This is a genomic window from Streptomyces caatingaensis, from assembly GCF_001187435.1.
In the GTDB taxonomy this organism is placed as follows: Bacteria; Actinomycetota; Actinomycetes; order Streptomycetales; family Streptomycetaceae; genus Streptomyces; species Streptomyces caatingaensis.
The window spans coordinates 1-115,343 of the sequence record NZ_LFXA01000007.1 but is presented as its reverse complement, the minus strand read 5'-3'; the positions used below and the strand labels follow the sequence as shown (position 1 = coordinate 115,343).

Annotated in this window: 95 protein-coding genes, 3 rRNA genes, 5 pseudogenes and 1 riboswitch (1 of these 104 running past the window's edge); of the genes and pseudogenes, 26 read left to right on the top strand and 77 right to left on the bottom strand. The window is 73.9% G+C overall.

Annotated features, from left to right (window positions below; genetic code table 11):
- The 3 genes from xylB to AC230_RS11645 all read right to left on the bottom strand — a co-directional run.
- Positions 1-476, bottom strand: partial view of a xylulokinase gene (xylB, locus tag AC230_RS11655; RefSeq protein WP_049716071.1) — the 5' portion only. It extends 934 nt beyond the left edge of the window; 476 of the gene's 1,410 nt are visible here — the first part of the coding sequence; the start codon lies at positions 474-476; the stop codon falls past the left edge of the window.
- Between the two features lie 29 nt (positions 477-505).
- Positions 506-1,504, bottom strand: a complete 999-nt coding sequence (locus AC230_RS11650) for a zinc-dependent alcohol dehydrogenase family protein (protein ID WP_049716070.1) — start codon at positions 1,502-1,504, stop codon at positions 506-508.
- Between the two features lie 299 nt (positions 1,505-1,803).
- Positions 1,804-2,400, bottom strand: a complete 597-nt coding sequence (locus AC230_RS11645; RefSeq protein WP_049716069.1) for a glycoside hydrolase family 25 protein — start codon at positions 2,398-2,400, stop codon at positions 1,804-1,806.
- Between the two features lie 115 nt (positions 2,401-2,515).
- Here AC230_RS11645 and AC230_RS11640 point away from each other — a divergent pair, with 115 nt between their 5' ends.
- Positions 2,516-3,241, top strand: a complete 726-nt coding sequence (locus AC230_RS11640) for an HAD family hydrolase (RefSeq protein ID WP_049716068.1) — start codon at positions 2,516-2,518, stop codon at positions 3,239-3,241.
- Between the two features lie 118 nt (positions 3,242-3,359).
- Here the strand turns inward: AC230_RS11640 and AC230_RS11635 are convergent, their stop codons facing one another.
- On the bottom strand, positions 3,360-4,370 hold the full coding sequence (locus AC230_RS11635) for a PHP domain-containing protein (RefSeq protein WP_049716067.1): 1,011 nt from the start codon (positions 4,368-4,370) through the stop codon (positions 3,360-3,362).
- A complete protein-coding gene (locus tag AC230_RS11630) occupies positions 4,370-5,800 on the bottom strand; it encodes a lipase maturation factor family protein (protein ID WP_049716066.1) in 1,431 nt (476 codons plus the stop codon). The genes AC230_RS11635 and AC230_RS11630 overlap by 1 nt, the downstream gene beginning before the upstream one ends.
- 96 nt (positions 5,801-5,896) lie before the next feature.
- On the opposite strand from AC230_RS11630, the gene AC230_RS11625 reads away from it, so the two are divergent.
- The 4 genes from AC230_RS11625 to meaB all read left to right on the top strand — a co-directional run bounded on the left by AC230_RS11625 (position 5,897) and on the right by meaB (position 13,184).
- Positions 5,897-7,972, top strand: a complete 2,076-nt coding sequence (locus tag AC230_RS11625) for a SpoIIE family protein phosphatase (protein WP_049716065.1) — start codon at positions 5,897-5,899, stop codon at positions 7,970-7,972.
- 136 nt (positions 7,973-8,108) lie between these two features.
- Entirely contained in the window at positions 8,109-9,971 is a 1,863-nt protein-coding gene (gene mutA / locus AC230_RS11620) for a methylmalonyl-CoA mutase small subunit (RefSeq protein ID WP_049716064.1), read from the top strand.
- Positions 9,968-12,175, top strand: a complete 2,208-nt coding sequence (gene scpA / locus AC230_RS11615) for a methylmalonyl-CoA mutase (RefSeq protein ID WP_049716063.1) — start codon at positions 9,968-9,970, stop codon at positions 12,173-12,175. Before mutA ends, scpA begins: the two co-directional genes overlap by 4 nt.
- Positions 12,176-12,179: 4 nt before the next feature.
- Positions 12,180-13,184, top strand: coding sequence for a methylmalonyl Co-A mutase-associated GTPase MeaB (gene meaB, locus AC230_RS11610; RefSeq protein WP_049716062.1), 1,005 nt, complete (start codon positions 12,180-12,182; stop codon positions 13,182-13,184).
- Here meaB and ligD read toward each other — a convergent pair.
- The 3 genes from ligD to AC230_RS11595 form a co-directional block, all read right to left on the bottom strand.
- Positions 13,181-14,065: a non-homologous end-joining DNA ligase gene (gene ligD / locus AC230_RS11605; protein ID WP_241833191.1), complete on the bottom strand. Its 885-nt coding sequence runs from the start codon at positions 14,063-14,065 to the stop codon at positions 13,181-13,183. The two genes, meaB and ligD, sit on opposite strands and share 4 nt — an antisense overlap.
- A 29-nt stretch (positions 14,066-14,094) precedes the next feature.
- Positions 14,095-15,087: a non-homologous end joining protein Ku gene (gene ku, locus AC230_RS11600; RefSeq protein ID WP_049716060.1), complete on the bottom strand. Its 993-nt coding sequence runs from the start codon at positions 15,085-15,087 to the stop codon at positions 14,095-14,097.
- 86 nt (positions 15,088-15,173) lie between these two features.
- Entirely contained in the window at positions 15,174-17,861 is a 2,688-nt protein-coding gene (locus AC230_RS11595; RefSeq protein ID WP_049716059.1) for an ATP-binding protein, read from the bottom strand.
- A 430-nt stretch (positions 17,862-18,291) separates the two neighbouring features.
- Between AC230_RS11595 and AC230_RS11590 the strand changes: the two genes are divergently transcribed.
- From AC230_RS11590 to AC230_RS11570, 5 genes are read left to right on the top strand one after another with little or no spacing between them, the layout of a single operon-like run.
- Positions 18,292-19,770, top strand: coding sequence for a sensor histidine kinase (locus AC230_RS11590; RefSeq protein WP_049716058.1), 1,479 nt, complete (start codon positions 18,292-18,294; stop codon positions 19,768-19,770).
- A gap of 4 nt (positions 19,771-19,774) precedes the next feature.
- Positions 19,775-20,182 (top strand): roadblock/LC7 domain-containing protein, encoded by a 408-nt coding sequence (locus AC230_RS11585; protein WP_049716057.1) that lies wholly within the window; start codon positions 19,775-19,777, stop codon positions 20,180-20,182.
- Positions 20,179-20,541, top strand: a complete 363-nt coding sequence (locus AC230_RS11580; RefSeq protein WP_049716056.1) for a DUF742 domain-containing protein — start codon at positions 20,179-20,181, stop codon at positions 20,539-20,541. Before AC230_RS11585 ends, AC230_RS11580 begins: the two co-directional genes overlap by 4 nt.
- A complete protein-coding gene (locus AC230_RS11575; RefSeq protein ID WP_049716055.1) occupies positions 20,522-21,142 on the top strand; it encodes a GTP-binding protein in 621 nt (206 codons plus the stop codon). The genes AC230_RS11580 and AC230_RS11575 overlap by 20 nt, the downstream gene beginning before the upstream one ends.
- Complete coding sequence (locus tag AC230_RS11570; protein ID WP_049716054.1) at positions 21,139-22,587, top strand: cytochrome P450; 1,449 nt, start codon at positions 21,139-21,141, stop codon at positions 22,585-22,587. The genes AC230_RS11575 and AC230_RS11570 overlap by 4 nt, the downstream gene beginning before the upstream one ends.
- A gap of 281 nt (positions 22,588-22,868) precedes the next feature.
- Here the strand turns inward: AC230_RS11570 and AC230_RS33625 are convergent.
- Together AC230_RS33625 and AC230_RS11565 are read right to left on the bottom strand one after the other, a co-directional pair.
- Positions 22,869-23,489 (bottom strand): annotated as a pseudogene (locus AC230_RS33625) (terpene synthase family protein); the annotation flags it as partial.
- A gap of 212 nt (positions 23,490-23,701) precedes the next feature.
- Positions 23,702-24,616 carry a class I SAM-dependent methyltransferase gene (locus AC230_RS11565; RefSeq protein ID WP_049716053.1) on the bottom strand — a complete coding sequence of 305 codons (915 nt, stop codon included), beginning with the start codon at positions 24,614-24,616 and terminating at the stop codon, positions 23,702-23,704.
- A 573-nt stretch (positions 24,617-25,189) separates the two neighbouring features.
- Between AC230_RS11565 and lnt the strand changes: the two genes are divergently transcribed.
- Positions 25,190-26,749 carry an apolipoprotein N-acyltransferase gene (gene lnt, locus AC230_RS11560; RefSeq protein ID WP_049716052.1) on the top strand — a complete coding sequence of 520 codons (1,560 nt, stop codon included), beginning with the start codon at positions 25,190-25,192 and terminating at the stop codon, positions 26,747-26,749.
- Here lnt and AC230_RS11555 read toward each other — a convergent pair.
- On the bottom strand, positions 26,721-27,626 hold the full coding sequence (locus tag AC230_RS11555) for a Gfo/Idh/MocA family protein (RefSeq protein WP_049716051.1): 906 nt from the start codon (positions 27,624-27,626) through the stop codon (positions 26,721-26,723). The genes lnt and AC230_RS11555 overlap by 29 nt on opposite strands.
- Positions 27,627-28,516: 890 nt before the next feature.
- Here AC230_RS11555 and AC230_RS11550 point away from each other — a divergent pair.
- Complete coding sequence (locus AC230_RS11550) at positions 28,517-29,239, top strand: hypothetical protein (RefSeq protein WP_049716050.1); 723 nt, start codon at positions 28,517-28,519, stop codon at positions 29,237-29,239.
- On the opposite strand, the gene AC230_RS11545 is transcribed toward AC230_RS11550, so the two are convergent.
- A complete protein-coding gene (locus AC230_RS11545) occupies positions 29,221-30,195 on the bottom strand; it encodes a helix-turn-helix transcriptional regulator (protein ID WP_049716049.1) in 975 nt (324 codons plus the stop codon). The two genes, AC230_RS11550 and AC230_RS11545, sit on opposite strands and share 19 nt — an antisense overlap.
- A 71-nt stretch (positions 30,196-30,266) precedes the next feature.
- Here AC230_RS11545 and AC230_RS11540 point away from each other — a divergent pair, with 71 nt between their 5' ends.
- Positions 30,267-30,713 carry a DUF3224 domain-containing protein gene (locus AC230_RS11540; RefSeq protein ID WP_049716048.1) on the top strand — a complete coding sequence of 149 codons (447 nt, stop codon included), beginning with the start codon at positions 30,267-30,269 and terminating at the stop codon, positions 30,711-30,713.
- Between the two features lie 5 nt (positions 30,714-30,718).
- On the opposite strand, the gene AC230_RS11535 is transcribed toward AC230_RS11540, so the two are convergent.
- The 5 genes from AC230_RS11535 to AC230_RS11515 all read right to left on the bottom strand — a co-directional run bounded on the left by AC230_RS11535 (position 30,719) and on the right by AC230_RS11515 (position 34,475).
- A complete protein-coding gene (locus AC230_RS11535; protein WP_049716047.1) occupies positions 30,719-31,405 on the bottom strand; it encodes a uracil-DNA glycosylase in 687 nt (228 codons plus the stop codon).
- Between the two features lie 116 nt (positions 31,406-31,521).
- A complete protein-coding gene (locus AC230_RS11530) occupies positions 31,522-32,301 on the bottom strand; it encodes an SDR family oxidoreductase (RefSeq protein ID WP_049716046.1) in 780 nt (259 codons plus the stop codon).
- Positions 32,302-32,315: 14 nt separating this feature from the next.
- Positions 32,316-33,077 (bottom strand): 3-oxoacyl-ACP reductase FabG, encoded by a 762-nt coding sequence (gene fabG, locus AC230_RS11525; RefSeq protein WP_049716045.1) that lies wholly within the window; start codon positions 33,075-33,077, stop codon positions 32,316-32,318.
- A gap of 172 nt (positions 33,078-33,249) precedes the next feature.
- The gene (locus AC230_RS11520) at positions 33,250-33,654 is read right to left on the bottom strand and encodes a DUF3037 domain-containing protein (RefSeq protein ID WP_049716044.1); all 405 of its coding nucleotides are present in this window, start codon (positions 33,652-33,654) and stop codon (positions 33,250-33,252) included.
- On the bottom strand, positions 33,651-34,475 hold the full coding sequence (locus AC230_RS11515) for a HipA family kinase (protein ID WP_049716043.1): 825 nt from the start codon (positions 34,473-34,475) through the stop codon (positions 33,651-33,653). Before AC230_RS11515 ends, AC230_RS11520 begins: the two co-directional genes overlap by 4 nt.
- Before the next feature lie 88 nt (positions 34,476-34,563).
- Here AC230_RS11515 and AC230_RS11510 point away from each other — a divergent pair, with 88 nt between their 5' ends.
- A complete protein-coding gene (locus tag AC230_RS11510) occupies positions 34,564-35,709 on the top strand; it encodes a DMT family transporter (protein WP_078871189.1) in 1,146 nt (381 codons plus the stop codon).
- Between the two features lie 257 nt (positions 35,710-35,966).
- Here the strand turns inward: AC230_RS11510 and AC230_RS11505 are convergent, their stop codons facing one another.
- From AC230_RS11505 to AC230_RS11490, 4 genes are all read right to left on the bottom strand, one after another.
- On the bottom strand, positions 35,967-37,163 hold the full coding sequence (locus tag AC230_RS11505; RefSeq protein WP_078871166.1) for an EamA family transporter: 1,197 nt from the start codon (positions 37,161-37,163) through the stop codon (positions 35,967-35,969).
- A gap of 239 nt (positions 37,164-37,402) precedes the next feature.
- Positions 37,403-38,422, bottom strand: a complete 1,020-nt coding sequence (locus AC230_RS11500; protein ID WP_049716042.1) for an EamA family transporter — start codon at positions 38,420-38,422, stop codon at positions 37,403-37,405.
- Between the two features lie 41 nt (positions 38,423-38,463).
- On the bottom strand, positions 38,464-38,985 hold the full coding sequence (locus tag AC230_RS11495) for a Clp protease N-terminal domain-containing protein (protein ID WP_049716041.1): 522 nt from the start codon (positions 38,983-38,985) through the stop codon (positions 38,464-38,466).
- Between the two features lie 186 nt (positions 38,986-39,171).
- Entirely contained in the window at positions 39,172-39,756 is a 585-nt protein-coding gene (locus AC230_RS11490) for a PadR family transcriptional regulator (protein WP_049716040.1), read from the bottom strand.
- Between the two features lie 164 nt (positions 39,757-39,920).
- Here AC230_RS11490 and AC230_RS11485 point away from each other — a divergent pair, with 164 nt between their 5' ends.
- Positions 39,921-40,739, top strand: coding sequence for a PhzF family phenazine biosynthesis protein (locus tag AC230_RS11485; protein WP_049716039.1), 819 nt, complete (start codon positions 39,921-39,923; stop codon positions 40,737-40,739).
- Between the two features lie 27 nt (positions 40,740-40,766).
- On the opposite strand, the gene AC230_RS32530 is transcribed toward AC230_RS11485, so the two are convergent.
- The 14 genes from AC230_RS32530 to AC230_RS11415 are packed head-to-tail and all read right to left on the bottom strand — an operon-like array spanning position 40,767 to position 55,374.
- Positions 40,767-41,267 (bottom strand): adenylyl-sulfate kinase, encoded by a 501-nt coding sequence (locus AC230_RS32530; protein ID WP_049716038.1) that lies wholly within the window; start codon positions 41,265-41,267, stop codon positions 40,767-40,769.
- A gap of 17 nt (positions 41,268-41,284) precedes the next feature.
- Entirely contained in the window at positions 41,285-42,022 is a 738-nt protein-coding gene (locus AC230_RS11475; protein ID WP_049716037.1) for a phosphocholine cytidylyltransferase family protein, read from the bottom strand.
- Positions 42,019-42,627 carry a gamma-glutamyl-gamma-aminobutyrate hydrolase family protein gene (locus tag AC230_RS11470; RefSeq protein ID WP_049716036.1) on the bottom strand — a complete coding sequence of 203 codons (609 nt, stop codon included), beginning with the start codon at positions 42,625-42,627 and terminating at the stop codon, positions 42,019-42,021. Before AC230_RS11470 ends, AC230_RS11475 begins: the two co-directional genes overlap by 4 nt.
- Positions 42,624-44,972, bottom strand: a complete 2,349-nt coding sequence (locus tag AC230_RS11465; protein WP_049716035.1) for a PEP-utilizing enzyme — start codon at positions 44,970-44,972, stop codon at positions 42,624-42,626. The genes AC230_RS11470 and AC230_RS11465 overlap by 4 nt, the downstream gene beginning before the upstream one ends.
- Complete coding sequence (locus tag AC230_RS11460) at positions 44,969-45,751, bottom strand: class I SAM-dependent methyltransferase (RefSeq protein WP_049716034.1); 783 nt, start codon at positions 45,749-45,751, stop codon at positions 44,969-44,971. Before AC230_RS11460 ends, AC230_RS11465 begins: the two co-directional genes overlap by 4 nt.
- Positions 45,748-46,620, bottom strand: a complete 873-nt coding sequence (locus AC230_RS11455) for a sulfotransferase domain-containing protein (protein ID WP_049716033.1) — start codon at positions 46,618-46,620, stop codon at positions 45,748-45,750. Before AC230_RS11455 ends, AC230_RS11460 begins: the two co-directional genes overlap by 4 nt.
- Positions 46,621-46,624: 4 nt before the next feature.
- Positions 46,625-47,464, bottom strand: a complete 840-nt coding sequence (locus AC230_RS11450; protein WP_049716032.1) for an SAM-dependent methyltransferase — start codon at positions 47,462-47,464, stop codon at positions 46,625-46,627.
- Positions 47,461-47,865, bottom strand: a complete 405-nt coding sequence (locus tag AC230_RS11445) for a lipocalin-like domain-containing protein (RefSeq protein WP_049716031.1) — start codon at positions 47,863-47,865, stop codon at positions 47,461-47,463. The genes AC230_RS11450 and AC230_RS11445 overlap by 4 nt, the downstream gene beginning before the upstream one ends.
- The gene (locus AC230_RS11440; protein WP_241833189.1) at positions 47,862-48,908 is read right to left on the bottom strand and encodes an aldo/keto reductase; all 1,047 of its coding nucleotides are present in this window, start codon (positions 48,906-48,908) and stop codon (positions 47,862-47,864) included. The genes AC230_RS11445 and AC230_RS11440 overlap by 4 nt, the downstream gene beginning before the upstream one ends.
- Positions 48,905-49,687, bottom strand: coding sequence for a thioesterase II family protein (locus AC230_RS11435; RefSeq protein ID WP_049716029.1), 783 nt, complete (start codon positions 49,685-49,687; stop codon positions 48,905-48,907). Before AC230_RS11435 ends, AC230_RS11440 begins: the two co-directional genes overlap by 4 nt.
- A gap of 48 nt (positions 49,688-49,735) precedes the next feature.
- Positions 49,736-52,483, bottom strand: coding sequence for a type I polyketide synthase (locus AC230_RS11430; RefSeq protein WP_049716028.1), 2,748 nt, complete (start codon positions 52,481-52,483; stop codon positions 49,736-49,738).
- Entirely contained in the window at positions 52,477-52,839 is a 363-nt protein-coding gene (locus tag AC230_RS11425) for an acyl carrier protein (RefSeq protein ID WP_049716027.1), read from the bottom strand. Before AC230_RS11425 ends, AC230_RS11430 begins: the two co-directional genes overlap by 7 nt.
- A 55-nt stretch (positions 52,840-52,894) precedes the next feature.
- Positions 52,895-54,274: an aldehyde dehydrogenase family protein gene (locus AC230_RS11420; RefSeq protein ID WP_049716026.1), complete on the bottom strand. Its 1,380-nt coding sequence runs from the start codon at positions 54,272-54,274 to the stop codon at positions 52,895-52,897.
- Positions 54,274-55,374, bottom strand: coding sequence for an acyl-CoA synthetase family protein (locus AC230_RS11415; protein WP_049716025.1), 1,101 nt, complete (start codon positions 55,372-55,374; stop codon positions 54,274-54,276). The genes AC230_RS11420 and AC230_RS11415 overlap by 1 nt, the downstream gene beginning before the upstream one ends.
- Before the next feature lie 278 nt (positions 55,375-55,652).
- Between AC230_RS11415 and AC230_RS11410 the strand changes: the two genes are divergently transcribed.
- Positions 55,653-56,009: a hypothetical protein gene (locus AC230_RS11410; protein ID WP_049716024.1), complete on the top strand. Its 357-nt coding sequence runs from the start codon at positions 55,653-55,655 to the stop codon at positions 56,007-56,009.
- A gap of 12 nt (positions 56,010-56,021) precedes the next feature.
- Here the strand turns inward: AC230_RS11410 and AC230_RS11405 are convergent, their stop codons facing one another.
- Together AC230_RS11405 and AC230_RS11400 are read right to left on the bottom strand one after the other, a co-directional pair.
- Positions 56,022-56,480: a hypothetical protein gene (locus AC230_RS11405; RefSeq protein WP_053161128.1), complete on the bottom strand. Its 459-nt coding sequence runs from the start codon at positions 56,478-56,480 to the stop codon at positions 56,022-56,024.
- An 83-nt stretch (positions 56,481-56,563) separates the two neighbouring features.
- Complete coding sequence (locus tag AC230_RS11400) at positions 56,564-57,937, bottom strand: FAD-binding oxidoreductase (RefSeq protein WP_049716023.1); 1,374 nt, start codon at positions 57,935-57,937, stop codon at positions 56,564-56,566.
- 97 nt (positions 57,938-58,034) lie between these two features.
- Here AC230_RS11400 and AC230_RS11395 point away from each other — a divergent pair, with 97 nt between their 5' ends.
- A complete protein-coding gene (locus AC230_RS11395; protein ID WP_049716022.1) occupies positions 58,035-59,036 on the top strand; it encodes a helix-turn-helix transcriptional regulator in 1,002 nt (333 codons plus the stop codon).
- Here the strand turns inward: AC230_RS11395 and AC230_RS11390 are convergent.
- The 4 genes from AC230_RS11390 to AC230_RS11375 form a co-directional block, all read right to left on the bottom strand.
- Positions 59,022-60,428 carry an FAD-binding oxidoreductase gene (locus tag AC230_RS11390; RefSeq protein WP_049716021.1) on the bottom strand — a complete coding sequence of 469 codons (1,407 nt, stop codon included), beginning with the start codon at positions 60,426-60,428 and terminating at the stop codon, positions 59,022-59,024. The genes AC230_RS11395 and AC230_RS11390 overlap by 15 nt on opposite strands.
- Positions 60,425-60,682 (bottom strand): phosphopantetheine-binding protein, encoded by a 258-nt coding sequence (locus AC230_RS11385; protein ID WP_049716020.1) that lies wholly within the window; start codon positions 60,680-60,682, stop codon positions 60,425-60,427. The genes AC230_RS11390 and AC230_RS11385 overlap by 4 nt, the downstream gene beginning before the upstream one ends.
- Positions 60,683-60,712: 30 nt before the next feature.
- Entirely contained in the window at positions 60,713-61,759 is a 1,047-nt protein-coding gene (locus tag AC230_RS11380; RefSeq protein WP_049716019.1) for a ketoacyl-ACP synthase III family protein, read from the bottom strand.
- Positions 61,760-61,848: 89 nt separating this feature from the next.
- Entirely contained in the window at positions 61,849-63,468 is a 1,620-nt protein-coding gene (locus AC230_RS11375) for an amino acid adenylation domain-containing protein (protein WP_078871187.1), read from the bottom strand.
- A gap of 436 nt (positions 63,469-63,904) precedes the next feature.
- Between AC230_RS11375 and AC230_RS11370 the strand changes: the two genes are divergently transcribed.
- Entirely contained in the window at positions 63,905-65,083 is a 1,179-nt protein-coding gene (locus AC230_RS11370) for a nucleotide disphospho-sugar-binding domain-containing protein (RefSeq protein WP_049716017.1), read from the top strand.
- Positions 65,084-65,186: 103 nt separating this feature from the next.
- Positions 65,187-65,825, top strand: a complete 639-nt coding sequence (locus AC230_RS11365) for an NAD(P)-dependent oxidoreductase (protein WP_049716016.1) — start codon at positions 65,187-65,189, stop codon at positions 65,823-65,825.
- Positions 65,826-65,886: 61 nt separating this feature from the next.
- On the opposite strand, the gene AC230_RS11360 is transcribed toward AC230_RS11365, so the two are convergent.
- The 17 genes and pseudogenes from AC230_RS11360 to AC230_RS11290 form a co-directional block, all read right to left on the bottom strand.
- On the bottom strand, positions 65,887-67,269 hold the full coding sequence (locus AC230_RS11360) for an NDP-hexose 2,3-dehydratase family protein (protein WP_049716015.1): 1,383 nt from the start codon (positions 67,267-67,269) through the stop codon (positions 65,887-65,889).
- Positions 67,266-68,279, bottom strand: a complete 1,014-nt coding sequence (locus AC230_RS11355; RefSeq protein ID WP_198535500.1) for an NAD-dependent epimerase/dehydratase family protein — start codon at positions 68,277-68,279, stop codon at positions 67,266-67,268. Before AC230_RS11355 ends, AC230_RS11360 begins: the two co-directional genes overlap by 4 nt.
- Positions 68,270-68,881 carry a dTDP-4-dehydrorhamnose 3,5-epimerase family protein gene (locus AC230_RS11350; RefSeq protein ID WP_338399792.1) on the bottom strand — a complete coding sequence of 204 codons (612 nt, stop codon included), beginning with the start codon at positions 68,879-68,881 and terminating at the stop codon, positions 68,270-68,272. The genes AC230_RS11355 and AC230_RS11350 overlap by 10 nt, the downstream gene beginning before the upstream one ends.
- Positions 68,878-69,630: a class I SAM-dependent DNA methyltransferase gene (locus tag AC230_RS11345; RefSeq protein WP_049716013.1), complete on the bottom strand. Its 753-nt coding sequence runs from the start codon at positions 69,628-69,630 to the stop codon at positions 68,878-68,880. The genes AC230_RS11350 and AC230_RS11345 overlap by 4 nt, the downstream gene beginning before the upstream one ends.
- Positions 69,631-69,677: 47 nt before the next feature.
- On the bottom strand, positions 69,678-70,799 hold the full coding sequence (locus tag AC230_RS11340; RefSeq protein ID WP_049716012.1) for a DegT/DnrJ/EryC1/StrS family aminotransferase: 1,122 nt from the start codon (positions 70,797-70,799) through the stop codon (positions 69,678-69,680).
- The gene (locus tag AC230_RS34665; RefSeq protein WP_422125580.1) at positions 70,796-71,206 is read right to left on the bottom strand and encodes an aromatic-ring hydroxylase C-terminal domain-containing protein; all 411 of its coding nucleotides are present in this window, start codon (positions 71,204-71,206) and stop codon (positions 70,796-70,798) included. Before AC230_RS34665 ends, AC230_RS11340 begins: the two co-directional genes overlap by 4 nt.
- A gap of 150 nt (positions 71,207-71,356) precedes the next feature.
- Positions 71,357-72,325, bottom strand: a pseudogene (locus AC230_RS34660) (FAD-dependent monooxygenase); the annotation flags it as partial.
- Between the two features lie 87 nt (positions 72,326-72,412).
- Positions 72,413-73,339: pseudogene (gene rfbB / locus AC230_RS31925) on the bottom strand (dTDP-glucose 4,6-dehydratase); the annotation flags it as partial.
- Complete coding sequence (rfbA, locus tag AC230_RS11330; protein WP_049716011.1) at positions 73,336-74,232, bottom strand: glucose-1-phosphate thymidylyltransferase RfbA; 897 nt, start codon at positions 74,230-74,232, stop codon at positions 73,336-73,338. The gene rfbA and the pseudogene rfbB, both read right to left, overlap by 4 nt.
- Positions 74,229-75,740 (bottom strand): FAD-dependent monooxygenase, encoded by a 1,512-nt coding sequence (locus tag AC230_RS11325; protein ID WP_049716010.1) that lies wholly within the window; start codon positions 75,738-75,740, stop codon positions 74,229-74,231. Before AC230_RS11325 ends, rfbA begins: the two co-directional genes overlap by 4 nt.
- 2 nt (positions 75,741-75,742) lie before the next feature.
- The gene (locus AC230_RS11320) at positions 75,743-76,669 is read right to left on the bottom strand and encodes an aromatase/cyclase (RefSeq protein ID WP_049716009.1); all 927 of its coding nucleotides are present in this window, start codon (positions 76,667-76,669) and stop codon (positions 75,743-75,745) included.
- Positions 76,670-76,722: 53 nt separating this feature from the next.
- Positions 76,723-77,508 carry a 3-oxoacyl-ACP reductase FabG gene (fabG, locus tag AC230_RS11315; RefSeq protein ID WP_049716008.1) on the bottom strand — a complete coding sequence of 262 codons (786 nt, stop codon included), beginning with the start codon at positions 77,506-77,508 and terminating at the stop codon, positions 76,723-76,725.
- A gap of 61 nt (positions 77,509-77,569) precedes the next feature.
- Positions 77,570-77,830 carry an acyl carrier protein gene (locus AC230_RS11310; RefSeq protein ID WP_049716007.1) on the bottom strand — a complete coding sequence of 87 codons (261 nt, stop codon included), beginning with the start codon at positions 77,828-77,830 and terminating at the stop codon, positions 77,570-77,572.
- Between the two features lie 82 nt (positions 77,831-77,912).
- The gene (locus AC230_RS11305) at positions 77,913-79,130 is read right to left on the bottom strand and encodes a ketosynthase chain-length factor (RefSeq protein ID WP_049716006.1); all 1,218 of its coding nucleotides are present in this window, start codon (positions 79,128-79,130) and stop codon (positions 77,913-77,915) included.
- Positions 79,127-80,407, bottom strand: coding sequence for a beta-ketoacyl-[acyl-carrier-protein] synthase family protein (locus tag AC230_RS11300; protein WP_078871161.1), 1,281 nt, complete (start codon positions 80,405-80,407; stop codon positions 79,127-79,129). The genes AC230_RS11305 and AC230_RS11300 overlap by 4 nt, the downstream gene beginning before the upstream one ends.
- The gene (locus AC230_RS11295) at positions 80,404-80,733 is read right to left on the bottom strand and encodes a TcmI family type II polyketide cyclase (protein ID WP_049716005.1); all 330 of its coding nucleotides are present in this window, start codon (positions 80,731-80,733) and stop codon (positions 80,404-80,406) included. Before AC230_RS11295 ends, AC230_RS11300 begins: the two co-directional genes overlap by 4 nt.
- Positions 80,734-81,171: 438 nt before the next feature.
- On the bottom strand, positions 81,172-81,813 hold the full coding sequence (locus tag AC230_RS11290) for a response regulator transcription factor (protein WP_422125578.1): 642 nt from the start codon (positions 81,811-81,813) through the stop codon (positions 81,172-81,174).
- A 495-nt stretch (positions 81,814-82,308) separates the two neighbouring features.
- Here AC230_RS11290 and AC230_RS11285 point away from each other — a divergent pair, with 495 nt between their 5' ends.
- From AC230_RS11285 to AC230_RS11275, 3 genes are all read left to right on the top strand, one after another.
- Positions 82,309-83,646: a cation:proton antiporter gene (locus tag AC230_RS11285; protein WP_049716003.1), complete on the top strand. Its 1,338-nt coding sequence runs from the start codon at positions 82,309-82,311 to the stop codon at positions 83,644-83,646.
- 56 nt (positions 83,647-83,702) lie between these two features.
- Positions 83,703-85,337, top strand: coding sequence for an NAD(P)/FAD-dependent oxidoreductase (locus AC230_RS11280; protein WP_049716002.1), 1,635 nt, complete (start codon positions 83,703-83,705; stop codon positions 85,335-85,337).
- Between the two features lie 168 nt (positions 85,338-85,505).
- Positions 85,506-86,471: a response regulator transcription factor gene (locus AC230_RS11275; protein ID WP_422125577.1), complete on the top strand. Its 966-nt coding sequence runs from the start codon at positions 85,506-85,508 to the stop codon at positions 86,469-86,471.
- Between the two features lie 60 nt (positions 86,472-86,531).
- On the opposite strand, the gene AC230_RS33620 is transcribed toward AC230_RS11275, so the two are convergent.
- Positions 86,532-89,027 (bottom strand): helix-turn-helix transcriptional regulator, encoded by a 2,496-nt coding sequence (locus AC230_RS33620; protein ID WP_049716001.1) that lies wholly within the window; start codon positions 89,025-89,027, stop codon positions 86,532-86,534.
- Positions 89,028-89,219: 192 nt separating this feature from the next.
- Between AC230_RS33620 and AC230_RS11265 the strand changes: the two genes are divergently transcribed.
- Positions 89,220-89,696: a hypothetical protein gene (locus AC230_RS11265; RefSeq protein WP_157868555.1), complete on the top strand. Its 477-nt coding sequence runs from the start codon at positions 89,220-89,222 to the stop codon at positions 89,694-89,696.
- Positions 89,697-89,709: 13 nt separating this feature from the next.
- Here AC230_RS11265 and AC230_RS11260 read toward each other — a convergent pair whose 3' ends face one another.
- The 4 genes from AC230_RS11260 to AC230_RS11245 all read right to left on the bottom strand — a co-directional run bounded on the left by AC230_RS11260 (position 89,710) and on the right by AC230_RS11245 (position 94,727).
- Positions 89,710-90,693 carry a cytochrome d ubiquinol oxidase subunit II gene (locus AC230_RS11260; protein WP_049715999.1) on the bottom strand — a complete coding sequence of 328 codons (984 nt, stop codon included), beginning with the start codon at positions 90,691-90,693 and terminating at the stop codon, positions 89,710-89,712.
- A gap of 33 nt (positions 90,694-90,726) precedes the next feature.
- Positions 90,727-92,085 (bottom strand): cytochrome ubiquinol oxidase subunit I, encoded by a 1,359-nt coding sequence (locus AC230_RS11255; protein ID WP_078871159.1) that lies wholly within the window; start codon positions 92,083-92,085, stop codon positions 90,727-90,729.
- Between the two features lie 223 nt (positions 92,086-92,308).
- Positions 92,309-93,130 carry a CPBP family intramembrane glutamic endopeptidase gene (locus AC230_RS11250; protein WP_422125576.1) on the bottom strand — a complete coding sequence of 274 codons (822 nt, stop codon included), beginning with the start codon at positions 93,128-93,130 and terminating at the stop codon, positions 92,309-92,311.
- Between the two features lie 97 nt (positions 93,131-93,227).
- Entirely contained in the window at positions 93,228-94,727 is a 1,500-nt protein-coding gene (locus AC230_RS11245) for a glutamate-cysteine ligase family protein (protein WP_049715998.1), read from the bottom strand.
- Between the two features lie 477 nt (positions 94,728-95,204).
- Here AC230_RS11245 and AC230_RS11240 point away from each other — a divergent pair.
- Together AC230_RS11240 and AC230_RS11235 are read left to right on the top strand one after the other, a co-directional pair.
- Positions 95,205-95,791 (top strand): annotated as a pseudogene (locus AC230_RS11240) (hypothetical protein).
- A 283-nt stretch (positions 95,792-96,074) separates the two neighbouring features.
- Positions 96,075-96,281, top strand: a complete 207-nt coding sequence (locus AC230_RS11235) for a DUF5999 family protein (RefSeq protein ID WP_049715997.1) — start codon at positions 96,075-96,077, stop codon at positions 96,279-96,281.
- An 80-nt stretch (positions 96,282-96,361) separates the two neighbouring features.
- Here AC230_RS11235 and gcvP read toward each other — a convergent pair whose 3' ends face one another.
- Complete coding sequence (gene gcvP / locus AC230_RS11230; RefSeq protein ID WP_049715996.1) at positions 96,362-99,247, bottom strand: aminomethyl-transferring glycine dehydrogenase; 2,886 nt, start codon at positions 99,245-99,247, stop codon at positions 96,362-96,364.
- Positions 99,248-99,434: 187 nt separating this feature from the next.
- Positions 99,435-99,557: riboswitch (glycine riboswitch) on the bottom strand.
- 155 nt (positions 99,558-99,712) lie between these two features.
- Between gcvP and AC230_RS11225 the strand changes: the two genes are divergently transcribed.
- Complete coding sequence (locus tag AC230_RS11225; RefSeq protein WP_049715995.1) at positions 99,713-100,054, top strand: PRC-barrel domain-containing protein; 342 nt, start codon at positions 99,713-99,715, stop codon at positions 100,052-100,054.
- A gap of 589 nt (positions 100,055-100,643) precedes the next feature.
- On the opposite strand, the gene AC230_RS11220 is transcribed toward AC230_RS11225, so the two are convergent.
- The 13 genes and pseudogenes from AC230_RS11220 to AC230_RS11160 all read right to left on the bottom strand — a co-directional run.
- Positions 100,644-102,086 carry a DNA polymerase IV gene (locus AC230_RS11220; protein ID WP_078871157.1) on the bottom strand — a complete coding sequence of 481 codons (1,443 nt, stop codon included), beginning with the start codon at positions 102,084-102,086 and terminating at the stop codon, positions 100,644-100,646.
- Positions 102,087-102,162: 76 nt separating this feature from the next.
- Positions 102,163-102,742, bottom strand: a pseudogene (locus AC230_RS11215) (MerR family transcriptional regulator).
- A 407-nt stretch (positions 102,743-103,149) separates the two neighbouring features.
- Entirely contained in the window at positions 103,150-103,623 is a 474-nt protein-coding gene (locus tag AC230_RS11210) for a bifunctional nuclease family protein (protein WP_049715992.1), read from the bottom strand.
- Between the two features lie 52 nt (positions 103,624-103,675).
- On the bottom strand, positions 103,676-104,440 hold the full coding sequence (ftsR, locus tag AC230_RS11205) for a transcriptional regulator FtsR (RefSeq protein ID WP_049715991.1): 765 nt from the start codon (positions 104,438-104,440) through the stop codon (positions 103,676-103,678).
- 42 nt (positions 104,441-104,482) lie between these two features.
- Positions 104,483-105,295 (bottom strand): FHA domain-containing protein, encoded by an 813-nt coding sequence (locus AC230_RS11200; RefSeq protein WP_241833187.1) that lies wholly within the window; start codon positions 105,293-105,295, stop codon positions 104,483-104,485.
- A gap of 130 nt (positions 105,296-105,425) precedes the next feature.
- Positions 105,426-106,316 carry a DUF881 domain-containing protein gene (locus tag AC230_RS11195; protein ID WP_049715990.1) on the bottom strand — a complete coding sequence of 297 codons (891 nt, stop codon included), beginning with the start codon at positions 106,314-106,316 and terminating at the stop codon, positions 105,426-105,428.
- A 5-nt stretch (positions 106,317-106,321) separates the two neighbouring features.
- Complete coding sequence (locus tag AC230_RS11190) at positions 106,322-106,654, bottom strand: small basic family protein (protein WP_049715989.1); 333 nt, start codon at positions 106,652-106,654, stop codon at positions 106,322-106,324.
- Positions 106,651-107,568: a DUF881 domain-containing protein gene (locus AC230_RS11185; protein WP_049715988.1), complete on the bottom strand. Its 918-nt coding sequence runs from the start codon at positions 107,566-107,568 to the stop codon at positions 106,651-106,653. Before AC230_RS11185 ends, AC230_RS11190 begins: the two co-directional genes overlap by 4 nt.
- A gap of 98 nt (positions 107,569-107,666) precedes the next feature.
- Positions 107,667-110,162, bottom strand: coding sequence for a mannose-1-phosphate guanyltransferase (locus tag AC230_RS11180; protein WP_049715987.1), 2,496 nt, complete (start codon positions 110,160-110,162; stop codon positions 107,667-107,669).
- Between the two features lie 74 nt (positions 110,163-110,236).
- Positions 110,237-110,854, bottom strand: coding sequence for a cardiolipin synthase ClsA (gene clsA, locus AC230_RS11175; protein WP_049715986.1), 618 nt, complete (start codon positions 110,852-110,854; stop codon positions 110,237-110,239).
- 168 nt (positions 110,855-111,022) lie between these two features.
- Positions 111,023-111,139: ribosomal RNA gene (gene rrf, locus AC230_RS11170) — 5S ribosomal RNA — on the bottom strand.
- 78 nt (positions 111,140-111,217) lie between these two features.
- Positions 111,218-114,338: ribosomal RNA gene (locus AC230_RS11165) — 23S ribosomal RNA — on the bottom strand.
- 281 nt (positions 114,339-114,619) lie between these two features.
- Positions 114,620-115,343: ribosomal RNA gene (locus AC230_RS11160) — 16S ribosomal RNA — on the bottom strand; the annotation flags it as partial.

The following is a 115,343-nucleotide window of genomic DNA, read 5'->3' as shown; positions in this document are numbered from 1 at the left end:
GCGCCTCCGCGCAGCCGCCAGGTCAGCCAGTCGTGCGGGAGCATGACCGAGGCGGTGCGGTCGGCGTTCGCCGGCTCGTGGTCGGCGAGCCAGCGCAGCTTGGCGGCCGTGATCGCGGCGACGGGCACGGTGCCGGTGGCCGCGGCCCAGGCGTCGGGCCCGCCGAGTTCGGCGACGAGCCGCCCCGCGGCGGCGGCCGACCGGGTGTCGTTCCACAGCAGGGCGTCGCGGACCGTACGCCCCCGCTCGTCCACGGCGACCAGACCGTGCTGCTGCCCGGCGACGGCGACGGCGGCCACGCCGTCCAGCAGCCCCTCCCCCGCCGCGCACAGCGCCCGCCACCACTCCTCGGGGGCCACCTCGGTGCCCTCGGGGTGCGGGGCGCGCCCGCGGCGGAGCACCTCACCGGTCCCGGCGTCGCAGACGACGATCTTGCAGGACTGGGTGGAGCTGTCCACCCCGGCGACGGCGGCCACCTGCCCCTCCCCTCTCGCCCCGCCGGCTGTCAACCGGCCGGCCGGATCTGGATCTTGCGGCCCGTGCCGCCGGTGAAGGTCTCCAGCGCGGCGGGGAAGTCGTCGAGCGCGAAGCTGTGCGTGATCATCGTGTCGGCGTCGAGGACGCCCTCGCCCATCAGCTCGACGGCCCGCCCGAAGCTGTGCACCACCGCCATCGAACCGACGACGGTGATCTCGTCGTTGTAGATCCGGAACGGGGAGAACGACGCGGTGGCACCGGCCGGCGCGACGCCGAACACCTGGAAGGTCCCGCCGCGGCGGACGTGCCGCAGCGCGTCCTCGATCACCGGGACGGCGCCGGTGCAGTCGATCACGACTTCCCAGCCCTGCGGACGGTCCAGCTCCTCGGCGCTCGTGGCCACGGCGTCCGCGCCCAGCCGCGCGGCGACCGCCAGGCGCCGCTCGTTGACGTCGACGACGGACACGGAGGCGGCCCCGGCGCGCGCGGCGAGCCGGAGCATCATCAGGCCCATGGTCCCGGCGCCGTAGACCAGGTAGTGCGCGCCGAGTTCGCGGGGCAGCCTGTCGAAGGCGTGCACCGCGCAGGACAGCGGCTCGATCAGCGTGCCGTGCGCGGGGCTCACGTTCTCCGGCAGCGGGTGGCAGTTGGCGGCCGGCACCTTGACGTACTCGGCCATCGCGCCGTCCACGGTGTCACCGACCGCGCCCCAGTTCTCGCAGAGGTTCCCGCGGCCGACGGCGCAGTAGTGACAGGAGCCGCAGAACAGCGACGGGTCGACGGCCACCTCCTGGCCGGCGCGCACCCCGCGCACCCCCGGGCCGAGCGCGACGACCTCGCCGGTGAACTCGTGCCCGGGGACGATCGGGTACGGCGTCGGCGCGAACTCCCCCCGCACTATGTGCAGATCGGTGCCGCAGATGCCGACGGCGGCCACCTTCACGACCACCTCTCCGGGGCCGGGCGTGGGATCCGGGACGGTGCGGACGGAGAATTCGCCGGGGGTCTCGATGACCAGTGCGCGCATGGCGGGGCGATCACCTCTCAGGAGTGGTGACGACGAGGTCGTGGCCGCCCGGAGCTGACGGCGGTCGGCGAGGAGAAGGCGACGGCGGCGCCGCCCTCGCCCGACAGCCCGGCGTTCCGCAGGGAGTCGGTGGAGCGCGTCCACGCGGACCGCGCCTTCCTCCATGACCTGGTGCGGCAGCGCGCGTCTGCGGCGCTCCGCCTCGGTCCCACGGGTCCGCACGACGTGTGCTCCTCCGGGCTGCGTGGTATCCGCTCGCGACCATCGCACCGTGCGTGTGCGGTTTTCGCAAGTGCGTGTCAGCTCTCCGTCCGCCCCGCCTCTCCTCCCGTCTCCTCGAACCCGGTGCGGCGGCGCGCCCACGCCTTCAGCTGTGCCCGGGTGGAGAAGCGGGCGACGTTCCGGTCGATCCCTCCCGAGATGCTGTACTGGTGGAACGTCCACGGGTGCCGCACCCCGGGTTTCCCGGCCGGGTGCGCCGGGTCGGCGATCCACAGGCCGTCGCCCGCGTCGGCGGTGGTGTCGCGGTGGAACCAGAAGTCCCGGTTGCAGTAGAGGACGACGCGGTGGCCCGGCGCCTTGCCGCGGACGTGCGCGAGCCAGCGGTCCTTGTCGGCGCAGGGGACGCCGGTGTGCTCCCAGTCGAGGGCGAGGATGTCGCCCTCGCGTAAGGCGATCTTTCCGAGGAAACGATTCGCCTGGGCGGACATCGACCCCGGCGTCACGAAGTGGTAGTAGCCGACGACGAGTCCGCCCCTGCGGGCGTGGTCGCGCTGGGCGACCCAGCGGGGGTTGGTGTACGACATGCCCTCGGTGACCTTGACGAAGGCGAAGTCCTGCCCGGAGATGGGGTAGTCGGTGCTCTGGTAGCTGCTGACGTCGACGCCGTGAAGCATGGCGGTCCCCTTGCGTGCCGATGCGAGGCTTTACGTGTACATGCCGGTAGCGCGTACACGACGCAGTATCGGCGCGCGGCGGCGCTTCCGGGAGCCCCCTGGCAGACTGGCGCCCGTGACGGTCAAAGGCGTGCTCTTCGACTTCTCCGGAACCCTCTTCCACATCGAGTCCCCCGCGTCCTGGCTGGGCGCCGCGCTGCGGCGCTGCGGCCTCGCGCTTCCCGAGCCGGAATTCCGCCGCCTGGCCGGTGAGTTGGCCGACGCGGGCGCGCTCCCTGGCGGGCCGCCGCCGCGTACCGTGCCCGCGCGTCTCGCGCCCGCCTGGGAGCGGCGCGACCTCGGCCCGGCGGAGCACCGCGCGGCGTACGGCGGCCTCGCCCGCCGCGTGCCGCTGCCGTCGCCCGCCCTGTACGACGCCCTCTACGCCCGGCACATGGAGCCGGCCGCCTGGGCCCCCTACCCCGACGCCGTCCCGGTCCTGACCGCCCTGCGCCGGCACGGCATCCGCATCGCCGTGGTGAGCAACATCGGCTGGGACCTGCGGCCCGTCTTCCGCGCACACGGCCTCGACGACCTCGTCGACGCCTACGTCCTGTCCTACGAACACCGCCTCCAGAAGCCGGACCCCCGCCTCTTCGCCGCAGCATGCCGTCAACTCGGGCTCGCCCCCGGGCCCGACGTCCTGATGGTCGGGGACAACCCCGCCGCGGACGGCGGCGCGTCGGCCCTCGGGTGCGATGTCCTCCTCGTGGACGGCGCACCGGCCGTGGAGGAGCGACGGGACGGGCTGCTGCCCGTGGTGGAGCGGGCGGGGGCGACGACGGCAGGTCAGTCGCCTTGAGGGGATCTCTCCCCGCCCCGCCCCGTGCGGGGGGGGCAGCCCCCGCCCCCGCGCGGGGCGCGGCCCGGGGGGAGGGGCGCCGCCCCTGGGAAGCGGGGAAAGGGCGGGGCGGGGAGGGTCAGCCTCCCGCGGTCCACGACCGGAGGCGCGCCTCCGGCCACGCCGTCACCACCCGTTCCACCGGCACGCCGCACTCCTCCGCCCGCGCGCACCCCAGGATCTGCCACTCCAGCTGCCCCGGCGCGTGCGCGTCGCTGTCGATCGCGAAGAGCACCCCGGCGTCGAGGGCCAGCCGCAGCAGCCGCCGCGGCGGATCCAGCCGGTCGGGCCGGCTGTTGATCTCGACGGCGGTGCCGAAGCGGGCGCAGGCCGCGAAGACGAGTTCCGCGTCGAAGGAGGACTCCGGCCGCTTGCCGCCGACGATGCGGCCGGTGCAGTGGCCGAGGACGTCGACCAGCGGATTGGCGACCGCGGCGACGAGCCGCCGCGTCATGCTCTCCGCGTCCATGCGCAGCTTGGAGTGGACGGAGGCGACGACGACGTCGAGCCGTTCGAGGAGGGCGTCCTCCTGGTCGAGCGAGCCGTCGGGCAGGATGTCGCACTCGATGCCGGTGAGGAGCCGGAAGCCGTCGCCGAGACGGGAGTTGACGTCGGCGACGACGTCGAGCTGGCGCCGCAGCCGCTCCGCCGAGAGCCCGCCCGCGATGGTCAGCCGGGGCGAGTGGTCGGTGAGCACGGCCCATTCGTGGCCGATCGAGGCCGCCGCGCGGGCCATCGTCTCGATGGGGCTGCCGCCGTCGGACCAGTCGGAGTGCAGGTGGCAGTCGCCGCGCAGGGCGTCCCGCAGGGCGCGTCCGCCCTCGACGGGCGGCCAGTCGTCCGCGTCCTCCAACCGCGCGAGATACCGGGGCACTTCGCCCCGCAGCGCCTCCGCGACGACCGCGGCCGTCTTGGGCCCGATCCCCTTGCGGTCGGTGAGGGAGCCGGACTCCGCGCGGCGGCGCACCTCGTCGGGCGGCATCGCGGCGACGACGTCGGCGGCGGTGCGGAACGCCTGGACGCGGTAGGTGGGGGCGCGGCCGCGTTCGAGGAGGAAGGCGATGCGTTCGAGGGCGTCGACGGGGTCCATCAGGGCCTCCGCAGGGCGGCCGGCGGCAGGTACTCGCGCACCAGGGTCCGGTGCCACCAGGCGCCGGTGGCGCGCAGTTCGCGCCAGGTGGTGAAGCGGTAGAGGTAGAGCCGGGCGCGGACGTGGGCGGGCGGGGCGTCGGGGAAGGGGTTGTGGCGCAGCAGCCGCAGGGTGTCGCGGTCGCCGAGGAGCAGGCGTTCGACGAAGGGGCCGAACCACTCCCGGGCGTAGGCGGGGGAGATCCCGGCGAACCACATGAGCCAGTCCAGCCGCAGGTGCCAGGGGGCGAACTGGCGCGGTGTGCGCCGGACGTCACCGGGTTTGCCCTTGAAGCCGTACTCCTTCCACTCGGTGCCGGGGCCGGGCGTCGTGTCCTCGGTGCCCTCGACGACCACCTCGTAGCGGCTGCGGTTGACGCTGCCGAAGGCGCCGTAGGTGTTGACCAGGTGGTAGGCGTTGAAGGACATGTTCATGCGCTGGCCGCGGGAGAGCAGGTTGCGCACGGGCCACCAGCTGAGGACGGCGACGAGGGCGGTCGCGGCGCAGACGAGGGCCGCGAACCACAGGGGGGTGCCGGGCACGGGGCCGTGCGGGGGCAGGCCGAACAGCTCGGCCATGGCGTCGCCGTCCACGGCGGAGAAGGCGAGGACGACGGTCAGCCAGTTGAGCCAGGCGAAGTTGCCGGAGGCGACCAGCCAGAGCTGGGTGACGATCACGAGCCCGGCGGCGACGCTCGCGACGGGCTGCGGGGCGAAGAGCCCGAACGGGACGACGAGCTGGGCGACGTGGTTGGCGGCGGTCTCGACCCGGTGCAGGGGCCGGGGCAGCCGGTGGAAGAACCAGCTCAGCGGGCCGGGCATGGGCTGGGTCTCGTGGTGGTAGTAGAGGCAGGTCAGATCGCGCCAGCAGGGGTCGCCGCGCATCTTGATCAGCCCGGCGCCGAACTCGACCCGGAAGAGCAGCCAGCGCATCAGGAAGAGCACGAGGACGGGCGGGCCGGTGCGCGCGTTGCCCAGGAAGACCGCGAGGAAGCCGGACTCCAGCAGCAGGGACTCCCAGCCGAAGCCATACCAGGTCTGCCCGACGTTGACGATCGACAGGTAGAGCGCCCAGAGCACCGCCCACCAGGCCATGGCGGCCGCGAGCGGCACCTCGTCGGCGGCGCCCGCCAGGGCCCCCGCCGCGAGCGCGGCCCCCGTCCAGGCGCACAGGGCGAAGAAGCGGTCCGAGTAGTGCAGCCGGAACAGGGTCGGCGCCCGGCGGGCCGGGGCGTGGGCGAGGAAGCGGGGGACGGGCAGCATGCCGCGCTCCCCGATGAGGGCGCGGAACTGGCGGGCGGCGGAGAGGAAGGCGACCAGGTAGACGGCCGCCAGCCCGCGCTGGACGACCAGCCTGCTCAGCCAGGAGCCGGATGCCGTGAACCACTCCACCCAGGTATCTGTACCCCCGGCCGTCCCGGGCCCCCCACCGCGGGCCGGAAAAATGAAGAAATCGAAGAAAACGGCAAAAAGTGGCAGAGTGGATCCGTGGTTGACCGGGAAGTGACGCCCGCCTCCGGAGCGCTGCCGGATGACTGGCCCGCCCGGCCGGAGCCCATTCTCGTCCGCAACCGCGTGGGGACCTTCGACTGGGACCTCGCCAGCGGACGCGTGCACCTGGACCGCATGGCCCTGGCCATCCTCGGCCTGCCCCCGGGGGGCTTCAGCGGCCGCATCGCCGACCTGGCCAGGACCGGCCGGGTGCCGCGGGCCGACAGCGCCCGCCTCGACGCCCTCGTCGCCCGGGCGCTGAAGGACGGCAGCGAGAGCTACGGCACCTACCACCGGGTACGCGGGAACGACGGTTCTCTGCACTGGGCCTACTCCCAGGGCCACATCGAACGGGACGCGGCCGGGCGGCCCTGCCGGATCCTCGGCCTCCTGCGGGACGCCGACGCGGAGCTGGCCCTGTCCGACCGGCCCGGCGAGAGCGACGGCGAGCGCCGCCACCAGACGAGCGTGGTCGAGACCACGACCGCGGCCCTGGCGCACGCCAGGACCGTCCAGGACGTGATCGACTTCTTCCAGGACGCCCGGGCCGTCGAACACCTCGGCTCCGACCTGCTCGTCCTCGGGCTGGTCGAGTCCGGCCGCATCCACCTGGTCGCGGAGGGCCCGTCCGAGCACTTCATCCCGGGCACCCGCTACACCCGGATCGACGACAACTTCCCGATGAGCGAGGTCATCCGCACCATGACCCCGCGCTTCATCGAGTCCCGCGAGGAGTTCGCCCGCTGCTACCCCTGGCTGTGGGAGCGCATCAAGGACATCGGCATCGCCTCCGCCGCCTACCTCCCGCTCATCGCCCAGGCCAAGCCGATCGGCGCGCTGGGCCTGCTCTACCGGGAGGCCCGCGGCTTCAGCCGGCAGGAGCGCAACCTCTTCATCGCCCTCGGCAGCGGCCTCGCGCAGAGCATCGCCCGCGCCATGCTCTTCGACCAGGAGCACGACCTCGCCGAGGGCCTCCAGCAGTCCATGCTCCCCCGGCGCATCCCCGACGTGCCCGGCGCACAGATCGCCGTCCGCTACCGCTCCGCCCGCCTCGGGCGGGACATCGGCGGCGACTGGTACGACGTGATCCCGCTGCCCGGCGGCCGGGTCGGGGCCGTCATCGGCGACGTCCAGGGCCACGACACGCACGCCGCGGCCGTCATGGGGCAGCTGCGGATCGTGCTGCGCGCCTACGCGACCGAGGGCCACTCCCCCGCCACGGTCATGGCCCGCGCCTCGTCCTTCCTCCACGACCTCGACACCGACCGCTTCGCGACCTGCACCTACGCCGAGGCCGACCTGTCGACCGGCGTCGTCCAGCTCGTGCGCGCCGGCCACATCGACCCGCTGCTGCGGCACTGCGACGGCACCTCCCGCCGGCTGCCCGTCGCCGGCGGGCTCCCGCTGGGCCTCTCCGCCGAGTTCGGACGGCTCGACTACCCCGTGACCGGCGTCGAGCTGGATGCCGGGGAGACGCTCCTGCTCTTCACCGACGGCCTCGTGGAACAGCCCGGGGCCGACCTGGACGAGGGCGTGGAACAGCTCTCCCGGCTCGTCGCCGCCGGGCCCGAGGACCCGCAGGAACTCGCCGACCGGCTCTGCGACATGGTCGAGGGCCGCGTCGGCGAGGACGACATGGCCGTCCTGCTGCTGCGCCGTCAGGGCGCGGCGGGCGCCCGTCCCGGCGGACGCCTCCAGCAGCACATCGCCCCCGCCGACCCCGAGGCCCTCTCCGCCGCCCGCCACATGATCCGCACCGCCGTGCGGGCCTGGGGGGCGCGGGACCGCTCCGACGACATCGAGCTCGTCGCCGACGAGTTGGCGACGAACGCGCTGCTGCACACCGACGGGGCCGCCGTCGTGACCATCCGCATGCTCGCCGGGCCCGAGCGGCGGTTGCGGGTCGAGGTCGAGGACCGCTCCAGCGCGCTGCCGCGGCGGCGCGAACCGGGGGAGTCAGGGGTCTCCGGGAGAGGTCTGCTGCTGGTCGACCGGCTCGCGGACGTGTGGGGGGTGGAGCCGCGGGGCGGCGGCAAGTCGGTCTGGTGCGAGTTCGTGCTGGGAGGGGGATGAGCCCCGGCCCTCACCCCTGGGAGCCCCCTTTCACCGTCGCGCCGGCGCGGCCGCGGCACCCTCCCGGCCGGAAGAGGCCAAGGTCACAGCCGCACACCCTCTTCCGAGGCGCACCGGAGCGCCTAGCCTTCACCCCATGACCGTCCCGCCCGAAGAAGGCCTCTCCCTGGCCGCCGAGTTCCCGGACGCGACCCGCGAGCAGTGGCAGCGCCTCGTCGAGGGCGTCCTGCGCAGGTCGGGCACGGAGGCGGCCGGGGCGGCGGCGGAGGACGCGCTGGCCACCGCCCTCCAGGACGGGCTGCGCACCAGCCCGCTGTACACGGCCGACGACACGTCACCCGACCCCGGTCTGCCCGGTTTTCCGCCGTTCGTCCGCGGCGGACGCCCCGAGGGCACGGCCGTCTCCGGCTGGGACGTGCGCCAGCTCCACGCCCACCCGGACGCCCGCCGCACCAACGAGGCCGTCCTCGCGGACCTGGAGAACGGCGTCACCTCCCTCTGGCTGACCGTCGGCGCGGCCGGCGGCCCGCCCGTCGAGGACCTCGGGACGGCCCTCGACGGCGTCCTCCTCGACCTCGCCCCCGTCGTCCTCGACGCCGGCCACGACACCGAGGCCGCGGCCCGCGCCCTGCTGCGCCTGTACGACGAGCGCGGCACGGCCCGCACCGAGGCCCGCGGCAGCCTCGGCGCCGACCCGCTCGGCACCCTCGCCCGCACCGGCACGGCACCCGTCCTCGACGCCGCCGCCCTCGCCGCCACGTGCCTGGACGACCGGCCGGGCCTGCGCGCCCTCGTCGTCGACGCCCTGCCGTACCACGAGGCCGGCGGCTCCGCCGCCCAGGAGCTCGGCTGCTCGCTCGCCACCGGCGTGGCCTACCTGCGGACCCTCACCGGCGCCGGTATCGGCGTCGACGACGCCTGCGCCCAGCTCGAGTTCCGCTACGCCGCCGGCGCCGACCAGTTCCTCACCATCGCGACCCTGCGCGCCGCCCGCCGCCTGTGGGCCCGCGTCACCGAGGTCTGCGGCGCGTCCCCGGCCGCCCGCGCCCAGCGGCAGCACGCCGTGACCTCCCCGGTGATGATGACCCGCCGGGACCCCTGGGTGAACATGCTGCGCACCACCGTCGCCTGCCTCGGCGCGGGCGTCGGCGGGGCGGACGCCGTCACCGTCCTGCCCTTCGACAGCGCCATCGGCCTGCCCGACGCGTTCGCCCGCCGCATCGCCCGCAACACCTCGTCGATCCTGCTGGAGGAATCGCACCTCGCCCGCGTCATCGACCCGGCCGGCGGCTCCTGGTACGTCGAGCGGCTCACCGACGACCTGGCCCGCGCCGCCTGGGCGTGGTTCCAGGAGATCGAGCGGTCCGGCGGGCAGGAGGCCGCCCTGCGCTCCGGGGCGATCGCCGAGCGGCTGGCCGCCACCTGGGCCGAGCGCTCCGAGCGGCTCGCCACCCGGCGCGAACCGGTCACCGGCGTCAGCGAGTTCCCGCACCTGGCCGAGCAGCCCGTCGAGCGCGAGGCCGCGCCCCGCCCGCCGGCCGGCGGGCTGCCGCGGGTGCGGCGCGACGAGGCGTACGAGGCGCTGCGCGCCCGTTCCGACGCCCACCTGGCCGCCACCGGCGCCCGCCCCCGGGTCTTCCTCGCCGCCCTCGGCTCGCCCGCGGCGCACACGGCGCGCGCCACCTTCGCGGCCAACCTCTTCCAGGCGGGCGGGATCGAGCCGGTGCACGAGCCGGCCTCCGTCGACGCGGGGACCGCCGCCGAGGCCTTCCGCCGCAGCGGCGCGGCCGTCGCCTGCCTGTGCTCCTCCGACGCCGTCTACGCCGAGCAGGCCGGGCCCGTCGCCGCCACGCTGAGGGCGGCCGGGGCGGGCAGGATCTTCCTGGCCGGCCGGCCGGGCGAGCAGCCGCCGCCGGACGTCGACGCGTTCGTCCACGCGGGCGGCGACGCCGTCGCCGTCCTGACCTCCGTCCTCGACCACCTGGGAGTGGCGCGATGAGCCCCGACTTCCCCGACTTCACAGCCGTCGACCTGGGGCCGGGAGACTCCGCGGGCACCGACACCGGCCGCTGGCAGGCCGCCCTCAAGGAGAGCACCGGCCGCGACGCCGGCGACCTGCTGTGGGAGACCCCGGAGGGCATCGGCGTCAAGCCCCTCTACACCGCCGAGGACCTGCGCGGGCTGGACTTCCTGGGCACGTACCCGGGCATCGCGCCCTACCTGCGCGGCCCCTACCCCACGATGTACGTCAACCAGCCGTGGACGATCCGGCAGTACGCGGGCTTCTCCACCGCCGAGGAGTCCAACGCCTTCTACCGCCGCAACCTCGCGGCCGGCCAGAAGGGGCTGTCCGTCGCCTTCGACCTGCCCACCCACCGCGGCTACGACAGCGACCACCCGCGCGTCACCGGCGACGTCGGCATGGCGGGCGTCGCCATCGACTCGATCTACGACATGCGGCAGCTCTTCGACGGCATCCCGCTGGACCGGATGACCGTCTCGATGACGATGAACGGCGCCGTGCTGCCCGTCCTCGCGCTGTACATCGTCGCCGCCGAGGAACAGGGCGTACCGCCCGAGAAGCTGGCCGGGACCATCCAGAACGACATCCTCAAGGAGTTCATGGTCCGCAACACCTACATCTATCCGCCGAAGCCCTCGATGCGGATCATCTCGGACATCTTCGCGTACACCTCGCAGCGGATGCCCCGCTACAACTCCATCTCCATCTCCGGCTACCACATCCAGGAGGCCGGCGCGACGGCCGACCTGGAGCTGGCGTACACCCTCGCGGACGGCGTCGAGTACATCCGGGCCGGACGCGAAGCCGGCCTGGACGTCGACGCGTTCGCCCCCCGCCTGTCCTTCTTCTGGGCGATCGGCATGAACTTCTTCATGGAGATCGCCAAGATGCGCGCGGCCCGGCTGCTGTGGGCGCGCCTGGTCTCGCAGTTCGAGCCGGAGAACACCAAGTCGCTGTCGCTGCGCACCCATTCGCAGACCTCCGGCTGGTCCCTGACCGCCCAGGACGTCTTCAACAACGTCACCCGCACCTGCGTCGAGGCCATGGCCGCCACCCAGGGCCACACCCAGTCGCTGCACACCAACGCGCTGGACGAGGCCCTCGCCCTGCCCACCGACTTCTCCGCCCGCATCGCCCGCAACACCCAGCTCCTGCTCCAACAGGAGTCCGGCACCTGCCGGGTGATCGACCCGTGGGGCGGCAGCGCCTACGTCGAGCGGCTCACCCACGACCTCGCCCGCCGCGCCTGGGCGCACATCCAGGAGGTCGAGGCGGCCGGCGGCATGGCCCAGGCGATCGACGCCGGCATCCCCAAGATGCGCGTCGAGGAGGCCGCGGCCCGCACCCAGGCGCGCATCGACTCCGGCCGCCAGCCGGTGATCGGCGTCAACAAGTACCGGGTGGACAGCGACGAGCAGATCGAGGTCCTCAAGGTCGACAACTCCTCCGTCCGCGAACGGCAGATCGAGAAGCTGCGGCGGCTGCGGGCCGAGCGCGACGAGGCCGTCTGCCAGGACGCCCTGCGCGCGCTGACGGCCGCGGCGGAGTCCGGCCCCGGCCCCGGCCTGGAGGGCAACCTCCTCGCCCTCGCGGTGGACGCGGCCCGCGCCAAGGCCACCGTCGGCGAGATCTCGGACGCCCTGGAGAAGGTGTACGGGCGCCACGCCGGCCGCATCCGTACCATCTCCGGTGTGTACAGGCAGGAGGCCGGACCGTCGTCCGGCGTGGAGCGCACCCGTGAACTGGTCGAGGCCTTCGAGCGGGAGGAGGGCCGCCGGCCGCGCATCCTGGTCGCCAAGATGGGCCAGGACGGCCACGACCGCGGCCAGAAGGTGATCGCCACTGCCTTCGCCGACCTCGGCTTCGACGTCGACGTCGGCCCGCTCTTCCAGACCCCGGCCGAGGTCGCCCGACAGGCGGTGGAGGCCGACGTGCACGTCGTCGGCGTCTCCTCGCTGGCCGCCGGGCACCTCACGCTCGTGCCGGCGCTGCGCGAGTGCCTCGCCGAGGAGGGCCGCGAGGACATCATGATCGTCGTCGGTGGTGTGATCCCCCCGCAGGACGTGCCGGCGCTCCACGAGGCCGGTGCCACCGCCGTGTTCCCGCCCGGCACGGTGATCCCCGACGCGGCCCGCGACCTGCTGAGGACCCTCGCCGGGGCCCTCGGCCACGAGCTGTAGGCCCATGGCCCGGCCCATCGATCTGGACGCGATCGTCAAGGGAGTGCTCGACGGGCGGCGGGCGGCCGTCGCGCGGGCCATCACCCTCGTCGAGTCCACCCGCGCCGACCACCGCGAACTCGCCCAGCGGATGCTGGTCCAGCTGCTGCCGCACTCCGGTGCGGCGCGGCGGGTCGGCGTCACGGGGGTGCCCGGTGTCGGCAAGTCCACCTTCATCGACGCCCTCGGCACGCTCCTGACCGGCCTCGGCCACCGCGTCGCCGTCCTCGCCGTCGATCCGTCCTCCTCCCGCACCGGCGGTTCCATCCTCGGCGACAAGACGCGCATGGAACGCCTCGCGACCGACCCCGCCGCCTTCGTCCGGCCCTCGCCCACGGCCGGGACGCTGGGCGGGGTCGCCCGGGCCACCCGGGAGACCATCGTCGTGATGGAGGCGGCCGGTTACGACGTCGTGCTCGTCGAGACGGTCGGCGTCGGGCAGTCCGAGACGGCGGTGGCGGGGATGGTCGACAGCTTCCTGATGCTGACCCTGGCCCGCACCGGCGACCAGCTCCAGGGCATCAAGAAGGGCGTCCTCGAACTCGCCGACGTCGTCGCCGTCAACAAGGCCGACGGGCCGCACGAGCGCGACGCGCGCTCCGCCGCCCGCGAACTGGCGGGCGCGCTGCGGCTGATGCGCTCGCCGGACGCGGCCTGGAACGCGCCCGTCCTCACCTGCAGCGCCCGCGAGGGCACGGGCCTGACCGAGCTCTGGGAGCGGCTGGAGCAGCACCGGCGGATCCTGGACGTCACCGGGGAGCTGGCGCGGCGGCGCAGCGAGCAGCAGGTGGAGTGGGCGTGGTCGATGGTGCGCGATCAGCTCCTCGGCGAGCTGCGCGGCCACGCGGGGGTCCGTGCGGTCGCACCCGACCTCGAACGGCGGCTGCGCGCCGGGACGTTGACGGCCACGCTGGCGGCGGAGCGGATCCTTTCGGCGTTCCGCGGGGAGGGGCCGGGGCAAACCCTCTAGGGCACCCGTGCCCGCACGTCGTCGCTCCCCAGCCCCGCCAGCAAGTCGCCGAGACCGTCGGCCCGTTCGACGACGTCCTCCGGCGTGAACGCCAGATCGGAAGGCGAACGGCACGCCCCCACCTCGTCCCACGTCACCGGCGCCGCCACCCCCGGCCCCCGCGCCCCCTCCCGCAACCGCACGGTGTAGGGCGCGGCCGTCGTCTTCGCCGACGCGTTCTGGCTCCAGTCGATCAGCACCCGGCCGCGCCGCTCCAGCTTCGCCATGGACGCCACGACGAGGCCCGGGTGCTCGGACGTCAGCCGCTCCGCCAGCCCCTTGGCGTAGGCGCTGACCGCCCGCCCGGACACGGGCCGGACGGGCGCGTAGAGGTGCAGGCCCTTGGAGCCGGAGACGACCGGGCAGGCCATGAGCCCGTCCTCGTCGAGCAGTTGCCGCAGCCGCTCGGCGATGCGGCAGCAGACGACGAGGTCCGTGCCGGGCCCGGGGTCGAGGTCGAGGACGAGGCGGTCGTGCGCGTCGCGGCCGGCCGCGGCCGTCCACTGCGGTACGTGCACCTCGTACGCGCCCAGGTTCACCATCGCGATCAGCGCGGCCGCCGAGTCGATGACGACCTGCTCCGTCGCCCCGTCGCGGTGCGGGACCTCGACCACGGGCACCCAGTCCGGCGCCCCGGTCGGCGGGGTCTTGGCGATCCAGCTCTCGCCCGCCAGCCCCTCGGGCGCCCGCACGAAGGACGCGGGGCGTCCGGCGACGTGCGGGAGCATCACGGGCGCGATCCGCGCGTAGTAGTGCAGCAGCTGGGCCTTGGTGTGGCCGGAGGCGGGGAAGATGACCCGCTCCAGGTGGGAGAGGGACAGCCGCCGTCCCTCGACCTCCACCGTCTGGCGGCCGCCGGCCGGTCCCGCGTTCAGGACGCCCTCTTCAGCGCCTTGACCAGCTCGTCACGGGTCATGTGGGAGCGCCCGGGAATCCCCGCGTCGGTGGCCCGCCGGTAGAGCTCGTTCTTCGTGAGCTCCTCCAGCCCGCCCGCCTTCGCGCGCTTCCTGGCGGCCTCCTTCAGCTGGGTGGGCGGCCGGACCTTCCGCCCCTCCCCGCCGCCGGCCTCGCCCCTGGCCTCCCCCTTGCCCTTCGCCTTCTCGATGCTCGCCTGCAACGCGCCCATGAGATCGATGACGTTGGTGGACTTCGGGGCGGGCTCGCTCTTCTCGACCGTGCCCCCGGCGCGCTTGGCCCGGACGAGGTCGAGGACCTTCTCCTGGTAGGTGTCGTGGTAGGACTCGGGGTCCCAGTCCACGCTGAGGGCCTCCACGAGCTGGACGGCGGTGGCGAGTTCGCGTTCGGCGACCTTCTCGCGCTCCGGCAGCGTGCCGACCTCGGTGCGCGGGTCGCGGATCTCGTCGGCCCAGTGCAGGGTGTGCAGGGTCAGGAGATCGCCCTCGGCCTGCACCGCGACGAGGTATTCGCGGTTGCGCATCACGAACGTGGCGATGCCGGCCCGGCCGGACCGGGCCAGGGCCTCGTGCAGCAGGGCGTAGACCTTGGCGTACTCCTTGCTCTTCGGGCCGAGGTAGTACGTCTTGTCGAAGTAGACGGGGTCGATGGCGTCCACGTCCACGAAGCCGCTGATCTCCAGGGACTTGGAGCGGCCGGGCGCGATGTCCTCCAGCTCGCCGGGCTCGACGACGACGTAGTCCTCCCCGACGTCGTAGCCCTTGACGATCTCCGTGAGCGGGACCTCCTCGCCCGTGCGCTCGTTGACGCGCCGGTTGCGCACCCGGTCCGAGGTGCCGCGCTGGAGCTGGTTGAACCGGATCGTGTGGCTCTCCGTCGCGGCGAACATCTGCACCGGAAGGGTGACCAGCCCGAACGAGAGGGCACCGCTCCACACCGCATGTGCCATGACGTCCTCCGGCCCGGTGATCCCCTTCCGCTTTCCTCCTCCATGGCACCCCGGGGCACCGGAGATCGCATCCCGAGCCGGGCCCGTCAGGCCGCCCCCGCCAGCGCCAGCGCCTCCCGCGCCCGCTCGGCGAGCCCGTCGGCCCCGCACTCCCCCGCCAGCCGCAGGCCCTCGCGCAGCGGCCCGACGGCCTCGGCCGGGCGCCCGGCCCGCTCCAGGGCCCGGCCGTGGTCGACCAGGGCCAGGGCGTACTCGTGGCGGCACGGGGAGGCGGCCAGGTGCCGGACGGCCTCCTCCAGGCGGGCCAGGCCCTTCTCCGGCTCCATCAGGGGCGCCGCGCGGCGCAGCGCCTCGCCGATGGCCGTGTCGGTGCCGAACCGCAGGGCGTACCGGACGGCGCGGTCGGCGAGCTCGCGGGCGCGCCGGGGCTCGTCGTCGGCGACGGCGGCGGCCAGGTCGAGGGCCCAGGGCGCCCAGAGGGTGTTGTGGCGGCCGCGCTCCTCCAGGCGGTGGCCCGCGGCCTCCAGCTCGGCGACGGCCTCCTTGGTGCGGCCGAGCGCGAGGAGCAGGCGGCCCACCACACAGGCGGCGTCGGGCATCACCATGGCGGGCGGGTAGGGCGGGCCGAAGGAGTACTTCTCGGCGACGGCCTGGGCCTCGTCGACCCGGCCGCGGGCGAGCAGGGTGTCGATGAGCAGGCAGGTGCCGTCCCACTGGATGGGCACGCCCGGGCCTAGCCGGTCGGCCAGCCGCAGCCCTTCGCGCAGGAAGCCCTCGGCACTCTCCAGGTCGCCGCGCCGGCGGTGGACGAGGCCGAGGTACTCGTGGGCGAAGGCCAGGTGGGCGCCGCGCCAGCCGGAGATCTCGAACTCCCGGACGGCCTCGGTGAAGAGCTCCTCGGCGCTGTCGAGGCGGTCGGTGTAGACGTAGGTGATGCCGACGATGCTGGGGAGCTCGAAGCCCCACTCGGTGTTGGTCCAGCCCATGCCCTCGGCGAGACGGCCGTCGACCAGGGAGCGGTCGACGAGGTCGACGACCTCCAGCGCGTTCTCGGCGTGGATCATGGCGTCGAAGGCGCGGATGGCGAGGAGGGCGCGCTCGGAGTTGTCGCGCCCGCCCAGGCGCCGGGCCAGCTCGGCGACCTCCTGGTACCGCTCCTGGGCGCCCTCCTCCTCGAGCTGGATGCCCTTCCAGAGGTAGTGGGCGGCCTGGAGGCGCATCCGGCCGAGGCCGTCGGAGGTGCGGGCGGCGTGCTCGGCGACGATCTTGGCGGCCTCGGTGAGCTGGCTGTTGTGCGCGTACGCCTGGGAGAGGCGGTAGGTGGCGTCCACGCGCAGCTCCTCGGGGAGGCCGGAGAGCGCGAGGGCCGAGCGCAGGTGGTTGATGGTGGTGGGCGGCGAGGTCAGCAGGGCGGAGCAGCCCAGCTCGTAGAGGACGGCGGCGCGCTCGTCCTCCGGGGGCGGCTCGGCCAGCGCGCGTTCGAGACAGCGCTGGGCGGCCTCGGGGGCGCCGACGGCGAGGTGCTCGCGGGCGGCCTCGCGGAGCTGCCGTACGAGGTCGGCGTCGCCCTCGGGGTGCACCTCCAGCAGGTGCCGCGAGGCGGCGGCGGCGCCGTGGCCGGCGTTGGTGACGGCCCAGGCGGCCAGGCCGTGCATCGCGGTGCGGGCGGCGGGCGGGATGGCCTGGTAGACGGCGGTGGCGATGAGGGGGTGGACGAATTCGAGCTCGGTGGCGCCGGTGAGGATGCGGGCCTCGCGCAGCCGGTCCGCGCAGACGGCTCCCTCGGCCGGGCTCATCCCGGCGAGCATGGCGGCCACCCGGACGGAGATCTCGGTGCCGAGCACGGAGGCGCCCCAGGCGAAGCGGGTGGTGGCGTTGCCCAGCCGCTCCAGGCGGGCAACCAGGCCGCTGCCGCGGGCGGCGGCGCCCAGCTCGCGCAGGAGGGCGGCGGACTCCTCCATGGGCAGCAGGTTGCGGTCGCGGGCCTTGGCGACGAGCTCGACGGCCTCGTAGGGGTTGCCGCCGGTGACGGCCCAGACCTCGCGGCAGAACGGGTCGTCGGCCTCGCGGCCCATGGCGGCGCGCACCATCTCGGCGACGGCGCCCGGGGTCAGCGGGTGGAGGGTGACGGGGCGGTTGCCGCGGGCGGTGACGAGCTCCTTGAACGCCGGTGAGTGGTCGGGGAGTTCCTCGGGCCGGTAGCCGACGACGAGGAGGATCGGCAGGTCGGCGAGGCGCAGCGCGAAGGAGGTGAGCCAGGACAGCGAGGCCGCGTCCACCCAGTGGGCGTCGTCGACGACGAGGAGGAGCCGGTCGCGGCTCATCGCCAACTGCATGACGAGCCAGTCGATTCCGTCGCGGACGCCCTGGGGGTCGGCCTGCGGGCCGGTGGGCGGGGCGATGCCGAGGGCGGGGCCGGCGATGTCGTACCAGTCGCCGAGCAGGGTGCGGCGCTCCTCCTCCGCCAGGGGCGCGAGGGCGGGCTGGAGCAACTGCCGTACGACGTGGAAGGGAAGCGTCCGGGTCTGCTCGCTGCCGCGCGCCGAGAGCACCGTGGCGCAGCCGCGTTCGGCGGCCAGCCGGCGCACCTCGCCGAGCAACGCCGTTTTGCCGATGCCCGCTTCGCCGCTGAACAGCAGGAGCCCGCCGGTCGCGGGGCCGCTCCCGTCCGCGCCGCCGCACAGGGCCGAGACGGCGCGCTCCGCCGTGGCGAGCTCCTGCTCGCGCTCGAACAGGGCCGTGTACGGGCGGCGTTCGTGCTGTTGCCCCGTCATGACGTGTCTCCCGTATGAGTGTGGTGGGGCGAGCCTAGCCGTACGCGCGGAGGGCGGGGGAAGGGTTCGCCGGACAGACCACCCGCGAGCATGACCGGCCGATCGTGCCGAACGCGCCCGGAGGCGTTCAAAAATCCTTTCGATAAACGGGTCGTGGGGTCATTGTGATGCCTTTCGAATTCGCTCGTCAGCCCTTTCCGCGAATATGACAACTTCGCGCCGGAACACCGCGCGACCGGCTACGCTCCTTCCCCGCAGCGGGTCGTGGCGACTGCGGCTCGCTGCCGCCCTGCGCCGCGCCGACGCGACCGGAGGACCCCGCGACCCCCGGGGCGACCCGGGAATTCCGGGAACCCCCCGCCGTCTTCTCCGCTCCCCGCGCCCGGCGGCGCCCCTTCCCACGTCGCCCCCGCAAGCCCCGAGGAACTCGATGGTTGGTACTGGTTCGTCACCTCACGTCAGGCGGCCCGCCTCCTCCCTCATATGGCTGGTTCCCCCTGTGGTGCTGGCGGTCTGCACCGCTTCCGCCGGCCTCCTGGCACCCGGCGAGGCCCGCGTCCCGGTGGTGTGGTGCGGGGCCGCGGCCAGCGTCGCCGTCGCCCTCGCCTCGGCGGTGGCGGCCCGGCGGGGCCGTGTGATCCACGCGCTGCGCCGCCGGTGCGACGAGCGGGAGGCCGAGCTCCGCGGCCTGCTGGAACGGCAGGAGGCCGAGACCCGGCGGCTGGCGGATCTGCTGCTGCCCGCCGCGTTCAAGATGCTCCAACAGGGCGCCTCCGCCGACGAGGTGCTCGGCCACGTCGCCCCGTCGCCCCATGCCGGCACCCCGTTCGCGGCCGAACACCGCTCCGTGCTCCGCTCCGTGGTGTACGCGGTCCAGGCCGAGGAGGGCCTGCGCGACTCCGCGCACCGGGCCTTCGTCAACATCGCCCGCCGCCTCCAGGCGATCATTCATCAACAGGCCACCGACCTGCGGGAGATGGAGGACCGCCACGGCAACAACCCCGAGGTCTTCAGCGACTTGCTGCACCTCGACCACGGCACCGCGCTGATCGGCCGCCTGGCCGACAGCATCGCGGTGCTCGGCGGATCCCGCCCCGGCCGCCAGTGGAAGAACCCGGTGCCGCTGTACAACGTGCTGCGCGGCGCCATGTCGCGGATCATGGACTACCGCCGGGTCGACCTCCACTCGGTCGCGGACGTCGCGATCACCGGCCCGGGCGTCGAGCCGGTGATCCACGCCGCCGCCGAGCTGCTGGACAACGCCACCCGCTACTCCCCGCCGGAGACCCGGGTGCACCTGACCGCCGTGGAGATCCAGTCCGGGGTCGCCATCGAGATCGAGGACGCCGGCGTCGGGCTCACCGACGAGACCCGGCGCCGCACCGAGCGGGTGCTGGAGCTGGCGGAGCGCGGCCTGGACCTCAACGACCTCGGCGAGACCCCCCGGCTGGGCCTGGCCGTCGTCAGCCGGCTGGCCCGCAACTACCGCTTCCGGGTGTCGCTGCGCCCCTCCGCCTACGGCGGCGTCCGGGCCGTGCTGATCGTCCCGTCCGAGCTGGTGACCGCCAGCGCCACCCCCGGCGGCGAGATCGCCCGCGCCGCCACCCTGCCGCCGCCCAAGGTCCGGAAGAAGCCCGGCCGTCCGCTGCCCGACCCGCCGCAGATGGAACACTCCGCCGCGGACGGGCACACACCGGGCGGTCTTCCGCAGCGCCGCCGGCGCGCGCTGGGCTTGGCCGCCCGGGCGGCGGCCGTCGCCCCGGCCGATCCGCCCCGGCGCACGGAGCCCGCGGCACAACCCACCCAGCCGGGCATCTGGCTGGCCGCCTTCACCAACGCCCTGAAGGGCGACGCCCCGGTGGGCGACCGGGGAGCGCTCAGTGATGACCCGTCAGACGAGAAAGAGTAGTCAAGTGACGCAGCAGCGGTTCAACATGGACTGGATGCTCAAGGATCTGGCATCCAGCGTCCCGCAGACCCGCCACGTGATCGTGCTGTCCTCGGACGGCCTGCGCATGGCGCAGCACGGCACGGACACGGACGCCGCGGACCGGCTGGCCGCCGCCTGCGCGGGACTGCAGAGCCTGTCCACCGCCATCGCCGCCGAATTCCCCGACGGCGACGGGCAGATGAGACTGGTCGTCATCGAGGTGGACGGCGGCTTCTTCTACCTGATGGCGGCGGGCGCCGGCGCCTACCTGGCGGTGCTCGCCGACGACGACGTGGACGCCGGGCTGATCGGGCAGCGGATGCGGGACCTGGTGGCCCGCATCGGCGAGCACCTCACCAGCCCGCCGCGCGTCAGCGGGCCGGTGGCATGAGCAAACCCGAAAGGGCGTGGGATCCCGGCAACCCGGACCGGCTGTACATCGTCACGAAGAGCTGCGGGCAGGCGGACCCGGGCGTCACCAGGCTCGACCTGGTGACCCTGATCGTCGCCCGCACGGAGACCGACCCCGGCCTCCAGCCCGAGCACGAGACGATCGTCCGCATGTGCGACTACCCGTTGTCCGTCGCCGAGATATCCGCTTACCTCACGCTGCCCGTCAGCACCGTGACCGTCCTGCTCAACGACCTGCTCGCGCGGGGACACGTGGAGGCCAGGCCCCCGGTTCCGGTCGCTGCCCTTCCTGACGTAGGCCTCTTGGAGGCGGTGATGCATGGACTACAAAACCTCTGACCCACCCGCCGGTCCCAGGAGGGAGGACATCCTCCCGGCCACCGCCGCGGCGGCGGTGAAGGTCGTCATCGTGGGCGGGTTCGGGGTGGGCAAGACCACCCTGGTCGGCACGGTGAGCGAGATCAGACCGCTGACCACCGAGGAGACGATGACCCAGGCCGGCGTCGGCGTGGACGACATCGCGGGGATCGAGCAGAAGATCGAGACCACCGTGGCCATGGACTTCGGCCGCATCAGCATCAACGAGCAGTTGGTGCTGTACCTGTTCGGCACCCCCGGGCAGGAGCGGTTCTGGTTCCTCTGGGACGGCCTCTTCGAGGGCGCGCTGGGCGCGGTGGTCCTGCTCGACACCCGCCGGCTGGAGGTCAGTTACGAGGTCGTGGGCATCCTGGAGGAGCGCGGCGTGCCGTTCGTGGTCGCCGTCAACACCTTCCCGGGCGCCCCCGTCCACCCCATCCCGGAGCTGCGGGCCGCGATGGACCTGCCGGAGTCCGTGCCCATCTTCGCCTGCGACGCCCGCGACCGGGCGTCCTGCCGGGACGCCCTGATGACCCTCATGCGCTACCTGTACCGCCTCGCGAACACCCCGGAGCCACAGTGACCCCACCCGACGAGCACACCCGCGCCGACGCGGCGCAGGCCGCTCCCCCGCCCGAGTGCCCGGCCCACGCCTACGGTTCCGGGGGCGTCGCCCGGCTGTACGGGCCGGCCGCCGAGACCGACCCCATGGGGCTGTACGAGCAGCTGCGCGAACGGCACGGCGCCGTCGCCCCGGTGCTGCTGAGCGGCGACGTCCCGGCCTGGCTCGTCCTGGGCTACCGGGAGAACCTGGACGTCACCCGCACCCCCTCGCGCTTCTCGCGCGACTCGCGCAACTGGCGGGCGATCCGAACCGGCGAGGTCGGCCCCCTGCATCCGCTGGGGCCGATCAGCATGTGGCAGCCGATCTGTTCGATGGTCGACGGCGCGGCGCACGAGCGCTGGCGCGGCGCCATCAACGACGCCATGAACCGCTTCGACCGGCGCGGCGTCCGCCGCCACATCACCCGCTTCGCCAACCAGCTGATCGACGAGTTCTGCGTCTCCGGCACGGCGGACCTGGTGCACGCCTTCGCCGAGCCGCTGCCCATGATGGTGATGACCCAGTTCCTCGGGATGCACGAGGAGTACAGCCCCCGGCTGGTGCAGGCCGCCCGGGACATGATCAAGGGCACGGAGACGGCGGTCGCCAGCAACGCCTACGTCCAGGAGGTGCTGGGGAGGACGGTGGAGCACAAGCGCAAGGCTCCCGGCCCGGACTTCACCAGCTGGCTGCTGGAGCACCCGGCCAAGCTCTCCGACGACGAGGTCCAGCAGCACCTGCGGCTGGTGCTCGTCGCCGCCTTCGAGACCACCGCCAACCTCATCGCCAACACGCTGCGGATGGTGCTGACCGATCCCCGGTGCCGGGCCCACCTGGCGGGCGGCCACATGACCCTGCCGGACGCGGTCGAGCAGACCCTGTGGGACGAGCCGCCGTTCACCACCATCCTGGGCCGCTGGGCGACCCAGGACACCGAGCTGGGCGGCCAGAAGATCAAGGCGGGGGACGCGCTCGTCCTCGGGCTGGCGGCGGCCAACATGGACACCTCCGTCCGCCCCGACCCGACCGCCCCCGTGCACGGCAACCGCTCGCACCTGGCGTTCAGCGGCGGCGCCCACGAATGCCCCGGCCAGGACATCGGCCGGGCCATCGCGGACACGGGCATCGACGCGCTGATGACCCGGCTGCCCGACGTCCGGCTCGCGGTCGCCGAGTCGGAGCTGCGGTGGGTCTCGGCACTGATGTCCCGTCACCTCACGGCGCTGCCCGTGGCGTTCACCCCCGGGGTGCCCCAGCCGGCGCCCGCGCCGGCGGCCCTTCCGCCGGCCGCGGAGCCCGTGGGCGGGGAGACCGTGGCCCCGGCCGGCGGCGGCGAGGGGGGGACCGCGGCGCCCGCGTCCCCGGGGGAGCGTCCGCGTTCCTCGTGGTGGCGGTCGCTGGTGCGCTGGTTCGGCGGTGAGTGAGGCGGCGCGTCGAGCTGCTCCCACCACCACGCCGCCGACGGTATGGGCAGTGGGTCGGTCCGGGGGTCGCTGGGGGTGTCCCGCCAGGTGATCCCGTACGTCGCCCCCGGGACCGGAAGCGCGTGGCGGTTCCGGGGGCTGGCGTAGCGCGGGGCGTCGTTCATCCACCGGATGCAGCCGGCGATGTAGTGTCCCAACGCCTCCAGGTAGCGCGCGAGTTGCGGCCCCGCGGTGCGGGCGATCCGGTCGCGCAGGGTCAGGAAGAGGGTCATGGAGCGGTCCCTTATGGCGACCGCCTCCTCCAGGGCGCGGGCCACGGAGGTGCCGTTGTGGTGGGCGAGGACGTTGACGATGTTCTGGTCGGTGGTCTCGTGGTCGTCCTCCTTGGCGTAGGAGAACAGGTCGTTGTCGCAGCTGACGATGAAGCCGGCGGCCTCGGTGAGGGCCTGGACGGGGGCGGCGGAGAGCTCCTCGTCGGAGACCTCGATGCCGGCGGCGATCTGGCTCCAGGCCAGCGAGAAGCGGGTTCCGTTGATGGACGGCCGCAGGGCGACGTAGTCGGAGAGCGTGGGCATGACGCGCCGTTCGATGTTGCTGACCTGCCAGGCGGCGCCGAAGAGCCAGTCGCGCAGCCCCTCGGCGACGCGCCGGAGCTGGACGGGGTTCGCCAGGGCCCGGGTGCGGGCGGTGAGGTCCTCCAGGGCGCGGTCGAAGGGGGAGCTGCCGAGCATCGCCGAGCCCGGCGCCTCCAGGCTGCGGGATATGCGGGCGTTGAGGTCGACGATCCACGCGGTTCTGGTGTCGGCGGCGCCGGTGTCGTGCCAGAAGTCGTCGAGGGCGAAGGCCCAGTGGTTCCACTCGATGAACAGCAGAAGCGGTTCGTCGCGGCCGTGGGGGATCATCCGGCAGCTGAAGTCGGTGCTGTGGGTGGCGATGCTCCAGGCCCGTTCGGTGGCGTCGCGGAAGATGCCGGTGCGGTCGAGCCAGGCGACGGCGCGCTGCTCCAGCTCGGCGCGGCGCGGGTGGACGGCGGGTTCGATGGGGCAGTAGAAGGGCGGCAGCCGCCAGCCGATCGCCGGGGCCCGGGAGGCGGAGTCGTCCCGCGGGAGGGATGTCATCCGTCGCCCTCCATGCGGAAGAGCAGCATGCGGGTCTCGACCGCGTGATCGCGCCAGGCCCGGAACAGCTTGCCGTGGGTGAGGGCGGACTCCAGCAGTCGCTCGCGGGTGAACGGGGAGGTGGCGCCGGCCAGTTCGACCCGGTCGAGCTCGGCGTTGGTCCAGGCCATGGACTGCACCCAGAACTCGGCGACGCGGTCGGTGATGTCCTCGTCCTGTTCCAGCTCGAAGCCGGAGGCGCGGGCGGCCGCGATGTACTCGGCGAGGGTGCCGAGGCGGGTCTTGTAGTAGCCGTCGATGAACGAGGTCCACTCGGGACGGCACAGGAAGTGCTCCTGGATGCCGAACCAGCCGCCGGGCCGCAGGGCCTTGGCGACGACGGCGAAGAGCCGCTCGCGGTCCATGTAGCCGGAGCTCTCGATGGCGACGGCCGCGTCGTAGGCGGTCTCCTCGCGCAGGTCGTGGATGTCCCCGAGGACGGGGGTGACGAGGTCCTCGACGCCGGCCCGGCGGACGAGGTCGGCCATCACGGGCACGTGCTTGGCCGTGACGGTGATCGCCGTGACGTGGCAGCCGTACTCCTGGGCCCAGTAGATGGAGCCGCCGCCGATGCCGCAGCCGATGTCGAAGAGCTGGCCGGGCGGGTTGTCGGGCACCCCCCAGGAGCGGGCCGCGTGGTCGAGGGCCGCCTCCTGGGAGGCTTTGAGGCGGTTGCGCAGGACGCGCTGCGAGACGGTGGTGTTGGGGCTGAGGCCCGGTTCGAACATGCCCACGTGGAAGTGGACGCGCGGCCCGGGACCGTACTTGTGGAGGATCTCGGCGGTCTTCCTCGAGTAGTAGGAGGGCACCGGGGTCTCTTCACACGCGGCGCCGTCCGTGGCCGCGGTCACTTCGGCAACGAGATGGTCCATGGGATCCCTCCGGGACGTCGGCTGTCGGTGGACGGATGGACGGGGAGCCGCATCCCGGAAGGGCTGTCCCTCCCGCGACGACTGGATTGCCGTTCGATCACATGCGCGAGTCACGCCGCCCCCCAGCAACAAGCGACCAGCATTCCTGTCCAGTTTTGCCCGCTACCTGCCCACGGCGGGACGGCGACAACCCGCGATACGTACCGCCGTGCGCCGTTCTGGAACCCCACCCTCGGATCACTTCTGTTTCCTCCCGACCGTATAGAACTGTTTCTGCACTGTGTAGCGACCAGAAAGGCTTAAAATTGCGCGCTGTTGTCGGGGTTTTGGCCTCCATGCGGACCGATATCCGGACGCCCGGTGGATGGCCGGATCCCGCTCATGCGTGTGGTGTGCAGGCGAGCGAAGGGGGCGCTAGCACTTGTGCGCATGCGCCCTTTCACGGCGTCCTCCGGTTTCCAGGGCGTTCCCGTGTGTCGCAGCCGCCCCTGTCCGGGCGTGTCCCGGCCCCTCGCGCACACTGTAATCCGGCCTGACGGCGGCCCGCCGAGGGATCCGACGAGGGAGAGCGTGATGACGGTGACCCCACCGGCGCGGACGTCAAGACCCGCCGCCGCGCCCCGCCCGCGGATCCCCGCCGCGGTGGCCGCGGGCGCTCTGCCTGCGCTGTCATTCCCCCAACCCGCCCTGTGGTGGCTGACGTACGGGGCCCTCGTCCCCTGGATCCTGCTGGTGCGCTCGGCCCCCTCCGCGCGCCGCGCCGCGCTGGAGGGCTGGCTGGGGGGCGCCGGTTTCCTGCTGGCGGTGCACCACTGGCTGCTGCCGAGCCTGCACATCTTCATTCTGGTACTGGCGGCGCTGCTGGGGCTGTTGTGGGTGCCCTGGGGGCTGCTGGTGCACCGGCTGCTGGGCGGCGACCCGGGACCCGGCCGCACGGCGGTGGCCCTCCTCGTCGTCCCGGCCGGCTGGCTGCTGGCCGAACTCGTGCGCTCCTGGGAGTACTTGGGCGGCCCCTGGGGGCTGCTGGGCGCGAGCCAGTGGCAGGTCCCGGCGGCGCTCCGGCTCGCGTCGCTGGGCGGCGTCTGGCTGGTCGGCCTGCTGCTCGTCGCCGTCAACACCGCACTGGCCGCGCTCGTTTCGGCCCCGCGCGCCCGCCGGGCGGCCGGCGCGGGGCTGCTGGTGTGCGCCGCGGTGACCGCGGGCGCCTGGTGGTGGGCGCCGGTGCCGCGCGCGGCCGGGACGGTGCGGGTCGCGGTCGTGCAGCCCGGGGTGATGCCGGGCGGCGACCGGGGGCTGCGGCGCTTCGACCGCGAGGAGGCCCTCACCCGCGGGCTGGCCGGACGGCGGGTGGACCTGGTGGTCTGGGGCGAGAGCAGCGTCGGCACCGACCTGGGCCGGGACGCCGCGGTACGCGGCCGCCTCGCCGCGCTCTCCCGGGCCGTCGGCGCGGACCTGCTGGTCAACGTGGACGCGCGCCGCTCCGACCGGCCCGGGATCTTCAAGAGCTCGGTGCTCGTCGGGCCGGACGGCCCCACCGGGGACCGCTACGACAAGATGCGGCTGGTGCCCTTCGGCGAGTACGTACCCGCCCGCTCGCTGCTCGGCTGGGCCACGTCCGTGGGCAAGGCGGCCGGGGAGGACCGGGGCCGCGGCGAGCGGCAGGTGGTGATGCGGCCGCGGTCGGGGTCGGGGTCGGGGTCGGGGTCGGGGCACGGTGGCGGGCCGCGGGTCGGGCCGCTGATCTGCTTCGAGTCGGCCTTCCCCGACATGAGCCGTCATCTGGCCCGCTCCGGCGCCCAGTTGATCGTCGCGCAGTCCTCGACGTCCACCTTCCAGCACAGCTGGGCGCCGGAGCAGCACGCCTCCCTCGCCGCGCTGCGCGCCGCCGAGACCTGGCGGCCGGTGGTGCACGCGACGCTGACGGGCGTCAGCGCGGCCGCGGACGCGCGCGGCCGCACGATCGGGCGGTGGGCCGGCACCGGCGCCTCGGCCGCGGTCGTCTACGACGTGCCGCTGGCCGAGGGCACCAGCCCGTACGCGCGCCTCGGCGACTGGGCCCTGTACGGCGCGCTCGCGACGCTGCTGCTCTACGTCCTGCTGACCCTCAGGAGGCCTGTTCCTCCAGCGCGTTGACGATCCGCTCGCACAACTCGTGGGTGTGCAGGGCGTCCTCGGCGTCGAGCGCCTTGCCGGCGCGCACCGCCTCGAGGAACGCGTCGACGCACTGCTCGATGCCCCGCTGGCGGGCGACCGGCACCCAGTCGCCGCGGCGGCGCACCGTCGGCTGCCCCTTGTGGTCGATGACCTCGGCGAGGTTGACGACCTGCCGCTTGGAGTCCTGGCCGGAGACCTCCAGGACCTCCTCGGTCGAGCCGCTCGCCCGGTTCATGATGCCGAGGGCGGTGAAGCCGTCGCCGGAGAGCTGGAGGACGACGTGCTCGACCAGCCCGTCCCGGCCGCGGCCGCGGACGTCGACGTGCTCGACCCGGCCCGGCACGAGGAACCGGAGCGTGTCCACGACGTGGATGAAGTCGTCGAGGACCAGGGGCCGGGCCTCCTCGGCCAGCCCCAGCCGGTTCTTCTGCAGAACGATCAGATCCCGCGGGTGGTCCAGGCACTGGACGTAGCCCGGCGCGTGCCGCCGGTTGAACCCGACGGCCAGGCCCACCCCGCGCTCCCGCGCCAGCCGCACCAGCCGCTCGCTCGCGGCGAGCTCGAAGGCGAGCGGCTTGTCCACGTACACCGGTATCCCGGCCTCCAGCAGCCGCGAGACGATCTCCGGATGGACGGCCGTCGGTGCGTGCACGAACGCCGCGTCCAGGCCGGCGGCGAGCAGCGAATCGAGGTCCCCGTGACGCCGCTCCCCCGGGACGTGATACGCGTCCCCGACGCGGACGAGCGTGCTCTGGGTACGGGTCTGGAGGTGCAGCTCGACACCCGGCCGGGTGGCAAGAACCGGCAGGTACGCCTTCTGCGCGATATCACCGAGCCCGATGCAGCCGACCTTCACGGTTCCTCCTTGGTGGTGTCCGTCCGTGGCAGCATACGTGCGCTCTGGGGGGTGCTCTGATTCGCGCCCTGGTCTCGCGGTTTCGGGGGTTCGCGGGTTCTTGGGGGCGGGATCGTTTCCTGGGGGGCGGGACCGTTTCTTGGGGGCTCGGGGGTACACGAGGCCCGGGGGTGCGGGGGTGCGGGGGTGCGGGGGTGCGGGGGTGCCGGGGGTGCCGGGGGTGCAGGGGTGCGGGGGTGCCGGGGGGTGTCGCGCTCCGCGCGGGTGGGCGGGGGCGGAGCCCCCTGCGCCCCTGGACCACGCCGGCGCGAGTGGGTTGGACTGTGCCCTGCGCCTCGGGGACCGTGCTCCGCGCAGCGGACTGGGGCCTTCGCCCCGGCCTCGCGGGAGGGCACCGCGCGGTGGGCGGGCCCCCGGCCTCGGGAACCGCGCTCCGCGCGGTGGGGCGGGGCTCCGCCCCTGCGCCCTGGCGGGGGCTGCGCCCCCTGCGCCCCGCTCCGGAGCCGGGGCCGGAGCCGGGGCCGGAGCCGGGGCCGGGGCCCCTGCGTCCCGGAGTCGCGCAACCGGGGCTGCGCCGCGCTGTCCTCAAGCGCCGGACGGGCTGATTCAGCCCGTCCGGCGCTTGAGGACAACCGCGAACCGCGCGGAGCGCGGAGCGGTTTCGGGGGTGCAGGGGGCGCAGGGGGCGCAGGGGGCGCAGCCCCCGCCCGTCCGTGCGGAGCGCGGTTCGGGGGGCGGATCCCCTGGGAAACGGTGAAAGGGCGGGCGGGGGCGGAACCCGGCGCCCACGGCGCAACGACGCACGACAGGGCGCGCCCCCACGGACCCCACCCCACCACCACCCCTGCGGGGAGTTCCCAACTCCCGAGCAGGCCCGCAGCGTTGGACAGATGCGCCGCCTCCCCGCCGCCGCCACCCTCGCCACCGTCCTCACCCTGACGGCCCCGGCCATGGCCATGGTCATGGTCACGGGCTGCGTCTCGCTGTCACCGCACCCGCCCCGCTCCCCGGCCTCCCACCCCGCCGCGGACCAGCGCGCGATCCTCCCCGGACGGGACCGCGAGTCCCTGGCCGACACCGGAACGGACGGGACGGTCGGGACGGACGGGACGGTCGGGACGGACGGGGAGAAAAGGCAGGGCGCCGGATCCGGCAGCCACCCCCTCCCGGAGGCCGCGACGAGCCCCTCCCCCGGCCCAGCCGGCGACACCCCCTCCGGGGAAGGGCGGCGGGAGGACGAGGACACCGAAGCCCCCGCCCGGGACGCCTCGACGGACCCTGGCGGCGACCCCCCGCGCACGCCCCCGGGCCCCTCCCGCCCGGCCAGAGCAAGGGACTTCACCACCCCGCGCCACGACGAGGCCCCCCACACCCCGGACCTCCACCACCCGGAAGCGCCCCCACCACCCCGGGAGGCCCCCGCACCCCCGCCCCCTCCGGCACCGCAGCCGCCCCCGCCGCACCGCTCGTCCCCGTCCTCCGGGGAGCCGGCGCACCCCGCGCCGCAGCCGCCGCCGGCGCGCTCCGGCACGTGTGCGATGGGCGAGCGCTACGGCCGGTGGCAGCCGGGGAGCGACGCGGCGCGCATCTGCCGTCAGGTGTACGGGGGTTGATAGCGGGCGGCGAGCGCGGAGACGATCTCCGCGACGGCGGCCCGCAGCTCCTCCGGCCCCAGGACCTCCGCCTCCGCCCCGAGCCCCAGCACGTCGTGCGCGGCGACCTTCAGCGCCTCGACGGGGAGGGTCACCGTCACCCACCCCTCCGCGTCGGGCGCGCCCGCGCCCTCCGCCGCGCGCCGCCCGGCGGCCCCGAACTTGACGGGCAGCAGGGCGAGTCCCGCCGGACTCAGCCGCAGCAGCGCCTCACCCCGCAGGCGCGCGTCCTCCAGCCGCCGCGCGGACCGCTCCCAGTGGCCGGCGAGGTCGAACCCGGCGGGCCGCTCGAAGCGTTCGGGCAGCACCTCGGCGGCGAGGATCCGCCCGACCCGGTACGTACGGACGTCCCCGTCGCACCGGGCCACGAGGTACCAGATGCCGCTCTTGAGGACGAGCCCCCACGGCTCCAGGTCGCGGCGCACTTCGCCCTTCCACCGCCGGTAGTGCACGCGCAGCAGCCGCTGCCGCCAGACGCCGTCGGCGACGGCCGGCAGGTGCGGCACGGGCTCCGGGTCGCGGAACCACCCGTCGGCGTCGAGGTGGAAGCGCTCGCCGACCCGGCGGGCCCGGTCGCCGAGCCCGGCGGGAAGGGCGGCCTCCAGCTTCAGCCGCGCGGCCGCGAGATCGGCGCCGAGCCCCAGTTCGGCGGCGGCACCGGGCACGGTGGCCAGGGCGAGGGAGCCGGCCTCGTCCTCCGTGAGCCCGGTGAGCCGGGTGCGGTAGCCGTCGAGCAACGAGTAGCCGCCGTCGGGCCCGCGGTCCGCGCGGACGGGGACGCCGGCGGCGCCGAGCGCCTCGACGTCCCGGTAGACCGTGCGGACGGAGACCTCCAGCTCGGCGGCGAGTTCGGGGGCCGTCATGCGCCCCCGGTTCTGGAGCAGGAGGAGCAGGGACAGCAGACGGTCGGCGCGCACCCCGGCATTGTTCCGGATTCCCCGCCCGTACCTGACAGAAGGTGTCAGGTACGGGCGGCAGGATCGTCCGCATGACCACAAACGCCACCAACACCACGGACACCACCGTCACCGGCACCTTCACCTACGACGGCTGGGACGAGGAGGAGCTCTCCCGCACCGCGGACGGGACGCGCCTGGCGCGCGCCTCGGTCCGCAACACCTTCACCGGTGCCGTCGAAGCCGCCGGCACCCACTGCGCGTACACCATCGTCTACCGCCCGGACGGCACGGGCACGTTCACCGGGCACCAGCAGTTCGAGGGAGCCGTGGGCGGCCGGCGCGGCTCGTTCGTGGTGCGCGAGAGCGGCACCTTCGACGAACGCGGCACGGTGCAGGGCTCGTTCGAGGTCATGGAGGGCTCGGGCGGCGGCGCGCTCGCCGGGCTGACGGGCAGCGGCACGTTCACGGCGGAGCACGGCGTCGAGGCCGTGCCCTACCGCTTCGACCACACCCTGCCCGGGCCCGCCGCGGGCTGAGCCGCTCAGACCTCCAGGTCCGGGATGCGCCAGTCGATCGGCTCGTGGCCCTGGGCCAGGATCGCCTCGTTGATCTGGGTGAAGGGGCGGCTGCCGAAGAAGCGCTTGGCCGACAGCGGCGACGGGTGGGCGCCCTTGACGACGGCGTGCCGCGACTGGTCGATCAACGGCAGCTTCTTCTGGGCGTAGTTGCCCCAGAGGACGAAGACGGCCGGGTCGGGCCGGGCGACGACGGCGCGGATGACCGCGTCGGTGAACTTCTCCCAGCCCTTGCCCTTGTGGGAGTTGGGCTCGCCGCCGCGGACCGTCAGCACCGCGTTCAGCAGGAGGACGCCCTGCCGGGCCCAGGGCAGCAGGTAGCCGTTGTCGGGGATGTCGTAGCCCAGCTCCTCGCGCATCTCCTTGTAGATGTTGCGCAGCGAGGGCGGCGTCCTGACCCCGGGGCGGACCGAGAAGCACAGGCCGTGGCCCTGGCCCGCGCCGTGGTAGGGGTCCTGGCCGAGGACGAGGACCTTGACCCGCTCGTAGGGGGTGGCCTCCAGCGCGGCGAAGACCTCGCCGCGCGGCGGGTACACCGGGGCCTTCGTCCGCTCCTCCTCGACGAATTCGGTCAGCGCCTTGAAGTAGGGCTTCTCCAGCTCCTCGCCGAGGACTGCGCGCCAGGACTCGGGCAGCACGTCGGTGACCGTCACCACAACCTCCGGGGTCGTTCTTGAACTCGCTGAGAACATACCGGGGCCCACTGACAACGGCCCCGGCGTCCCGGACGGTCCCGGCGTCCCCTGCGGTCCGTGGCGGTCCCCGGCGCTCAGATCCCGGCGTTCAGGAACAGTCCCCCGTCCAGGACGAGCGTCTGCCCGGTGATCCACCCGGCGGCGTCCGAGAGCAGGAACACGGCCGCCCCGGCCACGTCCTCGGGCACGCCCAGGCGGCCCAGCGGGTACGACGCCACGGCCTCCGCCTCGCGTCCCTCGTAGAGGGCGGCGGCGAACCTCGTCTTCACGACGGCGGGCGCCAGGGAGTTGACGCGCACCTTCGGGGCCATCTCGTGCGCGAGTTGAAGCGTGAGGTTGGCCATGGCGGCCTTGCTCATGCCGTAGGCGCCGACGAAGGGCGAGGCGGCGAGGCCGGCGACGGAGGTGATGTTGACGATCGCCCCGCCGTGCTCCTGCTGCCAGGCGTGCCAGGTGCGCTGGGCGAAGCCGAGCGCGGAGACGACGTTGGTCTCGAAGACCTTGCGGGCGACGCCGAGGTCGGTGTCGGTGATGGGGCCGAACACCGGGTTCGTCCCGGCGTTGTTGACGAGGTAGTCGATGCGGCCGAAGCGTTCCATCGCCGCCTCGACGGCGGCGGCCTGGTGGGCCTCGTCGTGGGCCTTGCCGGGCACGCCCAGCGCCCGGTCGGCGCCGAGCGCCTCCACGGCGTCCTTGAGCGCCTCCTCGTTGCGGCCGGTGATGACGACGCGGTCGCCGCGGGCGACGAGGGCCGCGGCGACGGCGTGGCCGATGCCCCGGCTCGCCCCGGTGACCAGGGCGACCCGGCCGGTGCCGGCCGGCTCCTGTGCGCGCTCCCGCTCCTGTGCGGTCATGCTGCTGCTCCCGTTCAGTCGAGCGGCCCGCCGGCCACGTACAGCACCTGGCCGGAGACGAACCCGGCGTTCTCCCCGGCGAAGAAGGCGATGGCCTCGGCGACGTCCTCGGGCCGGCCGACCCGGCCGACCGGGATCTCCTTGGCGGCGGCGGCCTGGAGGTCCTCGAAGCCGACGCCGACGCGTGCCGCGGTGGCGGCGGTCATGTCGGTGGCGATGAAGCCGGGGGCGACGGCGTTGACGGTGATGCCGAACTTGCCGAGTTCCTTGGCGAGGGTCTTGGTGAAGCCCTGCAGACCGGCCTTGGCGGCCGAGTAGTTGGCCTGGCCGCGGTTGCCGAGGGCGGAGCTGCTGGAGAGGTTGACGATGCGGCCCCAGCCGGCGTCGACCATGTGCTTCTGGCAGGCGCGCGCCATCAGGAACGCGCCGCGCAGGTGCACGTTCATGACGGTGTCCCAGTCGCTGTCGCTCATCTTGAACAGCAGGTTGTCGCGGAGCACGCCGGCGTTGTTCACCAGTACGGCGGGGGCGCCGAGTTCGGCGGTCACCCGCTCGACGGCCGCGGTCACCCGGTCGGTGTCGGCGACGTCGCAGCCGACGGCGAGGGCGGTGCCGCCGGCGCCGGTGATCCGCTCCACGGTGCCGGCGCAGGCCGCCTCGTCGAGGTCGAGGACGGCGACCGCGTGGCCGTCCCGGGCCAGACGCAGGGCGGTCGCGGCGCCGATGCCGCGGGCCGCTCCGGTGACGACGGCCACCCGTCGCTCGCTGGTGGACATGCCGTGTCTCCTCACCTCGGGGGGCGCTCCCCGCCGGGCAGTGGCGCGGACGGCGGGGACGGGCCCCGGGGACCACGGAGAACCGCGGGTGAGCAACCGCTCAGTAGCTTCGGCCGATCAGACGCTAGAAGCCCGCCCACCCGCTGTCAACGCCCCCGTACTCCCCGGCGTCTCACCTGACCAGCAGGTCGAGCAGCCGCTCCGGCTCCGCCCGGGGGTCGGTGGTCAGCCCGGTGTGCACCGGGCCCGGCTGGACGACGGTGCTGCGCGGCGCGATCAGCCAGCGGAAACGCCGTCCCGCGTCGTCGCACGCGGCCTGGCCGGCGCGCTCCCCGCCGGCGCAGACCCCTTCGACGGCGCGCAGCGCGGCGCGGACGCCCGCCACGTCCGCCGCCGGGTCGAGGGCCAGCAGCCGGCGCTCGTCCAGGTGGACCCGGGCCTCCACGAAGGACTCGGCCTGGCAGTAGACGACGACGCCGGCGTTGATCTGCTCGCCGCGCTCGACCCGGGGCACGACGCGCAGCAGCGCGTACTCGAAGACGGCCCGCTCCTTGGGGTCCTTGCCGTGATCCGTCACTTGCCGGCCTTCCTGTCCAACCTGACCCGCACCCACTCGGGCGCCTGCGAGGGCTTGTCCGCGCTGCGTTCGCCGACGGTGATCCGGTCGCCGACGCCGGCGGCGCGGTCCCGCAGCACCTCGACGTAGGCCCGGCGCACGGCGTCCGGGCCGTCGAATCCGGGCTCCCCGTCCAGCCATTCGTCCGGGACGTCCGCGACGACCTCGGTCAGCAGCTCCTCGGTGACCCGGGGAGCCAGCTCGGCGGCGGCCCCGGCGAGGTCCGGGGAGAAGGTCGCGAGGACGTGGTCCGAGGCGTCGTACGGTTTGGCGGCGGCGGCCGGCGCGGACGGCCAGTTGTGGTGCCAGATCATCGTCGCCCCGTGGTCGATGAGCCACAGGGCGCCGTGCCACACCAGGAGGTTGGGGTTGCGCCAGGAGCGGTCCACGTTGCCCACCAGCGCGTCGAACCACACCACGCGCCCCGCCTCGGCGGCGTCCGTCTCGAAGGCGAGCGGGTCGAAGCCGAGGGCGCCGGGGAGGTAGTCCATGCCGAGGTTGAGCCCGCCGCTGGCCTTGAGCAGCCCCTGCACCTCCGGGTCCGACTCGGCCCGGCCGATGACCGGGTCGAGCCGGATGCCCACCAGATCCGGGACGCGCAGGCCGAGCGCCCGGGCCAGCCGGCCGCTGATCACCTCGGCGACGAGGCTCTTGCGGCCCTGCCCGGCCCCGGTGAACTTCATGACGTACGTCCCGAGATCGTCGGCCTCGACGATGCCCGGCAGCGAGCCGCCCTCACGCAAGGGCGTGACGTAGCGGGTGGCGGTGACTTCGGGGAGCATCGCCCCAGGTTACTGTGCGCTGCCGCGTGGCCGGCGCCGGCCGTTATTTACTTGTCCTAACGGCATGAACACGCCATCTTGTGTGCTCATGACCACCGCCACCCCCCGCTCCTCCACCCCGCCAGCCACCTCTTCCCCTTCTTCCCCGCACGTCCCTGCTCTTGACTGGCGTGTCCGCTTCGGCGCACTCGCCCTCGTCTGGGGCTTCAGCTTCCTGTTCATGCGGCTCGGGACGGACGGCTACGCGCCGCTCTTCGTCTCCTTCGGCCGCATGCTCTTCGGCACGGCGGTGCTCGCCCTGGTGCTGCTCCTGCGGCGGGAGCGGCTGCCGCGGACCGGGCGCACCTGGGCGCATCTGACGGTCGCGGCCTTCCTCCTCAACGCCCTGCCCTTCTCCCTGTTCGCCTACTCCGAGCTGACGATCCCCTCCTCACTGGCGGGCATCTGCAACGCCACCACCCCGCTGTGGGGGATGGTGCTCTCGCTCGTGGCGCTCTCCGAGGACCGCCCGACCCGGCGCCGGTTCGCCGGGCTCGTCCTGGGCTTCGCCGGGGTGCTCATCGTGCTCGGCGCATGGAAGGGGTTCTCCGGGCAGGACCCGTGGGGCACCGCGATGGCGCTGACCGCCTCCGCCAGTTACGCGGTCGGCTGGATCTATGTGAAGCGCACGCTCTCGGGCACGGGTGAGTCCCATCTGTCGCTGAGCACCGGGCAGTTGCTGGTCGGCACCCTCCAACTGGCGGTGGTGGCACCGCTGGCGGCGCCGCTGCCGTCCTCCTTCCACCTCGTGCCGGTGCTCGCGATCGCCGCGCTGGGCGCGCTCGGCACCGGCCTCGCCATGCTCGTCCAGTACGGCCTGGTCGCCGAGGTCGGCCCCACGACGGCCGCGTTGAGCACCTACTTCATCCCGGTCGTCGCCACCGCGGCCGGCGCGGCCCTCCTGGGCGAACACCTCAGCTGGAACACGCCGGTGGGCGCGGCCGTCGTCCTGGCCGGGGCGGCCCTCACCCAGACCCGCACACCCCGCGCGGGGCGGCCCCGCGGCGGCCTGGTGCGGGGCGGGGCCGGGGGTTCGGGGGCTGGCGCCGTGACGGCCGGTGCCACGACGGCCGGCCGCGCGCCTGTTGGCCGCGCGCCTGTTGGCGGCGTGGCCGTGGACGGCGTGGCAGTCCGCTGCACGTCAGTCGGCGGTTCGCCGGACGGCGGTGCCCCTGCCGGCGGCTCGCCGGCCTAGGGCGCTTGCCGCGACGGGCCCGGGCGGGCCCAGGGTGATGGGACCGCCGGCTCCCGTCCCCAGGCCCAGTGGCCGAGGAAACCCAGGAAGAACGCCCCCCCCCTTCCGCCCTTCCGCCCTTCCGCGCTCGGGGCCGCGCCCGGCCCCGGTAGCCACCATGGGCGGCACCGCCCCGCCCCGGCGAACGAACTCGCTCCCGGCACCGGTGCGGGCGGTCTCAGCACCAGCCGACCGGCCGTCGCCGCCCGGCTGCCCGGCTACAGCCGTTCGTCCACCGGCCGTTCGCCGGCCGGCGCGGGCTCCGCCGCGGCCGACGCCGGGCAGTCGGCACCCCGCCCGGCGGCTCCGGCGGCCCCGGCGACCCCGGCATCCCCCACAGCCCCAACCGCCCGTGCGGCCCCCGCGACCTCCGCGAGCCCGACGGCCGACGTCGTCGGCTCCCCGCCGGCCCCCTCCGCCCGCGTCCCGCCGCGCGCCTCCGCCAGTGCCAGGGCGGCCACCGACGACATGAGGACGGCCGTGCCGGTCACCGTGGCGGCGGTGAGGCGTTCGCCGAGCAGGGTCACGGCGATGACCGCGGCGGTGACGGGTTCGAGGAGGGTGATCACCGTGGCGGTGGTGGCCCGCACCGACTGGAGGGCGGTGAAGAAGAGGGCGTAGGCCAGTGCCGTCGGCACGGTGACGAGGTAGGTCATCAGGCCCAGGGTGAGGCCGAGTTCGTGAGTGCGCGGCACGAGGCCCTCCGCGGCGGCGAGCGGGAGGAGGGCCACCGTGCAGATGCCGAAGGAGGTCAGCGTCGTGGCGAACGGGTCCGTGGCCCGGCCCGTCCGGCCGAGGTACCGGGTGTAGACGGTGAACAGGGCGTACCCCGCCCCCGAGAGCAGCGCGAGCGCCACCCCCGCCGGGCGCACCGTGCCGGTGCCGTCGGCGCCGAGGACGAGGACGGCCAGCCCGGTGACCGCCCCGGCGACGGACAGCCGGCCGCCGGTGCCGAGGCGTTCGCCCAGGAGCAGCCGCCCGCCGGCCGCCGCCAGCACGGGCGCGGCCCCGAGGGTGACGACCGTGCCGACGGCGGTGCCGGTGGCCTCGACGGCGGCGAAGAAGGCGGCGTTGAAGACGGTCAGGCCGAGGCCGTTGACGAGGGCGGGCACGATCCGCCGGCGCAGCGGGCCGGTGGCGCGCCCGCGGCGGCGGGCCGTCCGGTGGGAGGGCGCGAGGTACCGCACGGCGAGCAGCAGCGCGAAGCCGCCCGCGCCGCGCCAGAAGGTGAGCGCCATGGGCCCGAGGCCGCTGGCGGCGAGGGCAAGGGTGGCGGTGGCGCCCGTGGTGCCCCAGGAGAGGGCGGTGAAGGTGAGGTAGAGCAGGCCGCGGAGGGCCGAAGGGGCCGTGGACGCGGCGGAGTTGCCGGGCTCGTCCCGCCTGGGGCGGGACGGCGCGAGGGTGGAGTCGGACATGACTGTTCTCCCGCGGAAGACGTGAAGGGATCGCGTGGTCCTCTGTGCGGGCAGCGGCGATCGCCCCGGGGCGCGTCAGGACGCGTCCACCGGGGAGGGTCTCCCTCGGGAACCGGAAACCGGGCACCGGAAGCCGGGAGTCGGGTCCGGAGCCGGAAGTCGGAGCCTGGAGCGGCGGCCGCCCGCGCTACGCGGCGGCGGGAGGCGGAAGAACAGCGGTCGTCGGCATGATCGGCACCCTACGTCCGCAGCGGGCCGTCGGACAACTCCCGTTCGGCGTCCGCCGTCCCCTCCCCGCGCGCGACGGGTCCGGGGCGGGCGTGCCGGGGCGCGGACGTCTGGGCGATGAAGGCGCCGGCGAGCACCAGGACGCCGCCGGCCGCCTGCGGTGCCGAGAGGCCCTCGCCGAGCAGCGCCCAGGCCAGGACGACGGCCACGACCGCCTCCAGGAAGGCGACGACGCAGGCGACTTGGGAGGAGAGCCGGCGCACGGAGACCACGCCGGTGAGGTAGGCGGCGACGGTGGCGATCAGTACGAGCCAGGCGAGCAGCAGTCCGGCGGGCACGCCGGTGCCGCCCAACCGGGCGCTGTGGGCGAGGAATTGCCAGTCCATGGTCCAGGGCCGGGCGACGGCGGTGAGGACGAGGGCGCCGACGAGCAGCCCGTGGGCGGTGACGCCCACCGGGTCCGCGGCACCGGCCCGTCCACCGGCGCCGTCACCGGCGGCGGCCCCGTCGGCGCCGTGGTCGGCCAGGACGAAGTAGCCGGCCTGGCAGCAGGCCGCGCCCAGCGCGATGATCAGGCCGAGGACATCGAAGCGCAGGCCGGACCACACCTCGACGACGCAGGCGAGCCCGCCGACGGCGAGCACCACCCCGGCGGCGGCCGCCCGGCTCACCGGCCGCCGCTGGACGAACCGGACCCAGCCCAGCAGCAGCGCGGGCCCGAGGTATTCGACGAGCAGGGCGACGCCGACGGGGATCCGGGAGATGGCCGCGAAGTAGCAGGCCTGGACGCCCGCGACGCCCAGCAGCCCGAAGCCGGCGAGCAGGGCGGGGCGGCGGCGGACCAGGGCGCGGTGCCGCCAGGCGACGGGCAGCAGGACGAGGGCGGCGCCTGCCGCCCGCAGCCAGACCACGTGCAGCGGGTCCAGGCCCGCCTCGATGAGCGGCTTGGCCGCGACTCCCGATCCGCCGAACGCGAGCGCGGAGACGAGGGCGAGCCCCAGCCCCACGCCCCTCCCCTGAGACGTCTGCATCGCTGCATCATGCCAAGGCCGCGCGGGCCCTGTCAGGAGTGTCAGCCACTTCGCGCCTGGCGGACCTCCGGGTGCAGCCGGGCGTCGAGGGCCATCAGGTCCACCCCGGCCCGCCGCAGCACGTCGACCGCGCGGCAGCGGGGGTCGTGGGCGAGGGCCGCGAGCAGGTCGGTGCCGTGGACGCGGCGGGCTCCGCGGGCGCCGGCCCGCGTGGCGGCCGCGGCCATGGCGGTGGCGGCGGCGGGCGACCAGCCGGGCGCCCCGCCGGCGGGGGGCCGGGGCAGCGCCTGGGAGTCCTCGACCGTGGCGGACCAGCGCAGTCCGTAGCCGATGGAGCGCTGGACGAGGTAGCCGAGCAGCCGGGCGACCTGGGGCGGCCCGCCGGGCAGGGCGCGGCGGGCGTCGGCGTCGGCCTCCAGGAGGGAGTGCAGGAGGTGGGCGGTGTCGATCTGCCGGTCGCCGTCGCGCTGTGCGCGTCTGCGGGCACCGGCGACCGCCGCCGTCAGCTCCGCGGTCAGCGGTCTCCCGCCGGGGGCGCTGGGGTCGGGGGTCCGGCTGTGCACCCTCCCACCCCATCAGTCGTGGGCCGTCACGGCATCCCCGAAGGGAAGCATTCGCGCGTCCGACGGGAGGTGGGCGCGTACGGCCGCGTGCTCCTCCTTGAGGAGGAGACGGGGACGCGGCCTCTCCGGGTCGCGCCCCCCTCGAAAGAACTCACCCTCCTCGGCAAGACCTCGTCCTCCTCGGGCTCACCCCTCCTCGGCGAGGATCAGGTAGAGCTTCTTGCGGGACTCGTTGATGACGGCGAGCGCCGCCTCCTTCTGCTCCGGGGTGCCGGTGCGCCAGACCTGGCCGAAGGCCTCCATCAGCCCCAAGCCGGCCTGCCGGATCTCCTGCATGGCCTGGAGGTCGATGCCGCCGCCGACCTCCTCCCAGGGGGTCGGCGAGCCGGCCTCGGCCTCGGCGCGGCCCTCGTCGGTCAGCGTGAACAGCTTCTTGCCGCCCTCGCTGGCGCTGCTGATCAGCCCCTCGTCCTCCAGGAGCTGGAGGGTCGGGTAGACGGATCCCGGGCTGGGCTTCCAGGCGCCGCCGCTGCGCTCGGCGATCTCGCGGATCATCTCGTAGCCGTGCATCGGCCGGTCGCGGAGCAGCGCCAGGATCGAGGCCCGCACGTCGCCGCGGCGGGCGCGGCCGCCCGGGCCGCCGCGCCCGCGTCCGCCGAAGAAGGGGCCGCCGAAGGGCGGGCCGAACGGCCCGAAGGCGCGCCGTCCGCCGCGCTCGCCCCAGCCTCGGCCGGGGTGGCGGTGATGCTCGTGTTCGTGGTGGGTGTACATGGTGTTCCCTCCGATCATCGATCGTTCACGATGCTTCGACGATATATCGGAAACGCTCGCCCGACAAGCCCCCGACTCCCTCGCGGCCGGAAAGCCCCCCGCCCGGTCCACTTCTCCCCCATTGGCCGTGTACGCCGCGCCGCCCGCCCGCCTACGGTCGGGCCATGCGCATCCGAATCGTCGACGCCTTCACCGACCGCCCCTTCGCCGGCAACCCCGCGGGGGTCCTGCTCTTCGGCCCGGAGGGCTTTCCCGACGACGGGTGGCTCCAGCGGGTCGCCGCCGAGGTCAACCTGTCCGAGACCGCGTTCGCCCATCCGCTCGGCCCGGCCGCGGAGGCGGACTGGGCGCTGCGCTGGTTCACCCCGACGACCGAGGTGGACATGTGCGGGCACGCCACGCTCGCCACGGCGCACGTGCTGCACACGACGGGGGCCGCGTCGGGCCCTGTGCGGTTCGCCGCCCGCTGCGGGGCCCTGGGCACGACGGTGGCGGACGACGGCTCGGTGACCCTGGACTTCCCGACCTCGCCGCTCACCCCGGTCGCCGCCCCGGAGGGGCTGGCCGACTGCCTCGGCACCCGGCCGCTCGGCGTGCACGACACCGGCGAGCACCTCGGCGACCTCCTGGTCGAACTGGCCGACGAGAAGACCGTCCACGCCCTCGCCCCCGACCTGCGGGCCCTCTCCGAACGGTCCCGCCGGGGCGTCATCGTCACCGCCCCCGCCGAGGACCCGTCCCGCGGGTACGACTTCGTCTCCCGCGGCTTCTTCCCCAACGCGGGCATCGACGAGGACCCGGTCACCGGCAGCGCCCACACCGCCCTCGCCCCGTTCTGGTCGGCCCGCCTGGGCCGCACCGAACTGACGGGCCTCCAGGGCGGCGCCCGGCGGGGCCTGGTACGGGTGGCCCTGCGCGGCGACCGCACCCTGCTGACCGGCAAGGCCGTCACCGTCGTCGACGGCGAACTGCTCGCCGGGTAGGCGCCGCGCGCGGCGTCCCCGCCGGGTTCACCCCCGCCCCGCCCACCCCCGCAGGATCGCCTCCGCGGCGTCCTCGGCGGTCGTGTCGCCGCAGTTGTCCACCACCAGGTCGGGGGCGAGGGGGAATTCGGCCGGCGTGCCGAGGCCGACCACGTCGCGCGTGTCGGGCGCTCCGTAGAGGGAGGCGCGGTCGCGGCGCTGGCGCAGGTCGTCGAGGGGGACGCGGAGCAACACCTCGTAGTAGCCGGGGAGTCGGCGGCGGTTGCGGGCGTGGGCCTCGTGGAAGAGGGAGACCGTCGCGCAGATCACCAGGTGTCCCTGGGCCGCCAGTTCACCGGCCAGGGCTCCGTAGTAGCGGGCGAGGCGGCGGCGGTCCTCCTCCCGGTGCCCGGGCCGCACCGGAAGGGTCGCCCGCAGCCGGTCCCCGTCCAGCAGGACGGGCAGGACGCCCCCGGCGGCGAGCCTGTCCCGCAGGATTCCCGCCACGGTGCTCTTCCCCGCCCCGGACAGGCCCGTGATCCACAGCACCCCGGGCCCCGGCGGCCTCACGCGCCGGCCTCGTCGAGCAGGCGCAGCACCCGGCGGCCGACGGCGATGTCGGACGGATGGTCGAACTCGCACCACGGGCCGTCCGCGGCGACCGTGGCGACGTCCAGCAGGTTGCGGCGGACGAGGTGCCGGAGCAGTCCCGTCATGTCGAGTGCGGCGGTGCGCGGGTCCGCGGCGCGCGCCCGGCGGATCGTCCCCCAGGCCGGCGGGGTGATCCGCAGCAGCCCCATGTACTGGCCCTGGACCTCCGCCGCCGAGCCGGGGCGGCCCCCGATGTCGAGGAGGCGGCCGTCCCGGTGGACGAACGTCTCGGCGTCGTCGAGCGGGTCGGCGAAGCGGCTGCTCCACAGGGCGAGCCAGTGGGGGTCGTAGGCGACGGCGAGCCCGGCCGCGGCGGCCGCGAGCCGGCGGGCCGTGGCGGGCGCGTAGACGATGTCCCCGTAGGCGACGAGCACCGGGCCCGCCCGCAGCCAGAGGTCGGCCGCGGCGAGGGATTCCACCATGGACGTGCCGGCCCAGCGGGGGTTGACGAACACCCTGGGGCCGAGGCCGTCGAACGCCTCGGCGCGCCAGCCGGCGACGACGCCGACCTCCTCGGCCCCGGCCGCGGTGAGGGCCTCGACGTGGCGTCGCAGCAGGGTCTTCCCGCCGATCTCCACCAGGCACTTGGGGCGGTCGGCGGTGAAGGGCATCAGCCGCGAACCGCGGCCCGCGGCCAGGACCAGCGCCTTCACCGGTCGCCGCCGCCCAGCAGGCCGCGCACGGCGCGGACGTCCTCGGGGTGGGGGACCGGTTCCCGCTCGGGGTGCCACATGACGCCCGCGACGCGGGCGGTCCGGTGGCGCACCGCTTCGATCACGTCCCCGCAGCGGGCGGTGGCCTCCAGGGGCGCGGGCACCGAGCGGGCGGCCATGCGGTGGTAGCTGTTGACCTCGCGGCGTCCGCCGCCCGCGGTGACGACGGTGTGCCGGACGGCCACGTGGCCGTCGACGGGGACGAGTGCGGCACCGTGCGCCCGGAGGATCACCTGCATGCCCCGGCACACGCCGAGCACCGGCAGGCCGGCGTCCAGCGCCCAGCGCAGGAGCCGCAGTTCGGCGGCGTCGCGCTCGGGCGTCGGCCCGCCGTACTCGGCGAGGTCGTCGCCGCCGGTGAGCAGCACGCCGCGCAGGCCCGCAGCCGAGGCGGTGCGCACGGCGAGGTCCGCGTCGTTGGGGAGGGGGACGGGGGTGAGCCCGCAGGCGGCGAGGAAGGGGAACCAGCGGGCGTCCAGGGCGTAGCGGCGCTCGCCGGACCGGTCGGGCGGCAGGGAGCGCTGGGTGACGCCGACGAGGGTCACGAGACCACCGCCACCAGGCCGGCGGCCGCGTCGATGTCGAGGGCGGCCGCCTTCGACCACCGGTGGAACAGCGGTTCTCCGGCGCCGATCACCGCGGGGACGCCGAGCTCCAGCGCCCGGGTGGCCATGTGGGAGTTGGCGCCGCCGAAGGCCGTGACCAGGCCGGCGACGCCGCGGGCGAAGAGCCAGTCGTAGCCGGGGTCGGCGCTGGTCACCAGGGCGATGGCGCCCTCGGGGGGATCACCGGCGTCGATGTCGGCGACGGGGGCCAGCACCCGGCCCTGGGTGACGAAGGTGGGGCGGGCCTGCGGCACGACGAAGCTCCAGGCGTCCCGCCCGTCGGTGACCAGGGGCGGCAGGCAGAGGGAGCGGGTGACGGCGTGGGCCGCGCGGCCCCGGTCGGCGGCGTCCCGGAGGACCGCGGCGGCGGCACGGCGGCCGGCGGGTAGCGCGGCGACGGTGGGGAGGTCCACGTAGGACATCGCGTCGGCGTCGAGGCCGTGCCGCTCCCCGAGGCCGCGGAGGTCGGTGAGGACGTCGCTGAGCACGGAGGTGAAGGCGAACTTGCCGTGCTCGCGGCCGCGCAGGGCCTCGGCCATGAACTCCAGCAGCCGGGCCGCGCCGAAGGAGAACCCCTCGCGGGCGGTCAGGGCGTCGACGGCGCGCAGCAGCGCGGGGCCGGGCCGGAACACCGGGCGCTCGGCGGGGTCCGGGCGGCGGGCGGCCCAGTCGAAGTACCGCTCGGGCGCCTCGTCGTAGCGGGGCGAGAGGATGTCGTAGGTGCCGGGGCGGAGGTGGCCGTAGCGCTTGAGGAACGTCTCGCGCTCCAACGCGTGGAAGTCGTGCCGCAGTTCACCGGCGACCAGGCCGATGCCGCCGACGAACGCGGCCTTGTCCGCGGGCGTGAGGGCGCCCTCGGCGACGAGGTCGTCGAGGAACTCGGTGGCGACGAACGCGGCGCGGGCCAGGACGGCGAAGGGCAGCGTCCCGCCCTCCGCGCAGGCGGCCAGGCGGGCGGCGAGGGAGGCCCCGCAGCAGCCGGGGCGGTCGGCGGCGCAGCCGTCGGCGTGGACGGCGGGCCGGCGGGCCGCGTCCGGCCGGCCGAGCCGGGCCGGGTCGGCCTCCCGGAGCGGGCCGCTCACCAGACGGTCCGTCAGCCGGCGCAGGGACTCCCGCAGCAGGGCGCGCTCGCCGGGTGCGAAGCCGGCGGGGGCGAGGGCGGCCAGCCGTTCCCGGGTGCGGAAGCCGTGGGCGGAGAGCACGACACGGGACTCGATCTTGTCGTGCAGGTCGGGCGCGGCCCGGAGCAGGCCGAGCCAGTGGCCGGCCAGGCGGGCGGCGAGCGGTTCGGGGAGGTCGGCGGGGAGGAAGGAGGCGACGCTGGCCCGTACGTCGATGTAGGGCAGGCCCGCGAAGTCCACGAGCAGCGGGGTGCCGCGCAGGTCGCGGTAGCCGTGGCGGTGGCGGGCGCGGGCCCAGACCGAGTCGGTGATCAGGAGCCGGTACAGGGACAGGGCCAGGGGCCGGGGGCGCAGGCCGATCATCTCGGCCGGGTTCCAGTCGGGCATCACCCCGAACAGGGGGCGGGTGCCCGGCAGCGGGGCCCCGGCCCGTGCGGCGCGGTCCACTGCGTCCGCGGCCGCCGCGACGGCCGCCCGGTGGGCCGCGACGGGCACCGGCGCGGCGGGCCGGGCCAGGGGCCGGGCCTGGAAGAGGACCAGGTCGCCGTCCGCCGCCACGGCGAACTCGATGTCCAGCCGGGGCTCCCCGGTGAGTCCGGCGATCTCGGCCAGCAGGGCGCGGACACGGGGGACCAGCGGGTGGCGGTCGGCGCCGGGCGGCGCCCCGGCGGCGGAGCAGGAGAGCCACAGGCCGTCCTCGGAGCCGCCCGTGACGGCCCCGCTGCGGTCGCTCTCGCTCCAGTTGACGACGGTGTAGGGCGCGCCGCCGCTGGGGTCGTGGGAGTGGGCCACGCCGCCGAGCCGGATCCCCGTCAGCTCGGGCTGCACGAGCACCTGGTCCTCGGGGCGTTCCGCGTCGTAGGAGGCGAAGACCTCGTCGACGGCGTCGGCGACGGCCGCCCGGCCGCGGCGGCCGGGGAGGGAACGGAAGCGGCCCGCCTGGGATCCCGCGGCGGTGTCCTCGGTGACCGCGCTGCTGCGGACGATGAGCGGTCCGGCGGCCCACGGCCGGGCCAGCACCTCGTCGAGGAGGCGCGCGCGGGACGCCCGCCACTGCCGGAGGGTGAAGGAGGCGCGGGGCAGGACGCGTGCGGTGGTGAGCAGCGGGGCCAGGCGGTCCAGGGTCTCGGCCTTGGTCCCGAGGCGGACGGCGGGGCCGCTCATCGCCGCGCGTCCGCGTCGGTGCCGCGCGGGTCGAGGCGGCGGGCGGTCCAGGCGCGGGTGGTGTACGGGACGTCGATCCACTCGCCCGTCTCGCGGCGCACCAGGTCGCCGATGGCGTCGCACACCTCGGCAAAGCGCGGCCCGGCCTGTTCGCCGAGCGTGGCGTGGGAGGCCCAGGCCCGGACCCAGGCCGCGGCGGGCAGCCGGAAGACCTGCCGGCCGGAGAGGGCGACCGGCGGGGCGAAGAGGCCGCTCTCCTCGATGACGGGCCGCTGGTCGGTCCGCCGGACGCCGTAGCCGTAGCCCGGGACGCGCTCGTGGATGAGCTCCTCGACGCGGGCCTGGAGCGGGTCGTCCAGGTCGCGGTGGTTCCACAGGCAGGCGAAGTGGCCGCCGGGCGCCAGGATGCGGGCGGTCTCCCGCAGGGCGGCCGGCCGGTCCGTGCGGTCGAAGGAGGAGCCGAAGGTGACGAGCCGGTAGTGACCCGCCGGCCGGCCGGACGCCTCGCCGGTCCCCTCGTACCAGGTGACGCCCGGGGCGCCGGCGGTGCGCCGCTCCCCCACCGCCCGCATGGCGGGCGTCGGTTCGACCGCGTCCACCCGCAGCCCGTGTTCCAGGAGCGGGGCGGTGAGATGGGCCGAGCCCGCCCCCATGTCGCACACGAGGTCGCCGGGGCGCACGGCGGCCGTCCGCAGCAGGGCGCGGACGACGCCGGGCACGTACTCGGCCCGTTCGCGGTAGGCCACCGCGTAGGGCGAGTAGTCGAAGGTCGTGGTCACGGTGCGGTCCCTTCACTGGTGGAGAGCCGGTAGCCGAAGCGGGCGGCGGTGGCCGCGAGGTCCGGGTCGCGGAAGCGGGCGGCGAGGGCCGGGTCGCCGATCCACTCGCGCCACTCCCCGACCTGTCCCCGGCGCATGATCCGGGGCCCGTCCGCGCCCCGGTCCCCGTCCTCGGCCATGGCCGCGGTCTCGTGGGCGCGCATGGCCTCGTACGAACTGGCGCGCACGGCGCGGGCGATCTCCCGCGGGGCGCGTTCCTGCCCGAGAGCGCGCAGCAGGGCGGCCGTCGCCGCCGCCGGGTCGCTCTTGAGGTCCTCGAAGCGGACGACGGCGGAGCGGCGGAAGGCGGGCAGGGCGTCGAGCCAGGCGGCGCAGAAGCGGGTCCAGCCCTCGACGGGCGGTTCGCCGTTGACGACGGGGCCGTCGAGGAACGCGGCGAAGGTGCCGCGCCCGTTGTCGCCGAGCCGCCAGCGCTCCGCGAAGCCGCGGAACCAGTGGTACGCGGAGTGGATGGCGTCCCTGGGGTCGCGGACCAGCAGGACGGCGCCCGCGAGCCGGCCGGCGTCGAAGGCGTCCGGGTGGAGGTGGTTCTTGACGAACCGGAGGCCGTCGGCGGAGCGGTGGACGCCGTGCCGCCGGTCCTCGGCGGCGGTGGCGGCGAGCCGGCGGCGGTAGGTCATCCGGTCCTCGACGACGGCCGAGGTGCCGTCGGGGAGAACGGTCTCGGTGTAGGGGTCGAGGTGCCCGAAGCCGAGCTCGGTCAGGATGTTGCCGACGAGCGCGGCTCCGGAGGCCGGGTAGCCGGCGACGACGACGTCCCGTCCGCCCAGGCGGGCGGCGTTCCACCGGTGCAGGGCGAACGGGTGCATCCCGTCAGTCCTTGACGGCCACGCCGACGACGCCCGAGCGGGTCATCGGGTGCCCGTTCCCGGCGTCGGCGTCGGGGCGCCAGTCGGCCATGCCGGTCAGGCCGGGCTCCAGCAGCCGGAAGCCCTCGAAGAACCGTCCGGTCGCGGCGGGCCCGCGGTTCTGCAGCCGGGCCCCGAACGCCCGGTAGACGTCCTGGAGTTGTCCGCTCGACGGGCCGGCCTCGGGGGTGGCCTCGACATAGGCGTGGGAGAGGATCAGGTGGCTGCCCGGGGCGAGGGCGTCGCGCAGCAGGGCGACCTTCTCCCAGGGGTCGTCGTCGTCCTCGATGAAGTGGAGGACGGCGACGAGGAGCAGCCCCACGGGGCGGTCGAAGTCGATGTGCGCGCGCACCTCCGGGTGGCCCAGGATGTCCCGCGGCCGGAGGAAGTCCCCGGCGACGGCGGTGGCGTCGGGGTCGCCGGCGAGCAGCTCGCGGCCGCGGGCGACGGCCACCGGGTCGTGGTCGACGTAGACGACGCGGGCGCCGGGGTGGACGCGACGGGCCACGTCGTGGACGTTGCCGCCGTCCGCGGTGGGGATGCCGGAGCCGATGTCCAGGAACTGGGTGATGCCGCTCTCGGCGACGGTGCGCACGGCGCGGCGCAGGAACGCCCGGTTGGCGCGGATGGCGATGTCGAGGCCGGGCAGCGCGTCGAGCGCGGTGCGCGCGGTCCGCCGGTCGGAGTCCAGGTTGTGCTCGCCGCCCACGTAGTAGTCGTACATCCGCGCCACGCTGGGCCGGTCGGGGTCGATGTCCCCGGGCGTCCAGGCGGGGCGGTCCGTCGTGTGTGCCGTGTCGTTCATGCCGGTTCTCCTGTGCGGGGGTCGGGGACGAGGGGCGCGGTGCCGGTGAGCCGTCGCCAGACCAGGACGCGCCGGTCGGTGGTCGAGAGCGAGCTGCCGGTGAGGGTGAGGAGGTCGCCGTCCAGGGTCAGTGAGCGGGTCTGTTCGGTGCCGAGCCATTCGGCCCGGGCGGCGACGGTGAGGGTGTGCACGACGCGGTCGCCCTCGCGCCGCCACGTGCCGGCGTAACTGAGGTAGTCGGGCGGCCCGCCGGCGGGCATCATGTGGACGGCGACGTGGCCGTCCTCGCTGTAGAAGAGCAGCCCGGCGGGGTGGTCGCCGAGGGGTCCGGGGCGGACGCCGCCCTGCTCGTCGAGGGTGTGGAAGGACACCAGCGTCCACACTCCGGCCAGTTCGTTCACGCGCGTCGGGCTCCTTCGAAGCGGGCGGCGTCGCCGCCCAGCAGGTTGTCGCGGGCCCCGCGCACGAGATCGTGCGGTGAGCCCAGGGGGACGGCGCTGACCTCGTCGAGGCGCCGGAGGTGCGCGGCGTCGAGGGTCAGGTCGAGGGCGGCGAGGTAGCCGTCGAGCTGCTCGACGGTGCGCGGGCCGATGACGGGGACGTGGGCCGTGCCGGCCGTGCGGGCCCGGGAGTTGAGCCAGGCCACGGCGACCTGTGCGGGCGGGGCGCCGGTCTCCCGGGCGACGGCGAGGACCTCGTCGAGGACGGCCGTGCGGTGGGCGTCGGACTCGTGGCGCATCACGCGGCCGTTCCAGTCGGTGAGCCGGCCCGCGGAGCCCTGACGGTACTTGCCGGTCAGCAGCCCCCCGCCCAGCGGCCCCCATTGGGCCACCCCGAGGCCCAGTTCCTCGGCCATGGGCAGCAGTTCGCGGTCGGCGGTGCGCTCCACGAGGCTGTACTCGGTCTGGATGCCGGCCACCGGGGCGCGGCCGTGGACCTCGGCCAGGGTGACGGCGCGGGAGACCTGCCAGGCGGCGAAGTTGGACAGCCCTGCGTAGCGGATCTTCCCGGCGCGCACCAGGTCGTCGAGGCCCGCCACGACCTCCTCGACGGGGGTGACGGTGTCGGGGAAGTGCACCCAGTACAGGTCGACGTGGTCGGTGCCGAGCCGGCGGAGGCTGCCCTCCAGCGAACGGATCATGTTGCCGCGGGCGTTGCCGGTGGTGAGGACGCCGGAGGACTCCTTCCCCCAGCCGAAGGAGAACTTGGTGGCCAGGGTGAAGCGGTCGCGGCGGCCGGCGAGGAACGCGCCGAGGAAGGTCTCGGCTTCCCCGTCGTGGTAGCAGTCGGCGGTGTCGAGGAGGGTGCCGCCGGCATCGGCGAAGCGGTCCAGGATCCGCCGGGCCTCGGCCCGTTCGGTGCCGCCGCCCCAGCCGGTGCCGAAGTTGACGGTGCCCAGCGCGTAGGCGGAGACCCTCAGTCCGCAGCGCCGGCCGAAGGTCATGTGGCGCATCGTGCGGTGGCTCCCGTCCGTGGTGCGGTCCGGCGGGTCACGTCCCGGATCAGGTCCAGCAGGGGCGCGGGGTCGCCGCGGAAGTGGAAGTGGCCGCCGGGAAGGGTGTGCCGGCCCGTGATGTGGGCGAGGTGCCCGGTCCACCCGTCGAGGTCCAGCGCCTCGGCGGCGCCCCGGACGAGGGTGGCCGGTACGTCGAGCGGCGGCCCGGGGACGTACCGGTACGTCTCCAGGGCGGTGAGGTCGGCGCGGAGCGGGGCGAGGGCCAGCGCACGCACTCCGGGGTCGGTCCGCACCTGGTCCGGGAGCCGGCCCCAGAGGCGTTCGGCGGCCGTGGCCAGCTCCTCGTCGTTCAGGAGGTGCAGCGGTCCGCCGTGCCGGGCCGCCGTGACGGTGTGCGGCGGCCGGAAGGAGGACAGCAGCAGGTGGCGCGGCTCCGGGCGGCCCAGCGCGCGCAGGGCGCGGGCCGTCTCGTAGGCCACGAGGGCGCCGAAGCTGTGCCCGAGGAAGACGGCCGGGCGGTCGAGGGGGAGGTGGCCGGCCAGGTCGTCGACCAGTGCCGCGACGTCGGTGTGGGCGGGCTCGGCGCGGCGCGACGCCCGGCCGGCGTACTGGACGCCCCGGACCTGGAGGTCGGGCAGGTGGTCGGACCACATCAGGTACTCGCCGGCCGAACCGCCCGCGTGCGGGAAGACGTACAGGTCGAGCGCGGCCTCGGGGCGTTCGCGGCGGCTGGCCAGCCGGCGCGGCGGGCCTGTTCTTGAGGGCATGGCTTCCTCGGAGGTCGGGGGTCCGGTGGGGCGGGGGCGGGCGGGCCGTCAGACGGCCATCAGTTCCTCGACGGCCGCGGCGAGTTCGGCGGGCGCGCCGGCCTCGTAGACGGTGAGGCCGTCGATGTCCACGGGGTAGAGCTCGCGGACGCGTTCGGCGAGCCGCGCGGCGACGAGGGAGTCCCCGCCGAGGTCGAAGAAGTCGTCGTCCGGTCCGACGTCGGGCAGGCCGAGGAGTTCGGCGTAGAGACGGAGGAGGGTGGTCAGGACGTCCTTGCGGGCGTGCGGCGCCTCCTCCGCCGGCCCGGTGGGTTCCGTGGCGGCGGGAGCGGCGGGTGCGGCGGGTTCCACGAGGAAACGTTCGCGCTGGAAGGGGTAGGTGGGCAGGGGTGTCAGCGAACGCCGCTCGCCGCCGTGGACGTGCTTCCAGCGCACGGCCGCGCCGCCGGCCCAGAGCCGGCCGAGCACGGCGAGCGCCGCGGCGTGGCCCTGCCCGCCGTCGTCCTCGCCGTCCCCGTCGCCCTCCGGGAGCAGCAGGTGGCCGGCGGCGGGCTCCTGCGGCAGCGTCCGGGCCGCGGCGAGCAGCGCGCGGTCCGGCGAGACCTCCAGGAGGACGCGGTGCGGGTCGGCGAGCAGCTCCGCCAGGGCGCGGCGGACGAGGGCGGGGTCCGGCCGGGCCGCTGCGCGGGCCCACTGTCCGGGGTCGGCGGCCTCCTCGGCGGTGAGCCGGCGGCCCGACGCCGGGGAGAACACCGGGACTCTGGGCGGGCGCAGGGCGGTGCGGGCCACCAGGGCGGCCCAGGCCGCCGGGTCGTCGCCGGCCGTCTCCCCGGCGCGGGCGTGGCCGAGGGCCAGGCGCAGCGCGTCGGCCAGGGGCAGGACCTTGGCGACGGCCATGGCGGCGGGTGTCCCCGGTCCCGAGCAGAGCACCGCGTCCGGCCTGACGCCCCACCGGATCCAGGTCATGGCGGTGGCGTACTCCCGGGCGAAGGCGGCCACCGCCACCGGGCCGGAGCCGGCCGCCGGGCGGCCGTGCAGCACCGCGTCGCGGTCGGCGGCGGACAGGCCCGCGGCCGCGCAGCACTCCTCGACGGCCTGCCGGTAGGCGGGTTCGGCCGCGCACCGGGCGGGATCGGGCCGCCGCCCGGGGGCACCGGAGAAGAGGAAGGCGGTGGGACGGCCCTCCACGGCGGGCGCGGCGGGGACCGCCGGACGGCCGCCGGCGGGGCCGGTGAGCACCCGGACGGCGTCGGCGGCGCCGCGCGCGACGGCGACGGCACGGTACGGGTGCTCACGGCGCCCGGTCTGCAACGTCCAGGCGACGTCGGCGAGTTCGGTGTCCGGTGCGGCCGACGCGAGCCGGTCCGCGAGCCGGTGCACGGCGGCGTCCAGGGCCCGGGGCGACGCGGCGGAGAGCACCAGGAGCTGTTCCGGGGCCGCGGGCCGGGGGGACGGCGGACGCGGCGGGGCCTCCTCCAGGACGGCGTGGGCGTTGGTTCCGCCGATGCCGAACGCGCTGACCGCCGCGCGCCGCGGTCCGTCCGGCGCCTCCCACGGGACGAGCCGGGTGGCGACCCGGAAGGGGCTGGCGGCGAAGTCGAACTGCGGGTTCGGCTCGGTGAAGTGGAGGCTGGGCGGGATGCGGCGGTGCCGCAGGGCGAGCACCGCCTTGATGAGCCCGGCGGCCCCGGCGGCCGCGTCGGTGTGCCCGATGTTGGTCTTCACCGAGCCGATCCAGCAGAAGCCGGTGCGGTCGGTGTCCTGGCGGAACGCCCGGGTGAGCGCGGTGAGTTCGATGGGGTCGCCGAGGGGGGTGGCGGTGCCGTGCGCCTCGACGTAGCCGATGGTTCCGGCGTCGACGCCGGCGACGAGCTGCGCCTCGCGGACCACGGCGGCCTGTCCGTCGGTGCCGGGCGCGGTGTAGCCGACGCGGGCGCCGCCGTCGTTGTTGACGGCGGTGCCGCGCAGGACGGCGAGGACGTGGTCGCCGTCCGCCTCGGCGTCGGCGAGCCGTTTGAGGACGACGATGCCGACGCCGTCGCCGCCGACGGTTCCGTCGGCCGAGGCGTCGAAGGCGCGGCACTGCCCGCGGGCGGAGAGGATGCCACCGTGGGTGAACTGGCTCTTCTTGTCCGGGACGTGGACGGCGGCGGCGCCGGCCAGGGCGACGTCGCAGTCGCCGGCGAGCAGCCCCTGGACGGCGAGGTGGACGGCGACCAGCGCGGTGGAGCAGGCGGTCTGGACGGTCACGGCGGGCCCGGTGAGGCCGAGTTTGTAGGCGGTGCGGGAGACCAGGTAGTCGGGCGCGGTGCCGAGGAGGATGTCCAGGTCGGTGACGGACGGCAGTTCGGCGCGGCGTTCGTGGAGGATGCGCGCGTAGTCGGTGGTGGTGCCGCCGCCGTAGACGCCGAAGACGTCCGTGGGGCGTGCCGGGTCCTGGCCGGCGTCCTCCAGCGCCTCGGCGGCGCATTCGAGGAAGAGCCGGTGCTGGGGGCTCAACAGCCGTGCCTCGCGCGGCGAGCAGCCGAAGAAGCCGGCGTCGAACCACTCGGGCCGGTCCAGGAGTCCCCGGGCGGGCGTGTAGGTCGCGGTGGCGCCGTCGGCGCGTGCGCCGGGGACCGGTTCCGGGGGGAACCGGGTCACGGACTCGACGCCGTCGGCGAGGTTGCGCCAGAACGCGTCGGGGCCGTCGGCGCCGGGGAAGCGGCAGGCCATGCCGATCACGGCCACGGCCCGTCCGGGCCCGTCGGCGGCCGCGCCGGGGCGGGGCGGGGCGGTGTCTCGGGCGGTCACCATTCCTCCGTCTCCTCGTGGTCGCGGCCGCCGACGCGGCGGCCCGTGCGCCGGGCCTCCAGCCGGGCCAGCCGCCCCCCGCCGGTGTCCGCCGGGCCGCCGGACGCGGCGGCGGCGAGGTGGGCGGCCAGGGAGCGGACCGTGGGGTGCTGGAAGAGGTCGACCAGGGGGACGTCGCGGCCGAGCCGGCGGTGGAGCCCGTCGCGCACGGTGTGCAGCAGCAGCGAGTGGCCGCCCAGGTCGAAGAAGTTGTCCGAGGGGTTCACCGAGGGGAGTCCGAGCACCTCGCACCAGAGCTCGGACACCGTCCGGACCAGGTCCGTCGCGCCCTCCCGGGCATCGCCCGCACGCGGGTCCATGCGACCTCCATTCTTTGACAGGCGTTGTTGCGGACAACCGGGCTCCGGAGCCGCCTCAGGCGCGCACCGTCGTCTTGCTGCGCATGAGGAACTCGCCGAGGTAGCCGTCGTGCGGAAGGCCCGCGCGGTGCCAGTGGGTGGCCCTGCCGCCCAGGTACAGGTTGCTGATCGTCGGCTCCGCGACGAGGGCGTCGACGAGCTCCTCGTCCTCGGTCACGGCCGTCAGCACCAGGGTGTCGCGCAGCGGGGCGACACCGTCCGCGCGGCTCCAGGGGGCGATCCAGACGCAGGGGAACGGCACTTCGGCGCCCAGCTGCGGGGCGTCGGCGGAGGCGAGCTGGTGGACCGCCGGGCGCAGGACCGCGCTGCCGTCGCCGAGTTCGTCGACGAAGCCGGTGCCACCGAGCCAGGCCCGGGTGCCCCGGGCGCGGTCGAGCACGTAACGCTCCAGCGCCCGGGCGGACTTGACGCTCTGGACGGGCAGGCACGCCTTCTCGTCCAGGGGCGGCAGGCTGGGCAGGGCGGCCAGCCGCTCGGCGACGGCCCCCGCCAGCGGCGCGGGATCGCCCTCGACGAGGACGCCGGTGACGTTGACGCAGCCCGTCCCGGCGTGCCGGACGGCCGAGTCGACGACCAGGTCGACGTGGTCCCGCCAGTCCGCCCCGGCCGTCAGCAGGATCTTGGAGCGGCCGGGCCGCAAGGAGAGCACCCCGGGGTCGTCGGCGTAGCGGCGGATGACCTCGTCGCCGCCGTAGGCCAGGTCGGCGCCGCGCACCACGGCGTCGGCGGCGTCGTGGCCGCAGGGCAGCAGCACCACATGGTCGTCGGGGAAGCCCGCCGCGCGCAGGGCGAGGACGAGCCGGTGGGCGGTGAAGGGCTCGCGGCGCGAGGGGCGGACGGCGACGCGGTAGCCCAGGGCCAGCGCCTCGGGCCAGAAGCCGTGCGTCCCGGGGTGGTTGCCTGGTACATGGACGGCCAGCACCTCGCCGCGCCGGCTCCAGAGCGCCTGTCCGGTGCGGACGAGGGGGTCGCGCCAGTCGGACACGGCGCCGCGGGGGCGGGCCTCCTGGACACTGCGGTAGGCCGCGGCGACGCGTTCCGCACAGGTGCGGGTGGCCGTGCGCACGACGCCCAGGGGGAGTCCGGAGACGCGGGTGACGGCCCGTTCGTACTGCTGTGCCGTCAGGCCGCCCAGGGTGGCGGAGCGGAACAGCCCGGCGGCCCGGGAGAGCGCCGCCGCCCGCTCCGCGTCCGGGAGCGGGCGGGCGGCGTGCAGCGCCCTCATGGCCCGCTCGACGTAGATCTTCGGGGCCTGGCTCATCCCGGCCATGACGGCGCCGGTGACGTCCGTGATCTCCTGCTCCGTGCGGGTGCGGTACGGGCCGGACGGTCCCAGCACCTCCACCGTGGGCGGCGCCGCCCCGTCGGCGCCCATCAGTAGACCCCCTCGATGACGACCTCGTCGTCGAAGCGCTCGACCGGGGCGATGCCCGCGGCCGAGTCCCCCGCCGCGCCCTCGGGCGCGGGGACGCGGACCGCGGTGTCGCGTTCGAGGTTGTTGGGCAGCAGGAGGGCCTTGCTGACGTGGTGCATCACGACCTGTCCGCGCTCGCCGTAGGCGACCGGCCGCCGGGTCCTGGGGTCCACCACCTGGAAGGTGATGTAGGGCGAGAACGTGTCGAAGACGCAGGGTTCGCCCGCCGGGGTGCCGTACCGCTGGCCGGCGATGCCGAGGATCATGGTGCTTCCGTAGTGGCCGTAGAGCGTGGTGCCGGGGAAGATCTCGGTGCGGTAGAGCTCGGCGGTGTCGGCGTCCATCTGCGTGCCGCCCCAACGGATCGCGCGCACCTTCTCGTTGACGAGCTCGACCAGGTCGTCACGCCGGGCGATGCGCTCCAGCAGCGGGGGCGTCACCGTCAGCACGCCGACCGGCTGGGTGCGCAGGATGTGCGCGGCCTGGTCGACGACGTGCTCGGCGTAGGCGTCGGCCTGGGCTCCCCGGCCGTCGGCGATGAGCCGCTTCACCCACCGCGGGTCGAGGTCCACGGTGAAGCCGTGGCGGCCGTGGGTGAGCGCGGAGCGCCGGAAGATCTCCCCGACGATGTGCGGGCCGGACGGGGTGATGCCCAGCCAGTCGGCCCCGCGCGGGAAGCCGTGCACGTCGAGGTTGGCGTTGCTCCAGGCCACCAGCTTCTCCAGCCAGTCGGCCGGGCAGACCACCCGCTTGGGGGCGCCCGTGGTGCCGCCGCTCTCGAAGACGCCGACGAGGTCGGGGCGGGGGCCGTAGCCGCGGGGGACGAGGTCGGCGGCGGGCACGTCGCGCAACTCGTTGGCCACGTTGGGGAAGAGCGTCAGGTCGTCGTAGCCCTTGACGTCCGCGAGCGGGTCGAAATCCAGGGTCGCCGCGCGCCGCAGCCAGAACGGGGACCCGGTCTCGGGGGCGAAATGCCATGCCATCGCGGCCCGGACCAGTTCGTCGGGGTCCGGGCGGGCGTCATGGGGCAGGTCCAGGATCGACGGCTCCGTGCGCACCACGCGTTCTCCTTCGTCTCGGCCGGCAGCGCGGACCTGCCGGTACCCGAATTCGATCAACGCGCGGCGGGGGCCCGCATGAGTAGCCGCTACTCAATTGCCCGCCCCTTGTACAGAGAAGCGTCAGACACGTCAGAGGAAGGACAAACGGAATGCCGGCCACGGGGCGTTCGGCAAAGTTTCCGCCCGGCTTCCACACCGGAAAGACCCGTTGTTCGCGGGTGTCCTCAACATTCCGGGCAAACGGTTTCCCCGGGGCGCCGGATTCGTACACTGGCGCGATGAAGGCAATGATCGCTTGGTGGGATCTCGGTGCCTCGCAGCAGACCGCCGGGACACTGCGTGCATTCATCCGGGAAGAGGCCGGGAAATCCTGGTCCCACATCCCCGGCCTGGTGCTGAAATTCTGGATTTCGTCCCCGGAGCAGAACCGCTGGGGAGCCGTGCTGATATGGGAGTCCGCGGAGGCGGCCGGCGCCGCACGGCTGCCGCGCAGCGCGGCCGAGATCATCGGCCACCCGCTCGACTTCCGGGAGTGGTTCGACGTCGAGGCGACCGTCGAGGGGGACCACGGTCTGCCCTCCCTCGACGGCCTCGGCCCGGCCCTCCAGCCGCCGCCGGAACAGCCGGGGACATAGCGGCCCCGGGGCTCAGGCCCCGCGCTTGCGGGCGCGCAGCGCCCCGGTCTCCAGGGCGGCGAAGAGCGCCACCGGCGCGATCTGCAGCCACGTCCACACCAGTCCGGTGGTGGTCAGCTCCAGCCAGCCGAAGGCCAGTGCGGCCAGGCTGAGCGCGACCCAGAGGGCGCCGCCGCCCACGACGGCGCGCGCCGCCGCGGTGGACACCCGCCGCCCGCGGGCCGCGGCAGCGATCGCCGCGCCGCCCGCCACCATGACCGCGCCGGCCCCCGCGACCACCGCCGTGCCGGGCCCGAAGAGCCGGCCCAGCGGCGCCGCGGCCACCAGGTACCCGGCGCCGACGGCGGCCATGCCGGCGGCGTCCAGCACGAGCAGCCGGCGCAGCCTGCGGTCGACGGCGCCGGGCGGGGCGGCCCGCCCCGCGGCGGCCGTCCGCGCCCCGGGAACGGAGGGTGCAGAAGAGTGGTTCATCCATGACTCCAGTGGTCGTGCGTCACCGTGGGAGAGGGCGGGCCCGTCCCGGCGCGGCGGGGGAACTCGCGCCGGGACGGGGGTCATCGGGCCGGCGGGATGTTGTAGTTGAGGCGGAAGAGGTTGCCCGGGTCGTGGACCGCCTTGAGCCGGGACAGCCGCGCGAAGTCCTCCGCGTCGTAGGCGTCGCGCACCCGGCCGGCCGCCGCGTTCTCGCCGTGGCCGAGGAAGTTGAGGCTGGCACCGGCCGACCACGGCTCCAGCGCGTCGAGAAGCCGCTTGAGCACGGGGCGGGTGTCCTCCTCCGTCACCCCGAACAGCAGGGTCAGGGCGGAGAGCAGGTACTCGGCCCGCCGGTGCCCCACCGCCGTGCGGTGCGCGCCGCCGCGGGCCGCCGCGCCCCCGAGGTGCCTCAGCTCCACCACGCAGGGCACCGGCGCACCGGGACCGGCCAGTTCCAGGATCCTGCCGAGCGCCTCGCCGTCGAGCCGGTCGAGGACGGCGGTCTCGCGCAGGAACGGCACCGGCACCGGCGGGTCGTTGTGGATGACGGCGCTGTCGGCGTAGGGCATCTCCCCCAGCTCGCCCGCGAGCACCGGGCCGGCCGCGCGCAGCGGCGCGACCAGCCGTTCGCCCTCCTCCGCGCCGCCGGTGAAGGCGACGCGCAGGTGGTGGACGTACCGTCCGCGCAGCGGCTCGGGCATCGCCGGGTCGTCCGGGACGGGGATCAGCGCCACCGAGGAGTTCATCTCCTCGGGCACGGAGGCGGTCCAGCGCACATACGCCTCCAGCAGCCCGGGCGCGGCCTCGGCATCGAAGTAGAGGCCTCCGCCGTACAGCCGCGCCACGGGAAGGAGTTCCATCTCCAGCCGGGTGACGATCCCGAAGTTGTCCCGGCCGCCCAGCAGCGCCCCGTAGAGGTCGGGTTCCCGCTCGGGGGTGACGTGACGCAGCGAACCGTCCGCGGTGACCACGTCCATGGCCCGCACCCGGTCGCAGGCGTAGCCGAACGACCGCACCAGCAGGCCGACTCCGCCGCCGAGGACGTACGGCACGGCGGCGACGTGCGGCGCCGAGCCGTTGAGCGGGGCCAGCCCGTGCTCGGCGGCCGCCGCGACGACCGCGTCGAACCGGGCGCCCGCCCCGACGGTCACGGTACGGGCGACGGGGTCCACGTCGACGCCGTCCATCCGGCGGGTGGTGACGAGCAGTCCGCCGTCGGCGACGACGGAGTAGCCGTGCCCCGTGGCCTGCACCGCGACGGGCAGACCGTGCCGGGCCGCGAAACGCACCGCCGCCCGGACGTCCTCGGCGCCGGCGGCCCCGACGACCACGTCGGGCCGGTGCCGGACGGCGAGGTTGAACCCGGTCCGTTCCTCGTCGTACCCCTCGTCACCGGGGACCAGGACCGGTCCCTCCACCTCGGCGGCCAGCGTCTGGATGTGGGCGTGCAGCACGCGTTCTCTCCGTTCCCCCGGAACCTCTCGTCCGGACGGCACGATCATGCGATCCGAAACCTGACACCCGCCGACATGTATGGGAGAGACTTGCGGAGTGAAGTTCGACCGACTGCTGTCCATCCTGCTCCTGCTCCAGCAAAGGGACTTGATACCCGCCGGTGAGCTCGCCGGGCTCCTGGAGGTGTCGGTCCGCACCATCTACCGCGACGTGGAGGCGCTGTCGGCGGCCGGCGTCCCGGTCTACGCCGAGCGCGGCAAGTTCGGGGGGATCCGCCTCCTCCCCGGCTTCCGCACGGACATGACGGGCCTGACCGCCGACGAGGCCCGGGCCCTGTTCGTCCTGGTGGCGCGCAGCGCCCACTCCGCGCTGGGGCTCGACCGGGCACGGGCCTCCGCCCTGCGGAAGATGATGGCCGCGCTGCCCGCGCCGCACCGCACCGCGGCCGAACTCGCCAGCCGCCGCGTCCTCATCGACCCCGACCGCTGGCTGGCGGGGCCACGCGCGGAGACCGGCCTGGAGGCCCTGCACGCCGCGGTCGTCGCCGACCGGCGGCTGCGCATCGCCTACCGGCACAGCGGCCGCACCCAGCTCGACAGCTACCTCGTCGATCCGTACGGGCTGGCGTCGAAGGCCGGCGTCTGGTACCTCGTCGCCGACGAGCGGGGCGCGCCCCGGCTCTTCCGCGTCGGCCGCCTCGCGGACTTCACGGTCACCGACGAGCCGGTGCGGCGCCGGGACGGCGTGGAACTGGCCGAGGTGTGGGAGGAGTTGCGGCGCGGCGTGGAGGACCGCGGCAGCGGCGTCCGGGTGGTGGTGCGGGTGCGGCAGCACCGCCTGGACATGCTCCAGCGGATCACCGGACCGAGCTTCCGCGGCCCGGCCGGGGGCGCGCCGGAGGGGCCGGACGAGCCGGGCGCGTGGCGGACGGCCGAGCTGGTCTACCCGGTGACCGGGGCCGTCTGCCAACTGCTCCAGTTCGGGGCGGACGTCGAGGTGCTCTCGCCGCCCGCGGCCGTCCGGGAGATGGCACTGGCCGTGGCCCGGCTCGCGGAACTCTATCCGCGGCCGGAGCCCACGGGTTCATCTCTCGCGTAGCGGGAGGATGTTGCGGTTGAACCGCAGCAGGTTGTCCGGATCGGTCCGGGACTTGAGAGCGGCCAGCCGGCGGTGGTCGGCGGGCTCCCAGAAGTCGGTGGCGGGCGCCTCCCCGGCGTCCCGCGTCCACCCGCCGTACACCAGGTTCGGGCAGCGCCCCAGCCGTTCGCGGGCGAACACGTCCAGCACGGTCCGGTGCAGGTCCGCGGCATCCCGCTCGTCGGCGAGCGCCAGCGGCGTCAGGACGCGCACCAGGTAGCCGGCCGCGCGGTGCCCCACCGCGTCGGGCGCGGCGGGCGGGCGGGCCAGCGCGCCGCCGAGGTGGCGCACCTCGAGCACGCAGGGCGCCGGGGAGGCGGGGCCGGCGAGCCGGGTGGCGGCCTCGGCGCAGGCGCCGTCGAAGTCCCGCACCAGGACGTTGTCGCCCAGGTAGGCGTGCGGGCGCGGGGGGTCGTGATAGATGGTGCCGCATTCGGTGTACGGCATCTCGGCGACGCCGTCGGACAGCGGGCCGAGTGCGCGCAGCGGCGCCACCAGCGCCTCGGCGACGGCGGGTTCGGCCGTGCAGGCGATCCGTACCTGCGCCAGGTGCCGGCCGCGCAGCCGGGGCGGCAGCGCCGGCAGGTCCGGGTGGACGGTCAGGGCGACGGAGGACGTCAGCTCCTCGGGGAGGGTGCGGGTCCAGCGCCGGTAGACGTCCATCAGGTCCGGGGTGCGGGCGAGGTCGAAGACCAGCTCACCGCCGTGGATGCGGGTGACGGGCACGAGGCCGGTCTCCAGGGCCGTGACCACGCCGAAGTTGGCGCCGGCGCCACGCAGGCCCCGGAACAGCTCGGGGTCGCTGTCGGCCGTCACCCGGCGGGGCCGTCCGTCGGGGGTGACCAGCTCGACGGCCCGTACGTGGTCGGCCGCGTGGCCGAACCGCCGCCCCAGCAGCGGCAGTCCGCCGCCGAGCGCGTAGCCGACGGCCCCCACGCCCGGGGAGGAGCCGTTCAGCGGGGCCAGCCCGTACCGCGCGGCGGCGTCGACGACGTCGGCGAACGGGGTGCCGGCCGCCACCCGCGCCGTGCGGGCCACGGGGTCCACCCGGACGCCGCGCAGCGCGGACGTGTCGATCAGCACGCCCCCGTCGGCCGGCACCGACAGCCCATGCCCGGTGGCCTGCACGGCGATCGGCAGGGACCGGGCGGCCGCGTGGGCGACGGCCGCCGCCACGTCGTCCGGCCCGGCCGCGCGGACCAGGAGGGCGGGCCGGTGCCGGGCCGCCGTCTGGAATCCGGCACGGCCGGCGTCGAACCCGGCGTCGCCGGGGGTGAGGACCTCGCCCCGCACGGCCGCAGGCAGGTCCCCGGCGGGCGCCGTCCGGTCCTCGGCGGTGGGCCGCGCGGTCATGCGGCCGGGGCGGCGGCGAGGTGCCGGGCCCAGGCCAGGACCGTGGGCTCGGTGGCGAGCGTCGCGAAGTCGACCGGCAGTCCGGCGCGCCGCCAGCGGCCGCTGAGCCGCATGATCTGGAGGGAGGTCAGGCCGAGTCCGGCGAGGTCGGTGTCGTCGGCTATCTCCTCGGCGGGGAGGCGGAGGGCCGCGGCGACGGCCTCCCGGACGTCCTCGACCGTGGGGACGGGGGTGTCGGCGGGCGTCGTGCTCATCGGTGGTCCCTTCTGGTGTGGTGTGCTGGGTCAGGCGCCGGCGTCGTGGGAGGCGGTGATCCGGACGACGGCGCAGCCGGCCTCCATGCCCTCGGTGGCGCCGAGGAGCAGGACGTGGTCGCCCTCGGTCACCTGCCCGGTGGTCCACAGGTGTTCGAGGCCGAGGACCGGGTCGCTGACGCTGGCGTGACCGACGGTCCTCATGAACTCCCAGGTCCCCAGCTTGGCCGGGATGCCGACGGGGTCGAGCAGCAGGGAGTGCAACGGGTCCTCGTGGAAGCCGACATGGGCGACCCTCGCGAGGTCGTCCCGGTCGATGCCGGCCTCGGCCAGGCCCTGCGCGGCGGTCTCCGCGACGAGCTCCCCGTAGCGGGTCACCGCCTCGATCATGTCGTGGGGGCCGGCGCCGGGCCGTCCGGCCCACGCCCGCAGCCGGGGCCCGACGTACAGGGGGCGCTCGGCGGGCCGGTCCGGTGGCAGCAGCGGTTCGCCGTACCGGTGCATCGACTCCAGCTCCGGCACGGACCGGGAGACGACGGAGAGGACCTCCGCGAAGCCCCGTACCCGCGAGACCACCAGGGCCGCCCCGCTGTCGGCGTACATGGCGTGCTCGGAGTCGCGCCAGCGGTCGACGCGGGGGGTGGAGAAGTTGTCGCCCCCGGTGACGAGCACCGCGTCCCCGGCGTCCTCGGCGGTCAGCAGGGCGGCGGCCAGCCGCAGCGAGGTCAGCATGGCCAGGCAGCCCTGCCGTACCTCGAGGGCGGTGACCGGGCGGCCCAGGGTGCGGTCGAGCACGTGGTGCGGTGCGGACCAGCTGTCGGGGCCCTGGTAGTGGGCGCCGCTGTGCAGCAGGGCCGCGAAGTCCTCCGGGCGGTGGCCGGAGCGCCGGACGGCGACCTCGGCGGCCCGTACCGCCATGTCCGTTGCGGACAGGGCGGTTTCGACGGTGACGGAGGTGATGCCGCTCGCCTCGGCGGCCTCGGCGTCGATCAGGCCGTCACGCACCGCGTGGGCGACGGGGACGGTCGGCGGGAGGTACGAACCGATCCCGGCGAGGTGGATGCTGCCGGTCTTCACTGCTGTCCCTTTCGACGGTGGCCGGTGCCCGGCGGACGGCCGGGCGGGGTGCGGTGGTGCGGAGGGCGGGGTGCGGTGGTGCGGGGACGTCACAGGAGGACGGGCTCCAGCTCGCCGGAGACCACCCGCTCGCGCAGGGCCCTGCGGTCGACCTTGCCGTTGGCGTTGAGCGGCAGGGCGTCCAGGAGGTGGTAGGTCATCGGGATCATGTAGGGGGGCAGGGCGTCCCGCAGTCCCTCCTCGACCGCGTACACGTCGAGCGGGCCGAGCCGCCCGCCGGAGAGCACGGCGGCCAGGGCGCTGGTGCCCTCCTCGTCGCCGGGCACGGCCAGGACGACGGCCTCCTCGACGCCCTTCTGCCGCAGGAGGTGGGCCTCCACCTCGCCGGTCTCGATGCGGTGGCCGAGGATCTTCACCTGGCTGTCGAGGCGGCCGAGGAAGACGTACTCGCCGTGGTCCGTCCGGCGGCAGAGGTCGCCGGTGCGGTACCAGCGGCGCGGTTCGCCGCCGTGCGGTGCCGTGAAGTGGAAGGCGCGCGCGGTCGGTTCGGGGGCGCGCCAGTAGCCGGCGAAGACCTGCGGCCCGTGCAGGCAGAGTTCGCCGGCCTCGCCGTCCGGCACGGGCGCGCCGTTCTCGTCGAGGACGGCGGCCTCCATGCCGGGGAGGGGTGTGCCGATGGGGACGACCCCGTTGACCGACCGCGTGGGCGAGAGCGCCGGGTCCCAGCGGTGCGCGAGGGCGGCCACGGCCGCCTCGGTGGGGCCGTAGAGATTGTCGACGGCCGATCCCGGGGCGGCCTCCTGCCAGGCCGCGGCGACCGAGGCGGGGAGCGCCTCGCCGCCGAACAGGCTCAGCCGCAGCGACGGCAGGCAGCCCGGGGTGAACAGCCCCCTGCGGTGCTGGAGCACGGCCGCGGAGGGGACGGAGAACCAGACGGTGATCCGCTGGTCGCGGATGAAGTCGAGGGGCGACAGCAGCCCGGCGGTGTCCGGCGGCACGAGGCAGGCGCCGGCGCCCCAGGGCATGAAGACCTCGAAGACGGCCAGGTCGAAGGTCTGGTCGGCGGTGTTGGCGAAGCGGTCCTCCGGGCGCACCCGGTAGCGCTCGGCGCAGGAGCGCAGGAAGTGGACGATGTTGCGGTGGGCGACGGGCACACCCTTGGGGCGGCCCGTCGAGCCGGAGGTGAAGATGATGTAGGCGGGGTCGTCCGGGGCGGGGTGGAGGGGGCCGGCCAGGGGGGTGGTGGCGGCGACGTCGGCGCGGGTGAGGACGCGGGCCTCCCGCGGCAGGTCCGCGGGGACCTCTCCGGTCTCGGGCAGGACGACCGCGGGGGTGCGCTCCAGGCGGGCCAGCAGGTCGCACAGTCCGGGGACGGAGGCGTCGTCGGCGAGGACGGCGTCCAGCTCGGCGCGTTCGGCGATGTCCAGGTTGCGGGCCACCGGGTACTTCCGGTTGAGCGGGACCACGGTCGCGCCCGCGCCGAGGCCCGCGAGGAAGCCCGCGTAGGTGACGAGGCTGCGGTGGCCGAGGACGCCGATGCGCCAGGGCCGGTCCGCCGCCGCGAGGAGGGCGGCGGACCAGCGGCGGACCGTCTCGTCCAGCTCCGCGTAGGTCCATACCCGGCCGCCCAGTTCGAGCGCGGGGCGGCCGGGGTGGCGGCGCGCGGAGGCGTGGAAACCGGAGTGGAGGAAGTCAGGGGCGTCCTGCATGGTGTTCTCGCGTTCCACTTCGTCCGAGGGGCTGTCTCAGCAGGGGCTGTACCGGGCTCAACAGGGGCTGTACCGGGGGAAGTCGGGGGGCGTGCAGCCGGCGGCCCGCCCGCCGGGCCCGCGCGCGGGACGGGCGCGCGAGGCCGGGCCGGGGCGGAAGCGGGAGGTCAGGGGCGGGCCGGTGCGAGGGGCGCACGGTGTCGTGGCCGTTCAGTCTTGTCGGTCGGGGTCACCCGGACAAGGCGGGAACCGTCCGGGCGATGTCAGGCTCCGTCAGAGGGAACGCGTTCTTTGTCAACCTGACGTCAACTTCTGGGCAGATCGTGCACAGATGTCGTCCCGGCCGCGTGGAGATCACCGAAGCTGGGAGCCGACGGGCGGCGGCGGGCCGGACCGAGCGGGCACCGACCGGACGACGAAAGGCACCTGGCCGACCATGCGCTTCCTGTTCACCACCACCCCCGGCTTCTCCCACACCGTCCCCCTGGTTCCGCTGGCCCACGCCGCCCGGCTCGCCGGTCACGAGGTCCTCTTCGTGGCGGGCGGACCCGCGCTGCGCGCCGCGACCGGCGCCGGGCTGGCCGCCTGCGACCCGGCGCCCGGCGAGGACGTCACGGCGCCCTATCTCCGCCTGGCCACCACGGCCGTCGGTGACGAGCTGTCGGTGGCGCAGGTCATGGAGCGGGTCTTCGGAGCGTTCGGCAGGATCGGGGAGATGATGCTGCCCGGCCTGGCGCGCATCGCCCGGGACTGGCGGGCCGACGTCGTGCTGTATCCCCCCATGCTCCCGGCCGGGTTGCTCGCGGCCCGGGCGGCCGGGAGCCTGGCCGTGGTCCACGGCATCGGCCTGCGGCACCCGCTGTTCCCGCTCGGCACCGACGGCGTCCCGCCCGTCCTCGCCGGGGCCGGCGTCACCGAGCCGCCCCGCCACCCCGACGCGGAACTCGTCCTGGCCCCCGAGTCGTTGGAGAAGATCAACCCGTCCGCACCGGAGGATGAGGTTCCGTACGCGGTCCTGCCGCTCAGGCCGAGCACCTACAACGGCGGCGGAGAAGTGCCCCCTTGGGCCCTGAAGGCCCCCGCGCGGCCCCGGATCCTGCTGACCCTGGGCTCCGTCGCCGCCCACAACGACTCCCAGGCGGAGCTGCTCTCCGCGGTGGTGCGGGGCAGCGAAGTCCTGGACGCCGAGGTGGTGGTGACCGCCGGCGGCTCCGACCTCACCACGCTGCTGGGCGAACTCCCCGGCCACGTCCGGCCCATGACGTCCTTCCTGCCGCTGGGGGCGGTGCTCCCCACCTGTGCCGCCGTCGTCCACCACGGCGGCATGAGTACGATGTTCTCCGCCCTCACCGCGGGAATCCCCCAGGTGATCGTTCCGACGACCAAGGGGGACGCCCTGACCAACGCCCGCGTCATGGAGGAGCGCGGTGCGGGCGTGACGGTGGATCCGGCCCGGTGCACCGCCGCGACGGCGGCCGAGGCGCTCCGGCGCGTCGTGCGCGAACCGGGATTCCGGGCGGTCGGCACGGACGTCGCCGCGGAGCTCGCGGCCATGCCCGACCCCGGTGACGTGGTCGGCCGGCTCGCCGCCCTGGCGCGTGCGCACCGCTCGTGAACACCGCGTCCCCGCCCCTTGAGCAGACCCCGTTGAGCAGACCCCGTTGAGCAGACCCCGTTGAGCAGACGCCCTCAGCAGACCCCCTGAGAAGAGGACCTCCATGCGACTCACCGTCTTCGGAGCCACCGGCGGCACCGGCCGCCTCGTCGTCGAGCAGGCCCTCGACGGCGGACACGAGGTGCGCGCCGTCGTCCGCGACCCGGCCCGGCTGTCCGTCGCCCACCCCGCCCTCGACGTCGTGGCGGCCGACCTGGCCGCGCCCGCGAGCCTGAAGCCGGCGCTCGACGGCAGCGACGCCGTCGTCTCGGCGCTGGGCCCCAGGGGCCGCAAGGACACGAGCGGGATATGCCACAACGGCACCCGCAGCATCCTGACGGCCATGCGGGACACGGGAGTCCGCCGGATCGTCGTCGTCAGCGCCCAGCCCGCCCTGCGCTCGGGCGCGGGCGAGCCGTTCTGGTTCCGGCACACGGTGACGGCGCTCGTCCGCGCCGTCTACCGCACGACCTACGACGACATGGAGCGGATGGAGCGGCTGCTGGCCGGCAGCGACGCCGACTGGACCGTCGTCCGCCCGCCGTACCTGACCGACAAGCCGGGCACCGGCCGGTACCGCACGGCGCTGGAGAAGAACATCACCGGATCCAGCCTCCCCCGCGCCGACCTGGCCACCGCGCTGCTCGCGGCCGTCGAGGACCCGGCCCTGGTCCGTCACGCGGTCGGCGTCACCGGCGGCTGAACGGCCGTGGGTCCCTTTCCGCCGGAAAGGGACCCACGGACCGGGCCGGGCGCGGACGCCGCTACAGGCGCACCGCACCGGAGTTGACGCACGCCAGCAGCGTCCTGGCCTGGACGTCGAGGTAGTGCGGGTGGGCGGTGAGTGCGTTGAGCTGCCCCACGGTCGCCCACTGGAAGCCGGGCGGCGGGGAGTCCGGCGCGGTCACGGCGTCGGCCTCGACGAACAGGCAGCGGCTCACCGCGTTGAGGAACCTGCCGCCCTCCTCCGAATGGAGCGCGGCGTAGCCGATGCGCTCCGGGTCCGCGGCCAGGACGGCGTCCAGGAACGGGGGCCGGTGCGCGGCCGGCACGCCGGCCCAGTTCTCCGGGGTGCACTGCACGGTCGGCGCCAGTTCGACGGTGTTCACGAACCCCGGTTCGGCCTTGGCGCGCACCAGCAGGTGCGGCACGCCGCCGATGCGCCGGTGGAGGAAGGCGGTCACGCCCGGGCCGGCCGGCTCGAACAGCGGCTGCGACCAGCCGGTCACCTCCCGGCTGCCCGCCTCGACGGCGACGCCGACCACCCGGAAGTACCGCCCGTCCGGCCGGGCGACGGCCGCCGCCCCGCGCTCCCAGCCGTCCGTCTCGGCCAGCGGGACGCGGCGGGCCGTCAGGGGGCGCCGGGCCCGTTCGGCGGTCAGCCACGACAGCAGCTCGGTGTCGGGGCGCAGCGCGCCGGCCTCGGGGGCGGCCATGGGGAAGCAGGCGACGACGCTGCGGGTGTCCATGTTGACGACGGTGTCGAGGCGCAGCAGCGCGCCGATCTGGCCGAGCGTCAGCCACTGGAAGTCCTCGTCCGGCGGCACGTCCTCGTCGGTCTCCACCAGCATGTTGCGGTTGACCTTGCGGAAGAACCAGGAGCCGTGCTCGGACTGGAGGGAGTCGGCGAGGACCCGGCCGCGGCCCGGGACCAGGAAGTGGTCGAGGTGCTTGACCCGTGCGCCCCGGTGGGCTCCGGAGTAGTTGCTGAAGGTCGCCTGCACGGTGGGCGAGAGCTGGAGCGGGCCGGGGTTGCCGGGCTCCATCTTGGCCTGCATCAGAAAGTGCAGGACGCCGTCGAACTCCTTGGCGAGGATGCCGAGGATCCCGGTCTCCGGCTGGTGGATGACGGGCTGGCGCCACTGGGCGAAGGGCCCTTCGGCCGCGGAGACCGCCATGCCCTCGACGGAGAAGAACCGGCCGCTGCGGTGGACGAGGTTGCCCGTCCCGGGGGCGAACGACCAGCCGGCCAGCTCGTCGAGGGGCACCCGTTCCACCGTGAAGCGGTGGGCGGCCGCGCGCTCCGCCAGCCAGCCGGGCACGTCCCCGGTCGCGATCCCGCGGCCGTCAGGGGCGGCGGCCGAGCGGAACAGCCGGGCGGACAGCGCCTGTTCGGTGCGGGGCCGCACCGGGGCGGCGGTGGTCACGGCGGGCTCCCTTCGCAGACGGCGGCGCAGTGGGCGACGGCGCCCCGCAGGCCCTCCGCGAGGGGCACCCTCGGCCGCCAGCCCGTGGCGGCCCGGAACGCGGAGGCGTCGACGGTCACGCCGCGGAAGTCGCCGGGCTCGGCGTGGGCGGGGGGTTCGACGGAGACCACGGGCACCGGCGGGCGGCCGGTGTGCTCCGCCGCCAGGGCGGCCACCTGCCGGAAGACGGCGCCCAGGGGCTCGCCGCGGCCGGTGCCGAGCAGCCAGTGCCGGCCGGACAGCGCCCCGGTGTGCCGGGCCGCCGCGGCGAACGCCCGGGCGGCGTCGGTCACATGGAGAAGGTCGCGGCGGACCGTGCCGTCGTGCCACATGGTGATCGGCTCCCCCGCGAGCGCCCTGCGGGCCATCAGGGACACCACGCCCTTGTCGCGGGCGGTGGAGCCCGGGTCGTGGCCGAAGACGGTGGGCAGCCGGAGGGAGGCGCCGCGCAGCACGCCGTCGGCGTCCGCGGCGAGCAGCAGCCGTTCCGCGCGCAGTTTCTGGATGTCGTACGCGCCCGCCGGCCGGTCGGTCTCGGTGCCGTCGAGGACGTCCTGGTCCGGGGGGCCCGCCTGGGAGACGGCTCCTGCGAACAGCACGGCGGCCGGCTCCCGGCGGGGCCGTGCGGCGAGCGCGTCGACGAGGTCGCGGACCAGGCCGACGTTGACGCGTTCGGCGGCGGTGTCGTCCTCCCCGATCCGCCAGGTGGTGTCCCCGGCGATGTGGGCCACGGCGTGGATGACGACGTCGGCGTCCCGGACGGCCTCGGCCGTCGCGCCGGGGGCCGTCAGGTCGGCGGTACGGACCTCGACGGCGGCGCGGGCCCCGGCCGGGACGGCCGCGGGCCGCCGGGACACGGCCCTGATCCGCCAGGGCCCGCGCGCCAGTTCGCGCAGGACGGCGGAGCCGATGAAGCCGGAGGCGCCGAGCACGGCGACGAGCGGGCCGGCCGGCCGGGTGGTCACGGCCACAGCCGGTCCTCCGCTTCCCGGCAGGCGGTGTAGTCGGGCAACAGCCCGCGCTCGGCGGCCTCTTCGAGGGCGGGTGCCGCGAGGTCGCGCGGCGAGCGGACGGGGGTGACGCCGTCCGGGAGGGGCAGACCCAGGGCCGGGTCGAGGCAGTCGACGGCGTGCTCGCGGCCGGGCACGTAGCCCTCGGACATGAGGTACACCACCACCGACGCGTCCTCCAGGGCCAGGAAGGCGTGCCCCACCCCGACGGGGACGTACAGGGCCCGGCCGTCGTCGCCGCCCAGTTCGCCGGCGTGGTACCGGCCGAAGGTCGGCGAGCCCGCCCGCAGGTCCACGAGGAAGTCCAGGACGCGGCCGTGGGGGCAGTAGACGTATTTGGCGCGTCCGGGGGGAGCGGCGGTGTAGTGGACGCCGCGGAGGACGCCCCGGGCGGACACGTTGTGGCTGACGTCGCGCACGGGGAAGAGCCGGTCGCGGACGGCGCCGGCGAAGACGTCCTCCCGGAACGGGGAGGTGAACAGCCCGCGTTCGTCCCGGTACACGGGGGGTGAGAAGGCGAAGGCGCCCTCGACGTCCAGCTTCTCGACCCGCACGCCGCTCACCGCCCCGCCCCCAGCACGCCCACGAACAGGCCGTTGCCGGGGTATTCGCCGGTGACGTACTCGACGGTGCAGCCGGCCCGGGCGAACGCCGTCTCGTACTGCTCGCGGGTGTGGAGCGCCATGACATGGGTGTCGGTGAAGTGCCGTACGCCCCGCTCCGGTTCGGCGACCACGTAGTGCACCTCCATGCGGCTGGCGGCGTCCCCCTCGCGGACCGTGTGGGAGACGCGGGCGACGGTGCGGCCGTCCGCCTCCGAGAGGCTCGCGCCGACGTGTCCGGGGGTGAAGTTGTCGGGGAACCACCAGGGTTCGACCACGACGACGCCGCCCGGTTCCAGGTGCGCGGCGAACGACGCGAGCGCGGCGTCCAGTTCGCCGGTGCCGGTGAGGTTGCCCACGGCGCTGAAGAGGGAGACCACCGCGTCGTAGCGGCGGCCGGTGCGGAAGGCGCGCATGTCCCCGGTGAAGACCGGGATGTGCGGGTTCTCCCGGCGGCAGACCTCCAGCATGCCGTCGGCCAGGTCGATGCCCTCGCAGCGGGCGAACTCCCGCGCGAAGTGGCGGAGATGTTCGCCGGTGCCGCATCCGGCGTCGAGGAGCGACGTGGCGGCGGGGCGGTGGCGGCGGATGTGCCGGGCGACCACGGCCGCCTCGGCCCGGTAGTCCTTGCCGCGTCCGCGGTAGATGGCGTCGTAGAGGTCACCGGCGGCGTAGATGCCGGCGGCCGGGGGGACGCTGGTGGCTGGCATGGGTCGGGGGCTTCCTTCCAGTGGTGGTGCCGGCGGGTGCCGCGGCCTCAGAGTGCGGCCAGGACCTCGCGGAGGGCGTCGATGGTCCGGTCCTGCACCGCCTCGGGGAGCGAGGGGTACATGGGCAGCGAGAAGATCTCGCCGGCGAGGCGTTCGGTGACCGGCAGGGAGCCCTCGCGCCACCCGAGGTGCGCGAACCCGGACATGGTGTGCACCGGCCACGGGTAGCTGATGTTGAGGCGGATGTCCCGGGCCGCCAGCGCCTCCAGGACGGCGTCGCGGCGCGGGTGGCGGACGACGTACACGTAGAAGACGTGCTCGTTGCCCTCGCCGGCGGCCGGCAGGACGAGCCCGCCCGGCCCCGTCAGGTCGGCGAGCCCCTCCTCGTAGCGGCGGGCGACCGCGCGCCGGCCCTCGGTGTAGGAGCCGAGCCGTCCGAGCTTGCGGCGCAGGATCTCCGCCTGCACCTCGTCCAGGCGCGCGTTGTGCCCCGGCGTCCTGACGACGTAGTACGTCCGGTCCATGCCGTAGTAGCGCAGCTGCCGCAGGGCGCGGTCGGTCGCCTCGTCGTCGGTGAGCACCGCTCCCCCGTCGCCGTAGGCGCCGAGCACCTTGGTCGGGTAGAAGGAGAAGGCGGCGGCGTCGCCCATCGTCCCGGCGATCCGCCCGTGGTGGCGGGCGCCGTGTGCCTGGGCACAGTCCTCGAGGATCTTCAGTCCGTGGCGGCGCGCGATCCGCTCCAGCGGTGCCATGTCCGCGCACTGCCCGTACAGGTGTACCGGCAGGAGGACCTTGGTGCGCGGGGTGACGGCCGCCTCGACCAGCCCGGGGTCGATGAGGAAGTCCTCCTCGCGGACGTCCACGAAGACGGGGACGGCCCCGGTGGAGACGATGGCGACGACGGTCGGCGCGGCGGTGTTGGCCACCGTGATCACCTCGTCGCCGGGCCCCACGCCCAGCGCCTCCAGGGCGAGCTTGAGCGCGTTGGTTCCGTTGTCGACCCCCGTGCAGTAGCCGGTGCCGTGGTACCGCGCGAACTCCTCCTCGAAGCCCCGCACGCTCTCGCCGAGCACCAGCTGCCCCGAGGAGAAGACCTTCTCGACGGCCGAGAGCAGGTCGTCCCGCTCCTTCTCGTACTCCGGCAGATAGTCCCAGACGCGAATGGTCACGCGGTGTCCTCCTGATCGTGGTGGGGTGCGCGGCGGTCTTCCGTGCGGACGTCCGCGCCGGCGCCTTCCGCCGGCGGCCCGAACCAGCGGCCCAGGGCCCCGGTCAGGCCGCCGTCGCCGTCCTCCCCGGTCCAGGCGACGTACCCGTCGGGCCGGACGAGGAGGGCCGCGAGGCCGGTGAGGGGCCCGTCCTCCTCCGGGCCGCCGGTCACGGTCACCACCCGGTCCCGCCATCCGCGCGCCGCGGAGCGCAGCCGGGAGTCGTCGGCCAGGTCGAGCAGCACGCCCCGGGCGGGGTGCAGCAGGCGGGCGCTGGTGACGGGGCCCTCGGCGGTCCGCAGCGCCACCGGCGGCAGACGGCGGCCCAGCAGCGGATGCCCGTCCGCCGCCGTGCCGTCCGCGCCCATGGGGTAGCGGATGTCCAGGCCGCTGACGACGCCCGCGAGGTGCCGCCGGACGGCCGGGTGGACCATCAGCTCCGCGAAGAGGCCGCGCAGCGGCTCGGTGCCGGCGCCGCCGAGGTAGAGGGTGCCCTGGGCCCGGGTGTTCATCAGCAGCCGGGCCCCGACGGGGTGCCGCTCGGTGTGGTAGGTGTCCAGCAGGCCGGGGGGCGCCCAGCCCCGGACGGTGGCGGCGAGCTTCCAGCCGAGGTTGACGGCGTCCTGGAGGCCGGTGCTCAGCCCCTGCCCGCCGGCGGGGAGATGGACGTGGGCGGCGTCCCCGGCGAGCAGGACCCGGCCCCGGCGGTAGGCGGTGGCCTGGCGGGTGGCGTCGGTGAAGCGGCTGACCCACTCGGCCTGGCCGCCGGCGATGTCCTCGCCGGTGATGTGCCGCCAGGCCGCGGCCACTTCGGCGAAGGAGGGCGGTTCGGCGCGTTCGCGCGCCGGGGCGGCGTCCGGGCAGACGATGACGCGGTCGACCCCCTCGCGCAGCGGGGCGGCCATCACCATCCCGCCGGGCAGCCGTTCGCCGAGGAACCGCGACCGTATCGCGCAGCCGGCCACGTCGGCCAGGTACATCTCGCGGGTCGCCGGGGTGCCGGGGAAGGCGAACCCGGCGGCCTCGCGCACCGTGCTGCGTCCGCCGTCGCAGCCCGCCAGGTACGCGGCGCGCAGCCGGCGGACGCCGTGCGGGGTGCGGACGGTGGCCTCGACGGCGTCGCCGAGGTCGGCCAGGCCGGTCAGTTCCCAGCCGCGCCGGATGTCCGCGCCGAGGCTCCCGGCCCACTCCTCCAGCACGGCCTCGGTGCGGGCCTGCGGGATGCCGCGCGCCCCGAAGTGGGCGCCGGGCAGGACGGAGTAGTCGAACTTCAGGCCCCCGAAGTGGCCCTCCGGGCTGGTGTGGACGTCCTCGCCGAAGAGCGGCAGCACACCGCGCTGGTCGAGGACCTCCAGGGCGCGGGCGGTGAACCCGAGCCCGCGGGACTGCCCGCTGGGCCGCGGCAGCCGCTCCAGCACGACGACGCGCGCACCGCCCAGCCGCAGTTCGCCCGCGAGCATCAGCCCGGTCGGCCCCGCGCCGACGACCACCACGTCGGTGGCCTCGACGGGCCCGGCGCTCCCGGCGGTCGCTCCGGCCGCCCGCCCGGGGACGCCGCCCCGGGCGGCGTCCGCGCGGTACCAGGCGACGGTGGCGGCGAGCCCCTCGTCCAGGGGCACGCGCGGCGCGTACCCCAGCTCCTCGCGGATCTTGCGGTCGTCCAGGGCGTAGCGCCGGTCGTGCCCCTTGCGGTCGGCCACGTGCCGGACCAGGGAGGGGTCGGCCCCGCACAGCCGCAGCAGCCGCTCGGTCAGGTCGAGGTTCGTCAACTCCTGGCCGCCGCCCACGTTGTAGACCTCGCCCGCCCGGCCTCGGGTGAGCACCAGGTGGACGGCCCGGCAGTGGTCCTCCACGTGCAGCCACTCGCGCCGGTTGCGGCCGTCGCCGTAGAGGGGCACGGGTTCGCCGCGCAGCAGGCGGGTGACGAAGTGGGGGATGAGCTTCTCGGGGTGCTGGCGGGGGCCGTAGTTGTTGGAGCAGCGGGTGACGGACACGTCCAGCCCGTGGGTGCGCCAGTACGCCCGTGCCAGGAGGTCCGCGCCCGCCTTCGAGGCGGCGTAGGGGGAGTTGGGGAGCAGCGGGGAGTCCTCGGTCCACGCCCCCTCGTCGATGGAGCCGTACACCTCGTCGGTGGAGACGTGCACGACGCGTCCGACGCGGGCGCGCACGGCCGCCTCCAGCAGCGTCTGGGTGCCCAGCACGTTGGTGCGGGCGAACTCCGCGCCGGATCCCACCGAGCGGTCCACGTGCGACTCGGCGGCGAAGTGCACCACCGCGTCGTGGCCGGGCAGCAGTTCGGCGAGCAGGTCCGGGTCGCAGACGTCGCCGTGGACGAAGTCGAGCCGCTCGTGGGAGGCGGGGAGGGCGGCGCGGTCGCCGGCGTAGGTCAGCCGGTCGAGGACGGTGACGCGCGGCAGGCCGTCGCCGAGGGTGCCGTCCAGCAGCGACCGTGTGTAGTGGGAGCCGATGAACCCGGCGCCCCCGGTGACGAGGATCCTCATGACGCCGCTCCCCGCACCCCGGCGGCCCGGTCCTCGGTGATCTCCATGATGTACCGCCCGTAGGGGGAGCCGGCGAGGGCCCTGCCGAGGCGGTGGCAGGACTCGCGGTCGATGTACCCCATGCGCCAGGCGATCTCCTCGACGCAGCCGATGCGTACGCCCTGCCGGTGTTCCAGGATCTGCACGTACTGGCTCGCCTCCGTCAGGGCGTTGTGCGTGCCGGTGTCCAGCCAGACGAAGCCGCGGCCCAGTTCGACGAAGCGGGCCTTGCCGCGCCGGAGGTAGGCGAGGTTCACATCGGTGATCTCCAGCTCGCCGCGCGCGGAGGGGCGCAGGTCCCGGGCGATGCGGACGACGTCGTTGTCGTAGAGGTACAGGCCGGTGACGGCCAGCCGGGAGCGGGGTGCGGCGGGCTTCTCCTCGATGGAGACGAGGCGGCCGGCGGCGTCGGTCTCCCCGACGCCGTACCGCTCGGGGTCGCGCACCGGGTAGCCGAAGAGGACGCAGCCGTCGACGTCGCGGGCGCTGGAGCGGAGGAGTTCGCCGAAGCCGGGGCCGTGGAAGATGTTGTCGCCGAGGACGAGGGCGACGGAGTCGTCGCCGATGTGGTCGGCGGAGACGAGGAACGCGTCGGCCACGCCTCGCGGTTTGTCCTGTTCCGCGTAGGTCAGGGTCAGGCCCAGCGAGGAGCCGTCGCCGAGCAGGCGCCGGAAGCCGGCGACGTCGCCGGGCGCGGAGATGATCTGGATGTCCGTGATCCCGGCCAGCATCAGCACCGACAGCGGGTAGTAGACCATGGGTTTGTCGTAGACCGGCAGGAGTTGCTTGGAGACGCCGAGGGTGATCGGGTGCAGCCGCGATCCGTGCCCGCCGGCCAGGATGACTCCCTTCACGCCGCCGCCTCCCCCGGCTCGCCGAACCAGCGCCGCAGGGCCGCCCGGAGCCCGTCCTCCGACGCCCGCCCGTCCTCCGCGGCCCAGGCGACGTGGCCGTCCGGGCGGAGCAGGACGGCGTGCGTGCCGTCCGGCAGCCCCTCCGGGCGCGGCCCGTCGAGGCGGGCGGCGGTGTACCGGACGCGGTCCGCCCACGGCGCCGCCGCGGCGCGGAGGCGGTCGTGGCCGGCGAGGTCGAGCAGGACGCCGCCGCCGGTCCGCAGCAGGTGGAAGGAGGTGGCGGGCGCCCCCGCCACGACCAGCGGGAGGAGGGGCAGCCGGGCGCCGAGCGGCGGACGGTCGGTGCCGGGGCCCATGGCGTAGCGGACGTCGAGGCCGGAGATCGTCCCCGCGAGGTGGACGCGGACCTCCTCCAGGGGGATCAGCTCGCCGAGGAGGGCGCGCAGCGGCTCGGTCCCGGCGCCGCCGAGCAGCAGGCCCGCCTGGATCCCGATGTTTTCCAGGACCCGCCGCCCGACGGCCCGCCGCTCGGTGTCGTAGCTGTCGAGCAGGCCCGGCGGGGCCCCGCCGCGGACCGTGGCGGCGAGCTTCCAGCCGAGGTTGACGGCGTCCTGGAGGCCCAGGTTGAGGGCCTGTCCGCCGACCGGCATCTGCCGGTGGGCCGCGTCGCCGGCGTAGAGGACGCGGCCGTGGCGGTAGCGGGCGAGCTGCCGGGAGGCGTCGCCGAAGGCGTTGACCCACAGCGGGGTGCCGTGCCCGATGCGCTCCCCCGTGACCCGCTCCCAGACGGCGGCGACCTCGCCGAACTCCGGCTCGGCGGTGCGCCGCCGGGCCACGGATCCGAACGCGTGGACCATCACACGGGTCACGCCGTCGGCGCGCCGGGCCGCGACGGCCAGTCCGCCCGGCAGGCGTTCGAAGCGCCGGTCCGGGACGTCGATGCCGGCCACGTCCGCGCGCAGCAGCTCCCGGCGCGCGTCATGGCCGGGGAACAGGGGTGCCAGCAGCCGGCGGACGGTGCTGTCCTCCCCGTCGCAGGCGACCGCGTAGGCGGCGCGGACGACGACGGTGCCGTCCGGCCCCGCGGCCCGGCCCTCGACGTGGTCCTCCCCCGCCGTCAGGGCGTGCAGCGTGTGACCGCGCAGCAGGGCGGCGCCGAGCGCACGGGCCCACTCCTCCAGGAGTTCCTCCGTCCGGCCCTGCGGCACCTTCCACTGCCCGGGGTGGGGTCCGGGCAGGGCGAGGCCGAGCGGGATACCGCCGAAGTGGCCGCGCAGTTCGCGCGGCGGGGTGCCGAGCCGGCCGAGGAGCCCCCGGCCGTCCAGCAGCTCCATGGTCCTGGCGTGCAGGGTGGAGGCGCGGGACTCGGTGGTCGGGCCGGTGCGCCGCTCCAGGACCGTCACCTCGGCGCCGCCCAGCCGCAGTTCGCCCGCGAGCATCAGCCCGACGGGGCCGCCGCCGACGACGAGGACGTCGGTGGTGACCACGGTCGTGCTCCCGTCCGCCATGGTCAACGCCTGCTCTCCGCGTAGGCCTTGGCGTGGCCCAGGGTGGCGCGGCTGTTGGCGCCGAGGGCGTCGCGCACGTAGGACCGGGCGTCGGCGAGCGTGGCCCGCGGGCCGAGGACCGCGGCGATGTTCGCCGTGTCGATCACGACGGTGTGCTGGGAGGTGGCGGCCACGCGGCCGTCGGCGGCCGGGCGGAAGGTCCAGTACCCGGTGTGCAGGCTCATCAGCGCCGGCAGGGTGACCTGCTTGTAGACGATCCTGTCGTGCGGGAAGCACACGCGGAACGACTCGGTGGTGTGCGTCGAACCGTCCTTCGCCACCGTGTCCATCCGCAGCCGTTGCAGCCCCGGGACGTCCTCCGTGAGCCGGACGGCGGCCACGTGCGGCAGCCGGCGCTCCCACAGGTGCGCCTCGTCGACGAAGGCGTAGGCGTCCTCGGCGGCGCCTTCGATGTGCACGGTGTCCTCGAAGGAGAACTCCCGCTCGTCGCCGGCCCGTTCGGCGTGGGCCTTGAGCGCGGCCAGTTCCGCGCGGGAGTTGCGGTCCACGGCCCGCTCGATCCACTCCAGCCCCGCGGGGTCGTCGCCGACCGCCCGGTAGTCGTGCAACAGGCGGACGCGGGAGGTGTCCGGCGTGAGCGGTTCGATCACCCAGGAGCCGCCCATCGAGGCGACCGGCGGGCTGGAGACCTCCTGCCGGAAGCGGATCCGCAGGGCGTCCGGGTCGAGGGAGCGGCGGGACGTCCAGCTCTTGGCCTCGCCGTTGGCGGTGGCCCAGATGCGGATCCGCTCCTCGTCGCCCTCCCGGCCCAGGTGGTCGACGTGCAGGGTCGGCGGGAAGACCCGCGGCCAGTTCCCCACGTCGGCGACCAGCCGGTACACGGCCCCGGCCGGTGCCCCGACCGTGATCCCGTGTTCCACCTCGCGCATGCCCTCTGCTGTCGTCACGGCTGTCTCCCTCTCCTCGGCCGGCTCGTGGAATGTCAGAAGTTGCCCAGGCCGCCACAGACGTTGAGGGCCTGGGAGGTGATGGACGCCGCGGTGTCGGAGGCGAGGTAGCCGACGAGTCCGGCGACCTCCTCGGGGGTCGCGTAGCGCCCCAGCGGGATCTTCGCCCGGAACCTGGTGTGGACCTCGTCCTCCGTGGTGCCCCAGGCCGCCGCGTAACCCTGGCGCACCCGCTGGGCCATCGGCGTCTCGACGTAGCCGGGGCAGACGGCGTTGACCGTGATGCCCGTCGGGGCCAGTTCGTTGCCGAGCGCCTTCGTGAAGCCGACCACGCCGTGCTTGGACGCGGAGTAGGGGGCGCCCAGCACGACGCCCTGCTTGCCCGCTGTGGAGGCGATGTTGATGATCCGGCCGCGGTCCTTGGCGCGCATCCCGCCCGTGTTGAGCACCTCGCGGGTCATCCGGAAGACGCTGTGCAGGTTGGTGTCGATGACGTCGAACCACAGCTCGTCGGTGATGTCGGCGGTCGGCCCGCCCCCGCTCCGGCCGGCGTTGTTGACCAGGACGTCGACCGGGCCGAAGCGGTCCACCGCGGACCGCACGAAGGCCCTCACGTCCTCGTCCCGCCGCACGTCCAGCACCGTGCCGTCCGCCTCGGCCCCCTCGGCGCGGAGTTCCTCGACGGTCGAGGCGACCTTCCCCGCCCCCCGCGCCCCGATGAACACCCGGTGGCCGGAGGCGGCCAGGGTGCGGGCGACGGCGAGGCCGATGCCGCTCGTGGCACCCGTGATGACGGCGGTGCGCCGGTCCTGCTGGGGCATGCTCGCACTTTCCTTCCGCGTGACGCGTGACGCGTGGGGTGATGAGGTGAGTCCGCCGCTGTCAGGCGGCGGGGGCGAGGCGGGAGTTGACCGCCCGGAGGAGTGCGCGGGGGGTGTCGGCCTCGCCGAGAACGGAGTCGTCGAGGACGATGCCGTACTCGCGCTCGATGCGGCTGCCGGTCTCCAGCAGGGCGAGCGACTCGTAACCGAGCTCCTCGAAACGGCTGTCGAGGATGTCCCCGTCCAGGCCGGCGCCGTCGGCGCCCGCGCTCTCCAGCAGGATCCGCTTGAGGTCGGAGAGGGTGAATTCGGTGGCGTTCACATCGTTCCCTTCGTCTGCGGGACAGGGTGCGGGGGTGTGGATCCCGGCGTGTGGAGCGGGGGTCCGGGGCGGGCGGGACCGGTCACGGGGCCGCGGCCCGGACGGCCATCGCCGAGTTGAAGCCGCCGTGGCCGCGGGCCAGCACCAGGGCGGTGCGCAGCCGCGCCGGCCGCGGGCCGCCGGTCACCAGGTCCAGGGCGAGGGCGGGGTCGGCCTCGACGTGGACCGTGGGCGGGATCAGCTGCTCGCCGAGGGCCAGCAGCGCCGTGCCGAGGTCCAGCGGGCCCGCCCCCGAGCAGAGCCGGCCGGTCATCGTCTTGGGTGCCGTGACGGGCACCCCGCGCGGTCCGAAGACCGCGGCGATGGCCTCCGCCTCCGCCCGGTCGAGACCGGGGTCGGCGGCGGCGTCGGCGAGGACCACGTCCACCTCCGCGGGCACCAGACCCGCGTCGGCCAGGGCGAGTTCGATGGCCTTGCGCAGGCCCGGCGGGCGGCCGCCGCCCGGACGGGGGTCGGTCGTCGCCCCGTACCCGGCGATCTCGCCGTACACCGTCGCGCCGCGCCGGCGGGCGGCCCCGGCGTCCTCCAGGACGAGCATCGCCCCGCCCTCCCCCGGCACGTGCCCCTGGGCCCGGGCGTCGAAGGGGAGGTACGCCCGCTCGGGGACCCCGGCCGTGCTCAGCCGGCCGCTGGCCGACTGCGCGACCCAGCCCCAGGGGCACAGGGAGGCGTCCACCGCGCCGGACACGATCAGCGGGGTGCCCTTGCGGATCAGGCGCCGGGCCTGCGCGACGGCGTCCAGCCCGCCCGCCTGGTCGGCGACGAGCACCCCGCTGGGGCCCTTCATCCCGTGCCGGATGGACACCTGGCCGCTGTTGACCGCGTAGAACCAGGCGAAGGACTGGTAGGCGCTGACATGGCGGCCGCCCTTGCTCCACAGGTTCCGCAGCTCCCGCTGGCCGAACTCGAAGCCGCCGGAGGCGCTCGCGGTGACCACTCCCATGTCGGAGGGCGGCCTCTCGGCCGGGTCCACCCCGGCGTCGGCGAGCGCCCAGTCGGCGGCGGCCAGCGCGAGCCTGGTCATCCGGTCCGTCTGGGGCAGCAGCCGGCCCGAGAGGTGGTCCTCGGCCACGAACCCGGGGACCTCGCCGGCCAGTCGCGCCGGATAGCCGGTGGCGTCGAAGCGGCTGACGGGGCCGATGCCGCCGCGCCCCGCCAGCGTCGCCTCCCAGAAGGCCCGGGTGCCCAGCCCGTTGGGGGCCGCCACGCCGAGGCCCGTCACCACCACGGGGGTACTCATGCCGCTCTCCTGACCGGCCGGTCCGGCCGCGCCAGGACCATGGCGCTCTGGAAGCCGCCGAAGCCGCTGCCGACGGTGAGCACCGTGTCGGTGCGCCGGTCGCGCGCGGTCAACGGCACGTAGTCCAGGTCGCATTCGGGGTCGGCCGTGTGCAGGTTGGCGGTGGGCGGCACCACGTGGTGCTCCATGGCCAGCGCGCACGCGGCGATCTCGATGGACCCGATGGCGCCCAGCGAGTGCCCGACCATCGACTTGATGGAGCTGACCGGGGTGCGGTAGGCGTGCTCGCCCAGGCTCCGCTTGAACGCGGCGGTCTCGTGCCGGTCGTTCTGCCGGGTGCCCGAACCGTGGGCATTGACGTAGTCGATCTCTTCGGGGTCGATCGCGGCCTCGTCCAGGGCGGCGGTGACGGCCTGGGCCATCTCCGCGCCGTCCGGGCGCAGTCCGGTCATGTGGTACGCGTTGCTGCGCGTGGCGTACCCGGCGATCTCGGCGTAGACGTGGGCGCCGCGCCGCAGCGCGCCGTCCAGTTCCTCCAGGACGAACACGGCGCAGCCCTCGCCGAGGACGAAGCCGTTGCGGGAGAGGTCGAAGGGGCGCGAGGCGCCGGCGGGGTCGTCGGTGCGGGGGGTGGTGGCCTTGATGGCGTCGAAACAGGCCACCGTGATGGGCGAGATGGGGGCGTCCGTGGAGCCGGCCACCATGACGTCGGCCGTGCCCTCGCGGATCAGTTCGACGGCGTGGCCGACCGCGTCGATGCCGGAGGTGCAGCCGGTCGAGACCACGCCGCTCGTCCCCTCCGCGCCGACGGCACGGGCGACTTCGGCGGCGAAGGAGCTGGGCACCATGCAGTCGTAGAGGTGCGGGACCGCGTAGGCGTGGTCGACCAGCTCCAGCCGTCCGCCGTCGCTGACGACCCCGTACTCCCGGTCCAGGGACGTGGTGGCGCCCACCGCGGTGCCGATGGACACCCCCACCCGGTACGGGTCCAGCCGCCCGAGGTCGAGGCCGCTGTCGGCGACCGCGCCGCGCGCGGCGACCACGGCGAACTGCGCGGCCCGGTCCATGCGCCGGATCTCCTGCGGTCCGAGGCCGTGTTCGCGGGGGTCGAAGTCCATCTCGGCGGCCACCCGGGAGCGGAACGGGGCGGGGTCGAAGAAGGTGATGCCCCGGGTCGCGGTCCGGCCGTCGGTGAGCAGCTGCCAGAACTCCTTGACGCCCACCCCGCCGGGCGCCAGGACCTCCATGCCGGTGAGGGCGACGCGCCGGCCGCTCACGCCGACGCCTCCCAGGAGTAGAAGCGGGTGGCCATGGCGTCGGCGGGCGAGCGCCAGGTCGGCGGGTCGTACGCCTCGACGAACGGCTTGAGGTCCTCGCTGATCCGCACGAACCTCGGGTCGGTCCGGGCGCGTTCGATCCGCTCCCCTCCGTCGGCGGCGTCGAAGTCCTGGAGGTGGAAGTACAGGCCCCGGTAGGAGAACAGCTGGCGGCGGCGCGTCCCCATCCGGTGCGGCATCTCGGTGGCGTCAAACTCCGCGAAGAGCCTGCCGACCTCGTCACCGGAGGCGGGGTGCATCCGGGCGACGATCAACGTGCTGTGCATGCGTGTCTCTCCTTCGTGGGCTCGCGCGGAAGCCTCGCGACGGCGCGGGGCACGGCTCCCCCGGCGCGCGGTGGTCGGAGGGGCTCCGGTCCGGGCACGCGATGTCTGCGGGACGTCGTGTCCGCGGGACGTCCGCGGAATGTCCACGGAACGGCGCTCGGGGGCGCCGCACCGGTCCGGTGTGCACACAAGACTGTGCGGTCCCGAACGGTCGTTCAAGGACGTCTTTCTCAGGGCGGCGTCATGAGACGTCAGAACCGCGGCGGCCGGCTCAGGAATGTCCGGCACCGGTCAGCCGGACGTCAGGGGCCGGTCATAAGCGGAAGGCGTCGCCCGACATGATCCGGTCATCCGGCGCCCCGGCCCGCCCCGGAACGCGGTCAAGGGCCCTCCGCAGCCTGCGGACGGCCCTTGGCCTGCCGGTTTCATCAATGGGTGTCAGGGGTGGCCGAGTTGGAAGCCGACGCCGCGGACGGTGAGGATCCAGTCGCTGGTGCCGAGTTTGTTGCGGAGGCTGCTGACGTGGGTGTCGATGGTGCGGCGGGACCAGATGTCGCCCCAGACCTGCTGCATGATGCGTTTGCGGGGGATGACGGTGTCGGGGTGGGAGGCGAGGAGGTGGAGGAGGTCGAATTCCTTGCGGGTGACGTCGATGCGGTGTCCGTGGAGGGTGACGTGACGGGCGGCGGTGTCGATGCGCAGGGGGCCGTGGATGATGACGGGGGGTGTGGGGGTGGTGGGTTGGGCGCGGCGCATGACGGCGTCCATGCGGGCGAGTAATTCGGGCAGGCCGTAGGGCTTGACGAGGTAGTCGTCGGCGCCGGCCTGCAGGCCCAGGACGCGGTCGAGTTCGGTGCCGCGGGCGGTGACGGCGATGACGGGGGTGGGGCCGGCCGCGCGGACGCGGCGGCAGACCTCCAGGCCGTCGAGGTCGGGGAGTTCGAGATCGATCAGGAGGAGATCGGCCTGTTCGAGGGTGCGCAGGGTGTCGTGGCCGGTGGTGACGTGATCGACGTCGTGGCCGTGGCGCTGGAGCGCGCGGATGAGGGTGTCGGCCTGCGTGGTGTCGGTTTCGGCCACCAGCACCCGCCAGGCGGAAGCCGACCGGTCACCCGAGGGCGGCGGTAGCTCGGGACCGGCCGTCAGAACTGATCTGGTCACAGGTGCCCCCAACTGGACGATCGATGCACGGACGAGCGGGGTGGCAAAGCCGGGCCCACCCCCACACCATGATCAGGCAAAGCGGAGAAGTCGACCGTCCTGTTCCGGCCACTCCCCCGAGAAAAGTTGACACATGGCCGGAATTCGCTGCCGAGCCATGACACAAGCTGTCATCCGTCTGTCATTCCCGGGGTTGAACGGGGCACCGGCACCGTCGAAGCTGGAGGCCCGGCCCCGCCGGACCGGCACACGGCCGCGCGGCCCCCTCCTCGGGCCCGCGCCCGGGCCCTCCCTCCCGGTCCCGCCGGCCGACGGCCCCCGTCCGGCCTGCCGGTCCGGTCTCGGCAGACCCGCCGCGGACGGCACACGCCGTTTCCGCCGTCCGGGGCCCGCTCCCTGTGAAGGAGTTCTCTCATGACGGTGGCAGCCACCGCGGTCGCGCCGCTCCCGGGCCACGCACTGCTGGTTCTGCTGCTCCAGGTGGGCTGCCTGCTGCTGGTGGCGTTGCTGCTGGGCCGGCTGGCCCGGCGGTTCGGCATGCCGCCCCTGGTGGGCGAACTGGCGGCCGGGGTGCTGCTGGGCCCGTCGCTGCTCTCCCGGGTGGCCCCCGGCGCGGGCGGCTGGCTCTTCCCCCAGCGCGTGGAGCAGATGCATCTGCTGGACGCCCTCGGGCAGTTGGGCGTGATCCTCCTGGTCGGTTTCACCGGTATGCACGTGGACCTCCGGCTGGTGCGCCGGCAGGGGCCCCGTGCCGCCGGGGTGAGCGCCGCCGGGCTGGTCCTGCCGCTGGTGCTCGGCGTGTGGCTGGGCCTGCTCATGCCGGGCCGGCTGCGCGCCGAGGGGGCCGATCCCGTGGTCTTCGCGCTCTTCGTGGGGGTGGCGATGTGCGTGAGCGCCATCCCCGTGATCGCCCGGACCCTGCTGGACATGCGGCTGATCCACCGTGACGTGGGCCAGTTGATCCTCGTCGCCGGGACCGTCGACGACGCGGCCGGCTGGCTCCTCGTGTCGCTGATCGGGGCCATGGCCACCACCGGTCTGCACCCGGCGGGGGCAGGTCTCGCCCTCGCCCACCTGGCCCTGCTGCTGGCCGGGGCGGCGACCGTCGGCCGGCTCCTGGTCGGCGCGGCGCTGCGCGCGGCCGTCCGCGCCGCCGTGCCCGGCCTGCCGGCCGTGACGGCCGTGGTGCTGATGGTCCTGTCCGCCGCGGCCTCCCAGGCGCTGGGCCTGGAGGCCGCCCTCGGCGCGTTCCTCTGCGGCGTCCTGATGGGGGCGTCGAAGGGCGTGGACCCCCGGGAGCTCGCGCCGCTGAACACCACGGTGACGTCCGTCCTGGCGCCCCTGTTCTTCGCCGGCGCGGGGCTGCGGATGGACCTCTCCTCCCTGGCCGACCCCACGGTCGCGCTGTGGGGACTGGCGGTCTTCGGCACCGCCGTGCTCGGCAAGTTCCTGGGGGCCTTCGCCGGCGGTCTCGCCGCCCGCATGGGCCGGTGGGAGTGCCTCGCGCTGGGCGCCGGCATGAACGCCCGCGGCGTGATCGAAGTGATCATCGCGATGACCGGGGTCCGGCTGGGCCTGCTGACGGTGGAGACCTACAGCGTCGTCGTGCTGGTCGCGGTGCTGACGTCGCTGATGGCGCCGCCGCTGCTGCGGCTGGCCATGGACCGCGTGGCGCACACCCCCGAGGAGGCGGCCCGGGAACGGCGGGTCCTGGCGCTCCAGGGCGCCGACGCGGGCGGCGGCCGCCCGTAAGTCCCCGCCCCCTCCGGTCTCTTCTCCCGAATCCCGTTTCTCTCGAAAGGTGAACCATGACCACCGCAGGAAAGGCCCTCTGGGATAGCGACGGCGCCGCGCGTCACGACGTGGCGATCCTCGGCGCCGGCATGGCCGGCGGGATGCTCGGCGCGGTCCTCGCCCGCAACGGGGTGAAGGTGCTGCTCATCGACGCGGGCGTCCATCCCCGTTTCGCCGTGGGCGAGTCCACGATCCCGTACACCTCGGCGATGACCAGGGTCATCGCCGACCGGTACGAGGTGCCGGAGATCGCTCCGCTCGCCGGCTTCCACGGCGTCCAGGAGAAGGTCTCCCCGATGAGCGGCCGCAAGCAGAACTTCGGGTTCGTCTACCACCGGGAGGGCCGGCCCCAGGATCCGCGGGAGATCAACCAGTTGGTGATCCCCGAGTGGCAGCGCACCGAGAGCCACCTCTTCCGCCAGGACACCGACGCCTACCTGTTCAACCTCGCCGTCTCCCTCGGCGCCGAGGCCCGGCTCGCGACCCGGATCCAGGACATCGCGACCGGACCGGACGGGGTGCTGCTGCGGTCGGACCGCGGCGAGGAGTTCCGGGCCGAGTACCTCGTGGACGGCAGCGGCTTCCGTTCGCCCGTCGCCGACGCCCACGGACTGCGGGAGGAGCCCACCCGGGCCCGGCACCACTCGCGCACCCTCTTCACGCACATGGTCGGCGTCACGCCCTTCGACGACGCCCCGGCCGCCGCCGCGCACAAGCAGCCCAGCCCCTGGCACAACGGCACCCTCCACCACGTCTTCGACGGCGGCTGGCTCTGGGTGATCCCCTTCGACAACCACGAGGGCGCCCTCAGCACGCTGTGCAGCGTGGGACTGACCCTGGACGAACGGGTCTTCCCCAAGCCCGACGTGTCCCCGCAGGAGGAGTTCGACGCGTTCCTGCGGCGCTTCCCCGAGATCGCGGCGCAGTTCACCCGGGCCAGGGCGGTCCGCCCGTGGGTGGGCACGGGACGGCTCCAGTACTCCGCGACGCGGACCGTCGGGGAGCGCTACTGCCTGACCGCGCACGCCGCGGGCTTCATCGACGCGCTCTACTCGCGCGGGCTGACCAACACCATGGAGGTCGTCAACTCCCTGGCGTGGCGGCTGATCGAGGCGTCCCGCGACGGCGACTGGTCCACCGAGCGGTTCGCCTACATCGACGGTCTCCAGCAGGGTCTGTTCGATGTGCACGACGACCTGGTCTACAGCTCCTTCGTCGGCTTCCGGCACTACGAGCTGTGGAACGCCGTCTCACGCGTGTGGGAGGCCACCAGCATCGTGCCCACCATGACCCTGGAACGGGCCCACCGCGCCTACCGCGAGACCCGTGACGACCGGGTCCTGCGCGACCTCGAGCGGACGGACACCCCCGGTCTCCCCGCCCCGGCCGGCCGGGAGATCGCCGGTCTGCTGGAGTTCACCCGGCGGACCTGCCAGGAGGTCGAGTCCGGGGCGCTCCCGCCGGAGCGGGCCGCCGAGGACATCTTCGCCCGGGTCCGCGCGACCACCTGCCTGCCCGCCCCCTTCGCCCTCGGCGACCCGGACAACCGCTGCTTCGAGGCGACACCCCGGCTCGTCGCGGAAGCGGCCGAATGGGCCGAGAACGAGGCCCCCGCGCACATCGCCCCCCTTTTCTCCCGGGCCGGTTGATCCTTTCACCGTGAATTCCCGGTGAACAACCAGCCGGTGCGCCACGGTTGAGCGGACGGATACCGTGTGGGCGCCCCCGGAGTGAATGCGGGATTCCGCCCTCCGGGGGCCCTTCGGTGATCTCCGGCCCTACAAATCCGGCCGGAAGATTTGTTAAGTTGCCGGATCATGGTGGGGGGCGGCCCCGTCTTCGCCGCCCCCGCCCGTCCGTCGCGGGCATGCCGCGTCACCGTCGCGGTGGAGATCCAGGGCATGCCGAGCATGACCACCGCGGTCCGTACCGGGCTTATCGCATCGATCGTCCAGTTGGGGGAACCTGTGACCAGATCAGATCTGACGGCCGGTCCCGAGACACCGCCGGCCGTCGCCGCCGGGCCGGCCCTCGCCACCCGGGAACACCGCCGGCCACCGCGCCCTCCGCGTCCCGCCGCGGCCCTGACCCGCCCCGCACCGCCCCTGGGTGACCGGTCGGCTTCCGCCTGGCGGGTGCTGGTGGCCGAAACCGACACCACGCAGGCCGACACCCTCATCCGCGCGCTCCAGCGCCACGGCCACGACGTCGATCACGTCACCACCGGCCACGACACCCTGCGCACCCTCGAACAGGCCGATCTCCTCCTGATCGATCTCGAACTCCCCGACCTCGACGGCCTGGAGGTCTGCCGCCGCGTCCGCGCGGCCGGCCCCACCCCCGTCATCGCCGTCACCGCCCGCGGCACCGAACTCGACCGCGTCCTGGGCCTGCAGGCCGGCGCCGACGACTACCTCGTCAAGCCCTACGGCCTGCCCGAATTACTCGCCCGCATGGACGCCGTCATGCGCCGCGCCCAACCCACCACCCCCACACCCCCCGTCATCATCCACGGCCCCCTGCGCATCGACACCGCCGCCCGTCACGTCACCCTCCACGGACACCGCATCGACGTCACCCGCAAGGAATTCGACCTCCTCCACCTCCTCGCCTCCCACCCCGACACCGTCATCCCCCGCAAACGCATCATGCAGCAGGTCTGGGGCGACATCTGGTCCCGCCGCACCATCGACACCCACGTCAGCAGCCTCCGCAACAAACTCGGCACCAGCGACTGGATCCTCACCGTCCGCGGCGTCGGCTTCCAACTCGGCCACCCCTGACACCCGCTGACGGCCCTGACACCCGCTGACGGCCCTGCCGGCCGTCGGCCGCGCACGGGGTCAGCGCCCGAGCCGGCGGGCGAGCTCGGTCCGGGTGGTGACGCCCAGCTTCCCGTAGGCGCGGTAGAGGTGGTTCTCCACGGTGCGCACGGAGAGCACCAGACGGCCGGCGATCTCCTGGTTGGACAGGCGCGCGACGGCCAGGGACACCACCTCCCGCTCCCGCGAGGTGAGCCGGGCCCGCGGCCGCGGGACGTCCTCGTCCCGCTCCCCGCCCGCCCAGTCCGGCAGCACCGCGCCGCCCGGCGGCAGCAGCCGCCGGGCCGTGTCGGCGGACTCCCGGCACCGGGCCTGCCGGCCGGCCGCCCGGTGGACGGCCGCGGCCCGGGCGGCCGCCTCCGCCGCCCACGGCAGCGCGCCCAGGGCGGCGAAGTCCGCCGACACCGCGTCGAGGGCGTCACCGTCGCCGTCCGCGAGGGCCCGTACGTGCCGCGCCCGGACGGCGGCCGTACCGGACGGATCCCGGCCGGGGGCGGGCAGGGCCGCGGCCGCCCGGCCAGCCGCGCCCACCCGCGCCGCCAGGTGCAGCGCGGCGATCCGCTGCCGGATCCGGCCGGCGGCCCCGGCGCGCTCCGCGACGGCCAGCGCCCGGCGCTCCGCGGCCGCCCGGTCGCCGGCCCGGGCCAGGACGGAGGCGCACTCCAGCGCGACGGCGTCCGCGATCCAGGGGACGGGCAGCGCGGCGTCCTCCGCGGCCTGGGCCTCGTCCAGCACCGCGAGGGCCTCGTCCGTCTCCCCCGACTCGGCCAGGACGGCCGCCAGTTGGGCCAGTCGCCAGGAGTCCGTGGTGAGCCAGTCGGCCGGGCCGCGGCGGGCGGCGGCCTCCCGCAGCAGGAGGGCGGCCTCGGCCGTGCGCCCCGCCCACCGGTGCAGCTCGGCGCCGAGCAACGCGGTGTGCAGCCGGTGGCGGGGGCCGCCGTCCTCCGCCCGCAGCCGCTCCAGCACCGCCGCGGCCGCCGGGGCCCCCTCGGTGTGCAGGGCGACCCGCGCGGTGATCACGGCGTGGTCGAGCCGGCCGTCCTCGTCCCAGGGGCACAGGCCGGAGGGGCACGCGCGGAGCAGGGCCAGCGCGCCCTCGCCGTCGCCCAGTACGTGCCGGACGAGCGCCGCCGGGGCGGCGCTCCGCCGTCCGTCCGGTACCGCCGCCGCGAGGCGGTCGGTGAACAGGCCGGTCAGCAGCCGCAGTTCCATGCTGTCCGGGCGGCCGCCGGACGGGGCGCGGTACTCCGCCTCCGCGGCGAGGGCCGCCGCGTCCGCCGGCCGGTGCAGCCCCAGGGCGAGGTTGAGGAAGCGCGCCCTCAGCAGCGCGGCGGCGCACGCCGCGTCCGCACCGCCCCGCCACGCCCCCGCGAAAAGGGCCTCCGCCTCCTGGTACCGCCGCTGCCCGGCCAGGGCCCTGCCGAGCAGCAGCGCGATGTCGGGCGCGGGCGCCATCTCGAAGGAGTACACCGTCGCGCACAGCCGCTCGGCGAGCCCGAAGTCGTGGTCGCGCAGGGCGTCCAGGGCCGCGTCCCGCACCTCGGCGGAGCCCGGCGACCGGCCCGCGTCCATCCGCAGGGCGGTCGCCCGGGCCCGGTCGCCGCGCCGGCGGGCCCCGGTCGCCGCGATGGCGTCGGCGAGCCGCAACCGCAGGCGGCGCGCCGTCAGTTCGGGCATCGACGCCCGGATCACGGCCTCGCACAGCGGCCGGGTCAGGCGCAACGACAGCCGCGCGCCGGACCGTTCCACCGTGACCACGCCCCGTTCGGCCAACGCCTCGGCGGCGGGGCCCAGTTCGTCCACGACGGGCAGGCCGGCCCCGAGCGGGCCGGCCAGGGCGAGCATGCGGACGAGTTCGCGCTCGTCGTCGGTGAGGTCGCCCAGGAGCAGGCGGGCCAGCTCCGTCAGCCGCCCGTCGGGGGCGTCCCCGGGCCCGTGCCGGTCCGGCGGCACCCAGGCGTACGGCGGGCCGGCGCCGCCGTCCGGCGCGCAGTCCATGAGGTGCCGCAGGATCAGGGCGTTGCCCCGGCTCAGCTCCCAGAACCGGTCCGCGGTGCCGACGGGGACCGGCCCGCCGTACCGGGCGGCGAGGACGCGCGCCACCCCCGTCCGGTCGAACGGGCCGATCTCCAGCGGCCGCAGCGCGTCGTGCAGGACGAGGCGGCGGACGTCCGGGGGGAGGGATGCCCCGGCGGGGGCCGCCGCCAGGACGACCGCGTGTCCGTCGCGCACGGGCCGGCGGAGCGCGGCCAGGGCGGCGGGCCCGGCGAGGTGGATGTCGTCGGCGGCCACCACGGCCCGTTCTCCGGGCTCGGCGGGCAGGTCCTCCAGCCGGAGGACACGGGCGCCGTCGCGCCGGAGCCGCTCCAGCGCGGCCCGCAGCAGCGTGCTCTTGCCGGACCCCACGTCGCCGACCAGCAGGACGCCCGTCCCGGCCCGCAACCGCCGTACGGTCTCGGCGAGTTCGGCGTCCCGGACGGCCGCCAGAAACCCGCCGGCCGCAGCTTCTGCCCCCATGTTCCGCTCCCACGTCGCAGGATCAGGACCGGAGGTCCATGCCAGCACAGAGGCGCGGGGACGTCCAAGGGACCTGACGTCCTCCGGACCTTCCGTTGCCCTTCCCTGTGGTTTCCCGTACGGGAGCTGACGATCGGCGGGTGAGCGCTGCCGTACGATCGCCCGCAGCCATCGACCCAGTGGGGGGACACCGTGGAAACCGCTCCGCCGAGAACAGGGGCCGCCCCGGCCCGCCGCCGCTTCGTGGCCCTCGCGGCCGCCGCCCTGCTGGCCGTTCCCCTGGCGGGCACGGCGGCGGCGGAGGAGGGGGGCACGGCCGGCCGGCCCCCGTGGACCGCCGCCGCCGGCACCTGGTCGGTCCGGGCCACGGGGGACGACGGCGACGTCGTCGACACGGTCATGGAGCTGCGCGCCGACGGCACGGTCTCCAACAACGTGGGCGGCGTGGGGACGTGGCGGGCGACGGGCCCCGGGGCGTTCGTCTTCCGGCTGGACGAGCGCGTCCTGGACGACCGGGGGGACCTGGTCCTGCGTATCGAGATCGAGCAGAGGGCGGTGCTGTCCGCGGACCGGCAGGGGTTCACCGGGAGCGGCACCGCCCTCACCTTCGACCGCCGGTCGACGACGACCGGCGAGTACGCGGTGCGGACCGAGGCCCGCCGGGTCTGAACTCCGGCCGGGGTCAGGCCGGGCGGGGCGCCGTCCGGCCGAACTCCCGCCAGATCCAGACCTGTCCGAGGGCCACGGCGACCAGCGCCGGGAGCGCCGTGACCGACAGCAGGGCGAGCGACGAGGAGTCCGCGATCGCCCGGGAGAGCGGCAGATCGCCCTCGCCGGAGCGGGTGGCCAGGACGGTGGTGCCGTGCGCGAGGGCGACCATGACCGGCAGCGCGAGCAGCGGGGCCGTGCCCAGCAGCAGCGCCGGCACCGGACGTCCGGCGCGCCGGACGAGGTGGGAGGCGACGACGCAGACGGCGGCGAGGGCGGTGACGGCGCCGACGGCCGCCGGGGAGCCGGTGACCGCGGCCCCGACGCCGGCGGTCACGAGGAGCAGCCCCGCCAGGACCGGGGTGAGGACGGCGGCCGTCCGGCCGAGCCGGGCGCCCGGCGCGTCCCCGTCCGGCAGTCCGCGGCCGGCGAAGAGGGCGCCCTGACGCACCGCGGCCACGACGACCAGGGCCGCGCAGAGCAGGCTGAACGGGTGGAACACGTCACCGGCGGTGGCGTCGGCCCGGCCGTCGGCGCCGGTGGACATGCCCCGTACCAGCGTCGCCAGGACGGCGCCCCAGCCGGCGGCCAGGACGGCGCTCGCCGCGGGGAGCACGGTGTCCCAGGTGCGCCGCCAGGCGGGGCCGGGCGTGGCGTGGCGGAACCACAGGGCGGCGTCGCGCAGGAACCAGGCGCAGAGCAGGACGACGACGGGGAGCCGCTGCGCGTGCAGCAGTTCCCCCTCCATCAGGGGCAGGGCCCCGAACATGAGCCCGCCGAAGGCCACCAGCCACACCTCGTTCACGAGGAAGAGGGGGACGACGGTGCGGCGCAGCCTTACGCGTGCGGCCTCGGAGCCGGCGAACGGGATCAGCATCCCCACCCCGAAGTCGACGCTCTCCAGCACCAGGTAGCCGGCGAGGAGCAGCCCGACGAGTGCGTACCAGAAGACATCCACGGTGATTCCCCTGTCAGCGTGCGGTGGTGGGGGTCAGTAGGAGACGGGCACGCCGGCCGCGGGGTTCCGCGAACCGCCGTCCGCCGGGCGGTCGTCGCCGGGGCCCTCGGGGCCGCCGGAACCGTCGGGGCCGTCGGGGCCGTCGGGGAAGAGGTCCGTGTCGCCGAGGAGCCCGGCGTCGGGCCCGAGGCGGGCGTAGCGGACCATCAGCGTCCAGTCGACCAGGGCGAGGAGGCCGAGGACGAGGGTGAACGCCGCGAAGGAGAAGGCCATTCCGGCGGCGGAGACGTCGCCGATGGCGTCGCGGACGGTCAGTTCGCCGGTGACCATCCACGGCTGGCGGCCCACCTCGCGGCTGAGCCAGCCGCAGACGAGGGCGGCGAAGCCGAGGAACAGCAGGACGGCGGGCAGCCGCAGGACGCGCTTGCGGGTCAGTGGCGCGGCGGGGCCGGTGCCGCCGCGGAGGGCGAGGAGCGGGAGCCAGGCGAGGACGGTCATCACGAGGCCGATGAGGAGCATGGCGAGGGAGGCGTGGCCGACCCACGCGGGCGGCATCCAGTCGCCGGGTCCGTAGGCGGCGCGGGCGGCGGCCCGTGCCCCTTCCAGGTCCTCGCCGCCCATGAGGACGGCGTACTTCTGGGGCTGGGTGCCCTTCAGCGCGTCGAGGGAGACGAAGCCGGCGGAGACGACGGCGACCGCGCCGAGGCCGGCGAGGACGGAGCCCTGGCGCAGGGTGGGCCGGAAGAAGGCGATGTCGCGGTCGCGGCGCAGGTGGTGGGCGCTGACGGCCGCCAGGATCAGCCCGGCCAGGAGGGCCACGGCGCCGGCGATGTGGAGGACGGCGTACCAGGTGGCCCCGTTGGTGAGGATGGCGCCCCAGTCGGTGACGCGGGCGACGCCGCCGCGCTCGGCGTGGCCGACCGGCTCCTGCATGAAGCCGTTGACCACCATGATCCAGAAGGTGGAGGCGTACGCGGTGAGGGTGACGCCCCAGATCAGCGCGAGGTGGAGGCGGGGCCGGATCCGCTTGAAGCCGAAGGCCCACAGTCCCAGGAAGGTGGATTCCAGGAAGAAGGCGACGATGGTCTCGATGGCGAGGGGGGCGCCGATGACGTTGCCCAGCACGTGGGAGAGGCCGGACCAGTTGAGCCCGAACTGGAATTCCTGGACGAGGCCGCTGACGATGCCGAGCGCGTAGTTGACGACGTAGAGGCCGCCCCAGAAGCGCACCCGCCGCATGCGCTCCGCGCGGAGGCCGGGATCGCCGGTGCGCGCCGCCCGGGTCTGCATGAGGGCGACGACCGTGACCAGTCCGAGGGTGACGGCGACGAACAGGAAGTGCAGGGTCGCGGTGACGGCGAACTGCAGCCGGGCCAGGTCGACGACGTTCACGTGGCGCTCTCCAGGGGGCGGGACGCGGACAGTTCGCTTGCCATCGGCATCGTTTTGGCCACATCCGCCACAACCGCCGAGTTCTGCAACTGGCGTAACTCCATGGCGTCATCGTAGCGATACGGTCACGCGAAGATCGCCCCACCCCGGGAATGCGGGGCCGCTAATCCGGAATGCGCCGTTCATCTTCAACCGGGCCCTCTCGCCGTCCCCTTCGGGCCCGTCACGCCGTCGGCAGCCACCCCACATGGCCGGCGAGCAGCGCGTAGCCGGTGAAGGCCACGACGTCGATCAGAGCGTGCGCGGCCACCAGCGGGCCGACCCGGCCCCAGCGCCGGTAGAGCAGGACGAAGAGGACGCCCATCGCCATGTTCCCGACGAGGCCGCCGAGGCCCTGGTAGAGGTGGTACGAGCCGCGCAGCACCGCGCTCGCGGCCAGCGCGGCCGCGGGTGACCAGCCCAACTGGCCGAGCCGGCGCAGCAGGTAGCCGACGACCACGACCTCCTCCAGGACCGCGTTCTGGACGGCGGAGGCGATCAGCACCGGGAACTTCCACCAGACGTCGGGCAGCGACTCGGGGACGACGGTCAGATTGGCGCCGGCGGCGCGGGCCCCGAGGTAGAGGAGCAGGCCGGTGCCGCCCACCACGGCGGCGACGGCGGTGCCGCGGGCCAGGTCGGAGCCGGGGCGGCGGCGGTCGAGGCCGATCGCCCGCGGCCCGGCGCCCTCGCGCAGCAGCAGGTGGGCGACGAGGAAGACGGGCACCAGCGCGGTGGCGACGCCGAAGACCTGCCAGGCCAGGTCCAGCCAGGGCCGGCCGGGCGCGTGCGAGGTGTTGAGCCGGGCGGCCTGGTCCTTGAGCCCGCCCGGCCGGGTCACCGAGCCGACGAAGCTGATGAGCGCGGAGACCGCGCTGGCGCCCAGGGAGAGGGCGAGCACCAGCAGGGTCTCCGTCCGCAGGGTCCGCCGCGACGGGCCGGCTCCGGCCGTCCCGTCCGGCCGCGCCTGCGGGGCCTCCGCCGCCTCCCGGGCCTTCTGCCGCACTCCACCACTCCCGCGTCCGTCGTCCGCCGCCCGTCGCCGGCGTCCGTCACAGCTTGCCCGACGGCCCGCGGCGGGACGAACACGGGGTGCGGCCGTGTCAGCCGAGGCCGACGGGCCAGGTGTGCACCGGCTCCCCGGTGGCCATGAGCTCGCAGTAGCGGCGCGTGGTGGCGGCCAGCGCGTCGTGCCGCTCCAGGCCCTTGTCCCGGGCGGCGTGGTAGGTGGCGGTCTGCCAGGACGCCCCGTTGACCCGCCACCGGCAGCGGCCCTCGATGATCCCCAGGTAGCGGTCGCGGTCGGCCGGTTCGACGCCCCAGGCGTCGAGCCCGGCGGCGGCCAGCGGGAGCAGTTCGTCGCGGACCAGGCGGACGGCGGGCACCGGGGCCACGGTGCCGCCGCGGCCCGTCTTCGGCCAGCGCAGCACGGCGTCGATACCGTGCCGGCAGGCGGTGTCGAAGTTCTCGGCGGCGACCGCGAAGGGCAGCCGCGTCCACACCGGGCGCGGCTCCTCGGCGAGCGCCCGTATCAGGCCGTAGTAGAACGCGGTGTTGGCCAGGACGTCGGCCACCGTGGGGCCGGCGGGCAGCACCCGGTTCTCCACCCGCAGGTGGGGAACGCCGTCGGCGATGCCGTAGACGGGCCGGTTCCAGCGGTAGATCGTGCCGTTGTGCAGCGTGAGTTCGTCCAGCCGGGGCACGCCGCCGCCGTCCAGGACGCGCAACGGGTCCTCGTCGCCGCTGATGGGCAGCAGCGGCGGGAAGAACCGCAGGTTCTCCTCGAAGAGTTCGTAGGCCGAGCCGATCCAGCGCTCGCCGAACCAGGTGCGCGGCCGCACCCCTTGGGCCTGGAGCTCGGGCGGGCGGGTGTCGGTGGACTGGACGAACAGCGGCGGCCGCGACTCGCGCCACAGCTCGCGGCCGAAGAGGAAGGGCGAGTTGGCGCCCACGGCGATCTGCGCGGCCGCGATCGCCTGGGCCGCGTTCCACACGGCGGCGAAGCGGCCCGGGGTGACCTGGAGATGGAGCTGGACGGAGGTGCACGCGGCCTCGGGGCAGATGGACCCGGCCGTGCAGGCCAGCCGTTCGACACCATCGATGTCGATGCTGAAGTCCTCGCCGCGGGCGGCCACCACCTGGGCGTTGAGCAGGGCGTAGCGGTCGGCGGCGGAGAAGTTCGCGGGGACGAGGTCGGCCTGGCCGAGCGTCGGCAGAATGCCGATCATCACGATGCGCGAACCGACCTCCCGGGCCTTTCGGTCGGCATAGGCGAGCCCGGTGCGCAACTCCTCGGCGAGCTGGTCGAGAACGGATCCCGACAACCGGTGCGGGACAATGTTCACTTCGAGATTGAACTGCCCGAGTTCGGTCTGGAAATCATGGCTCGCGATCCGCTCCAGCACCTCGGCATTCATCATGCTCGGCATGCCGTCGGGGCCCGCCAGATTCAACTCGATCTCCAGCCCCATAAGGTTGCGGGGACGGTCGAAACGCCGCTCGTCGAGTAACCGCGCCAACGCTTCCAGGCACTGCCGGAGCTTGTCCCGGTGACGCTGCCGGTCGGCCAGGTCGAACCCCGCGGCCGCGACCTTCTCACCCATGGAAGCCCTTCCCTCCTCAAGCGGGCCGCCGCGGCGCCGGCCGCCGTCGTCACGGACGATGATGCCCAGGCGGCGCGATCGAAACGCCTCGCGCCGGCCGCATAACCGGTAGGCTGGAGGCACGGCGCACTCCGGCACATTCCGTTGGCATGACGGCTGCTCCGGGCCGCGGTGATTGCATTGGTCATAAACACCGGCGAGTTTCGGCCTACCGTCCTCGGGAAAGAAACCGAGGTCAGGTGTGTGCGGCTCGGAACGAAATCACCGAAATCCACCCCGCAGGCGGCCCTGATATCCCCTTGCCGGAAATGCCGGCGACAGCTACCCGAAACACCATGTGAACATGTGTCGTATAAACTCGGGTTGAGGCAGAGAGTAGGCCCCGGCAGTCGGTCCCGGCTCCCCCTCTGACCCCGCACACCGACAGCGTCGTCACTGCCCAGCACCGCGTGTCTCCGAAGTGAGAGGCGAACCGTCATGCCCCTGCATGTCCCCCCGCACCCGCGCCTGCCCTCCGCAGCATCCGCACGGCCCTCGGCTCCCCCACCGCCGTCCGCGAGACCCGTACCCCCTCCCTCAAGGCCGCACAGTCGTCGCTCAGCTGCGAACTCCCGCTGCCCGTCCATGTCCTGGAGACGGTTGCCCCGTCCGGCGGTGTGCCACGCACCCGGTTGACGGGGTGGCGCTTCCTCATCAAGGAGGGCGACCGGGCGATCGCGGCGGGCGAGGCGATGCTGACGCCCGACGGCTGGGCGTTCTCGCACTTCTTCGAGGGACCGTACGTCGCCTCCACCGAACTGGCCCTGCGCCAGGCCGAGTCGCTCTCCACCCCGTACCAGCCGCGGCTGCTGACCGTCCCCGGTCTCTACATGTGCACGCTCTGGCTGCACGGCGACGTCGCGGCCGACGCGGCGTCGGGCCTGCCGGCCCCCGGCGACCTGCTGGTGCCGCTCGCCCCCGCGCCACCGGGCATCGCCGCGCACCGTCCGCACCGCTTCGCCGACCTGCTGCCGGTGCTCACGCTCCGGCTGACGGCCGCCCCGCTGCTCCAGCGGTCCGCCTGACCCGGGCCCCCGGCGGCGGCCCGCGGCCCCCTCACCCACTCGGGGGACCTCCGCCGTCGCCGACCCGAACCGACCGAAGCGGCAGCCTTGTTGACAGCAACCGTCCGCATGGGTGACGCGTCCTCCCCTACAGAGGACCGCTGCCATGAAATCCCTGCGGAATCCCGCCCGTAGGGCAACACTGGGACCGACCGACCGAATCGCAACGGGGGGCGGCATGACCACCGCATCGAGCCGCAGCACGGCGTCAGCATCACCGACATCCCAGCGAAAGAACCCTCCCATGTGCCAGCACCAGCCCGCGTGCCCGTCAGCCGACTCAGCCGACCGGGAAGCCGCGCACCTCGTGGCCCACTTCCCGCAGCAAGGCTGGAGCCTGCTGTGCAACGGCGTCCTCGTCTTCGAGGACACCGGTGAACTCCTGCCCGACGGGCAGATCATCGCCCCGCACCGGCCGCTCGGCGCGGGGCAGGTCGTGACCGCCGCCTGACGGCACGTCCGGCACACCGGAGGACGACGCGAAGGGGCCGGTCCGGCGCACCGCCGGACCGGCCCCACCTCATGGGCGGATCAGCCCTCGTACTCGTCCAGCGGCGGGCAGGAGCACACCAGGTTGCGGTCGCCGAAGGCGCCGTCGATCCGGCGCACCGGCGGCCAGTACTTGTCGGCGGCCTGGACGCCGCCCGGGAAGACGGCCTCCTCCCGGCTGTAGGGCCGCTCCCACTCCCCGGCGACCGAGGCGGCGGTGTGCGGGGCGTTGCGCAGCGGGTTGTCGTCCTTGTCCCAGGCGCCCGAGCCGACCTTCTCGATCTCGGCACGGATGGCGATCATCGCCTCACAGAAACGATCCAGCTCGACGAGGTCCTCGCTCTCGGTCGGCTCGATCATCAGGGTGCCGGCCACCGGGAACGACATGGTGGGGGCGTGGAAGCCGTAGTCGATCAGGCGCTTGGCGACGTCGTCCACGGTCACGCCGGTCGCCTTGGTCAGCGGCCGCAGGTCGATGATGCACTCGTGCGCGACCAGGCCGTTCGGGCCGGTGTAGAGCACCGGGTAGTGCGGCTCCAGGCGCTTGGCGACGTAGTTGGCGCCGAGCACCGCGACCTGGGTGGCCTTCTTGAGGCCCTCGCCGCCCATGAGCCGGACGTACGCCCAGGAGATCGGCAGGATGCCGGCCGAGCCCCACGGCGCCGCCGAGACCGGGCCGACGCCGGTCTCCGGCCCGGCCGACGGCTGCAGCGGGTGGTTGGGCAGGTAGGGCGCGAGGTGGGCGCGGACGCCGACCGGGCCGACGCCCGGACCGCCGCCGCCGTGCGGGATGCAGAAGGTCTTGTGCAGGTTCAGGTGCGAGACGTCGCCGCCGAAGTGGCCCGGCTTCGCCAGGCCCACCAGGGCGTTGAGGTTGGCGCCGTCCACGTAGACCTGGCCGCCCGCCTCATGCACCCGGGCGCAGATCTCGCCGATGTGCTCCTCGAACACGCCGTGCGTGGACGGATAGGTGACCATCAGCACGGCCAGCTCGTCGCGGTACTGCTCGATCTTGGCGTGCAGGTCGGCGGCGTCCACCTCGCCGTCCTCACCGGTCCTGACGACGACCACCCGCATGCCGGCCATCACGGCACTGGCCGCGTTGGTGCCGTGCGCGGAGGACGGGATGAGGCACACGGTGCGCTGCTCGTCCCCGTTGGCCCGGTGGTACGCGCGGACGGCGAGCAGGCCCGCCAGCTCGCCCTGCGAACCGGCGTTGGGCTGGAGCGAGACCTTGTCGTAGCCGGTGACCTCGGCCAGCCGCTCCTCCAGCTCGCGGATCAGCGTGAGGTAGCCGGCCGCCTGCTCCTCCGGCGCGAAGGGGTGCAGCGCGCCGAACTCGGGCCAGGTGACGGGCTCCATCTCGGTGGTGGCGTTGAGCTTCATCGTGCAGGAGCCGAGCGGGATCATGCCCCGGTCCAGCGCGTAGTCCCGGTCGGCGAGACGGCGCAGGTAGCGCAGCATCGACGTCTCGGAGCGGTGCTGGTGGAAGACCGGGTGGGCGAGGAAGCCGGAGCGGCGCAGCAGCTCGCCGGGGAGCGCGTCCGGGGTGGCGGCGTCCAGCGCCTCGACGTCGGCCTCGACGCCGAACGCGGCCCAGACGGCGGCCAGATGCTCGCGGGTGGTGGTCTCGTCGCAGGCGATCCCGACGGTGTCGGCGTCCGCCTTGCGCAGGTTGATCCCGCGCTCCAGGGCGGCCGCGAGGACCGTGTCGGCCCGGCCGGGCACGCGCGCGGTCACGGTGTCGAAGTACGCGCCGTGGACGACCTCGACGCCGCCCGCGCGCAGCCCGGCGGCGAGCAGCGTGGCGTAGCGATGGGCGCGGCGGGCGATGGTCGTCAGGCCCTCGGGGCCGTGGTGGACGGCGTACATGCCGGCCATCACGGCGAGGAGCACCTGCGCGGTGCAGATGTTGCTGGTGGCCTTCTCGCGGCGGATGTGCTGCTCGCGGGTCTGCAGGGCCAGGCGGTACGCCTTGTCGCCGTCCGCGTCCACGGAGACGCCGACGAGCCGGCCGGGCAGGCTGCGGGCGAACTGCTCGCGGACGGCCATGTATCCGGCGTGCGGGCCGCCGAAGCCCATGGGGACGCCGAAGCGCTGGGTGGTGCCCACCGCGATGTCGGCGCCGAGCTCGCCGGGCGGGGTCAGCAGGGTGAGCGCGAGCAGGTCGGCGGCGACGGTGACGACCGCGCCCAGCTCGTGCGCCCGCTCGATCACCGGCCGCAGGTCGCGCACGGCACCGGAGGCACCGGGGTACTGGAGCAGGACACCGAAGACCCCGCGCTCGGCGATCTCCTCCGGGATGCCGGCGGAGAGGTCGGCGACGACGACCTCGACCCCGGTCGGCTCGGCGCGGGTCCCGATGACCGCCACGGTCTGCGGCAGCGTGTCGGCGTCGACGAGGAAGACCCCGTCCTTGACCTTGCCGACGCGGCGGGACAGCGCCATCGCCTCGGCCGCCGCGGTGCCCTCGTCCAGCAGCGAGGCACCGGACGTCGGCAGCCCCGTGAGGTCGGCGACCATCGTCTGGAAGTTGAGCAGCGCCTCCAGACGCCCCTGGGAGATCTCCGGCTGGTACGGCGTGTAGGCCGTGTACCACGCCGGGTTCTCCAGGACGTTGCGCAGGATCACCGGCGGAGTGAACGTGCCGTGGTAGCCCAGCCCGATCATCGGGACGAGCACCTGGTTGCGGTCGGCGAGGCTGCGCAGCTCGGCGATCACCTCGGCCTCGCCGCGGGCGCCGGGCAGCCGGAGCGCCTCGGCGCTCTTGATCGCGTCCGGCACGGCGGCGGCCGTGAGTTCGTCGAGCGAGCCGAAGCCGACCTGCGCGAGCATCTTCGCCTGGGCGCCGCTGTCGGGGCCTATGTGGCGGTTCGCGAAGGGGGTGCCGCGCTCCAGGTCGGAGAGGGCGATGCGGTGGGCGGTCATCTGCGGGGGCCTCCTGGTCATACGACCTGCGAGGGGTACCACGGCGCGGGTACCCGGACGGCCTCCCCCTCTGTCAACTGGACCTGAGAGATTCACCGGGCCCGTGCGGGCAGCCCGGCTTTCACCGTCGGTGAGGGGGGCTCGGCATGGTGCGAGGACCGGGGCCCGCCCTGCTTTCCAGAGTGACCTCGTCCGCGCGGTACGTGTGCCTGAGAGATTCCGGGGAGGATTTGCTCCTTCGGCGCCCCGTCGGGCCCCTTCCAGGTCCATGCCTGTCCGGGTCCCTGGGGGACTCTCCCGCGCGGGGTCAGCGGCCAATTGTCAGCCTACCAGCGGCAATGCCGCGCGAGGGTCTCCCGGGAAAGCCTTCCTCCTTTGCGGCTTTTCCCGCCTCCGGAGGGTTTTCATGGGCTTTATAACGAACTTCCGGGGAACCCACCGGGGACACACCTGACGGGAGGAACCGTGCAGAGCGACATCGACCCCCGGAGCCTGATCGGACGCAGGGCCTACGACCGCGACGGCACCCGCATCGGCACCGTGGACGAGGTCTACCTCGACGACGCGACGGGCGCGCCCCGGTGGGCCGCCGTACGCACCGGCCTCTTCGGCCGCGACGCGTTCGTCCCCCTGGAGCCCAGCGTCCTGGAGAACGACACCCTCCGCGTCCCCTACGCCCACACCCTCATCAAACAAGCCCCCGACCTGGGCGTAGCCCGCCATCTCTCCCCCACCCAGGAACTCCTCCTCCACCACCACTACAACCTCCCCCTCCCCGCCTCACCGTCCCCCGGACCCGACGCGTGACTCCGCGGCCCGGGTGGGGGGAGCGCGCTGGCACTGAGGGGCCCGCCGTCCCGGGACAGAGGGCACGGTGCCAACGCCTGGGGCACCAGGGAGGGGAAGGGAGGGGAGGGGAGGACCCAGGCCGCCGGGCAGGCCCGGGCAGGGCAAGGCCCGGGCAGGGCAGGCCCGGGCAGGGCAGGCCCGGGCCTCGAAGGACGGTGCCGGGCGCGGGCCACCGGGCCCCGGGCGGGAGGCCGATTGGGCGGGCAACCTGGGGGGCCGATCCGGGGCGGGTGGTCCCGGCAGGGCCGACCTCCACGAGGCTCCGCGCACAGAGGGCGACCATGGACGCGCCCGGGGCGCAGGGGGCGGAGCCCCGCATTCCGAGCGGCGACGGCGCGGCACCGGGGACGGGACGGAGCCCCCGCTCCGCGCGGCAGTGCGGCAGCGGGCCTCGGGGGAGAGCCCCCCTCCCCGCGGCCCCGCGCCACAGGGCCCGGGGCGGAGACCCGGAGGAAACGGTGAAAGGGCGGGGCTGGGGCAACTCCGCCAGTCCGGCACCCGACATCCCCCGCCGACCCCCACCGCATCCAACCCCACCCAACCCGGATCAGGCGGCCGTCACACCCCCCTCCCCCGGCAGAGCCGAGCCCTCGCCCGAAGGACCCCCCGCCCCCGGCCGCAACAACGGCACCGGCTCCCCCACCTCCAACGCCGGATCGTCCACGGCGAACGTCCGCACCCGCCCCGGCACCTCCGACCACGGCTCCTCGAAGCGCACCGTGACCCGCCCCAGACCACTCCCCTGCACCCACCCCCGCCCGAACTCCGCGTGGACGACGTCCAGCCCCGGAAACCACTGCCGGGGGCCCGGCCCGGCCTCCGGCAGCTCGTCGCCCCCGCCGGCACCCCCGGCCCCGACCCCGGCCCCGTCGACATCCACCCCCGCCACCACAGCCGGCCCCCCGTCCCCCTCCTGCGCCCGCGCCTGCGCAAAAAGATCCTCCTGCGTGAAGTCGGCGAGCCCGCTGACACCGACCCCCAGCAGCCGGACCCCCTCCGACGTGTCCACCCCCTCCAGCAGCCGCGCCACCGCCTCGCGCACGACCGCGGGGTCGTCCGTCGGCCCCCGCAGCGTCTCCGAGCGCGTCAGCGTGGAGAAGTCGTAACGGCGCACCTTGATGACGACGGTGCGGCCGGACCGCCCGGCCTCCCGCAGCCGCCGCACGCACCGGTCCGCCAGCCGCGCGAGCTCCATCCGCACCCGGGTCCGGTCGGTGAGGTCCTCGGCGAAGGTGTCCTCCACCGAGACGGACTTCGCGTCCCGCTCCGCCACCACCGGCCGGTCGTCCCGCCCCGTGGCCAGCGCGTACAGGGACGCCCCGTGCGCCTTGCCGAGCAGCCGCACCAGCTCCGCCTCACCCGCCTCGGCCGTCTCGGCCACGGTGTGGATGCCGGCCCGGCGCAGCGCCTCGGCCGTGGCGGGACCGACGCCCGGGATGGTCCGCACCGGCATCGGCCCGAGCAGCTCCAGTTCCGTCCCGGGTTCGATGACGACGAGCCCGTCCGGCTTCGCCTGCTCCGAGGCGATCTTCGCGAGCATCTTGGACCCGGCGAGCCCCACCGACCCGCTGACCCCCGTCGCCGCCCGGATGTCCCGGCGCAGCTTCTCCCCCACGGCCCGGACCGCCGCCGAGGAGCCCTCTACCCCGCCCGCCTCCAGATCCACGAACGCCTCGTCCAGGCTGAGCGGTTCGACCAGCGGGGACAGCCGGCCGAGCAGCTCCATGACGGTGTCGCTGATCTGCCGGTAGAGGCTGAACCTCGGGTGCAGATAGGCGGCGTTGGGGCAGAGCCTGCGCGCCTGGGCCGTGGCCATGGCCGAGTGGACGCCGAAGACCCGCGCCTCGTACGAGGCGGTGGCCACCACGCCACGGGGGCCGACACCGCCCACGACCACCGGCTTCCCGCGCAGGCTGGGCTTGGCCGCCTGCTCCACCGAGGCGTAGAAGGCGTCCATGTCCAGATGCAGGATCGTCGGCGAACCTCTCACACGACAGATGCTGCCGCACACCACTGACAATCGCACACAGATGCGATCCGGAGCGGGTCGGCCGGCCCGGCCGGGGTCAGCCGGCCCGGTTGCGCCGACGCGCCAGCTCGTCCGCCGGATTGTGGCCGATGAGCGTCTCCCCCGTGTCCACCCGCTCCCCGTGGAGCTGGGCCAGCGCGCTCTCGACGTCGCGCCACACCACCCCGACGGCGATGCCGAAGACGCCCTGACCGCCCTGGAGCAGCCCGACGACCTCGTCCGGCGAGGAGCACTCGTACACCGTGGCGCCGTCGCTCATCAGCGTCATCTGCGCGAGGTCGGCCATGCCGCGGGCGCGCAGGTGCTGCACGGCGGTGCGGATGTTCTGGAGCGAGACCCCGGTGTCCAGCAGCCGTTTGACGATCTTCAGGACGACGACGTCCCGGAAGCTGTAGAGCCGCTGGCTGCCCGAGCCGTAGGCGGGCCGCACGCTGGGCTCGACCAGCCCGGTGCGCGCCCAGTAGTCGAGCTGCCGATAGGTGATGCCGGCCGCCGCGCAGGCGGTCGGCCCCCGGTAACCAATGATGTCGGTGCCGGTCGTGGCGTCCCCCCCCGGTCCCGGTCCCCGTCTCCGTGCGGGCCGGGCCGCCGGCCCGGGGCCCCCGCTGCGAGGTCACCGCCGCCGCGGCGGGAACGGGGGTGCCTCCCGTGCCGTTCAGACTGCGGGGGCGGGTCACCGGTTCGACCGTTCCCCCATGCAGCGGATACGGACTGCCGACCGCTGTACCGTCGCCCGTGCTTCTCACGCCGACCTCCGTCCTTGACCTGCCTTCTCGACGGTAGGCAGTCGCTCGGGGTGCGTCAACGATCGCCACACTCGGCACGCCGAGTGATAATCACCCTGAGAGTGGTTTTCCGTATCCCCGCGCGGGAAAGGCTACTCGAATGCGCTCCGACCGGCCCTTTTCGGGCACGGCCTGCGTCTCACCGGCCGCCCGCGACCGCCGCCCGACGGCCCCTCACCCGTCGCCCGGTCCCCTCTGGTTCCGGGAGCTGGTTCCCGGACGGCACCGGCTCCCGGGCCTCACTGATTGCTGGTGCCGAAGTCCTCCGGCGAGATCTGGTCGAGGAACTCGCGGAACTTCTCCACCTCGTCCTCCTGCTCGTCCGGGATGGCGATGCCCGCGTCGTCCAGCACCCCGTCACTGCCATAGATCGGCGTCCCGGTGCGCAGCGCCAGCGCTATGGCGTCGGACGGCCGCGCGCTGACCTCCACCCCGCTGGCGAAGACGAGCTCCGCGTAGAACACGCCCTCGCGCAGGTCGGTGATCCGGACCTCGGCGAGCTGCTGGCCGACCGCGTCCAGCACGTCCTTGAAGAGGTCATGGGTCAGCGGCCGGGCAGGGGCCATGCCCTGCTGGGCGAAGGCGATGGCCGTCGCCTCCCCCGGACCGATCCAAATGGGGAGGTAGCGGTCGCCTCCCACTTCGCGCAGGAGCACGATCGGCTGGTTGGACGGCATTTCCACCCGGACACCCACGACATCGAGCTCGTTCACACAGCAACCCTAGGACGTGCCCGCCGGGTTTGGGTAGTCGGGACGCCCCCGGTCACTGTCCGCGCTGCTGGAGCGCGGACCGCACCAGGGCCGCGTGCAGCCGGACCGAGAGCCCGGCCAGCTCCCGCGCCGTCGCCTCGGCGTGCGCCCTGGTCTGCGGATTGCGGTGCCTCCGCAGCGGGGCGACCACCTGTTCGATCAGACCTGCCTCCCGGTCGGCGGCGGCCTTCACGGCCCGCAGATGGCGCGGCTCCAGTCCGAACCGCCCCAGATCGGCGACGAGCCGGGCGACGGCCACGGAATCGGCGGCGAATGCGCCGTCCGGGTGGGCCGTGACCAGCCCGTAGGACTCCCATTCCGCCAGCTCGGCCTCGCTCACCCCGGCCGCCGCGAGCAGCTCGGCCCGCCCGACCCGCGTGGAGGCCGCGGGAGCCTCCGCCGCCTCCACGGCCTCGTCGGCGTCCTCGCTCAGGCCGAGGGCGTCCCGCGGCTGCCCGGGGGACGGGAGCGGGACGCGCTCGCCCCGCTCCAGCGCGTCCAGGTGCTCCCGGATGACCTTCAGCGGCAGATAGTGATCGCGCTGCATCCGCAGCACCTGGGCGAGCCGCTCCACGTCGGACGGGCTGAACTTGCGGTAGCCGGACGGGGTGCGCTTCGGCTCCACCAGGCCCTCCGCCTCCAGGAAACGGATCTTGGAGATGGTGACCTCGGGGAACTCGTCGCGCAGCAGATTGAGCACCGTGCCGATGCTCACCGGCCGGCCCTCCGCACCGGCGGAACCGGAGGATCCGGCCCCGCCCGACGGTCTCTGAAGCATGGCCCTTCCCAGAAAGTCTCCCCGGACCCGGTCCGGGGACGGTCAGACGCCCCGCTGGCTGCCGAAGAACACCAGGCGATACTTGCCGATCTGCACCTCGTCACCGTTGGCCAGCACGGCGGAGTCGATCTGCTCCCGGTTCACATACGTGCCGTTGAGGCTGCCGACGTCCGTGACGCTGAAGCCGCCGTCCTGGCCACGGCGGAACTCCACGTGCCGCCGGGAGACGGTCACGTCGTCGAGGAAGATGTCGCTCTGCGGGTGCCGGCCCGCGGTGGTCACCTCGCCGTCCAGCAGGAAGCGGCTGCCCGAGTTCGGACCGCGCCGGACGACCAGCAGCGCCGACCCCGCCGGCAGCGCCTCCACGGCGGCCTGGGCCTCCGGGGAGAGCGACGGAATGGGCGTCTGCCCGGTCGTCTCCGAGTCGTACGCCTCCAGACCGGAGATCGAGATGGTGGAGGTGGTCTCCGACGCCCGCTCCGCCACCGCCCCGGAGCGCAGCGGCGCACCGCAGTTGGAGCAGAAGCGGCTGCTCCCGCCGTTCTGGTGGCCGCAGCGCGAACATACCTGGACGGCGCCTTCCGCCGCTCCCGGCGGAGTGCCGAAACCTATGCGACCCGTCGCCGAGGGGTCCGCGGGAGCCTCTCCCTGACCGCCCGTCTGGTCGCGGAACAGGGGACGCCCCTCCTGGCCCCGCTCCTCACCGGGCACCGGCCCCGCGGCCCGGTGCCGGGCACCCTCACCGCCGCCGCTCTGGCGTGCGCTCTTGCCGAACAACTTCGCAAACAACTTCACGGGCGATTCCCCTTGACCGAAACAGACCCGCCCGTGGGGCAGGACAAACCCTCGATGCACACACCGTCCGACCTGGACATCCTTACAACGTCCAAGGCCAACAGACAGTTTCCATCACGCACCCCGTTCGTGGTGCGCCGACCCCCCGCAACTTCCCGCCCTCCCCGCAGAGCTCCTGCGTGCGCCCGTCTCACTGCGATGACGACCGAGCGTAGTCAGGCCGCTTCGCCGGACGCAAGGCGTCAACAATGATCTTCTCAGACCGGGAGATGTCCACCCCCGCCTGTTCCTTCTGCAGAGTCTGCACCACACCGCCGGGAATGTTGAGCGCCGGCCGCAGGTCGTCGGGCTTGCCGATGACCTTGAACTTGTACAGCTGGGAGATCTTCCTGCCGTCGATCTCCACCTTCCCCGCCCCGCCCGAGAAGTATGTGCCGGCGACCACACGGACATCGTTGATCTGGATCGCCTCGGCCCCCGCGGCCCGCAGCTCCTGGATGGCGTCCAGCAGCGAGTCCGGCTCGACCGTCCCCTTGGAGTCGCTCACCGTGAGCACGATGCCCGGCCCCTGGGCAGCCACCGTACCCGCCAGCACGCCGAGTTGCTGCTCCTTCTGCGCGGTCTGCTTGCGGGCCTCCGCGGCCTGGTTGGAGCTGCTCTCCAGCTCGGTGCGCTGGTTCTCCAGCCGCCGCTTCTCGTCCTCCAGGCGCTTGGTGCGGTTGTCCAGCTCGTCCAGGATCCGCACCAGGTCCTCCTGGCGCGCCCCGCGCAGCACACTGCTCTCGCTGTGGGAGCGCACCTGGATCGCCAGCGCCAGTCCCAGCACGCACAGCAGCACCGCCATCGTCAGCTGCGCCCGGGTGAACCGGGGCGGCCACAGGGCGTGCAGCAGCCGCTGACGGCCCGTCAGGGGCGGGGGCGGAGGCGCCGGCTCCCGCGCCGCCTCGACCGGCCCCTCCGGCACCTCCGGCCTCTCCGGCTCCTCCCGCGGCCCCTTCGGCCCCTCGGGCTTCTCACGCCCCTCGGGCTTCTCGGGGCCACCGGAACCCTTCGGCTCCTCGGGCGTGTCGTCCTTGCTCATCGGCCTCACGCCCGGAAGACGTGCCGCCGGATCGCGGCGGCGTTGGAGAAGATACGGATGCCCAGGACGACCACCACGCCCGTCGACAGCTGCGCCCCGACGCCCAGCTTGTCGCCCAGGAAGACGATCAGGGCCGCCACGACCACGTTCGACAGGAACGACACCACGAAGACCTTGTCGTCGAAGATGCCGTCCAGCATCGCCCGCAGACCGCCGAAGACGGCGTCCAGCGCGGCCACCACGGCGATGGGCAGGTAGGGCTCGACCGCCGTCGGCACCACGGGGCGGACGACGAGTCCGACCACCACTCCCACGACGAGGCCCAATACGGCGATCACGATGTGCCCTTCCCTGTGTCGGCGGCGCGGCCGGCCGCGCCGCCCTCCTTCGCCCGTGCGGTCCGTACGATCAGGCTCGGCGCGGCCGGCAGCCGGACGTCCCCCTCGACGGAGATGTTGGCCCTGACCCCGTAGTTCTGCTGGAGGACGTGCAGATACTGACCGTCCACACTGTCCTGGAACGCCGTGCTCATCCGCTTGCCGTCACCGACCGCCAGCACCGTGTACGGCGGCACCAGCGGCTTGTTGTCGACCAGTATGGCGTCCCCGGCCGCCCGGATCGCCGACAGCGACGTCAGCCGCTGCCCGTTGATCGAGACCGCCTCGGCGCCCGCCTGCCACAGCCCGTTGACGATGCGTTGCATGTCACGGTCGCGCACCCGGCCCGTATCGGAGAAACCACTGCTCTCCCGCGGGCCGCCGCCCCCCGTCTTCGCCTGCTTGGCGTCGTCGACGACCACCTTGAGCCCGGGGCCCCGCACCGGGGTCGCCCCCGCGAGCAGGGACACCAACTCGGCCTTGTCCCCGCCGTGTTCCTCCAGGGCCTCGCGCTGCCGGCTGCCGACCGTCTCCCGCAGGGAGTCCACGTTCTTCTGCAGCGCGTCGGCCGCCGAGGTCTCCGACTCGATGCGGTTGATGAGCTGTTCGCGCTCCTTGGCCAGCGTCGGCGCCGATATCCGCGCCTGCGCCGCCCCCAGCGTCACCACGACCGCCGCGAGCAACAGCGCCCCCGCCAGCCCCAGCTTGGCACGCAGCCGGCCCGGCAGGCCCGCGCCGCCCTCCGCCCGCCGGGCCGCCGCCTCCGCGTACCCGTCGTCCAGGCTGTGGTCCATCACATTGGTCAGCAGCGACATGGAGGCGTCGGGACGCGGAGGCGGCGACGAAGTGCTCCGAACGGGGGGCTGCTGCGACATGCCGCACATCGTCGCACGTCGAAGGCGCCGTCTCCCAATGGCCCCACCGGCGTGCCGGATCCGGACCGGGAAGACGGCGCCCCTCGGCGCGGGAACGGCTAGCGGCCGGCCCCGTCCACGACCGCCGACCACTCGTCCAGCAGGGCCTGGGCGGACGCGTCGTCAGGCCCCTCGGCCCACAGGTGCGTCACCGCCTCGGCCGGATCGGGCAGCACCAGCACCCACCGCCCGTCGGCCTCGACCACCCGGACACCGTCGGTCGTGTCGACGAAACGGTCACCGGCCGCCTCCACCACCTGCCGCATCACCAGCCCCTTGACCGCCCAGGGCGTCGCCAGGTCCCGCCGCAGCACGTGCGCCCGCGGAATGCGCGCGTCGATCTGACTCAGCGTGAGCTGCGTACGGGCCACCAGCCCGGTCAGCCGGACGAAGGCCGCCGCCCCGTCGAAGACGCTGCTGGACTCCGGCACGATGAACCCGCCGCGCCCGTCCCCGCCGAAGATCGTCGAATCGGTCCGGCCCACCCGGGTCAGGTCGTCCGGCGACGTCGTCGTCCACTCCACCTGCGTACCGTGGTACGCCGCGACCTGCTCGGCGATGCGCGTCGTGGTCACCGGCAGGGCCACCCGGCCGCTGCGCCGCTCGGCGGCGACCAGGTCGAGCAGCACCAGCAGCGCCCGGTCGTCCTCGACGATGCGGCCGCGCTCGTCCACCAGCGAGATCCGCTCCCCCACCGGGTCGAAACGCACGCCGAACGCCGCCCGCGCCGAGGCCACGATCTCCCCGAGCCGCACGAGCCCCGAACGCCGGGTGTCCGCGGTCTCGGTCGGACGGGCCTCGTCCAGCCCGGAATTGATGGTGAGCGCCTCCACGCCGAGCCGGCCGAGAAGACTCGGCAGGACGAGACCGGCGCTGCCGTTGGACGCGTCCACGACCACCTTGAGCCCGGCCTCGGCGACGCCCGAGGTGTCGATGGAGCGCAACAGCGCGCCCGCGTACGAGTCGTAGACGCTGGACGGGAAGGAGAGGTCGCCGATCTCCCCGGGGAACGCGCGCCGGTACTCCTGGCGCGCGTAGACGCGGTCCAGCTTCCGCTGGCCGGCCTGGGAGAGGTCCGCACCGCGCTCGTCGAAGAACATGATGTCGACGGAGTCCGGCACCCCGGGCGTCGTACGGATCATGATGCCGCCGGCGCTTCCCCGGGCGGTCTGCTGCCGGGCCACCGGCAGCGGTACGTTCTCCAGGTCGCGCACCTCGATGGCGCTGGCCTGCAGCGCCGAGATCACGGCCCGCTTGAGGGCGCGCGCGCCGCGCGAATGGTCGCGCGCCGTGGTGACGGTCGCGCCCTTCTTGAGCGTCGTGGCGTACGCACCCGCGAGCCGTACGGCGAGCTCGGGGGTGATCTCCACATTGAGGATGCCCGAGACCCCGCGCGCGCCGAAGAGGTGCGCCTGGCCGCGGGACTCCCAGATCACCGAGGTGTTGACGAAGGCGCCCGCCTCGATGGTCTTGAAGGGATAGACCCGGACGTTCCCCTGGATGATCGATTCCTCACCGATGAGGCACTCGTCGCCGATGACGGCTCCGTCCTCGATCCGGGAGGCGCGCATGACATCGGTGTTCTTGCCGACGACACAGCCGCGGAGATTGCTCTGCTGGCCGATGTAGACGTTGTCGTGGACGACGGCCCGGTGCAGGAAGGCACCGCTCTTGACGACGACGTTGGAGCCCACGACGGTGTGCTCGCGAATCTCCGCGGCCGCCTCGACCTTGGCGTAGTCGCCGATGTAGAGCGGGCCGCGGAGGACCGCGTCGGGGTGGACCTCGGCGCCCTCCGCCACCCAGACTCCGGGCGAGATCTCGAAACCGTCTATGTCGACGTCCACCTTGCGTTCGAGGACGTCGGCCTGGGCCTTGACGTAGCTCTCATGGGTACCGACGTCCTCCCAGTAGCCCTCGGCGACATAGCCGTAGATCGGCTTGCCTTCCTTCATGAGCTGGGGGAAGACATCGCCCGACCAGTCGACGGGGACGTCGGGGGCGACGTACTGGAAGACCTCGGGCTCCATGACGTAGATGCCCGTGTTCACCGTGTCGGAGAAGACCTGGCCCCAGGTGGGCTTCTCCAGGAAGCGCTCCACCCGGCCGGCCTCGTCGACGATGGTGATGCCGAATTCCAGCGGGTTGGGGACCCGGGTGAGGCAGACCGTGACCAGGGCGCCCTTTTCCCGGTGGAACCGGATCAGGTCGGTCAGGTCGAAATCGGTGAGAGCGTCACCGGAGATGACCAGGAAGGTGTCGTCCTTGAGGGCCTCTTCAGCATTCTTGACGCTGCCCGCGGTGCCGAGTGGCTTTTCCTCGTTGGCATAGGTGAGCTCCATTCCGAGCTCTTCGCCGTCCCCGAAGTAGTTCTTCACCAGTGAGGCGAGGAACTGGACGGTCACCACCGTCTCGGTGAGCCCGTGCCGCTTGAGCAGCCGGAGAACATGCTCCATGATGGGGCGGTTTGCCACCGGCAGGAGCGGCTTGGGCATGCTTGAGGTCATGGGGCGAAGGCGCGTGCCTTCGCCGCCGGCCATCACGACGGCCTTCATGTCGGAAGCGTCCTCCTCGAGAGATGACGGACCGCCGACCAAAACGCCCGGTTGTACGTGGACTTACACGGGGATCAGTCGGCCGTGGTATCCGCGGTATCCGCCTTGACCAGTCGGCGGACCTGAACCACGTAGAGGATCCCTGCCCACCAATAGAGGGTTGTACCCCATCCTGCGAACGCCCATCCGAAAACGGTGGCGGGCGTATCCAGCCAGGTCCCGCTGTCACTGAGAAGCAGCAGCGGGAAGGCGTACATCAAGTTGAACGTCGCTGCCTTGCCGAGGAAGTTCACCTGCGGCGGCGGATAGCCGTGCCGCCTCAGGATCCACACCATGACCAGCAGCATCGCCTCACGGGCCAGGAGGGCCGCGGTAAGCCAGATCGGCAGGATCTCACGCCAGGTGAGGCCCACCAGGGTGGAGAGGATGTAGAGCCGGTCGGCGGCCGGGTCGAGGAGCCGGCCGAGGCTGCTGATCTGGTTCCAGCGCCGGGCCAACTTGCCGTCGAGGTAGTCGCTGACGCCGCTCAGGGCCAGGACCAGCAGGGCCCATCCGTCGCTCTTCGGCCCGCCGAAGACGGGCTGAAGGATCAGCCACAGGAAGAGGGGTACGCCGACGAGGCGGGCCATGCTGAGGATGTTGGGGATGGTGAGGACGCGGTCGGTCTGGACGCGCGTCTCCTGGACCTCCACCCGGGAGCCTCCTGTGGGAACGTGCCGTTGATGCCTTCTTGACCTTACCGGTAACGCCGGAAGGGACGCGCAGAGGGGCCGGGCGGGGTACGGAGCGGGCCGCCGGCCCGGTAAACGCAAGTAAGCCCTGGCGGGAAATGAATTCCCACCAGGGCTTACTGAATAATAGTTCGGCGGCGTCCTACTCTCCCACACGGTCCCCCATGCAGTACCATCGGCGCTGAAAGGCTTAGCTTCCGGGTTCGGAATGTAACCGGGCGTTTCCCTAACGCTATGACCACCGAAACACTATGAAACAATCAACAAACCAACCGGCAAAGGTCGTTCGTGGTTTCAGAACCAACACAGTGGACGCGAGCAACTGAGGACAAGCCCTCGGCCTATTAGTACCAGTCAACTCCACCGGTCACCCGGCTTCCATATCTGGCCTATCAACCCAGTCGTCTACTGGGAGCCTTACCCCATCAAGTGGGTGGGAGTCCTCATCTCGAAGCAGGCTTCCCGCTTAGATGCTTTCAGCGGTTATCCCTCCCGAACGTAGCCAACCAGCCATGCCCTTGGCAGAACAACTGGCACACCAGAGGTTCGTCCGTCCCGGTCCTCTCGTACTAGGGACAGCCCTTCTCAAGACTCCTACGCGCACAGCGGATAGGGACCGAACTGTCTCACGACGTTCTAAACCCAGCTCGCGTACCGCTTTAATGGGCGAACAGCCCAACCCTTGGGACCGACTCCAGCCCCAGGATGCGACGAGCCGACATCGAGGTGCCAAACCATCCCGTCGATATGGACTCTTGGGGAAGATCAGCCTGTTATCCCCGGGGTACCTTTTATCCGTTGAGCGACGGCGCTTCCACAAGCCACCGCCGGATCACTAGTCCCGACTTTCGTCCCTGCTCGACCCGTCGGTCTCACAGTCAAGCTCCCTTGTGCACTTACACTCAACACCTGATTGCCAACCAGGCTGAGGGAACCTTTGGGCGCCTCCGTTACCCTTTAGGAGGCAACCGCCCCAGTTAAACTACCCACCAGACACTGTCCCTGATCCGGATCACGGACCCAGGTTAGACATCCAGCACGACCAGAGTGGTATTTCAACGACGACTCCACACACACTGGCGTGCATGCTTCACAGTCTCCCACCTATCCTACACAAGCCGAACCGAACACCAATATCAAGCTGTAGTAAAGGTCCCGGGGTCTTTCCGTCCTGCTGCGCGAAACGAGCATCTTTACTCGTAGTGCAATTTCACCGGGCCTATGGTTGAGACAGTCGAGAAGTCGTTACGCCATTCGTGCAGGTCGGAACTTACCCGACAAGGAATTTCGCTACCTTAGGATGGTTATAGTTACCACCGCCGTTTACTGGCGCTTAAGTTCTCAGCTTCGCCCCACCGAAATGGAGCTAACCGGTCCCCTTAACGTTCCAGCACCGGGCAGGCGTCAGTCCGTATACATCGCCTTACGGCTTCGCACGGACCTGTGTTTTTAGTAAACAGTCGCTTCTCGCTGGTCTCTGCGGCCACCCCCAGCTCCGAGTGCAAAACTCATCACCAGGAATGGCCCCCCTTCTCCCGAAGTTACGGGGGCATTTTGCCGAGTTCCTTAACCATAGTTCACCCGAACGCCTCGGTATTCTCTACCTGACCACCTGAGTCGGTTTAGGGTACGGGCCGCCATGAAACTCGCTAGAGGCTTTTCTCGACAGCATAGGATCATCCACTTCGCCACAATCGGCTCGGCATCAGGTCTCAGCCCCATGTGTGACGGATTTGCCTATCACACGGCCTACACCCTTACCCCGGGACAACCACCGCCCGGGCTGGACTACCTTCCTGCGTCACCCCATCACTCACCTACTACCACCTCGGGTCACCGGCTCCACCACTCCCCTACACTCCGAAGAGCTCAGGGCGGCTTCACGGGCTTAGCATCAGAGGATTCGATGTTTGGGCGCTTCAAAGCGGGTACCGGAATATCAACCGGTTGTCCATCGACTACGCTGTCGGCCTCGCCTTAGGTCCCGACTTACCCTGGGCAGATCAGCTTGACCCAGGAACCCTTAGTCAATCGGCGCACACGTTTCCACGTGTGTATCGCTACTCATGCCTGCATTCTCACTCGTGAACCGTCCACAACTACCTTCCGGCGCTGCTTCACCCGGCACACGGACGCTCCCCTACCACCACAACAACCGTTAGGTCTCATGCTGCAGTGACACGACTTCGGCGGTACGCTTGAGCCCCGCTACATTGTCGGCGCGGAATCACTTGACCAGTGAGCTATTACGCACTCTTTCAAGGTGGCTGCTTCTAAGCCAACCTCCTGGTTGTCTCTGCGACTCCACATCCTTTCCCACTTAGCGTACGCTTAGGGGCCTTAGTCGATGCTCTGGGCTGTTTCCCTCTCGACCATGGAGCTTATCCCCCACAGTCTCACTGCCGCGCTCTCACTTACCGGCATTCGGAGTTTGGCTAAGGTCAGTAACCCGGTAGGGCCCATCGCCTATCCAGTGCTCTACCTCCGGCAAGAAACACACGACGCTGCACCTAAATGCATTTCGGGGAGAACCAGCTATCACGGAGTTTGATTGGCCTTTCACCCCTAACCACAGGTCATCCCCCAGGTTTTCAACCCTGGTGGGTTCGGTCCTCCACGAAGTCTTACCTCCGCTTCAACCTGCCCATGGCTAGATCACCCCGCTTCGGGTCTTGGGCGCGCTACTAGGTCGCCCTCTTCGGACTCGCTTTCGCTACGGCTTCCCCACACGGGTTAACCTCGCAACACACCGCAAACTCGCAGGCTCATTCTTCAAAAGGCACGCAGTCACGACACCGAGTGCAAGCACTCGATGCGACGCTCCCACGGCTTGTAGGCACACGGTTTCAGGTACTATTTCACTCCGCTCCCGCGGTACTTTTCACCATTCCCTCACGGTACTATCCGCTATCGGTCACCAGGGAATATTTAGGCTTAACGGGTGGTCCCGCCAGATTCACACGGGATTTCTCGGGCCCCGTGCTACTTGGGTGTCTCTCAAACGAGCCGCTGACGTTTCGACTACGGGGGTCTTACCCTCTACGCCGGACCTTTCGCATGTCCTTCGCCTACATCAACGGTTTCTGACTCGTCCTGCCGCCGGCAGACGACAGAAGAGAGATCCCACAACCCCGCATACGCAACCCCTGCCGGGTATCACACGCATACGGTTTGGCCTCATCCAGTTTCGCTCGCCACTACTCCCGGAATCACGGTTGTTTTCTCTTCCTGCGGGTACTGAGATGTTTCACTTCCCCGCGTTCCCTCCACACTGCCTATGTGTTCAGCAGCGGGTGACAGCCCATGACGACTGCCGGGTTTCCCCATTCGGACACCCCCGGATCACAGCTCGGTTGACAGCTCCCCGGGGCCTATCGCGGCCTCCCACGTCCTTCATCGGTTCCTGGTGCCAAGGCATCCACCGTGCGCCCTTAAAAACTTGGCCACAGATGCTCGCGTCCACTGTGCAGTTCTCAAACAACGACCAGCCACCCACCACCCCGACACCAAAGCATCGAGTTCACTGGGGCCGGCACCGAAGGACAGCCATACGGCCGTACCCTCAGACACCCAACAGCGTGCCCGACCAGACCAGTTCACCCCACCTGCGTTCCACGCCGAAGCAGTACTAACAGAGAAGGCTCACCAAGCCGGCCGACTAGTCAACGTTCCACCCATGAGCAACCGTACGAGACATTCGCTCGTAGTCGGCTATGTGCTCCTTAGAAAGGAGGTGATCCAGCCGCACCTTCCGGTACGGCTACCTTGTTACGACTTCGTCCCAATCGCCAGTCCCACCTTCGACGGCTCCCTCCACAAGGGTTGGGCCACCGGCTTCGGGTGTTACCGACTTTCGTGACGTGACGGGCGGTGTGTACAAGGCCCGGGAACGTATTCACCGCAGCAATGCTGATCTGCGATTACTAGCAACTCCAACTTCATGGGGTCGAGTTGCAGACCCCAATCCGAACTGAGACCGGCTTTTTGAGATTCGCTCCACCTCACGGCATCGCAGCTCATTGTACCGGCCATTGTAGCACGTGTGCAGCCCAAGACATAAGGGGCATGATGACTTGACGTCGTCCCCACCTTCCTCCGAGTTGACCCCGGCAGTCTCCTGTGAGTCCCCATCACCCCGAAAGGCATGCTGGCAACACAGAACAAGGGTTGCGCTCGTTGCGGGACTTAACCCAACATCTCACGACACGAGCTGACGACAGCCATGCACCACCTGTACACCGACCACAAGGGGGCGACCATCTCTGGCCGTTTCCGATGTATGTCAAGCCTTGGTAAGGTTCTTCGCGTTGCGTCGAATTAAGCCACATGCTCCGCTGCTTGTGCGGGCCCCCGTCAATTCCTTTGAGTTTTAGCCTTGCGGCCGTACTCCCCAGGCGGGGCACTTAATGCGTTAGCTGCGGCACGGACGACGTGGAATGTCGCCCACACC

Coding starts and splice junctions, on each gene's coding strand:
- AC230_RS11650 (WP_049716070.1), bottom strand. CDS start 1,504: ATGCGCGCACTGGTCATCGAGACCCCCGGCGAATTCTCCGTCCGCACC.
- AC230_RS11645 (WP_049716069.1), bottom strand. CDS start 2,400: ATGCTTCACGGCGTCGACGTCAGCAGCTACCAGAGCACCGACTACCCC.
- AC230_RS11635 (WP_049716067.1), bottom strand. CDS start 4,370: ATGGACCCCGTCGACGCCCTCGAACGCATCGCCTTCCTCCTCGAACGC.
- mutA (WP_049716064.1), top strand. CDS start 8,109: ATGACCGTCCCGCCCGAAGAAGGCCTCTCCCTGGCCGCCGAGTTCCCG.
- scpA (WP_049716063.1), top strand. CDS start 9,968: ATGAGCCCCGACTTCCCCGACTTCACAGCCGTCGACCTGGGGCCGGGA.
- meaB (WP_049716062.1), top strand. CDS start 12,180: ATGGCCCGGCCCATCGATCTGGACGCGATCGTCAAGGGAGTGCTCGAC.
- ku (WP_049716060.1), bottom strand. CDS start 15,087: ATGGCACATGCGGTGTGGAGCGGTGCCCTCTCGTTCGGGCTGGTCACC.
- AC230_RS11595 (WP_049716059.1), bottom strand. CDS start 17,861: ATGACGGGGCAACAGCACGAACGCCGCCCGTACACGGCCCTGTTCGAG.
- AC230_RS11590 (WP_049716058.1), top strand. CDS start 18,292: ATGGTTGGTACTGGTTCGTCACCTCACGTCAGGCGGCCCGCCTCCTCC.
- AC230_RS11580 (WP_049716056.1), top strand. CDS start 20,179: ATGAGCAAACCCGAAAGGGCGTGGGATCCCGGCAACCCGGACCGGCTG.
- AC230_RS11575 (WP_049716055.1), top strand. CDS start 20,522: ATGGACTACAAAACCTCTGACCCACCCGCCGGTCCCAGGAGGGAGGAC.
- AC230_RS11565 (WP_049716053.1), bottom strand. CDS start 24,616: ATGGACCATCTCGTTGCCGAAGTGACCGCGGCCACGGACGGCGCCGCG.
- lnt (WP_049716052.1), top strand. CDS start 25,190: ATGACGGTGACCCCACCGGCGCGGACGTCAAGACCCGCCGCCGCGCCC.
- AC230_RS11550 (WP_049716050.1), top strand. CDS start 28,517: ATGCGCCGCCTCCCCGCCGCCGCCACCCTCGCCACCGTCCTCACCCTG.
- AC230_RS11540 (WP_049716048.1), top strand. CDS start 30,267: ATGACCACAAACGCCACCAACACCACGGACACCACCGTCACCGGCACC.
- AC230_RS11530 (WP_049716046.1), bottom strand. CDS start 32,301: ATGACCGCACAGGAGCGGGAGCGCGCACAGGAGCCGGCCGGCACCGGC.
- fabG (WP_049716045.1), bottom strand. CDS start 33,077: ATGTCCACCAGCGAGCGACGGGTGGCCGTCGTCACCGGAGCGGCCCGC.
- AC230_RS11515 (WP_049716043.1), bottom strand. CDS start 34,475: ATGCTCCCCGAAGTCACCGCCACCCGCTACGTCACGCCCTTGCGTGAG.
- AC230_RS11510 (WP_078871189.1), top strand. CDS start 34,564: ATGACCACCGCCACCCCCCGCTCCTCCACCCCGCCAGCCACCTCTTCC.
- AC230_RS11505 (WP_078871166.1), bottom strand. CDS start 37,163: ATGTCCGACTCCACCCTCGCGCCGTCCCGCCCCAGGCGGGACGAGCCC.
- AC230_RS11500 (WP_049716042.1), bottom strand. CDS start 38,422: ATGCAGACGTCTCAGGGGAGGGGCGTGGGGCTGGGGCTCGCCCTCGTC.
- AC230_RS11490 (WP_049716040.1), bottom strand. CDS start 39,756: ATGTACACCCACCACGAACACGAGCATCACCGCCACCCCGGCCGAGGC.
- AC230_RS11485 (WP_049716039.1), top strand. CDS start 39,921: ATGCGCATCCGAATCGTCGACGCCTTCACCGACCGCCCCTTCGCCGGC.
- AC230_RS11465 (WP_049716035.1), bottom strand. CDS start 44,972: ATGAGCGGCCCCGCCGTCCGCCTCGGGACCAAGGCCGAGACCCTGGAC.
- AC230_RS11455 (WP_049716033.1), bottom strand. CDS start 46,620: ATGCACCCGTTCGCCCTGCACCGGTGGAACGCCGCCCGCCTGGGCGGA.
- AC230_RS11450 (WP_049716032.1), bottom strand. CDS start 47,464: ATGAACGACACGGCACACACGACGGACCGCCCCGCCTGGACGCCCGGG.
- AC230_RS11440 (WP_241833189.1), bottom strand. CDS start 48,908: ATGACCTTCGGCCGGCGCTGCGGACTGAGGGTCTCCGCCTACGCGCTG.
- AC230_RS11435 (WP_049716029.1), bottom strand. CDS start 49,687: ATGCCCTCAAGAACAGGCCCGCCGCGCCGGCTGGCCAGCCGCCGCGAA.
- AC230_RS11430 (WP_049716028.1), bottom strand. CDS start 52,483: ATGGTGACCGCCCGAGACACCGCCCCGCCCCGCCCCGGCGCGGCCGCC.
- AC230_RS11425 (WP_049716027.1), bottom strand. CDS start 52,839: ATGGACCCGCGTGCGGGCGATGCCCGGGAGGGCGCGACGGACCTGGTC.
- AC230_RS11420 (WP_049716026.1), bottom strand. CDS start 54,274: ATGGGCGCCGACGGGGCGGCGCCGCCCACGGTGGAGGTGCTGGGACCG.
- AC230_RS11410 (WP_049716024.1), top strand. CDS start 55,653: ATGAAGGCAATGATCGCTTGGTGGGATCTCGGTGCCTCGCAGCAGACC.
- AC230_RS11405 (WP_053161128.1), bottom strand. CDS start 56,480: ATGAACCACTCTTCTGCACCCTCCGTTCCCGGGGCGCGGACGGCCGCC.
- AC230_RS11390 (WP_049716021.1), bottom strand. CDS start 60,428: ATGACCGCGCGGCCCACCGCCGAGGACCGGACGGCGCCCGCCGGGGAC.
- AC230_RS11385 (WP_049716020.1), bottom strand. CDS start 60,682: ATGAGCACGACGCCCGCCGACACCCCCGTCCCCACGGTCGAGGACGTC.
- AC230_RS11375 (WP_078871187.1), bottom strand. CDS start 63,468: ATGCAGGACGCCCCTGACTTCCTCCACTCCGGTTTCCACGCCTCCGCG.
- AC230_RS11370 (WP_049716017.1), top strand. CDS start 63,905: ATGCGCTTCCTGTTCACCACCACCCCCGGCTTCTCCCACACCGTCCCC.
- AC230_RS11365 (WP_049716016.1), top strand. CDS start 65,187: ATGCGACTCACCGTCTTCGGAGCCACCGGCGGCACCGGCCGCCTCGTC.
- AC230_RS11345 (WP_049716013.1), bottom strand. CDS start 69,630: ATGCCAGCCACCAGCGTCCCCCCGGCCGCCGGCATCTACGCCGCCGGT.
- AC230_RS34665 (WP_422125580.1), bottom strand. CDS start 71,206: ATGGGCGCGGACGGCACGGCGGCGGACGGGCATCCGCTGCTGGGCCGC.
- AC230_RS11325 (WP_049716010.1), bottom strand. CDS start 75,740: ATGGCGGACGGGAGCACGACCGTGGTCACCACCGACGTCCTCGTCGTC.
- AC230_RS11320 (WP_049716009.1), bottom strand. CDS start 76,669: ATGCGCGAGGTGGAACACGGGATCACGGTCGGGGCACCGGCCGGGGCC.
- fabG (WP_049716008.1), bottom strand. CDS start 77,508: ATGCCCCAGCAGGACCGGCGCACCGCCGTCATCACGGGTGCCACGAGC.
- AC230_RS11305 (WP_049716006.1), bottom strand. CDS start 79,130: ATGAGTACCCCCGTGGTGGTGACGGGCCTCGGCGTGGCGGCCCCCAAC.
- AC230_RS11295 (WP_049716005.1), bottom strand. CDS start 80,733: ATGCACAGCACGTTGATCGTCGCCCGGATGCACCCCGCCTCCGGTGAC.
- AC230_RS11285 (WP_049716003.1), top strand. CDS start 82,309: ATGACGGTGGCAGCCACCGCGGTCGCGCCGCTCCCGGGCCACGCACTG.
- AC230_RS11280 (WP_049716002.1), top strand. CDS start 83,703: ATGACCACCGCAGGAAAGGCCCTCTGGGATAGCGACGGCGCCGCGCGT.
- AC230_RS11275 (WP_422125577.1), top strand. CDS start 85,506: ATGGTGGGGGGCGGCCCCGTCTTCGCCGCCCCCGCCCGTCCGTCGCGG.
- AC230_RS33620 (WP_049716001.1), bottom strand. CDS start 89,027: ATGGGGGCAGAAGCTGCGGCCGGCGGGTTTCTGGCGGCCGTCCGGGAC.
- AC230_RS11245 (WP_049715998.1), bottom strand. CDS start 94,727: ATGGGTGAGAAGGTCGCGGCCGCGGGGTTCGACCTGGCCGACCGGCAG.
- AC230_RS11235 (WP_049715997.1), top strand. CDS start 96,075: ATGTGCCAGCACCAGCCCGCGTGCCCGTCAGCCGACTCAGCCGACCGG.
- gcvP (WP_049715996.1), bottom strand. CDS start 99,247: ATGACCGCCCACCGCATCGCCCTCTCCGACCTGGAGCGCGGCACCCCC.
- ftsR (WP_049715991.1), bottom strand. CDS start 104,440: ATGCTTCAGAGACCGTCGGGCGGGGCCGGATCCTCCGGTTCCGCCGGT.
- AC230_RS11195 (WP_049715990.1), bottom strand. CDS start 106,316: ATGAGCAAGGACGACACGCCCGAGGAGCCGAAGGGTTCCGGTGGCCCC.
- AC230_RS11185 (WP_049715988.1), bottom strand. CDS start 107,568: ATGTCGCAGCAGCCCCCCGTTCGGAGCACTTCGTCGCCGCCTCCGCGT.
- AC230_RS11180 (WP_049715987.1), bottom strand. CDS start 110,162: ATGAAGGCCGTCGTGATGGCCGGCGGCGAAGGCACGCGCCTTCGCCCC.